We start from the raw sequence: 113,331 nt of genomic DNA, 5'->3' as shown, positions 1-113,331 counted from the left end.
TGGCGGCCGCCACCCGGTCAGGGGTGAAGCCCCGGCGCCGGTAGAAACGCTCCGCGGACGCCCGACGGCGCGCCTGCTCTTCGTCATCGGCGCCAACAAAACGGGTGCGGCCGGTGATCGGCGTATCGATGATGCCGGGGCAGATGGCGGAGACGCCGATACCCTGGTCCGCCAGTTCCGCGCGCAGGCACTCGGTCAGCATCAGTACCGCGGATTTGCTGGTGGCATAAGCGGGCAGGACCTTTGAGGGCAGGTAGGCGGAAGCCGAGGAAACATTGACGATATGGCCGGCCTTGGCCTGGTCGATCATTTGCCGGGCGAACAGCCGGCAGCCGTGGATCACGCCCCACAGATTGACGTCCAGTACCTGTTTCCAGTCCTTCACGCTGGTATCCAGCAGCGGTCCGGCCAGCCCGACGCCGGCATTGTTCACCACCACGTCCGGAGCGCCCAGTTCCCGCTCCACGTAACGTGCCAGCGCTTCCATGGATCGCGCGTTGGCAACGTCCGCGCGGCGGCCCAGAGCCTGGCCGCCGGCATCGACAATGTGTTGAGCGGTGCGTTCGGCGGCGCCGCCATCAATGTCGGTACATAGCACGGTGGCGCCGCGAGCGCCGAAAGCCAGGGCGGTGGCCTCACCAATACCGGAACCGGCTCCGGTGATGACCACCAGCTTGCCGCTGTCCGGCTGCGGGGCAGCGGGCACTCGCGCCCGTTGCAGGGACGGGCTCTCCGGCGCCCCTTCGATGTGCGCGATGAACTCACGCATGTAACCAGCGGTGATGTCCGGGTGGGCCTGCAGTGGCCCCCAATGACCGGTATGCATTTCCCGGCGCCACACCCGTTCCGCCCACCGCGGCACCTCGTCCAGCAGTTCCGGGCCGACGTAGCGGTCGCGCAACGCCACCAGCAATTGCACCGGCACCCGGGTGTGACGCTCCCGGGGATGCAGCAGGCACGGCAGCATATTGGCGCGGTAGAGGGCGATACCGTTGATACCGTCCCGGCGCTGGGTGGGGCTTGGCGCGACCCGTAGTTGTTCGGTGCGCCGCAACAGGTCCGGCCAGGCGCGATCCAGGCCCAGGCGCCACGCCATGGGCGCCAGGCCGGGCAGATGAAAAGCGCCGATATACCAGCTCTTGGCCAATTGTCCGAGACCGGAAGCCAGGGAAGAACGGCGCCGCAGACGCTGGCCCATGTGATCCAGGCAGGGCCCCGACAGGCTGGTGAACGAGGCCAGGCGGCGTCCGGCATCCGGTTCGGTGACCGCTTCCCAGGACTGGATCGAACCCCAGTCGTGGGCCAGCAAATGCACGGGCTTGGCGGGGCTGACCGCATCGATTACCGCTAACAGGTCGTCGCGCAACTCGCCGAGGCGATAGGCGGACACCGCCGTTGGCGCGGAGGAGGCGCCGGCGCCACGGACATCGTAAGTGACCACATGCAGGTCCTCCCACAGGGCCTCGGCCAGCTTGTCCCAGGTCTCACTGTTGTCCGGGTAGCCGTGCACCATGACCAGGGTCGGGCCGTCCGGGTTGCCCCCCTGGCGTACCGCCAGGTTGACGCCGTCGCGTACCACGGTCCGATGTTGCCATTGCATCATCATTGCCTGTCTCCCTGCGGGTCGGATTCCTGAAGCAAACCGGCTCCATTGTCGCTCCTGGGCCGGCGCGGGTAATTTGCCCCGGCGCCGGTGCCCGGGGGCAATACGCCCGGCCAGCCCGCTATTTTGGCCCCAGCGGATCGGTTGACGGGTGGACGGCCCTGGTGCGGTGGTGCTCCGAAATGGTGCATTGCCACCAGAAAATCCGGCTTGCACCCCAGAGTGGGGCGGTAAACCGTCCTTGCATGCAAGGCAGTGGAGCGGGGCGCCTTGGGCCTCTCCGCAACCCCTCCCCACGGCCTTCGCGGCATCGCCAAATACCTTTAAAAAAAGGGCTCCTGGCGCTCGCCGGCATCTGGCCCGGAATCTGCATACTGGAAGTCGCATACAAGTTGGTATTCATGTTAACCCGCAGGGGGCAGTGTTCATGTACCGTCGCGATTTTTTAAAAGGGGTCTCCGCTTTGTCCGTGGGTGTGGGCGCCCTGACCTTCCTCAAGAGCATGCCGGCGCTGGCGGCCCGGAATGACACCCTGGTGGTGGTCACCGGAACCACCATCAACAGTCTGGACATCCACCGCAGCGGCACCAACCGGCCCAGTTACCAGGTGGCGGTGAACTGCTACGACCGTTTGCTGACCTTTGGCCACAAGCAATTGGAGGACGGGTCTCTCAGCTACGATTACGACAACCTGCAGCCGGAGCTGGCCGAATCCTGGGAAGTCTCCGAGGACGGCCGCACGCTGACCTTTAAAATTCGTGACAACGCCCGCTTCTGGGATGGCAAGCCGGTCACCGCCCACGATGTGAAATGGTCCTTCGATCGTGCCGTGACGCTGGGCGGCTTCCCCACCGCGCAGATGGCCGCCGGCTCCCTGGAAGAACCGGAGCAGTTCGAAGCGGTGGATGACAAGACCTTCCGTATTCGTTTGCCGCACTCGTCCAAATTGACGCTGCCAGATCTGACCACGCCGGTGGCCATCGTCATCAACTCGGAAGTGGCCAAGGTGCACGCCACCGATCAGGACCCCTGGGCCACGGAATACCTGCATCGTAATCCGGCCGGTTCCGGCGCCTTCAAGGTGGAACGCTGGGACTCCGGTCAGCAACTGGTCTATAGCCGCAACGACGACTGGGCCTGCGGGCCGGTGCCGAAGATCCAACGCGTGATTATTCGCGAGATTCCGTCCCAGTCCACGCGCCGGGCCTTGATCGAACGGGGGGACGTGCACTTCTCCCAGAGTATCCCGGCCAAGGACGCCCGCGAACTGGAGGCGGCCGGTAAGGTAAAGGTGGTCAGCACGCCGATCGAAAACTGTCTGCATGTGCTCTGCACCAATCTCAACTTCGAACCGTTCCAGGATAAAAAAGTACGCCAGGCCATCGCCTATGCGGTGCCCTACGAAGCGATCTTCAACAATGCCGCCTACGGGCGTGGCGTGCCGATGTGGGGCGGTGACAGCACCAAACCGGAAAGCACCGCCTGGCCGCAGCCCTTTCCCTACAGCCAGGATATGGAGAAGGCCAAGGCTTTGATGGCGGAGTCCGGCCATGCCGACGGTTTTTCCGTGCCGCTGTCGTTCGATCTGGGCCAGGCGGACTGGGCTGAACCCACCGCGCTGCTGATCCAGGAAGCGTTGGGCAAGATCGGCATCAAGGTGTCCTTGAACAAGGTGCCGGGTGCCAACTGGCGAACCGTGGCACTGGTGGAGAAATCCCTACCGCTGCACCTGGAAAACTTTGGCGGCTGGTTGAACACGCCGGACTACTATTTCTATTGGGCCTACGTAAAAGGGAACCTGTTCAACTCCTCCAACTACGACAACAAGGAGATTGCCGGGCTGGTGGATGAAACCCTGTACATGGCCCAGGACGATCCCAAGTACGCCCCGAATATTCGCCGCATGATCGAAATCGCCATCGACGATGTGCCGCGTATTCCGCTGTATCAACCGTCGCTGAACGTGGCGATGCAACAGAATACAGGCGGTTACGAGTACTGGTACCACCGTCAGTTGGATGTCCGGCCCCTGACTCTGAAACAGGACTGAATCATGGTGCGTGTGCCCAAACGTTTGCGGCTGGTGGGTTACCGCCTGCTGCAGGCGATTCCGGTGTTGATCGGCATTGTCGTGGTGTCGTTCCTGTTGACCCGGGCGTTGCCCGGGGATCCGGCGGTCTATTTCGCCGGACCGGCGGCGTCGGAGGAGTCCATCGAACAGATTCGCGTCAGCATGGGGCTGGACCGGTCACTGCCGGTTCAGTTCTTCGCTTACGTGGGGGATCTGTTGCGCGGGGAGCTGGGGCAATCCATTTCCACCGGTCAGCCAGTGCTGACCGAGCTGACCACGCGTTTGCCGGCGTCGCTGGAGCTGACCGGGTTCGCGCTGCTGTTCTCCATCGCGGTGGCGATGCCGCTGGGGATTCTGGCCGCCACTCGGCCCAATTCCTGGATCGATCACCTGTGCCGGTTCGTGGTGACCGCCGGGGTATCGCTGCCCACTTTCTTTACCGGGCTGGCGCTGGTTTACCTGTTCTACTTTTTGCTCGGCTGGTCACCGGCGCCGATGGGGCGGCTCGACATTCTTTATCTGTCACCCCCCCACGTTACCGGTTTCTATGTGATCGACGCGCTGATTGACGGTGATTTCGAGACGGCGCGGGCGGCGCTGGCGCAATTGATCCTGCCAGCGGTGACACTGGGCCTGTTTACGCTGGCGCCGATTGCCCGCATGACCCGGGCGGCCATGTTGCAGGTGCTGGAAGGCGACTTCATCCGCACCGCCCGGGCGGCGGGCCTATCCGGCAATAAAGTGCTGTACACCTATGCCTTGCGCAACGCCATCCTGCCGGTGATCACCACTTTGGGCATGGTGTTTTCCTTCGCTCTCGGCGCCAATGTGCTGGTGGAAAAAGTGTTCGCCTGGCCGGGCATTGGCTCCTATGCGGTGGAAGCACTGGTGGTGTCCGACTACGCCGCGGTGCAGGGCTTCGTGTTGTCCATGGCGCTGCTGTTCGTGATTCTCAATTTGCTGATCGACGTGACGTATACCCTGGTCGATCCCCGTCTGGGTATGGAGGACTGACCCGATGTCACTTTCCTCGGTGAAGAATTTCGCTCGCCATGCCCGTTATGTGATGACGGAAAACCCGGTGACCGCACTGGCGGCGCTATTGTTTCTGTTGATTGTCATCGCCGCCGTGGCCGGACCCGCGCTGGTACCTTACGACCCGATGGCCACCGATGGCAGCCGCGCTCTGCAGTCGCCGTCCTGGGATCACTGGTTCGGTACCGACCATCTCGGCCGCGACGTGTTTTCCCGGGTGGTGGTGGCGACCCGTCTGGATCTGATGATTTCTCTGGCCGCGGTGGCCATGGCCTTTGTCATCGGTTCCGCCATGGGGGCGGTGGCCGGCTACTTTGGTGGTTGGGCGGATCGCATCACCGGCCGGCTGCTCGATACCATCATGGCGTTTCCGCTGTTCGTGCTCGCCATGGGCGTGGTGGCGGCGGCCGGCAACACCATCGAAAACATCGTCTACGCCACCGCCATCATCAACCTGCCGTTCTATGCGCGCATGGCTCGGGCGGAAGTGAATATCCGCCGCAATGCCGGGTTCGTGCAGGCGGCGCGTCTGTCCGGCAACGGCGACTGGCGCATCCTGGCCCAGCATATCTTTCCCAACACCTTGCCGCCGATGATGGTGCAAATCTCGCTCAATATGGGCTGGGCCATTCTCAACGCCGCCGGTCTTTCGTTCATCGGTCTGGGCGTGCGCCCACCGACCCCGGAGTGGGGGATCATGGTGGCGGAAGGCGCCAACTTCATTGTCTCCGGTGAGTGGTGGCTGGCGTTTTTCCCTGGTGTGGCACTGATGCTGGCGGTGTTCACGTTCAATTTGCTCGGCGATGGTCTGCGCGATCTGGTCGACCCGCAGCGGCGCACTTGAGGTGAGGACATGAGCATACCGTTATTGGATATAAAAGCGCTCACGGTGGAATTCGGTACCCGTCGCGGCGTGGTGGACGCGGTGCGGCAGGTTTCGGTCACCGTGGCCAAGGGAGAAACCGTCGGCATTGTCGGGGAATCCGGTTCGGGCAAGTCGGTGACGTCCTACGCGGTGATGCGCATCCTTGATCGCGCCGGCCGTATCGCCGGTGGCAGCATCGTGTTCGGCGGCATCAATGTGGGCAAGGCCGATGAGCGCACCATGCGGGATCTGCGTGGCCGTGAGATGTCGATGATTTTCCAGAATCCCCGGGCGGCACTCAATCCGATCCGCTCGGTGGGCCGTCAAATCGATGACGTGCTGATCGAACACAGTCTGGCTACCCGCGCCGATGCCAGGGAAAAAGCCATCGACGTGCTCAAGGCGGTGCGCATCAATGACCCGGAAAGCCGCTACCACGCTTATCCGTTCGAACTGTCCGGGGGTATGTGTCAGCGGGTGGTGATCGCCATCGCCTTGGCGTGCCGCCCGCAGCTGCTGATCGCTGATGAACCCACTACCGGTCTGGATGTGACCACGCAGAAGGCGGTGATGGATCTGATCCGCGAGCTCACCGCCGAGCGTAATATGTCGACACTGTTGATTACCCATGACCTCGGTCTCTCCGCCGCCTACTGTGACCGCATTGTGGTGATGGAAAAAGGGCGTGTTGTCGAGGAAGCGGATACCGCCACACTGTTTGCCGACCCCCAGCACCCCTATACCCGGCGATTGTTGCAGGCGACACCAAGACTCGATTCAAAGGTGGCGGATCTGTTGCCGGAAGAGGATTCGCGCCGCCGTACACCGAGTGCACGCCCGCCTGGTGAGGCACTGCTGCGAATACAGGATCTGGTCAAGGTTTTCCCCGGCAAGGACAAGGGCGATGAGTATCGGGCCGTGGACGGCCTGTCCTTCGAGGTGCGTTGCGGTGAAAGCCTGGGGCTGGTGGGCGAGAGCGGCTGTGGCAAGTCCACCACGTCGTCGATGATCATGCGGTTGCTGGACCCCACATCCGGCAGCATTCAGTTCAACGGTGAGGACATCGGCGCGGTGCCGGGAAAACGCTTTGCCGGCCATCCTGCCCGCGCCGGTTTGCAGATGGTGTTCCAGGACCCGACGGACAGTCTCAACCCGCGCTGGAGTGCGCGCCGCTCGATCAGTGATCCGCTGATGCGGCTCGGTAATGTACGCGGCTCCGCGTTGCGCGCCAAGGTGGAAGCACTGGCGGAAATGGTCGGGTTGCCGGAACATCTGCTCGACCGCTTTCCCCATCAGCTGTCCGGTGGCCAGAAAGCACGGGTGGGGATCGCCCGCGCGATTGCCCTGGAACCGAAGCTGCTGATTCTCGACGAGCCGACGGCGGCGCTGGACGTATCGGTGCAGGCAGTGGTGCTCAATCTGCTGGTGGAACTGCGCGAGCGTCTGGGTATGAGCTATCTGTTCATCAGCCACGATCTCAATGTGGTGCGGCTGTTGTGTGAGCGGGTGCTGGTAATGAAAGCGGGGCGGATTGTCGAGCAAGGGTCGGCTGAACACTTACTGGACCGTCCGGAACATCCCTATACCCGTCAGCTGCTTGCCGCTATTCCTCATCCGCCATCCTCCCCGCCCCGGGTTTCTTCGGAGAGCGAGGATTCGGTGATCGCGGCAAGGTGGCCATAGAAGCCCGCTCTGCTGTTAGAGCCTTACTCAACCCCCTTTCCGTGACCTGCGATATCCGTCCCACATACCCCATATGGGGTATGTGCGGCCGCTCTAAACTGTCTAGTCTTGCCCGGTAGCCGGAGGGAGCCCGCGGGGGTCCTTGGGGAGCCGGCTTTTCCAAAGCGTTCTGAAGTACGTCGCGCCGCGTTGCTTTATCCCCGCAGGCGATTGTCGGCCCGACCGTGTATACGGAGGCGGACAATAATGATCCGGAAGAGTTTGGTTGCCGCGGCGGTACTGGCCGGAATTCAAGGCTGTGCTCCAGTACAAGTGGATAATGTGGCCGGACAGGCCACCGTATATGAAGACCCAACCACATCCGGACGGGTACAGGGTGTGGGTATCGAATCACAGGACGTGGTGGCCATGACCGACCAGATGATGCGTGACATGCTCGCCAACCGCATTCTTGCGGCCCGCGACGTGCCGCCACGGATCATCATCGACAACGAGTATATGCGCAACGAAAGCTCGTCGATCATCAATACCAATCTTCTCACTGACCGCCTGCGCGTGGAACTGAACCGGGCCGCCAATGGCCGGTTGATCTTTGTCGGACGTCACTATGCCGACATGGTGGAGAAGGAACGGGCGCTGAAGCGGGATGGTGCCGTGGATGGAGGAACCATCCGCAAGACCCAGGCCACCGCGGGTGCGGATTACCGCCTTGGCGGGCGGGTCGCTTCCCTGGACGCAATGGATCGCAATACCCAGACCCGCTCCCGTTACCATCAGGTTACCTTCGAAATGGTGGACCTGGAGCTGGGCACCATCGTTTGGAGTGGCTCTTACGAAATGCGCAAAGCGGCTCAGGACAATGTGCTCTATCGCTAAACTGATGGCCGCCGGTGTGGCCGTTATGGCTCTCGCGGGCTGCGCCACTGGCCCCACTCAGTATCAGCCGCGAACACTTTCAGTGGCTCAGCAGGAAGTGGTGGACCAAAAGCCTCCATCATTGCGACCGCTGTACCGCGCACTATTTGAAGAAGGCCGCCGCAATGAGGTTCTCAATTTGATGGAAATCGGCGCGGCGGCATTTCATTTGCAGGAATATGATCTAGCCCGCGCCGCGTTCGACCAGGCCATTGTCAACATCGAAAGCGTATACGCGGACAACGATGCCGCACACCGGGCGCGCAGCCTTTGGTACGAGGAAGGAGAAAAGGAATTCAAGGGCGAGCCCTACGAGCGGAGCATGGTGTTCTACTACCGGGGTTTGCTGTTCCTGCGTGAGGGTGATTACGGCAATGCGAGGGCGGCTTTTATGAGTGGCCTATTGCAGGATGCCTTCGCCGAGGAAGAGCAGCACGCCACGGACTTTGCGTCCTTGATCTTCCTGGCGGGCTGGGCGGCGCGCCTGGATGGTAACGGCAGTTTGGCCAAACAGCACTTTGCCGAGTATCGGCGGCTCCGCCCGAATGGCCCCTTGCCGGATGACGACGACAACACCCTTGTCATTGCCGAAACCGGCAGTGCCCCGCGCAAGTTAGCTGACGGTGTTGGACACTATCAATTGGTCTACCGCCGTGGCCGTGAGATACAGACACAGGGTGCTCGCCTTGAAACGGCCGCTGTATCACAGTCGCTTTTCCCGATCGAGGATGTTTTTTTTCAGGCATCAACTCGGGGAGGGCGGACCGTGGACCGCATTATCGAAGGTAAGGTTCAGTTCAAGAAAAGTGCTGAGGCCACGGGTGATGCTCTGACCTCGGTCAGCGACAGCAGCGTGCTGGCCGGGCTCAGCACCAGTGCCGGCGGTGCGGTGGCGGCTGGCTTTCACACCATCACCGCCATCGGCGTGGCGGCGCAAGGATTGTCCGCTCGTTCGCGTACTCGGGCGGACACACGCTATTGGCGTCGGCTTCCCGATCAAATTCATCTGACCACCGTGCGAAGTGATCCTGTCAGCAACGGGTCGCGGATGGTGTTCCTGGATGCCGATGGTGCGCTGATGGTGGATAGAGTCGCCACCATAGCCGTCCATTACGACGGCAAAGGCAATGGCTTTGCCTTCGTCCGATCTACACCAGAAGGGGTCTCACCATGATGCGAACCAGATTGATGAATGCGGTTTGGGCGATGGGCTTGCTGTCTTTAATGGGCGGCTGTCAAAGCCCGGGGATGAGTAAAAAGGAGCTGAGCCAGCGCCTTGAAGAGCCCGGTTTCAATACCGTCGTCTTCGCCGACTACGACCTGAACCGGAACTTCAGCGAAGGGCTGTTCGGCCCGGATAAAGTGTTGCGCCTTTCCAGCGCGGGGCATGGCATTGGACACACGGATACAGGAACCTCTGAAGTCTGGCTGGAGCTGCGCAATCACACCGATCACAACTATGTAGTGGAGGCGAGAACCCGGTTTTTTTCCCAACAAGGCATACCGGTGGATGCCAAACCCGTATGGCAACGTTTGCCGGTACCAGCTAATTCCAGCGCGGTGTACCGGGAAAAATCCGTGGGCACGGAACGGCTGCAATATCGTATTGAAGTGAGGCAGGCACGATGAGCTGCGTTCAGGCTACGGTCTTGATGTTGGCGTTGGCGGGTATTGGCGCCGCGCTAGCACAGGATCATTCCGCCGCGCCGATGATGGCCCCGGCCAGATCCCCGCTGACGGAGCAGGGGTGGAGTGACTTAAGTACGCGGTCGGGTCGCATCAGTGATGCTGACTCTATTGTTGATCAATTCCGCGAGCGGTTTCCCGATCGCCCTCGTATCGCTGTGCTTTGGCACCAGGCGCTGTCCGACCGCGTCAGCGACTGGTATGGCTACCATCGGACCACGTTGGCCATGAGCGGAAAGTCTTCACAAAGCGACGGAAAAAAAAGGACGCAACAACAGGGAAATGTTGCCGCGGGTGTGCAATCGGAAACCCGTGGCGTGCCGGGTGAACGGCAAAAGGAAACCTCTTTCGCCTTACGGGATGGCCTGATCGGAACGTTCCAGTCGGCGGGGGCAAGCATGGTGGATGAGGGACTGGCGCGGCGTCTATCCGATAATGCCTTGGAGGATGGCACCTTCTCGCGCTTGTCTCCGGACCAGTTGCGCCTGCAGATGCGCGCACTGGCGGAATACGCCGACTATGTCCTGGAGTTAACCGCCGGCGATGGCAGTGATCCGGGGTATCGGGTGAGGGTCCTGTCCACGGAAAACGCCACGGTAGTGACAACGTTTTCAACCACGGCGGAACCTCCAGAGAGCGAGAAGGAATCGCATTGGGTGGCGACGTCCAGTGGCTACCAGAAACGTGATATGCCGGTATCACTGAGCCAGATAGGCCGAGAGTTGGCGTTGCTGACCATGGAAAGAATGCGGCCTTGAAAAACGATTACGACAACATTTCCTGAAAGGGCGTTACCATGAGAATGAAAGCCATCCTGCACGTATTGGGGTTCGTGCTTCTGGTTCAATTGACGGGCTGTGCATCATCACTGTCGCCAGCCGGCTCTGGTGCCATTGGCGCGGGGCTGGTGAAGCACAGAGGCTACCCGATGGTGGTTCGGATCAACCCTGGTTCGGTGGCGGAACAAAGTGGACAAATCTTGCTGGGGGATCTGATTCTGGCGGCGGCACCCACACCGGAATCTCAATGGGTCATATTGAAAGGCTACGGTCTTAACCAGGCAATCCATGTGATTCGTGGCGAACCCTATACTCGGGTAAAACTGAAACTGATGAACAATCAGGACTCACAAGAGCGCGAAGTGGTCCTGATACGAGGGCCGGAAGGCCGTGCTTCCGAGTTGACCTATCTTGAAGGGCAAAAGGGGTTGGATACACAAGGTGAGACGGCGGCCCCGGTTAATATCGCCGACCTGGTGATTTCGGATAACTCCGGGCCGTACCTCAGCCCTTATACCTCCGACGGTGTCACTGCAGAATGGGTGAATAAGGCGATCAACACCAAAATGGGGGAGGCCACGGGGTCCGCTGTTGGCGCCGCTGCCGGGGCTTACGCAGGGCGAAAGCTGATGGAGAATGTACCTGGGGGCGGTTTTTTTGGCAGCTTTCTGGGCGGCATGGCAGGGTCGAAAAGCGGTAAGGCGGTTGGCCGTGACGCGGCGATCAAGGCATCCGGGGGGTGGGAGTACATCCGTGCCACATCGGATCAGTCGTTCCACTCGGTCGGTGACATGGCGCGGTGGCTGGTGAATACACATGGCGGTAGTGCCAACTTCAAGGACGTGATTGACGCCGCTTCGCATGTCTATCCGGATCTGCAACCCGCGTTGGCGAGACAGCGATAATTGTTCTTAACTTGCATTCCGGTTGGGAGTGTGCCGGCTCGAATGCACCAGCTCTCTCTTTAAAAAAACCGCCGACGCACGTCGCATCACGTCGGCGGAAAGGCACCAGACCATCAATCCGTTGGAGCCGGCGGTTATCTAAACCGCCATGAAAACAGATTTGGTTTCCAGGTACGCATCCAGGGACTGCCGGCCCATGTCGCGGCCGAAGCCGGACAGCTTATAGCCGCCGAACGGTACCGCCACGTCCAGCATGTTGTGGCAGTTGACCCATACCGTTCCCGCTTTGATTTTCGGTACCAGACGGTGCACCCGTGACAGATCGTTGGACCAGACGCTGGCACCGAGCCCGTAGGGGGTGTCGTTGGCGCGGCGGGCCACGTCGTCCAGATCTTCGTAGGGCAGTGCCACCACCACCGGACCGAAAATTTCTTCCTGCACGATACGCAGTGTGTCGTCGGTACTGGCGAATACCGTGGGTTCGACAAAGTAGCCGTTACGATTGGCGCGCGCGCCGCCGGTCACCAGCTCGGCGCCCTGTTCGCGGCCCAGGTCGATATAGCCGCACACCCGGTCCAGTTGTTCGCGGGAGACCAGGGGCCCCAGATGGGTTTGCGGATCCAGCCCCGGCCCCATGGGCAGGGCCTTGGCCAGTTCCGCCAGTTCCGCCACCACGTTGTCGTACAACTTCTTGTGCACGTAAAGGCGCGACCCGGCGCAGCAGACCTGACCGTGGTTGAAGAAAATCGCCTGGGCGGCACCCTGGGCGGCCAGGGCCGGGTCGCAGTCGTCCAGTACAATCATGGGGGACTTGCCGCCCAGCTCCAGGGTGACGCGGGTCATGTTGTCCATGGCGGCGCGGCCGATCAGTTTGCCCACTTCGGTGGAGCCGGTGAAACTCACTTTGTTGACGCCCGGGTGGGCGACCAAGGGAGCGCCGGCATCCGGACCGTCTCCGGTGATGATGTTCACCACGCCTTCGGGAAAACCGGCCTCCTGCAACAGTGAGCCAAGATAGAGTGCGGTGAGAGGCGTTTGTTCGGCCGGTTTGAGTACCACGGTACAGCCGGCCGCCAATGCCGGGGCCAACTTCCAGGTGGCGACCAGCAGCGGGAAATTCCACGGTACCACCGCCGCCACCACGCCCACCGGCTCGCGGCGGGTATAGGCGAAGAACTCGCTTTCCGGTGGGGCAAACGGTACCGAGACGTCCAGCGACGCGCCTTCGATCTTGGTGGCCCAGCCGGCCATATAGCGGAAAAATTCAATACACAGAGTAATGTCTACCGCCTGTGCGATCTGCGCGGACTTGCCGTTGTCGATGGATTCGATCTCGGCCAGCACCTTGGCGTCGCGTTCGATCAGGTCCGCCAGTTTCAGCATCAGGTTTTGTCGTTCGGAGGGGCGCAGTCTTCCCCACGGACCGTTTTCCAGGGCCTGGCCGGCGGCGCGCACCGCGCGGTCCACGTCCGCCTTCTGGGCGGCTGGTACCGTGCCGAGTACCGTTTCATCCGCCGGGTTGATCACCTCCAGACGCTGCCCGTCGACGGCCTCCACCCACTGATCGCCGATCAGCATGCGGTGATGGGTGGTCTCCAGAAAGGTCCGGGTACGACTTTCAATGGTGTGGCCGAATTCCGTCATCATATTCATGGCAAAAGCTCCCCGCGACCCGGATAAACCGGGCCGTGTTTTTACTGTGTGAGTGATTGGAAAGGTGGTGCTGATTTACTTCTTGGGTCTTATCGCGTCCGCGGTCCCCTGAATGAAAGCTTTGATCTTCTCCACGTCTTCCGCGCTGAGCTTGCCGGTGAAGTCCGGCATTCCCCGGGAAACGAAGGGACCGTTGAAGACAAACTTGTCCAGGTTTTCTATGAAGCTTTTGTCCACGTAGCCCAGGTTGGGAATATTGCCGCCCTTGTCGACACCTGGAACGCCGTGGCAGAACACGCAGTTGCTGACGTAAAGGTAGGTGCCTTCTTCCACCAGGGCCGGGTCGTACTTCACGCCGGAGAGAAGATTGCCGAGCTGGTACTGCGTGAATTCCGGCATCTGCGCCTTGCCATTCAACTTGAAGGTGTAGACGGTGCCCGGTGTCGCCGTGTCCGAGGCTCGCTGAGTCTGGCCGAATACTCCGCCCCAGCCGGCGGCGATGGTGATGTACTGGTCGCCGTCCATCTGGTAACTGATGGGCGCGGCGATCACACCGGTGCCCATGGGGGATTGCCACAACACGTCGCCACTGCCGGCATCGAACGCCATCAATCTGGCGTCGGCGGTGCCCTGGAACACCAGGTTCCCGGCGGTGGACAAGGTGCCGCCGTTCCAGGGCGCCACATGCTCATAACGCCAGCGTTCCTGCTGCTTCACCGGATCCCAGGCCAACAGCCGGCCGAACGGTTTGCTGGATGGCGTCTCGGCGTTGATCAACATGCCGGTGTTCCAGCCGATACCGCTCATGGGTTGTCCCGGTTTGTTACTGCCGTGCTTCTTCCAGTTTTTGTCTTCCATCAGATTCAGTGGAATGTTTTGCGCCGGGAAGTAAGCCAATCCGGTTTTCGGACTGTAGGACATGGAATGCCAGTTGTGTCCGCCGAAGGGGCCGGGGATGGCGTCGAAGGGCTTGTCCTCGGAGCGGGCTTCGGCGATCTCGATGGGCCGGCCATCCTTGTCATAACCGGTGGCCCAGTTAACGTCGACAAAGTTTTGCGCCGATATGAATTTGCCGTTGGTGCGGTCCACGACAAAGAAGAAACCGTTCTTCGGCGCATGCATGATCACCTTGCGCAGTTTGCCGTCGATTTTGATGTCGGCCAGGATCAGATCCTGGGTCGAGGTGTAGTCCCAGTTGTCGCCGGGGGTTTCCTGATAGTGCCAGACATAGTCGCCGGTTTCCGGATTGATCGCCACGATGGAGGCGAGGTAAAGGTTGTCGCCACCGGCTGGGCTGCGCTTGCGATGTACCCAGGGTGTGCCGTTGCCGGTACCGATGTACATCAGGTTCAATTCCGGATCGAACACCATGGAATTCCATACCGTACCGCCGCCGCCGGACTCCCAATATTTACCCTTGGGATCCCAGGTCTTCGCCGCCTTGGCCATGGCTTCGTTTTCGTACGGCTTGGCGGGGTCGCCAGGCACCGTGAACCAGCGCCATTTCTGCTTGCCGGTCTCGGCGTCGTAGGCGGTGATGTAACCGCGCACACCGAATTCCGCGCCGCCGTTGCCGATGATCACATTACCGCGAAAAACGCGCGGTGCCCCGGTAACGGTATAGGGCCGGGAGCGGTCGATGATGGTGTCCGTTTCCCAGAGTTTTTTGCCGCTGTTGGCGTCAAGCGCCACCAGTCGCCCATCCAGGGAACCGACGAAAACCTTGCCCTTGTAAACGGCGACACCACGGTTCACCACATCACAGCAGGCCTGGTAGGCTTTCTCCCGGGGAACCTTCGGGTCATAACTCCACAGGCGTTTGCCGGTCTTGGCGTCAAGGGCGTGCACCACGCTCCAGGACGCGGTCACGTACATGGTGCCGTCCACCACGATCGGCGTGGCTTCGATACCGCGAGTGGATTCCAGATTATAGGACCAGGCAAGGCCGAGCTTGTCGACATTCTTGCTGGTGATTTGCGTAAGCGGACTGAAACGGGTGCCGGCGTAGTCGAAACCATGGCTGGGCCAGTCCTTGCCGCTGTCACGATTGGCCAGTATCGAAGCCTCGTCCGGTCCGGCCTGGTCCGCCAGAACCGGCCCCGTGGTGAACAAAGAGGACAGTAGCAACAGGGAGGGCATTGTCACCCTGCGGAATGCAAGCATCAAAGTCATTGTCAGGTGCTCCTTTTCATTTTTATCACGCTGCCTGTGAACGCGCCGGTGCCGTGACACCGGTGGCGCTACTGATCAGAATGCCTTGAGAATTCTCAGGTTGAAACGATTGTTTTCCTTGAAGCCATTTTCCACGGAAAGATCGCGGCCATAGTTCGCCAGTAATTGCACTGAAGGTGTGACGAACCAGCCGCTGCCGATGGTCATCTTGGTGGTTCTGGCACGGTCATCCTGGTCGATGCCGTTGATTTCTGTTTCCCCGCCGAAGGTGTGGGAGAGCCCGGCGCGCAGATCCAGATTTTCGCGCAGGTGATAACGAAGGAAGGTCTGTACCTGGAACAAGGGATCCTGCTTTTGGGTGTCCTTATTGGCTCCGAAATCGTCGTTTTTCCCATGCACGGTGACGTCGGCGGCGACATCGAGAGACACCTTCTTGGTGAGGCCGGTGATGTAGCCCGCCTGCAAAGCGAACTTCCACCGATTCTCGCCAAGATTAAGCGCATCGTCGTGGTCATAGGTGCCGGTAGGCACATAAAGGAAGGGCGTAATACCGAAGTAGGTATTGGTTTCGGGTTTGTTCACCAACCAGACCGTGGCGGCGAGAATCAGATCACCAAGACCATCGGCGTCACCCAGTGATTTGGTGTCGTCCTTGCCTTCCAAATGACCGAAGGGAAGCAGAAACTGGGGATCAACGATGTAATCGCCAATTTGGGTAAAGTGAACGCCACGCAAAATGCCAACGTGGGATTCGAGCCCGGCATTGATCGGTACCCGGTCCCCGTCGCTGTAGAGCCGGTCGCGATCGGCGTACTGATAATAAACCATGGCCAGGTTGGTGCCCGCGGGCAGGGCGGTGTAGTCGCCGGCGTCCACGTCCACCGCATGGCTTTGGCTGGCCGTGGAGAAGAGCGCGCCGGCCAGTAGTGAAAAGGCGGCTTTGCTCTCCGTTATTTTTAGTTTTCGCAAAGTTGCTTTTACGTTTTTGTTGTCGCTCATGAAATCGGTTCCTTGTTGCTGTTATTCGATAGAAAACGTATTGGAAAATAGAAGTCCTCGAATGCGGGCTGTTACCCTCGCGAACAGTCGCCACGTTGTCGTATTGCAGAGGGCGTGCCATACTTGTTTTTTTGGAAAAATTAAAAAAATATTGTGTCTTATCAGGTATTTGAGGTGTCATGAAGGGTGCCCGGCGATAGTCACCTGGAAGACGGGTGTATCGTTTTGAGACAGTGGTGAGTACCGGCTGTATAACAACAAAACAGGATTCCGGAGAGGGCTATGCAAATTAACCCGTTCGACTTCGATCACCGTGTTCAAAAAGCCAGACAATTGTTCGAGGAAGGCCGGGATGTGCCTCCCCAGTTATTGGAAGATTCGGTGGTGCGTTCCTGGCAGCGTTCACGTCATCACGGTTTGTGCCCCGAAGACCGGGTTATTTTTAATGTTGTTTCCCGTAATGACGTGCGCCGCATTGGTGAGCATCACCATCTGCTGCTGGATGACGTAGCGCCGGAAATGGAACTCTTGTTCCATTCACTGGGGCGCGCCAACTGGATCCTGGCTTGTATCGAGGCGGGGGGCGTGGTGATTCATGCCCTGGGCAACACTAACCCAGCCTGTCGTGATCTCGCCCCGGCGTTGCGCATCGGGGTCAATTTGAATGAATCCGTGGCCGGTACCAATGGTCCGGGGTGCGCGCTGGCGGAAGGGCGCCCCTCGGTGGTATGCGGCAGTGAGCATTTTCTTGATGAGGCCCGTGTGTTCGCCTGCGCTGCCGTGCCGCTTCGCGACCCTTACGGTGAGCTGGTGGCGGTGCTGGATGCATCCCGGCGTCATGGTGGTCACCGTATTGGCATCCTGGAGCCGGTAGCGTTGGCCGTGCGGGCAATTGAGAACCGCATGATGCGGCGTATTGGCGGCGAGCTGCGACTGGCGGTCCATTATCGTCCGGAACTGACCGATTCGCCGATGCGCGGGCTGCTGCACTTTGACGGTGACGGCCGTCTGCTGGGCGCCAACCCGGTGGCTCGTCAGATGCTCGATCTCCCCGTCGGTGACGGTGATGGGCGGCTGTGTTTTGAGGCACTGTTCGAGGGGAGCATGGCGCGGGTCTGGGCCGCCAGGGACATGCCGGTGGCACTTGCCTGTCACGGCGGCTTGCAATTGTTCTGTCGGTTGGAGGGACGGCGACCGTTCCGATTCAATGGCTTCTCCCCGCCGGACTCGCCGCCGGCGCGTCAACAAGACCCACAAGCGCCGTTCCACGGTGATCCCGGTGTTACCGGCTTGTTGCGCCAGGCCCAGAGGGCTTTTCACCATGATCTGCCGGTATTGTTGCGGGGCGAGACCGGTACCGGCAAGGAGGTGATGGCGCGCTGGCTGCATCGTTCCGGGCCGCGCGCCGAAGGGCCTTTCGTGGCGGTTAACTGCTCGTCGATCCCCGCCGGCCTGATTGAATCCGAGCTGTTCGGCTACGAAGGCGGCGCTTTTACCGGTGCGCGCAAAGGCGGGATGCCCGGTAAATTTGAGCAAGCCGACGGCGGCACGCTGTTTCTGGATGAAATTGGCGATATGCCGCTGGAATTACAGGCGCGTCTTTTGCGGGTATTACAGGAACGGGAGGTCACCCGATTGGGCGCTACCCGTGGCATCGCGGTGCAATGTTCGTTGATTTGCGCCACCCACCGGGACCTGGAACAACGGGTGGCGGAAGGGCTGTTCCGTGAAGACCTGTTGTATCGCATCAATGGTTTACAGATGCCGCTGCCGCCGCTGCGCCAGCGCCAGGATTTCGATGATCTGGTGCGGCATCTGCTGGTCGGAGAAGCGGGACATGAGGCGCCACCGGTGCTGTCCGAGGCAGCCTGGGCGGCCCTGCGTGGCCACTCCTGGCCGGGCAATATTCGCGAGTTGCAACAGGCCCTGAAGCTGGCGGTGGCGTTATCCGAGAATGGAACGGTGACGGTGGAGCATCTGCCGGCTTCGCTGCAGACGCCATCGGTACCATTATCAACGCGCCCATCGGGCACCTTGCAGCGGGCCGAATGTGAAACGGTGCGAGCGGCGCTGGCGCGGCACAAAGGCAATGTTTCCGCCGCCGCGAAGGATCTCGGCATCGCCCGGGCGACGCTATACCGGAAAATGCGGCAGTTCGGCCTGGATTGAGCAAGGGCGGATGTAAATCCAGCCTGAATCGGCCCGAAGGGTGGCCGCCATGGACGGCGGCGATAAAAAAGCCGGCGGGGGAGCCGGCACAAGGCAGAGCCGCCCTAGGGCGGCCAAAAGGGGATGGGATCAGGCGGCGTCGGTGAGGACGTCACCGAGCAGTTCCTCGAACTGCTCCAGATACCGGCGGTTGTCGTGGTCCCACGGATGGAACCCCGGTTTGAACCAGTCCAGCCAGGCCTTGGCGGTATAGCGGAAGATGCCTTTCTTGCCCAGACTGTGACGCAGCACCGAGCGCCAGCCCTTGGCGTCGAACAGACCACCGGTAACGCGTACGTTATGCACGTAGAACGGCAGGAACAGGGCAAAGAACACGGTGGTGGAGATCACCAGGGAGGAGGTCCGCAGCGCGTAGGCGGACAAACGGTCGTCGGTACCCACCGCCAGCTGGTAGACGTCAAAGGCCACCGCTTTGTGTTCGGTCTCTTCCAGGGCGTGCCAATTCCAAATGGCCTTGTAGCCGTCGTCCGCACCCTCCATGATTTCCGGCAAGGTGAGCAGCCCGTCGGCGAGAATCGCGGTAAGGTGTTCCAGGGCCACGGTGCTGGCCAACTGGAAGGACTGAGGCGCGCGCTTCTGGATTTGCTTGAGCAGCGCTTCGACCAGCCGCTCCTGGGCTTTCAGAGGAACACCGGCGTTGGCGACATGGTCGTTGTACTCATCGTGTTCACGGCCGTGCATGGCTTCCTGGCCGATAAAGGCGGTCACCGCCTTTTTCAGCTCGGGATCCTGAACCAGATCCCGATAATGACGGACGCTGTCTATGAAAAAGCGTTCACCGACCGGAAAAAACAGGCTCATGGTATTAAGAAACTGACTGACATTGAGGCCGTCACGATGCCAGGTGAGGGCCTTCGCCGGGTCCAGCTTGAAACGCAGGTTACGGCGCGTCGGCAGAATTGAGATGGCCATAATCACGTACCTCTAATGAATGTTACATCACTCGATGATACAGTTGGCCGGGCTATCAGCAAGGCACTTCTAACAATAGGGTTATGTCGTGACGGACAATAGACAGATTAAGGCAAATTGTTTACTTGATGCCCTGGTGGCACATTTTCAGCGTACTTTGGCACCGGAGCAGTTGAACGTCTGGCTGGAGCAGGAGCTCGATTACCTGCTGGCCGAAGCCGGCCGTCTGCGCCTGGGAGAGGTGGTGACCCCGGAGCAGGTGGTCGACACCGCGCACAAGTACGCGGCGACCATGGAGCTGGGTGGCGGGATGCCGGAGTTGGTCGGCGAAATGATGGAGCGCCTGTATCAGAGCGGTACTGACAGTGACCGGCTGATCGGGGAACTGGTGGACGAGGACACCATCACCGCCACCGTGGACAAGCTGCTGGAAGTGCCGTTGTCCCGCCAGGGGATCACCTGGCTCAGCCACAACCCGGTATTGCTGGCGCTATTGGCCGGCGGCACCCAACTGGGTGTCAAAACATGGCTGCATCAGGGGATACCCGAGGTGGTGCGGGGTGTGCTGGGGCGCCGTGTGCCGGAGCGCTGGCGCGCCACCGCGGAGCTGCGCCTGCAGGACTGGTTGATGCGACGGATGGAAGCGTTGCTCAGCGACCCGTGGCTCTACAGCGACGAAAACCTGGCCTCGCTACGGGAATTGATTCTGGATGGCTGGCGGGAACTGTCCGAACGCCCGGTGGCGGAACTGCGGGACCTGCTGAGCAGCGAGGACATTCAGGAGCTGTTCGTGATCGGCTATGACTTCTGGCGGCAGTTCCGGCACAGCGACTATTTCACCACCCTGCTGAGCGAGGGCGTGCACACCTTCTTTGACAAATACCGTGACAGTTCCCTGCTGGAATTGCTCGAGGAAGTGGGAATCGACCGTGAAACCATGCTGGACGATGCCCGTCGCTTCGCCCCCGGCGTGGTGCGGGTGTTGCGCGATAACGGCATGTTGGAGGCCTGGCTGCGCCGTCATCTGACGCCGTTCTTCGAAGCGCCGGAAACCCTGGCGATATTGGGTGACGAGCCGCCGGCCATAGATTGAGCCGCGATGTCAGCCTGGCCCAGGGCCGCGCTAAAGCATCCGCCGCGGGGAGAGGTTGTGCTGGTCGCGCAGCATCTCCCGGATCTTGTTCTCTTCCACCGGCCGGCTGATCAGGAAGCCCTGAATGCCATCACACCCCATGGCACGCAGAATCTCCAGGTGCTGTGCGGTCTCCACCCCTTCCGCCACCACGCTCATATTGAGGCTGTGCGCCATCTCGATAATGGCGCGGGTGATGGCGGCATCGTCCGCGTTCTGGGTTAGATCGGTAATGAAGGAGCGGTCGATCTTCAGGGTGTCCACCGGAAAGCGCTTGAGGTAACTGAGCGAGGAATAACCGGTGCCGAAATCGTCCAGCGACAGGCCGATCCCCCGTGAGCGCAGCCGCTCCAGCAGAGCGATATTCTGCTCCAGGTCCTCCATGATCAGGCTTTCGGTGAGTTCCAGCTCCAGCAGATGAGCGGGCAGGCCGGTGAGGTCGAGAACACGGTCGATGACGTCGGCCAGATTGCCCTTGCGGAATTGATGCGCGGACAGGTTCACCGATACCCGGATGTTCCCCAGCCCCTGTTTATGCCACTGGTGCGCCTGGCGGCAGGAGCGCTCCAGCACCAGTTCGCCGATGGCGGAGATCAGGCCGGACTCCTCCGCCAGTGGGATGAACTCCGACGGCGGCAACAATCCCATGCTCGGGTGCTGCCAGCGCACCAGGGCTTCCACCGAGGAGACGGCGTTGCTGGCCAGATCCATTTTCGGCTGGTAGTGGACCACGAACTCATTTTTGAAGATGGCCTTGCGCAGGCTGGTTTCCAGCGCAAGTTGCTCCACCGAGGCCACCTGCATGCCGCTGCGGTAGAACTGGTAATTGTTGCCGCCGCTGCGCTTGGCCTGATGCACCGCCATGTCAGCCTGGTTGATCATGGGCTGGGCATCCATGGCGGTGGACGGGAACAGACTGATGCCGATGCTGGCGCCCAGCAGAAGCTCGTGACTGTCGATCAGGAACGGCTTCTTCATCGCGTTGATGATCTTCTGGCACAGAGCGCCGATTTGCGGCTCCCCGCCGCAGTTGTCCAGCACCAGGGCGAATTCGTCGCCGCCGACCCGGGCCAGGCTCTCATCGCCGGGGCCGCACTGGGAGATGCGGTCGGCGGCCAGTTTCAGCAGACGATCACCGATTTCGTGGCCGAGCGATTCGTTGATCGGCTTGAAGCGGTCCAGATCGATCATCAGCAACGCCACCCGGGAACGATTGAGGCGCCCCAGGGTGAGTGCCTTGTGCAGCCGCTCGCGGAACAGAGTGCGATTGGGCAGGCCGGTAAGGCGGTCGTAATTGGAGAGGAAGCGGACCCGCTCCTCCGCTTCCTTGCGCGAGGTCAGATCGGAAATCATGCCGACATAGCGGATTACCCGCTGGCGTTCGTCGAGCACACTGCTGATCTGCACCCACTCGGGAAAGATTTCGCCATTGCGCCGGCGGCCGGTGATTTCCCCCTCCCAGAAGCCGTTGCGGCGCAGCCCCACGCGGATGGTGTGGTAGAGATTGCGGTGACGGCGGGCATGTTCGCTGTCGGCGATGCTCTTACCGTTCATTTCTTCCTCGCGATAGCCGGTGATCTGCTCGAAGCGGGCGTTGGCGGCGAGGAAGCGGAATTGCCGGTCGAGGATGAAGATGCCCTCCGGCGCGTTCTCGAAGACGGTGGCGGCCAGGCGTTGCTGTTCCTGGGCCTCGCGTTGAGAGGTGATGTCCCGGCGAGTGCCGATCATGCGGATGGCACGGCCGTTGTCGTCCCACTCCACCACGCGGCCGTCGTCCTCCAGCCAGCACCAGTGCCCTTGCTTGTGGCGCAACCGGTAAATGGCGTGATAGCGGTCGGTCTCGCCCTTGAAGTGGGCGACCATGCCGCGGCGGATGGTGGGAAAGTCGTCCGGGTGCACCAGCTGCTTGAGATCACCGAAGAAATTGCCGAAGTATTCGTTCTCGTAGCCGAGCAGCCGGTCGAAATTGGTGTGGTAGTTGGAGCCGGTGTTCAGGTTCCAGTCCCACAGACCGATATTGCTGGCCTCCAGCGCCAGCTCCAGGCGCTCGCCGGTGGCGGTGAGTTCCCGGTTGGCCACTTCCAGCGCCCGGGTACGTTCGCTGACCATGGATTCGAGCCGGTCGTTGGCCTCCTGCAGACGCCGCCGTGCCTCTTTCCGTTCACAAATCTCCTCGGCCAGCTTTTCGTTCAGCGCCTCGGCGTTGGCGCGCGCCCGGTCCAGGTAATCGATCAGGGCGGTGTTGCTGATCTGCAGATCCAGGGCACGGTGAGAGGTGCTGTTGATGTAACGGGCGGTGAGAAACAGAAAGCCGGCGATGGCGAGCAGAGTGGTGGCCAGAGCGGGGTTGTCCGGTTGTGTCAGCAGCAATTGAGTAAAGGCGGGCGTCAGCAGCAGCGCCTGATAGCTCACCACGGTGAACAGGTGGCTGCTGTAGGCGGCCAGTGCCACGATGCCCAGGCCGATGCCCAGGCAGCCCAGGGTCAGCTGCGCATAGAACAGGGATTCGTCCGGCGTGGCGGATTGCAGGTTCAGCAGCAGACCGCCGAGCCCCAGTAACAGACCGGAAATCAGCACGAACAGCGAGATGTAACGGCGCTGTTGACGGTGATCGGTATCGTCTTCCAGGTCCCAGGATTGCAGCCACAGGATGCGCGCCGCTATGAAGGTCAGCGTCAGCGCCGCCCATCCCAGCAGCAATAGCAGGGACACCGGCGTGGCCCAATAGGCCGCCAGGGTGACCAGCACGGTGGCCGCTTCCAGCATGCTCATGCCACGTAAGCCGGCGCTCAGGTGGCGGCATTGGGCACGCATCACCGCATGGCGGGAATGATCCATATGTTGCTGAGATGACGTAGACACGGACTCGGGTTCCAGGCTCGTGGACGGCCTTTTTGTTTTGCAGTTTACCCACGCCGGTGCGGGAAAGGAAACCACGGAAGGAGCACCGCGCGTGCGATTGGTCACGGATGCGTCGATTGCTGCAAAGCCAGCGCCGGCTTTCGCTGGTTCTGATAAACTCCGGGCCCATGGATGACGTAACCACACTTCTTGACGGCCTCAACCCGGCCCAACGCGACGCGGTCGCCGCGGAAGACCGCCATTTGCTGGTGTTGGCCGGCGCCGGCTCCGGTAAGACCCGCGTGCTGGTGCACCGCATCGCCTGGCAGATCGCCACCGAACAGGCTTCGCCTTTCGGCATTCTCGCGGTCACCTTCACCAATAAAGCGGCGGCGGAAATGCGCGGCCGCATCGAACAACTGCTGGCCATGCCCGCCGGTGGCATGTGGGTGGGCACCTTCCACGGCATCGCTCACCGCCTGCTGCGCTCGCACTGGCAGGAAGCGCGCCTGCCCCAGAGCTTCGAGATCATCGACGCCGATGACCAGCAGCGGCTGGTCAAACGGGTGATCCGTGAGTTGGGGCTGGATGAGCAGCGCTGGCCGGCGCGTCAGGCCACCTGGTTCATTAACGGCCAGAAGGACGAAGGGCTGCGCGCGGCGCACATGGATGTCAGCGGTGGCGATCTGTTCGCGGCGACCATGCAGAAGATCTACCTGGCCTATGAGGAAGCCTGCGAGCGCGCCGGCCTGGTGGACTTCAATGAAATGCTGCTGCGGGTGCTGGAACTGTTTCGCGACAATGATGACCTGCGCGGCCACTACCAGCGCCGCTTCCGCCATATCCTGGTGGATGAATTCCAGGACACCAACTCCATCCAATACGCCTGGCTGCGATTGCTGGCCGATGAGCATAACGCGGTCACCATCGTTGGCGACGACGACCAGTCCATCTACGGCTGGCGCGGCGCCAAGATCGAGAATATTCATCGCTTCAGCCGTGATTTCCCGGACACCCGGGTGATCCGTCTGGAACAGAACTACCGCTCCACCAGCACCATTCTGGAAGCGGCCAACGCGGTGATCGACAACAACCCGGACCGGCTTGGCAAGCAGCTGTGGACCGAGGGCGGCAAGGGAGACCCGATTCGCCTCTATGCCGGTTTCAACGAGGTGGACGAAGCCCGTTTCATCGCCGGCAAAGTGGAAAGCCTGATGCAGCAGGGTACCAATCGCGATGATATGGCGGTGCTGTACCGTTCCAATGCGCAGTCCCGGGTATTGGAGGAGGCGTTCCTGCAGGCCGGCATTCCTTACCGTATTTACGGCGGCCAGCGCTTCTTCGAGCGGGCTGAAATCCGTAACGCCCTGGCTTATCTGCGGTTACTCAACAACCGCCAGGCGGACGCCGCCTTCGAGCGGGTGGTGAACACCCCGACCCGGGGCATTGGCAATAAGACTCTGGAGGCGGTACGCGAGCAGGCCCGCCTGCGCGGTATCCCGCTCTGGGACGCGGCGGTGGCCATCGTCAACGAACGCCTGCTCAGCCCCCGGGCCAGCAACGCGCTGCTGGCGTTCCTGCAACTGGTGGATCAACTGGCGGCACAGACCGAGGCGCTGGATCTGGCCGAGACCACGGAACACGTGATCGCCGCCAGCGGCCTGCTGGACTTCCACGGTCAGGAAAAAGGGGACAAAGGCCAGCAGCGGGTGGAAAACCTGCAGGAGCTGGTCTCCGCCACGCGCCAGTTCGGAGAGGGCGACGAGGAGTCCGATCTGGACCCGCTCACCGCCTTCCTCGACCACGCCGCCCTGGAGGCCGGAGACGGCCAGGCGGAGGCGTTCGAGGACGCGGTGCAGATGATGACCCTGCACTCCGCCAAGGGGTTGGAGTTCCCGGTGGTGTTCATCACCGGCCTGGAAGAAGGGCTGTTTCCCCATCAGATGTCCTCGGAGGAGCCTGGCCGGTTGGCCGAGGAACGGCGGCTCTGTTATGTGGGGCTGACCCGGGCCATGCGTGAGCTGTATCTGACCTACGCCGAGAGCCGGCGCCTGTTCGGCAACGAGACGCTCAATCCGCCCAGCCGCTTCCTGCGTGAGATTCCCGGTGAGCTGGTGGAGGAAGTGCGGGTGCGGGCGGCGGTGAGCCGCCCGGTGGGCCGCCGCGGCACGGTGCGTCAGGAGGAGGCCAACGGCATCGGTCTGGGCGCGCGGGTGGTACATCCCAAATTCGGAGAAGGTACGGTATTGCACTTCGAAGGGCAGGGGCCCAATGCCCGCCTGCAAATCAACTTCGATGGCGTGGGGACCAAATGGCTGGTCAGCCAGTATGCCCGCCTGGACGTGCTGTAGAAGGACGTTTTGTAGAGGGACGTGCTGTAGAGGGAGACGTGCTGCGCCAGGGTAGATAAAAGTCCCATGGACAGCCGTTCCGTAAAAAGAGATAAGACCCGTGCCCGGTCGTTCCGGGCACATACTTACAACAACCCGAAGGGGAGAGACTTACCAATGGATCGTCGCAAATTCGTTTCCGCCCTGGGCCTGGGCCTGGGGCTGGGCGCCGCCGCCTTGGCGGGCTGTGGCCAGGATGAAAAACCCGCGGCCAGTGACAACAGTGCCGTCGGCGAGAAGAAAGCCGAAGCGCTGAAATGGGATCTGGTCACCACCTGGCCGAAGAATTACCCCGGCCTGGGTACCGGTGCCAACCGCTTTGCCGAGCGCGTCAATGCCATGTCCGGTGGCCGCTTGACCATCAAGGTGCACGGTGCCGGCGAGCTGGTGCCCGCCACCGAAGTGTTTGACGCGGTCCGTTCCGGCAGTGCCCAGATGGGGCACTCCACGCCTTATTACTGGAAGGGCAAGCATTCGGCCATGCCCTTTTTTACCACCATTCCTTTTGGTCTGACCGCCTGGGAGATGAACGGCTGGCTCAACTTCGGCGGTGGCCAGGAGCTGTGGGAGGAACTGTACGAGCCGTTCAACCTGCAGCCGCTGGCCTGCGGTAACAGCGGCACGCAGATGGCCGGCTGGTTCAACAAGGAAATCAATTCTGTCGACGATCTCAAGGGGCTCAAGATCCGCATGCCCGGCCTGGCCGGCGAGGTGATCAAGCGCCTGGGGGCGATTCCGGTGCAAATGCCCGGCGGCGAGGTGTTCACCTCCCTGCAGACCGGTGCGCTGGATGCCGCGGATTGGGTCGGCCCCTATAATGACCTGGCCTTCGGTTTGTACAAGGTGGTCAAGTACTACTACTACCCGGGCTGGCAGGAACCGGGTTCCGCGTTGGAAGTGATCATCAACAAGGATGCCTGGAACAGCCTGCCGCAGGATTTGCAGCACATTGTCCGTTCCGCCGCCGAAGCGGAGAACCAGCACATCCTGGATGAGTTCACCGCCCGCAACGCCGATGCGCTCAAACAGCTGGTCAACGAGCATGGCGTGCAGTTGCGCCGCCTGCCGGACGATGTCCTGATGGCGCTGAAGGACACCAGTGATCAGGTGATTGAAGAGGTGATCGCCGGGGATGAGCTGTCACGGCGCATTTATGAGTCGATCGTCGCTTTCCGCGACGCTTCCATGCCCTACCAGGAAGTCGCCGAACAGGCTCTGCTCAACAGCCGCACACTGGTGTTGAAGGACGCCTGACCGGCTGAATCCGAGGTCGCTACAAGGCTACTGTAGGAGCCAGCCCTGCTGGCGAATGCTTTCGGGGTGGCATTCGCTTGCAGGCGGAGCGGCAAGCGCCTACAGCGGCTTCGTGGCCCTTCTCTAGCGAGGCACGGCCCGGGTACGGCCACTGTCGTCGATGGCGACAAAGGTGAAGTGCCCTTCGGTGACCTTGGCCAACTCCCCGGTATCTTCCCGAATCCACACTTCCACCTGAATCTGCATCGAACTGCGGCCAATATCGAGCAGTTGCGTGTAGCAGCTCACCACGGCGCCCACCGGTACCGGGCGCAGGAACGCCATGGAATCAACCGCCACCGTGGCGATGCGCCCCTTGGCGGTGGCGCGGGCGGTTACCGAACCGGCCAGGTCCATCTGGGACACCAGCCAGCCACCGAAGATATCGCCGTTCCAGTTGGCGTTCTGCGGCATGGCAATGGTTTGCAGGGCCAGAGTGCCCTTGGGTTGAGGGATATCGTCGCTGGGATCGGTCATCTTGTTATCCATATAGCAGGTGAGGCAGCCAGGTCGCCAGTTGAGGGAATAGCGCCAGGATACCGAGCATAATGATTTGGATGAAGACAAAGGGTACCACGCCCCGGTAAATATGCGTGGTAAGGACTTCCGGTGGCGCCACCCCTCTCAAATAGAACAAGGCTATGCCGAAGGGTGGCGTCAGGAAGGAGGTTTGCAGATTAAGGGCGATCATCACCCCCAACCAGATCGGGTCCAGTCCCATGCCCAGCAGGATCGGTCCGACGATCGGCACCACCACGAAGGTGATCTCGATGAAGTCGAGGATGAAGCCGAGCAGGAAGATGATCAGCATCACCATAACCGTGGCGCCGAGGACGCCGCCGGGCAGGGCATCGAACAGATGCTGCACCGCCTCTTCACCGCCGAAGGCGCGGAACACCATGGTGAACAGACTGGCGCCGATCATGATCATGAACACCATGGCGGTGAGCCGGGCGGTGCCATGCACGGTCTCGCGTAAAATGGTGAAATTCAAATGCCGATTGGCGGCGGCCAGGATCAGGGTGCCGAAGGCGCCGACACCGGCCGCCTCGGTGGGCGTGGCCAGTCCGGCCAGGATCGAGCCCAGTACGGCGAGGATCAGCAGCAGGGGCGGAATCAGGCCGCTCAGTGCCGCCATCAGACCGGTGCGGTCGTTGCCGTCCCCATCGTCGCGTTCCAGCGCCGGCACCTGTTCCGGTCGTAACAGGCTCACCGCCGCCATATAGATCAGGTAGAGCACCACCAGCACCAGCCCCGGAATCAGGGCACCGACGAACAGGTCGCCCACCGACACCGTTTCCAGAGCCCAGGCGCCCTGACGCAGCTGTGCCTCCTGGTAAGCGGTGGAGAGCACGTCGCCGAGCAGCACCAGGGCAATGGACGGCGGAATGATCTGCCCCAGGGTGCCGGTGGCGCAGATCAGGCCGGTGGCCAGGGACGGCTGGTAGCCCCGGCGCAGCATGGTGGGCAGTGTCAGCAGGCCCATGGTGACCACGGTGGCGCCGACGATGCCGGTGCTGGCGGCGAGCAACGCCCCCACCAGAATGATGGAGAAGCCCAGGCCGCCGGGCAGCCGCCCGAACAGCAGGCCCATGCTGGCCAGCAGTTTTTCCGCCACCCTCGACTTTTCCAGCATCACACCCATGAACACGAACAGCGGGACCGCGATCAGGGTGGTGTTGTTGATGATGCCGAACAGCCGGCCGGGCAGGAAGGTCAGGTCGTTTACCGAGACCAGGCCGGTGGCCAGGCCGCCGATGGCGAACAGCAGGGCGACGCCGCCGAGACAGAAGGCCACCGGGTAGCCGCTGAGCAGCACCAGACCCACCGCCAGGAACATGGAAAGCGGCAAAATCATGTCCATGGATGGGTCTCCTGGTCTTCTATGTCCACGGGCTGAGAAGCTCCGGCCAGGGTCATGGCGTGGCGCAGCAGATCCGCCACCGCCTGGATTCCCAGCAGTACGGGCATCACCAGCAGCAGACTCTTGAGTATGAAGACCAGGGGAAGGCCGCCATTGTCGGATTTCTCCAGGCCCGCCCAGCTGCGCACCACATAGTCCAGGCTCAACGCGAAAATCGCCACGCAGATGGGCAGCAGCAGGAAGAGCGTACCCAGCAGGTTCACCAGCGCCCGCCGGCGCGGGCCCCAGTGCTGATAGAGCACGTCCACCCGCACGTGTTCGTCCTGGGCCAGGGTGTAGCCGGCGCAGAGCATGAACACCGCGCCATGCAAATAAGTGATGCTTTCCTGCAGCGCGATGTTGCCGATGCCGAATCCGTAGCGCATTACCACCACCAGCACCATCAGGAATACCATAAGCAGGGCGCACCAGGACACGGCTCTGCCGACGACGCAGGTCAGATGGTGCAGGGCCCGCTGGAAATGGGCCAGTCTCGGGGAATGAAGGACGGTCACGTTGTTATGTCACTGATCAAGAATTCGGCGGCGATTATACGGATCAGGCCGCTCCGGGTCAGCCAACAATGGACGTTTGGCGGTCCATTCCGGTTCGCGGGCCTGCCGGGTAAGGCAATACGGGGTCGTGCAACCGTCACCAGGATGTAATCTTGTTGTCACATACGCAATCTAGCATGCCCCCTGCCTGAAAGAACAAACCGGGGTGGATCAACGCCGGTGCCATGAAACCAGGAGGCTTACTGTGAACGTTAAAATGAAAGCGTCGATTGTTGGGGCCGCCGCTGCTCTGGCTTTCGCCACCGCGCCGGCGACCGCTATCGCCCGTGACACCATTTCCATCGTGGGTTCCTCTACCGTATACCCGTTTGCCACCACCGTTGCCGAGCGTTTCGGTCGCGGCGGCAATCCCACGCCCAAGATCGAGTCCACCGGCTCCGGCGGCGGTCTGAAGCTGTTCTGCCAAGGCGTTGGCACCGACACTCCGGACATTACCAACGCGTCCCGCCGCATGAAGAAGTCCGAGTTCGAACAGTGCCAGAGCAACGGCATCAAGGACATCACCGAAGTGGTTGTCGGTTATGACGGTATCGTCGTGGCCAACTCCGCCAAGGCTCAGCACATCGACCTGACCCTGCGTGATATCTTCCTGGCCCTGGCCAAGGAAGTACCGGATCCCAAGGGTGGCGAAAAGCTGGTACCGAACCCCTACAAGACCTGGAAGGAAGTGAACTCCTCCCTGCCGGACACCAAGATCGAAGTGCTGGGTCCGCCGCCGACTTCCGGTACCCGTGACGCCTTCAACGAACTGGCTATCGAAGGCGGCTGTAAAACCTTCGACTGGCTGGCGGCCATCAAGAAGCAGGACAAGAGCAAGTACAAGGCGATTTGCCGCAGCATCCGTGAAGACGGTGCCTACGTGGAAGCCGGTGAAAACGACAACCTGATCGTGCAGAAGCTGGTGTCCAACCCGAGCGCTCTGGGCGTATTCGGTTACTCCTTCCTGGATCAGAACCGCGGTAAGGTGCAAGGCGCCAAGATCAACGGCGTGGCTCCGGCCATGGAAGTGATCGCCAGCGGTGAGTATCCGGTATCCCGTTCCCTGTACTTCTACGTGAAGAAAGCGCACGTGGGCGTGGTACCGGGCATCGAGGGCTACATCAAGGAATTCACCAGCGAACGTGCCTGGGGTCCGGAAGGTTACCTGGTGGACAAAGGCATGATTCCGCTGCCGGCCGACAAGCGCGCCGAGATGGCCAAGCAGGCCCAAGGCCTGGTTACCATGACGGGTAACGAGCTGTAATTCAGGGAGCTCGGATCGCAGGGATGCGTCATCTCGAGCCCGATGGTCTTGGCCATCGGGCTTTTTCGCCCTCTGGGCAGAAGGCGGTTTGTTGGCCAAAACCCGCGGGTTTTGGCGAGCAAACAATGATCTCGGAGTAGCTGAGCATGCAAACAGGCAATCTGTTGCTGTTGCTGATCGTCATGGTGGCGCTGGCCTACTACCTGGGCCATCAGCGGTCACTGGCTTTGGCACGGCCGTTGGGGGGCATCCGTCACCTCCATTCCCTGCCGTTCTATTACGCCATGCGCGCGGCCCTGTGGTGCGCCCTGCCGGCCCTGCTGATACTGGGGGCCTGGCTGGCATTCGACGATACCATTATCCGTCAGACGGTCATGCAGGGCCTGCCCGAGGCTCTCCGGCCGGACAGTGACGGCGCCCGTGGTCTGTTGCTCAGCCAGATCCAGAACGTCGCCAGCGGTTCGTTGTCACCGGAGTCGGTGGACCCGGCCATCGCCGCCGCCGCCGAGCGTCTCAACGGCCTGCGAACCACCAGTGCCATGGCCCTGACCGTGGTGGTGATCGCGGTGGGGCTGATCGGCGCCGCCTGGGGCTGGGTCAAGATCGCGCCGCAACTGCGGGCCCGGCAGCAGGTTGAGTCGATCCTGCGCGTGATCTTCATGCTGTGCGCCACGGTGGCGATTCTGACCACGGTGGGCATCCTGATGTCTGTGTTGTTCGAGTCGATCCGCTTCTTCCAGAAAGTGTCTCCGGCGGAGTTTCTGTTCGGGCTGCAGTGGAGCCCGCAAACCGCTCTGCGAGTCGATCAGGTGGCGTCCTCCGGTGCCTTCGGCGCGATTCCGCTGTTCGTCGGTACCCTGCTGATTTCCTCCATCGCGTTATTGGTGGCGGTGCCGATCGGATTGATGTCGGCGATTTATCTCGCCGAGTACGCACCGTCCCGGGTGCGTTCGGTGGCCAAACCCATGCTGGAGATTCTCGCCGGGGTGCCTACCGTGGTGTATGGCTTTTTCGCCGCCTTGACGGTGGCGCCTTTCATCCGTTCCGTCGGTGAGGCGGTGGGGCTGAGCGTGGCCTCGGAATCGGCCCTGGCGGCGGGGCTGGTGATGGGGGTGATGATCATCCCGTTCGTATCTTCCCTGTCCGACGATGTCATCACCGCGGTACCCCAGGTAATGCGCGACGGCTCTCTGGGGCTGGGCGCCACCCGCTCCGAAACCATCCGTAAAGTGGTGTTTCCAGCGGCGCTGCCGGGGATCATGGGCGGCATCCTGCTGGCGGCGTCCCGGGCCATCGGCGAGACCATGATCGTGGTGATGGCCGCCGGTCTGGCCGCCAACTTGACCGCCAACCCGCTGGATGCGGTGACCACTGTCACGGTGCAGATCGTCACGCTGCTCACCGGGGACCAGGAGTTCGACAGTGCCAAGACCCTGGCGGCGTTCGCGTTGGGCCTGATGCTGTTCCTGACCACGTTGTGTCTGAACATTCTGGCGCTGCACATCGTCAAGAAATACCGCGAGCAATACGAATGACCGGGCCCAGGGCACCGCAGTGGAGAATCATCGTATGAGTAAAACCACCGAGCAGGTACGCAAATCCCTGGCCCGCCGATACCGTGCCGAGCGCCGATTCCGGGCCTACGGGATTATTTCCATCGCCATCGGTCTGGCGGCGCTGGCGATTCTGTTCACCGATATTATTGGCAAGGGCCACAGTGCGTTCTTCGAGCACTACATCAAGCTGGACATCGCATTTGACCAGCAAACGCTGGATATCGAAGACGCCCGGGACCCGGACCAACTGAACTACGGCAACTATGACGGTGCCGTCCGTGAGGCCCTCAAGGCGCGTTTCCCGGAGGTCACCGAACGTCTCCAGGTACGGGAGCTGAGCGCCCTGATGAGCATTGGCGCCGGCTATGAGCTGCGCGATTTGCTACGGGAGAATCCCGAGTGGCTGGGCACCACCCAGACTCTGTGGCTGCTGGCGGACGATGACGTGGATCTGTTCCTCAAGGCCGGCGAGAAGGGTCGCGAGAACAGCCGCATGACCGCCGAACAGAAAAGCTGGACCATGGAGCTGGAGCGGGCCGGTGACACGGAGCGCCGTTTCAACGCCTCATTCTTCTCCAGAGGGGACTCCCGTGAACCGGAGCTGGCGGGGATCTGGAGCGCGGCGGTGGGCTCCTTCTTCACCATGCTGGTGACCCTGTGTCTGTCGTTCCCCATCGGCGTGGCCGCGGCGATCTATCTGGAAGAATTCGCGCCGAGAAACCGCTTCACCGACTTTATCGAGGTGAACATCAACAACCTGGCGGCGGTGCCCTCGATCATCTTCGGTCTGCTCGGCCTGGCGATTTTCATCAATCTGTTCGGCGTGCCGCGTTCGGTGCCGGTCCTGGGCGGTCTGGTGCTGACGCTGATGACACTGCCGACCATCATCATCACCAGCCGGGCCTCGATCAAAACGGTGCCGCCGTCGATTCGCGAAGCGGCCATGGGGCTGGGCGCCTCGCGCATGCAGGTGGTATTGCATCACGTGCTGCCGCTGGCTCTGCCCGGCATGCTCACCGGTGCCATCATCGGCATGGCCCAGGCGCTGGGTGAAACCGCGCCGCTGCTGCTGATCGGCATGGTCGCCTTTATCGTCGACGTTCCCACCGGGCCGCTGGATGCGTCCACGGTATTGCCGGTGCAGATTTACCTTTGGGCAGACAGCCCCGAGCAGTCCTTCGTGGCCATGACCTCCGCGGCCATCATGGTGTTGCTCGCCTTCCTGATCGCCATGAACACCTTGGCGGTTGTACTGCGTAAACGTCTCGAGCGTCGCTGGTAAGCGTCTCGTTAGCAGAGGAGATGACCGATGGACACCGCTGAGAAACTGGACAAGAACGCTTCTGGTCGGAATCATGCCGAGGAGCCGTTGATCGACCTGGAAGAGCAACCCATGCAGGAAACCCGATACCCCGAGCACACCGTAGGCGCGCCGTTCGTGGACGACCCGAAAATGCGTCTGCGTGACGTCGACGTGTTCTATGGTGACAACCAGGCGATCCACAAGGTCAGCCTGGACATTGGCAAGAATGAGGTGGTGGCGCTGATCGGTCCGTCCGGTTGCGGCAAATCCACCTTTCTGCGCAGCCTCAACCGCATGAACGACACCATCGACATCTGTCGTGTGACCGGCGAGCTGTTTCTGGAAGACCAGGATCTCTATGATCCGAAGATGGATGTGGTGGAACTGCGTGCCCGGGTGGGCATGGTGTTCCAAAAGCCCAACCCGTTCCCCAAATCCATCTACGACAATGTGGCCTATGGACCACGCCTGCATGGTCTGGCCAACAAGAAGTACGAGCTCGATGAGATCGTGGAAACCAGTCTGCGCCGGGCCGGTCTGTGGGAAGAGGTGAAAGACCGTCTGCATGCGCCGGGCACCGGCTTGTCCGGCGGTCAGCAGCAGCGTCTGTGTATCGCCCGCACCATCGCGGTCAGTCCGGAAGTGGTGCTGATGGATGAGCCGTGTTCCGCGCTGGATCCGATCGCCACGGCCAAGATCGAGGAACTGATCGACGAACTGACCGAGTCCTACACCATCGCCATTGTGACCCACTCCATGCAACAGGCGGCGCGGGTGTCCAACCGGACCGCGTATTTCCATCTGGGTCGTCTGATCGAGGTGAATGACACCGAGACCGTGTTCACCAAGCCGGAACACGAGCTTACCGAAGCCTATATCACCGGTCGGTTCGGCTGACGCCCGGACGTTGAGGAGAGTGCCCATGGATCGCACCTATTTTGGTCAACACAGCTCATCGCAGTTCAACGAGGCGTTGGAATCCATCCGTAACCATCTGATGGAGATGGGTGGTCTGGTGGAGAAGCAGGTCGTGGACGCGCTGGACGCGCTGCTGCGCGCCGACTCCGACCTGGCGGAAAAAGTCATGCAGGCGGAGGACAAGGTCGACAAACTGGAAATCCAGATCGACGAGGAATGCGCCCGGGTGCTCGCCCTGCGCCAGCCCGCCGCGTCCGACTTGCGGCTGATCATCGCGGTGACCAAGGCGGTGTCCGATCTGGAACGGATCGGTGACGAGTCCGCCAAGATCGCCGCCATGGCGCTGCAATTGTCCGAGGAAGGCGAATCGCCGCGCGGTTACGTGGAAGTGCGTCATATCGGCAACCACGTACGCAACATGCTGCGCGATACCCTGGATGCCTTCGCCCGCTTCGACGCCGACAAGGCCCTGGACGTGGCCGCCGAGGACAACGAAGTGGATCTGGAGTACCGCTCGGCCATGCGTTCCCTGGTGACCTTCATGATGGAAGATCCGCGCGCCATTTCCCGGGTACTGAACATCATCTGGTCCCTGCGGGCGCTGGAGCGCATCGGTGATCATTCCCGCAATATCGCCGAGCAGGTGATCTTCCTGGTGAAGGGCAAGGATGTCCGCCATATCTCCATGGACGAGATGGAAGAGAAGGTCAAAGGCTGAGAAACGGGTCGCGGTCCTTCCATGTATGGGAAGGGCCGCTCTCTCGGACAATGCTACGAAGCCGCTGTAGGAGCTTGCCCTGCAAGCGAATTCCTGAAACGAGGCCCAATTCGCTTGCAGGGCAAGCTCCTACAGCGGCCTTGTAACCATCTCTGGAGGACGACGGAAGAGTTGCGCGTGGATCGGCTTGTGATTATTATATCTGTTATTCCGGATATACGGATTAAGCTATGAATCTGACCGTCACGCAACTGTGTAAGTGCCTTGCCGATGAAAGCCGTCTCCGGCTCATGGGCCTGATGGAAAAGGAACGGGAGATCTGCGTCTGTGATCTGGTGGAGGCCATGGACGCCCCGCAGTCCACGGTGTCCCGTCATCTGGCGCAGTTGCGCCAGTGCGAACTGGTGGTGGCCCGTCGCGAGGGCACCTGGATGCACTACCGGCTCAATCCGGCGTTGCCGGAATGGGCGATCGCCACCATCGATACCCTGTTGCCGCCCGCCCGCGAGCAACTGGGGATTACGCCCATCGACACGGCGTGCTGCTAACCCTCAATTCTGGAGCGCTATCATGGCCACCCCTCTCAAATTACTGTTCCTGTGCACCGGCAATTCCTGCCGCTCGATCATCGCCGAAGCCCTCGCCAACCATCTCGGCGGGGGCCGGATTCGTGCCGCCAGTGCCGGCAGCCGGCCCAGCGGTCAGGTGCACCCCCGTGCCTTGGCGGTGCTGGAACGTCACGGCATTCCCGTGGGTGGGCCCACCTCCAAATCCATGGACGACCTGGAAGGCCAATATTTCGACGCCATCGTGACCGTCTGCGATGCCGCCGCCGGCGAGTCGTGCCCGGTCTGGCTGGCGGATACCGCCAAATCCCACTGGGGGATTCCCGATCCGGCCACGGCGGAAGGTGATGACGCCGCCATCGACGCCGTTTTCGAGGCCACCTATGAACGCCTGCGCGGCCGTATCGAAGATCTGGTGGCATTGGATCTTGACGACCTGAACGCCCTCGGCCTGACCGCGTCACTGCAGAAGATTCATCGCTCCCGCGGTGAACACTGATCATGCTGTTGGCGGTACTGATCTTCATCGCCACCCTGACGCTGGTGATCTGGCAACCCCGGGGGCTGGGTATCGGCTGGAGCGCCGGCGCGGGCGCCCTGGTGGCCCTGCTCACCGGTGTCATTCATCTCGATGACATTCCCGTGGTCTGGGACATCGTCTGGAATGCCACCTTCGCGTTCATCGCCATCATCATCATCAGTCTGATCCTGGACGAAGCCGGGTTCTTTGAATGGGCGGCGCTGCATGTGGCCCGTTGGGGCGGTGGCCATGGTGGACGGCTGCTGGCGGCGGTGGTGTTGCTCGGTGCCCTGGTGGCGGCGGTGTTCGCCAACGACGGGGCGGCGCTGATCCTGACTCCCATTGTTTTTGAAATGCTGCTGGCGCTGGGGTTCGGGCCCGCCGCCACCCTGGCGTTCATCATGGCGGCGGGTTTCATCGCCGACACCGCCAGCCTGCCTCTGGTGGTCTCAAATCTGGTCAACATCGTTTCCGTGGACTTCTTCGATATCGGCTTCGGCGAATACGCCACGGTGATGGCGGTGGTGAATCTGGTGTCGGTCTCCGCGTCCCTGTTGGTGCTGTGGTTGTTCTTCCGCCGCGACGTCCCCAAGGGGTATGAGATCGCCAGGCTGCGCCAGCCCCGCGAAGCGATCAAGGATCCCGGAACCTTCCGGGCCGGCTGGTGGGTGCTGGCGCTATTGCTTGCCGGCTTCTTCGTCGCCGAACCCATGGGGGTTCCGGTGAGCCTGATCGCCGGTATCGGCGCCCTGGTGCTGTTCCTGATCGCCCGTCACGGCCATCACATTTCCACCATGAAAGTATTGCGTGGCGCGCCCTGGAATATCGTGGTGTTCTCCCTGGGTATGTATCTGGTGGTCTACGGTTTACGCAACGCGGGCCTTACCGATGCCGTCGCCGGTGTGTTGAACCAGCTGGCACGGCAGGAGTTGTGGGTCGCCACCTTGGGCACCGGCTATATCGCCGCCGGACTGTCCTCGATCATGAATAACATGCCCACGGTGCTGGTGGTGGCGCTGTCCATCGATGACAGCCAGGCCGGTGGCCTGGTGCGCGAAGCGATGATTTACGCCAACGTTATCGGCAGCGATCTGGGGCCGAAAATAACCCCCATCGGCAGCCTGGCAACGTTGCTGTGGCTACACGTTCTGGCCCGCAAGGGCATGAAGATCGGTTGGGGTTACTACTGCCGCGTGGGCATTGTCCTGACCCTGCCGGTGTTGACCGTCACTCTGCTGGCCCTGGCCGGCTGGTTGACGGTGCTGTCATAAGAGGGCGCTGTCATAAGGCATGAGGAAAGTAACGATGAATGATTTGCCCAATGTACAAGCGGATCTGTTCCACCTGCCGGATCGGGAAAAACTGGGCGCCGCCGATTCTCATCCGCCGCGGATTTTGCTGCTGTACGGCTCCTTGCGGGAACGTTCCTTCAGTCGTCTGGCGGTAGAAGAAGCCGCGCGTCTGCTCGAATCCATGGGAGCGGAAACCCGTATTTTCGACCCCCGTGACTTACCGTTACCGGATGCGGAACCGGCGGATCACCCCAAGGTGGCGCAGCTGCGGGATCTGGCCCTGTGGTCCGAAGGCATGGTGTGGTGCTCGCCGGAGCGCCACGGCGCCATGACCGGCATCATGAAGGCGCAGATCGACTGGATTCCGCTGGCCCTGGGCGGTGTGCGCCCGACTCAGGGAAAAACTCTGGCGGTGATGCAGGTCTGCGGCGGTTCCCAGTCCTTCAATGCGGTGAACCAGTTGCGGGTGCTGGGCCGCTGGATGCGCATGGTGACGATCCCGAATCAATCCTCGGTGCCGAAGGCGTTCCTGGAGTTCGACGACAATGACCGCATGAAGCCGTCACCGTTCTATGACCGCATTGTCGATGTGATGGAAGAACTGATGAAATTCACCCTGCTGGTGCGTGATCGCAGCGACTACCTCACCGACCGCTATTCCGAGCGCAAGGAAAGCGCCGCCGAGGTGTCGGCGCGAGTGAACCAGAGGGCCATGTAGCGCCGACGCCGCCCGGGCAGCTTCCCACCCGCGGCCAAGGGGTCAGGAGCTGGCGCGCCGCCGAACCGTCAGCGCCACCATGATCAGCATCCAACCGTTCAGCAGCAATTCGATGGCGATGAACAGTCCGATCACCCAGGCACTGGATTCCGGCCATTCGGAGAAGATCATCGCGGCCAGCACCAGGCCCAGAACACCGGTCAGAGCCGGCAGCCAGGGTGAGACCACCGGACTCATCTGCCAGGCCAGCAGCAGACGCAGCAGGCCGGTCAGCATCAGGGCGAGAGCGATCAGCAAGGTCAGGGCGCTGGCGGCCGCTTGCGGCTGCGACACCACATACAGGCCCAGCAGGGTATAGAGCAGGCCGATGGCCAGAAACAACAAGCTGCGTGGCAGGCCGGAAGCGCGGAACGCCTGCACGATCTGCAACACGCCACCGAAAATCAGAATGGCCCCGAACCACAGCACGCCGACCAGCGTGAACAACCCGACGGCGCCCAGGCCGAGAGTGCCCAGGACCACGAAAACAATGCCGAGGATCAGCAGCCCCTTCCAGTGACGGGCCAGTTGCGAGAGCAATACGGATGCGGGATCGGATGTCATGAGGCGCGTCTCCTTGCTTGACCAGCGTTGGATGGCAAATCCGACAGGCCCGCTCCGTGCGGGCCTGTCATCGATGGTAGCCGCTCTTCGGCATGGCGCCTAGGGATACCATTGCGGCCGGTCGACCTCCACGTTGCGGCTGTCATCGCCGATCCACAACTGCCCGTCCTGGATCATGGCCTGCAGGCGCATGCTCCGTTGCGCCAGCGCGGCCAGGGCGGTTTCGCTGTCGGCGGCGACGTGACGAACGATGAGGTTGTCGAAGCGGCGCACTTTGTTGGCCATGCTCTCCCACCACACCTGCGGCGCGCGCGGACCATAGCAATAGACCAGCACCTGCTCCGCCAGGCCGCAGGCCTTGCGCAGCCGTTTCTCGTCCGGCATGCCCAATTCGATCCACAACGCCAGGGTGCCGTCCGGATTGTGCCGCCACAGATCCGGCTCCTCGGTGCTGGAGATGCCACGGGTGAAGGCCAGATCCTCGTGGGCGTGCAGGGAGAACGCCATCAGCCGCAGCATCATGCGCGACTCGGTTTCCGAAGGGTGCAGCGCCAGCGTCAGGTCATGGGTGGCGTAATAGTCGCGATCCATGTCGGAGACGGTGAGTTCGGCTTTGTAGATGGTGGCTTTCAGTGCCATGACGACTCCAGCAAAGGGTTTACACCAGCGCCCAGATTCCGAAAACGATGAACAGCGCCGCGCTGATGCGGTGGGCCCAGCGTTCCAATCGTTCGCCGGCAAGGCGGTGGGCGACCCAGATCACCGGCAGGTTGGCGGCGATCATACCGGCAGTGCTGCCCAACAGCACGGGCCAGAATTCCTGAAAACGCACCGCCAGGGCCACCGTGGCCAGTTGTGTCTTGTCGCCGATCTCGGCGATGAAGAACAGCACCAGAGCGGTGAGGAAGGGACCGAAACGGGGATCCGTCTTGACCTCCTCGTCCCTGTCCGGAATCAGCATCCACAGGCCCAGGCCAATGAAGCTCAGACCAAGGATCCAGCGCAGCCACTGCCCCGGTATTTGCGCGCTGAGCCAGTCGCCGAACCAGACCGACAGGCCATGATTGATCAGTGTGGCGATGATGACGCCGGCGAGAATGGGCCAGGGTCTGCGAAAGCGGCAGACCAGCGCCAGGGACAGCAACTGCGTCTTGTCGCCGATTTCCCCCAGGGTAACCAGCAGGGTGGAGGACAGAAAGGCTTCCATCAGCGCGCCTCCCCGGTGGGCAGGGCAAGGCGGACGGTGTGGACCTGCCTGTTCTCAAGGCGCGGACGGCCTCGGGAAACTGGGTGGGCCATGGGTAGGGCTCCGGGGGGCGGGACGACAAACACGAGAGACACTGTCCGCTCATCCCGCCCCCGCGGTCTGTCTGCAGACAATGTCTCAGGTCTCGTCAATCCGAGGACACGGCCACCATGCGCATTGAGGCGCAACTGTGTTGATGACCGTCAAGGGCGGGGCGCCCAAGCGACTACTCCCCCAAGACGGCGCTAACCATAGCTGTCTTGGGGGAAGCTGGCAATATCCCGATGGGTCAGAACAACCAGCCGCTGATCAGGCGGCCGGGGGCCAGGGCGCCGAGACCGGCGCCCACCAGGCCCAGGTAGGCGCCGATGGTGAAGCCGCGGTGCATGCGCAGCCGTCGGCGGCGCGCGGCCACCACCGCCATTATCAGACAGAACAGGACCCAGACCGACAGCAAGTGGATGGGGCTGAAAGGGCCGACAATCGGTAGGAAGCCATGGATCCAGAACGAGGATACGGCGGTGGTGGCCATGGCCAGGACCCAGGCCCAGCCAACCTTGCGATGACGGCGGTCACCCTTGGGGGTCAGTAACTGCACGGCGCCAAGTATTAGAGCCAGAACCGCCGCCAGCCAATGCAGAGTGATCATGATGTGGTCTCCAGGAGAAAAGTATATGCTGTGAACATGAGTTTCAAAGGTAAAGTGCACAGTGTCAACATTGAGAGGGAAAAATAGTAGAAGTGAATACTTACCATCACGGAAACTTGCGTGAATCATTGATCCAGGAAGGCATAACGCTGCTATCTGAAAACCAGGATGCACAGATCAGTCTGCGCGAGCTGGCCCGGCGGGTTGGTGTCACGGCCAACGCTACCTATCGTCATTTCGCCAACAAGGAGGCCCTGCTGGCGGCCTTGGCCGCCGAAGGCTTCCGGCGCCTGGGAAAAGGCCAAAGTGAGGCGGCTGGCACCTCTGGTCCTGGTCCGGCCCTGCTGCGGGCGGGCCGGGCTTACTTGCGCTTCGCCTGGCATAACCCGGCCCTGTTTCGGTTGATGTTTGGCTCCACCCTGGCGAACCGGGACGACCCGGAACTGGCCGAAGTGGCCCGCGTTTCCTTCCGGAGCTTGCGATTGGCCGTGGCCACCGCCAAGGGTGTGGAGGAGCAGGCGCCGGGTGTGGAGACAGCCACATTGCGCGCCTGGGGCCTGGTGCATGGTCTAAGCCATTTGATGCTGGATGGCCAGTTGAGCGCGATATCGGCGTCGCCTCTGGACGCGGCGGAACAAGCGCTGATGGAAACGGTGGAAGGCCGGCTATAATGCTCCGTTATAATTGGAGAACCCCATGAGCGACGATCGTTTTCTCGATATCGAAACCAAGCTGGCCTACCAGGAAGATCTGGTGAATGAGCTGAACCGCATCGTCAGCGTTCAGCAACGTTCCCTGGATGAGCTGGAAAAGGTGTGCCAGCGTCTGGTGGAGCGGGTGGTGGAACTGAACGAGGAGATCACCGCGCTGCGCATCCAGGACGCGCCGCCGCCGCATTATTGAGGCGGGAAGCCATTCGCTACTGCGCCAGCGCGGTGGGTTTGCTCACCAGTCGCTCCCGCGGGAAATGGCAGATAAAGACGCTGCCCTTGCCCAGTTCGCTGCGAATCTCCAGCCTCGCCCCGTGACGGATCAGCACGTGCTTGACGATGGCCAGCCCCAAACCGGTACCCCCGGTCTGGGTTACCCGGCTGGTGTCGGGCCGGTAGAAACGCTCGGTCAGGCGCGGAATATGTTTCGGATCGATACCAGTGCCGTCGTCGGAGACGGAAAAGTGGGCGCCTTTGTCGTCCTGCCACCAGCGGATCAGGATATGGCCGCCTTCCGGCGTGTACTTCACCGCATTGGTGATCAGGTTGCCGAAGGCGCTTTCCAGTTCCGCCGGGTCGGCCACCAGCCGGGCGGTTTCCGGCACCTCCAGAACGATCTGGTGATGCTTGTCCGGCGCCAGTGCCAGGGCGCTCTCGCGCATGCGCTTGAGCATGCCATGCACGGTCACCGCCTGGTGGGTATTGTCGGTGTTGGTGCTTTCCAGCCGCGACAGCAGCAGCAAGTCATGCACCAGGGCTTCCATGCGTTGGGACTGGCTGGCCATTTGCGACAGCGCTCGGCGTAACCGGGCCTGCTCCTCCGGCACGGTATCCTGCAGGGTCTCCAGATAGCCTTTGAGCACGGTCAGTGGCGTTTTCAGCTCATGACTGACGTTGGCGACGAAATCCTTGCGCATCTCCTCCAGGTGATGCAGCCGGGTGACATCGCGGGCCAGGATCAGCTGGTCACCGACGCCGAACTCGGTGATGCGGAATTGCAGGATGCGGTTGTCGTCCACCGGCCCGGGGATTTCCAGCGGTTCACGAAAATCGCCGCAGGACAGGTATTCGGTGAAGCGGGGGTGGCGGATCAGGTTGGTGAGCGGCTGGCCGAGATCCTTTTCCTCGTTCAGCCCCATCAACCGGTGCGCGGCGTGGTTCCAGTATTCCAGGTAGCCGTGGCTGTCGATCAGCACCACCGCGTCTTCCAGCGCATTCACCGATTGCTGGGCGCGCAGGATGATGCCCTGCAGGTTCTCCTGAGCGCGTCGTTCCTGCTGAAACAGGTGCTCCAACCGGGTATAGAACTCGCCCCACAGCCCCACACTGTCCGGCGGCTCGGTGTGTTCCTCGCGGATCAGCCAGGTGTAGAGGGCGAACAGCTGGCGGGTGCTCCAAACGATGTAACCGAGCAGACCCACCACCAGAGGCCAGACGTTCTGTACCGCCAGGGCCGCGACCAGCGACAGGGCGATAAGAACAATGATGCGGTTTACTTCCTTGGCCAGACTGCTTTTCATTGGCCGTTGCTTCCTCTCAGGGCCGTTGCGGAGGGGGAGGCCCGTTTCGGCCGATCCGTATCAGGGTCGTCTCAGGACACCTGGGCGGATCTTACCGAAAAGCGATAACCGGTGCCCCGCACGGTCTGAATGAAACCATCAAAGCCATGAGGCGCCAAGGCCTTGCGCAGACGGCGGATATGCACATCGATGGTACGGTCCTCCACGTACACATTGGCGCCCCAGACCTGATCCAGCAACTGGGTGCGGGAATAGGCCCGTTCCTGGTGACTCATGAAGAACTCGAGCAAACGGTATTCGGTGGGGCCCATGTCCACGGGTACCCCGTTGGCGCTGATGCGATGGCTGACCGGATCCAGGCACAGGCCCTGGACGTCGATCTCCTTTTCACCGGCGGCGGCGGAGGAGCGGCGCAACACCGCGCGAATGCGCGCGATCAACTCGCGGGTGGAGAAGGGTTTGGTGACATAATCGTCGGCGCCCACGTCCAATCCCTGGATCTTGTTATCTTCCTCGCTTTTGGCGGTGAGCATGATGATCGGCACTTCACTGGTGTTGTCGTCCCGTTTCAGGCGACGGGCCAGTTCGATGCCGGTTACCGAGGGCAGCATCCAGTCCAGCAATACCAGGTCCGGCCGTTCGTCGACGATGCGTTCGTGGGCTTGCTGGGCGCTTTCAGCCTCGAGTACGTCGAAATCGGCTAATTCAAGGGCCACGGACACCATTTCCCGGATGGCCGGTTCGTCGTCGACAATGAGGATGCGATTTTTTGACATAGTTCGGTCTTCCGCTTTCCCGCCCGGATGTAGGGAGCCTCATTAGATGGCTTTTTTATGACATCTTGATGACAGATTTGCCAACCTTTTCGCCGCCGCTCGCGCCATTACGCCGGGCGGCGGCGTTTCCGGGTGGGTCACAAATATTGCAGAAACAGACCGACGAAAACGCAGGCGCCCACCCAGTGGTTGTTAAGAAAGGCGTGAAAGCAGGGCCAGCGTTCCCGGTAGCGGATGCGCCATTGTTGATGACTGAACAGGGCGAGGGCGCCCAGCAGGCCCAGGTACCAGGGCAGGCCGAAGCCCAGGCGCAGCCCCACCAGCACCAGCCCGGCCAGCACCAGACCCTGGAGAATGCCGATGATCACCTTGTCCAGATCCCCGAACAGGATGGCGGTGCTTTTGATCCCGATCTTGAGGTCATCCTCGCGGTCGCACATGGCGTACTCGGTATCGTAGGCCACCGTCCACAGCAGATTGATGATGAACAGCAGCCAGGCGATGGGCGGCACGCTGGCGGTTTCGGCACCGAACGCCATGGGAATGGCCCAACTGAAGGCGGCGCCCAGCACCACCTGGGGCAGGTTGGTGAAGCGCTTGGTGAACGGATAAAGAATGGCCAGGCCCAGCCCGCCGAACGCCAGCCAGAAGGTGAAGCGGTTCAGGAACAACACCAGGATCAGGGCGATGAACAGCAGGCCCACGAACAACCCCAGGGCCTGTTTGGCGCTCAGGGCGCCGGTGGCCAGCGGGCGTTGCCGGGTGCGCTCCACCGAACCGTCGAAGTCGCGGTCGGCGAAGTCATTGATCACGCAGCCGGCGGCGCGCATCACGAACACCCCGAGCACGAAGATGACAATGTTCTTCAGGCTCGGCGTGCCATCGGCGGCGATCCACAGCGCCCACAGCGTGGGCCACATCAGCAGCATGCTGCCGATCGGCCGGTCCAGGCGCATCAGCTGAATCCAGGGCCACAGCGAGGGATAACGGTGTTCCACGAAAGCCAGCATGGTTGTTCCTTCTATTGTTCCCCGACCTGTTCTTCCCCCACCAGGGACCAGAGCGCGGGCAGAAAATACTCCGCCACCAGCAACGGCCGTCCCCTTTTCACGAAACGGGTCTGGCGCCCCCAACACGGCCCGCGGCCCGCCGGCGACAGGCCATAACGGACCCACACCTGATCCCGGTGTGCCTCGGGGTAACGGTATAACTCACTGCCCAGCGAACGGCCACCCATATGCGCCAGATTGCGATTGGCCCAGCGCAGACTGAGCAGCGGCAGGACGCTGCGGGCTTCCACCACCGGAGTGTCGCACAGCATCAGCGTGACTTCCCGGATCAGCGCGATGCGGCGCCCGCTCTGGTGTAACTGCTCGCGTTCGAAAGGCGCGGGGACCGTCACCAGGGAGCGGTTGTGGCGGACATGAAAAGCGCCGTGGCGGCGCAGGCGGGCGGTGAGGGATCCGGGGTCACCGAGCCAGTCGCGGATGAGCGGTGGTACGGTAAGACGATCCAGTGGACGCCATTTCGGGTCGGCGTCCAGAGGTGAATTTGGCATAGTGTGACACTCCGCTCTCGACCGGCGGCGTGGACTATGGCGCAAGGTGGCGCGAGGGGCAAGAGAGCGGCACGAATCTGGCAGGGTCGTCGGCCAGGGCGGGGCCGGTCATGGTGAGGTCATCGGCCCGACTGCCATGGTGACATCCGCGGGTGTCATTGATTTTTCAGGGCGGCGTGGCTACGTTAGCGGGCCCCTGGTTTCCGGCCCCTGGCGCTGTCCGGGATATTGATCAACGAGGTATGACATGAAGAAATGGGAATGTGTGGTGTGCGGCTTCATCTATGACGAAGCGGAAGGGCTCCCCGAGGAGGGCATCGAGCCCGGCACCAAGTGGGAAGATATCCCCGACGACTGGGTATGTCCGGACTGCGGCGTCGGTAAGGATGATTTCGAGATGGTGGAAATCTGAGCGACCGCCATTCCCGTCCCTGGCACCACCCTGGCACCACATAAGGAGCGCCAATGAAGCCCATCGTAGTGATCGGATCCGGTCTGGCCGGATTCAACGTGGTCAAGGAATTCCGCAAGCTGGACAAGGAAACGCCGCTGGTGGTGCTGACCGCCGACGACGGCCGCAGTTATTCCAAGCCGATGCTGTCCACCGGTTTCACCAAGGAAAAAACCGCCGACGACCTGGCCATGGCCTCGCCGGAACAGGTGGCCGAACAGTTCAACGTCACGGTGCGGACCCACGTTCATGTGGCCGGTATCGATGTCGACGGGCATCGGGTGCTGCTGCCGGACGACCATCTGGATTACAGCAAACTGGTGCTGGCGCTGGGGGCGGATACCTGGACGCCGCCGCTGGAAGGCGACGCGGTGGGCGAGGTGTTCTCGGTCAACGACCTGATGGACTATGGCCGCTTCCGCGAAGCCCTGCAGGGCAAGCGCCGCGTGACAATTCTAGGCGGCGGCCTGATCGGCTGTGAATTCGCCAACGATCTGAGCAACGGTGGCTTCGAAGTGGCCCTGGTGGAACCGATGGGGCGTTGCCTGCCGCTGTTATTGCCGCGGGCGGCTTCCGAGGCGGTGGGCCGGGGACTTGAGACATTGGGCGTGCGTTTCCACTTTGGCCCCCTGGCCCAGGCGGTACACCACGGCGATGACGGCACCCTGATCACCGAACTGTCCGACGGTACCCGGGTGGAATCCGAGGTGGTACTGTCCGCCATTGGTTTGCGTCCGCGCATCGACATGGCCAAGGAAGCCGGTCTGCGCACCAACCGGGGCATCCTCACCGACCGCACCCTGCGCACTAGCGCCGAGGACATCTATGCCCTGGGCGATTGCGCGGAAGTGGAAGGCCATGTGCTGCCCTACGTGCTGCCGCTGATGGCCAGCGCCCGCGCCCTGGCCAAAACCCTGGCCGGCGAGGAGACCGCGGTGAGCTACGGCGTCATGCCGGTGACCATCAAGACCCCGGCCTGCCCGGTGGTGGTCTGTCCGCCGCCAGCGGATAGCGAAGGCGAGTGGGAAGTGACGCAGCAGGAAAATGATGTCACCGCCCTGTTTCGTGGCGCCGACGGCACACTGCTGGGCTACGCACTCACCGGTGAAGCGGTGAAGGAAAAGCTCAAACTCAACAAGGAACTGCCGGCCCTGATGCCCTGACCGGGCCGGCCGCCGGCCGGGAGCGCGTAATGAAGTTTCGTTTCATCTTGATGCTGCTCGGCTGGCGATTGCGCTGGCTGGGCCGCCACAATGAGGGTTTCCGCCAGCAATTGGAGCACCGGGATGTGCTGATGCAATGGCGCACCTTCGATGGCCGGGTGGCCCGCTGGTATCACTTCACGCCGCAAGGCGTAAAACACGGCGCCGGTTTGCACGGCGCTCCCACCATCACCCTGAATTTCCGCGACGCGGATTACGCGTTCCGCACCCTGCGTGCCTCCGGCAAGAACCAGATGGCGTTCATGGAAGGCATGCAGGCCGGCGACATCAAGGTGGAAGGCGACCCCGGCCAGCTGATGTGGTTCATGACCCTGATGAAATTCATCATGCCCGGGAAAAAGAAACGCTGATTCCCTGAACAACAGCGGATCCCCGACGGGGCGGATTTTGTCTGATTTATTCAAGACATCCGGGCGACGTTGAGCCAGGCTCACGGGTTCCTGTTCCGCTGTCTTGGAGAAGACGGATGAAAGCGAAAATCAAAGTCATCACCCTGGGTGTGGATGACCTGGATCGTTCCCTGACGTTTTATCGCGACGGCCTCGGTTTGCCCACGGAGGGCATCGTTGGCACCGAATTCGAGGACGGCGCGGTGGTGTTTTTCCATCTCGACGGCGGCCTGGTGCTGGCGCTGTATCCCCGCCTGGCCCTGGCCAGGGGAGCGGGTGTCCCGTTGATGCCCGCCTCGGCCGGAGGGTTTACTCTGGCCCATAACGTGGGCTCGCCAGAGCAAGTGGACGAGGTGATGCGGCAGGCCGAGGCGGCCGGTGCCCACGTGACCAAGGCCGCGGAGAAAGCCTTCTGGGGCGGTTATTGCGGTTACTTTCAGGATCCGGATGGCCACCTTTGGGAAGTCGCCTGGAACCCGGATTGGGAAGAATAATGAAGTTCCGGAAAACGGGCCTCTCTTGTCGGCGCTGTGCGGTGAGGTCACCATAGGCGGCTCATTCCAAAGCAGCACAGGCGGCACCTCATGGCGAACCGAAGCTATCTTTACGCGACCGACCGGGTTCCCGCGCGGACGCCGGATCAGCCCAAACCGCTGGTCCGGGGGTTGTCCGAATGGGGGTACGCGATTCCGCTCTGCTACCGGTTGCTGGTGTCCGCCGATACCGTGATCTGCCCCTCCATGATCTGGGAACTGGACGACGACGTGGCGCTGGCGGGGGATTACGACAAGGGCGTAAAGCGCCTGTGTGAGTTCCTGGCGCGCATCGACTGGCCCGAGGCAGCGGAACTGGTGCAAGAGGCGGAAGCCTTCCTGAATGCGCCGGAGAATCGCGCCGCCCACATTGTGCTGGAGTGCGCCGAGATCTTCGACCTGGAAGAGGCGCCACTGGCCCAGCAGAACCGGGACCTGTTCGGGAGTCTGGCGGATCTGGACCAGGAAATGGAACGCACCTTGCGCCACCTCAATCAGGTCAAACCCTCGGCTCCCGGGCCCCTGGCGCGGATGCTGAACCTGCAGCCGGCGAACCCGCTGGCGCCGCTCCATGAGTTGGGGTTGGGCAACTGGTCCAACGTGCTCTACTTCGATTTCGGCGAGGACTGATCGGTCCAGCCGGCCTCCCGTACCACCTCCTCCAGCCAATCCAGGCAGGCTCGGATCGCCGGGCGCTCGCGCAGATCCTCATGCAGCACCACCCACAGCGGCCGGCTGACCCTTATGGTCGGCTGCGCCGCCGTCAGGCCCGGGTCCGCGGCGATCATCGGATCCGGCAGCATCGCCATGCCAAGCCCCGAACGCACCGCCGCCTGAATGCCCGTGAGGCCGGCGATGCGCGCCACCGGCGGGTCCCGGAACACGCCGGCCATGGCCTGGATCTCCGGCAGGTCGTCCCAGCCGCGATGGTAGGCGATCCAGCCTTGGGCGGAGCCCCGCACCGAAGTGGCCAGCGTCAACCCGAGCGCGCCCAGACGCCGGGCCACCAGATGCTCTTCCCGAGGGCGGGCCAGACGCAGCGCCAGATCCGCGTCCCGGCGGGACAGGCTGACGGTGGTATTGGACGCCGCCAACTCCATGGTCAGCGCCGGGTGGCGCCGATGCAGATCAATCAGCCGGGGTGCCAGCAGCGCCTCCACGATCCAGGCCACCGAGGTCAGCCGTACCAGCCCTGATACCGTCCCCTGGCCGTGATCCGGATTGGTCTGCAGCAATGCCTGCTCCATGCGCTCCGCCGCCCGCACCAGCCGCTCGCCCGTGGGCGTTGGCTGCAGGCCGTCCCGCCCCCGCAAAAACAAAGTGGTGCCCTGACGGCCTTCCACGGCGGCGAGGCGGCGGGCCATGGTGGTCTCGTTCACCGCAAGACGGCGCGCCGCTTCGCGCAGAGTGCCGGAGCGGCTCAGGGCCAGCAGAAAACGGAAATCATCCCAATCTTTCATGCCTGCATTTTTGCAGGTAATGCTCGCAAAATACCAGCTTGGATCAGGCGAATGCGCAGGCCACCATGAGCCCTCATTGAATTCATGCGCTGACACGGGAGCACGCGATATGAGTAACGACAAGCCGGTAACCCTGAGAACCCTGGCCGGCGCATCGGCCTGGCAAACCCCGCAACGTGGTAAAGCGGCGGTGGTGATCATCGACGCCCAGGAAGTCTATGGCAGCGGCGCCTTGCCGCTCACCGGCCTCGATGACGCCTTGACCCAGATCGAACGGTTGCGCGAAAGAGCTACGGAAATGGACTGGCCGGTGATCCACGTGGCCCACCAAGGCCCGGCCGGCAGCCCCTTCGACCCCGCCGGCGGCGGCGCCTTCCTGCAACGCGCCCAGCCCGCGGAAGGTGAGGCAGTGGTCACCAAACCGCGTCCCAACGCCTTCTCCGGCACGGATCTGGAACAGCATCTGCGCGATGTGGAGGGCCCGGTCCTGGTGGTCGGTTTCATGACTCACATGTGCGTTTCCTCCACCGTGCGGGCCGGCTACGACCTGGGCTTCGACATGGCGGTGGTCGCCGCCGCCTGCGCCACCCGCGACCTGCCCGCCACCGATGACACCGGCGTGGTCTCGGCCGAGCAGCTACACAAGGCCGCCCTGGCGGCGATGTCGGACGTGTTCGTGCTGGTGCTGGCGACGGTGGAAGAGGTTTAATAACGCCGTAGTTTTGCTACAAAGCTACTGTAGGAGCCAGTCGGGGCGGCCCTCCGCCTGCTGGCGAATTCTTCCATGATTCATTTGCTAGCAAGCCAGCGACTTCGTTGCCCTTGTGGGAAGCTGCCTCGAGAGCGAATCGGCTACCCAAGCTCCTGGGCGATCCCGATCAGGATTCCTTCCGGGCCGCGGATGTAGCAGAGGCGGTACGTGTCTTCGAATTGTGCCACCGTGCCGACAAGTTTCGCACCTTGTTTGTCGAGTCGGGCGAGCGTGTCGTCAATATCCTCCACGGTGAACATCACGCGCAGATAGCCGAGAGCGTTCACCGGCGCGGTGCGGTGATCGGCGACCACGGGCGGTGCCAGGAACCGGGAGAGTTCGAGCCGGCTGTGGCCATCCGGCGTGCGCATCATGGCAATCTCGACGCACATGCCGCGCAACCCGGTCACATCATCAGCCCAGCTTCCCTCGACAGGTGCGCGCCCCTCGAGTTCGAGGCCAAGTTCGCTAAAGAACTCAATGGCGGCATCGATGTCTTCGACCACGATGCCGATGTTGTCCATACGCTTGACCGTCATAGTGTCTCCTTGGCATCCGCCGTGCTCATATGCAGGATTTATAGGCGACGAATTCTCCCTTGCCCGCTGGCACACAAAATGTAGAGATCGATCTTGCCTTTTGTCTGTTCCGACGGAGGGCGGGCTGGGTTAACGGGTTTTAGCAGCGTTGGCACGGCGCTTCCGCTCCTGCTCGATCATCTGTTCCTGCCGTTCCTCTAGAGTGTTCATCCCCAGGCGTGCCCGGCGTGCGTTAACGGTAGCGGGCTCCTCAATGGGAAAGGGTGTGGGCCAGCCCTGTTCATCGGTATCGAACTGAGTGCCGTAGTACTGAGGGTTTCCAGATAAAGTGCGCACCCGGTCTTGAAGGAATGCCAACTGCCAGCCCTCTGTGTCGTCTTTGGAAACGGCTTCCTCCAACAAGCCCGCGCACTCGGCCATGAACTCTGGCTCTGAAACAGAATGCTGGGCGATGAGCCATGCGGCTTTGGCGCCGTCCTTTCCCACCAGTGACAGACCGGGCCAACCGTGGTGGCGCATAATTTCTTTCAGGCGGGAGGTGTTCTGCTGATGCAACGCTTTCATACGGGGATGATAAGACCCGGCCGGCAGCTCCCCGGAATCGAAAAGCTGCTGTAATAAGCGTTGGTCTTCCCGCATCATCATTACCAGCTCGTCGGCAAGATTCTGGTTCATTGGCTCCTTCCTGGTTGGTTCCTGTGGTGCTCACGTTCGGGATTTATGCGCGACGAACTCTCCCTTGCCCACAGGCACCAGGCAAGTAGTGAACTGGGGCCGTCCCTGAAGACAGGTGATGAAGTCGGCCATCTCCGCCGCATGAGACAAGGCGTTGTCGCAAACCAGAACACCGCCGGGCTTCACTGCGTCGATGATAGGGTCGGCCATATCCAGATACTGGCTCCGGTCGGCATCGAGAAAGACCAGATCAAAGGTCGCGGTATTGCCTTGGAGATAAGTGACGGCGTCGCCCTTGATCTGCTCAATGCGATCGGCAAGGCCAGCGCGCTCAAAATTTGCCTTGGCTTCACCAACCTTGTCGTCATCGCACTCCACCGTTGTCACCCGACCGCCATCGCTCAATGACGAAGCCAGCCAGAGCGTGGAGTAACCGTTGGAGGTGCCAATCTCCAGCACCCGCTCAGCCCGGATCGCCTTGACCAGCACCGCGAGGAACTCACCGGTATCCCGGGTTATATTCAAGTACTTCCGGCGGCGTTCGCTGACCCGGGCATCATTGTCTTCGCCTCTTTGTTCAAGTTCCGTGAGCAAGGTATTGAGCGTTGGTGTCATGTTCAGACTCGAAAAAGGAAAAGAAAGACGACCATATCAGTCATGACAAGCGGGAGAAACGCTAAGAGTACTGCTGTCTTCTTTGATGGGGGAAAAGCTGGAGCGAACGGAGTCCAATGCTTGCCTTGGTTAAGCATCTGGGATGAGCCGCTTGCCCATGCTTACTACATCATCGACCGCGTAACCGAGGTGCCGATAAAATGCCAGAACCTGTTTGTTCGAGCTGCGCACCACAATATTCAGCTTGGGGCAGCCCATCGCGGTAAGAGCGTCTTCTACTTTCAACATCAGAATCTGTCCGAACCCGCGATGTTGGTGTTCAGGTGATACGGCCAAATAAAAGACGGAACCCCGATGGCCGTCATATCCCGCCATGGCGGAGGCGACCACTTTCCCATCGACCTCCCCGACGAAGAACAGTTCGGGCTGCACATGGAGTTTTCGGGAAATATCGCTGTTTGGATCGTTCCAGGGGCGAGTCAATCCGCACGCTTCCCAAAGCGCAATCACGGTGCTTCTGTCGTTCTCTCTGAATGATCGTATTTCCATGCTTCTTCTACTTAACGGCTACTCCGGGTTTCCGGCAATAAGCAATACTGCATGTTGTTCGCGCTTATTTTTCAGGAAAATATCGGGTTACCTCAGTCCAGGGTATGAGACGATTTAACTGGATCGTTTCGAATACCTGTTGAGCCTTCCTCTCGCTACTCATCTGGGCCAGCAGGACCAGCGCGCCCTGATAAGACGGAACGCCACCATTGCTGGAGATTCTGTTGCGATCAACGACAACATTGCGATCCTCGATCACGTTGATTTTGGGAAATTCACGCTGTAACTGCTTTTCACCACCAGCCCAGGTGGTCGCGGTGTAACCATCCAGCAGGCCCGCATGGGCGTACAAAAAAGCGCCAGAGCAGTTGCTTGCCAGCCAGGAAACAGTCTGGGCCTGACTTTTGAGGAATTTGGTTAAGTCCTTGTTCTCAAAAAGCGTATCCATGACATAAGAACTGGTTACGATTAGCGCATCCAATTCGAGGTCGTCATAGATCGTTTTGTCGACTGTCAGGCGTATGCCTTCCTCAGTAGTCACGACGGGCGCATCTCGATCCACACCGATTAATAACACCTTGTAATCCGAGAACCAGGATTTCCGCGTGGCAACGCCAAAGACCTCGGCCGGAGCGGTCACATCACTGCTCAATACTTTGTCGTAAACCAAAATTCCGATGTGCTTTTCCGCGGCTATCAAAGGCGATGAGAAAATAACCAAGGAAATCAATAGGATTTTGGCGGCCAGTTTCCTGCTCATAGTATGCTTTCCTTTGTCTGGGCTTGTGAGTTCAGTGGCGTCAACACCTTGGGGGCAGGTCTCGCGTTTCACCATTACCAAGGACTACCGAATCATGGAAGTGTACGGTCCCGGGTACCACGACTCGAGCATAAACCCCGAATTTGAGGTCCGCCTGCCGCGCGATATGCCGTAGAATGCTTGGTTCCTCCGGCAAGTCGCTTTGCGTCGATGCCACCATGCCACAACGTTCGGTGGCAGCACACACCTCCAACTCGACTTCCTTCCCCACGCACAACCGCTTACCCAACCAAGCCTGCTCGACCAAATCAGCGCCAGGAACGTCGATGACCAGATTGGGGCGGAAGCGCCTTGCGTCGATGCTTACGCTCGGTAACGCCGAGCTCAGCCACGCTAATGAGGCGGAAGTGATCAGATGCACTGGCCCGGCATCCAAATGCGAAATGGCCTCCTCCCGAGCCAGTACCACGGGCAGTCCAAGCTCCTCGGACAGCATCTGGTGGACCGCGGGGCTATCGCCAGCGACGACGTGGCCAGAAGGAAGTCGAATGTGCGGGACTTGGTGATGGTAGCTCGCCTGGAGCCGAAAAAGCCCTTCTATTTTTCGAAAGCGCCGGGTGCTCTTGCCACTTCCAAATTTCTCCTTGCTATCCCTGACAGCAAACAGACGATCACCTTCAACACCACGCGCCTCCATTCGAAGCGCCTCGCACCGCTCGCCCAGCATCGACTTGACGGGATAGCGCCACAGTTCGCTGACTGTTCCTATCGGTGTCACCGGCACCTTCATGGCATTCCTTGCTGCGTAAATGAAGATTGGGTCTCGCCTTTTTCCTGGCGCGACCTTCTAATGACCGACGAGTAGCTATACTAATGGCAAAAGATAAAGTCTGACTTCGCATTTCCATCGTTGCTATGTGCGAAAATTGGTTTGTATTCCCTTGTTTTTTGCGAAAACCAGAAACTCATAAAGTGATTCATTGTTGAAAGTCTTGGCCGCAAAATCCAATTTGAAAGGTTTTCCTGATACTGGAAAAACTTAATCTGGAGGCCATCTGGTCTTTGATTGTGCCATATCCCGATAAAAGATCCTCTGCGACGTTATTACTTTGACCAATATTGATTTTTACTTCCATGAGGCTCACTTGATTTATAATGCTGTACTCTGGCGAGCTTGCGGGTGTCCAGAAAAAACGGGATCTGGCCTTGTGGTTTGCCTTCCCTATGAAGCTAAGCTTAGATAAGAAAAAGACAAGACTTACCCTGTTAATGACAATGCACAGCTCCCTTGCTGTTATCCATATGGCAGCACTTCCCAGGCGGGGAGCTCTTCCGGCACCCACCGCCATGCGCCATAACTGAAGAACTTAAGAAGACCAATGTAAGAGCTAAAATTATTGTTTTCATATTGTTGTTTCCATCCGTATTTGGAATAAATCGATTCCGCCCGTATCAATACAGGAGATGTGGCAAAGACATGGCAATTTTCTTTTCGTGTTTAGCTACTCCAATCAGGCCAAGTCTGCCACCCGTCCTGGATTCTCGGGCTGTCTTAGGGTTTCTATCCGAATTGGACAACGCTGTCAGCCAGGTGTAGACATTTTTCTTTCATTTGGCGAATGCCGAGGTATGAGGCTGTGAATAGCAGGGAGGTATATACCCAGGTGGCGAAAAGGCCGTGGGAGGAAAATGAATAACGCTTTTCCGTGTTCCACGGTTGCCCCGTGAATGAAACAGGGCTGCATTCTCCTGGTTTGAAGAGGCGGTTCAGTTCTGTTGAGGTTGTATTCGCCAGCGAGCTGGCTTCCCACAGAGCAAAGAGTTATACGAAGCCGCGTTGCCGCCAAACCCAGGCCATCAACAGCCCCCGGCTGGCCATCCACAGGTTCAGGGCCAGCCACAGGCCATGGTTGTCCAGCGGGCGGGTGAGCCACCACATCGGGAAGAACAGTAAGGTGGCCACCAGCATGGTGTTGCGCATTTCCCGGGCCAGGGTGGCGCCGACGAAGACGCCGTCCAGCCAGAAGCCGGCGCTGGCGGTGAGGGGGAGCAGCAGCATCCAGGGCAGGTAGTGGGTGGCGGTGTCGCGGATGGCGGGCAGGTCGCTGAGCAGGTGGATCAGTGGTACGCCGCCGAGGGCAAAGCCGATCAGGGCGATCACCGCGACGATCAGTGTCCACAGGCCGGTGCGGCGTACCGCTTGATGAAGCTCCGTGGTCCGGCCCCGTCCCAGGGCGTCTCCCACCAGGGCTTCGGCGGCGTTGGCGAAGCCGTCCAGGGTATTGCTCAGTAGCAACAGAAAGGTGATCAGAACGGCGTTGGCGGCGAGGATGGTGTCGTCGAGGCGGGCGCCCTGGGCGGCGAAAAAGAAGAACACGGTGAGCAGGGCCACGGTGCGCAGGAAGATATCCCGGTTCACCGCCATCAGCCGCATCATCGGCGCGGCCTGCAGCAGCAGGTGTCTCGGCAGGGCCCGCCAGGCGTCGCCAAAGAGATGCCGGCGCAGCCAGAACAGGCCGCCGGCGAGGCCGATGTATTCCGCCGCGGCGCTGGCCGCGGCCACGCCGCGCACGTCGAAGTGCCAGACTTGCACCAGCAGCACATCCAGCAGGGCATTGCTGCTGTGCATCAGCAGCGTCATTTTCAGCGGCACGCGGGTGTTATGCATGCCGATGGCGAAGCCGATCAGGGCGAAGTTGGCCAGCGCCGCCGGGGCGCCAAGAATGCGCAGATTGATGTAGTCCCTGGCCAGGGACTGCACCTCGTCGCTGCCGCCGAGCAGCCACAGCGACAGCTCGCGCAGTGCCGGCTGCAGCAGGATCAGGGCAATACCAATAGCGAAGGAAAGGAGCAAAGCCCGCAACAGTACCACCAGGGTGTTGTCGCCAGCACCGCGCGCCTGGGAGGTGAAACCGGTGGTGCCCATGCGCAGGAAGTTGAAAGAAAAGTAGAGGAACATGAACACGTTGCCGCCCAGCGCCACCGCCGCCAGAAACACCGGCGACGACAGATGGCCAACCACGGCGGTGTCCACCAAGCCCAGCAAGGGCGCGGTGGCGTTGGATAACAGCAGGGGACAGGCCAGCGCCCAGATGCGCCGGTCCAGGTCGGCGTTGCGGTTCATGTCAGGACGGCGGCCGGCGCAGTAGCGTGAGCACAAACAGGGTGGCGGCGGCCACCACGATGGACGGTCCCACCGGGGTGTCCGCGTACCAGCTCATCGCCATGCCCAGGGTCACCGACAGCAGTCCGAGCACGCTGGCGCGCATGGCCATCTGCTCCGGCGTGCTGGACAGACGCCGGGCACCGGCGGCGGGGATCACCAGCAGGGAGGTGATCAACAGCACTCCCACGGTACGGATGGCGCCGGCGATCAGCAGCGCCAGCAGCAGCATCAGTAGCAGGCGGGTGAGGGCGACGGGCACCCCTTCCACCTGGGCCAGCTCTTCGTTCACGGTGATGCTCAGCAGCGCGCGCCACTGCCAGACCACCAGGGCGATGATCAGTGCCGCTCCGGCCCACAGCGCGAGCACGTCGTTCCAGGTCACCGCCAGCAGGTCGCCGAACAGATAGGCCATCAGGTCCACCTGTACGCTTTGCTGCACGCTCAGGCTGATCACCCCGAGGGCCAGCGTCGTGTGAGCGACGATGCCGAGCAGGGTGTCGCCAGCGATCTGTCTTTGCTGTTGCAGGCCGGTCAGGGCCAGGGCGATGGAGAGGCAGGCCACCACCACCGCCAGATACAGGTTCACATCCAGGGCCAGGGCCAGGGCGGCGCCGAGCAGGGCGCCGTGGGCCAGGGTGTCGCCGAAGAACGCCATCCGCCGCCACACTACGAACGCGCCCATGGGGCCGGAGACCAACGCCACCGCCAGGCCGGCCAGCAGCGAGGGCAGCAACAACTCAATCATGGTGGTGGTGCTCCCCGTGGTCATGGTGTTCAGGGTCATCGTGCACATGGCCGTGCAGATCGTGGGCGTGATCGTGGTCGTGGGTGTACAGCGCCAGATTGGGGGTGCCGGCGCGGGGTCCGAACAGTTCGTGGTAGGCCGGGTCCCGGCTCACCGATTCCGGGGTGCCGGAGCAGCACACATGATGTTGCAGGCACACCACCTGATCGGTGCGCGCCATCACCAGATGCAGATCATGGGAGATCAGCAGGATGCCGCAGCCGGTGCTTTCACGCACTTCGCTGAGCAGACCATAGAGGGCGTCCTGGCCGGCCACGTCCACGCCCTGGGCCGGTTCGTCCAGCACCAGCAGGTCTGGTTTGCGCAGCAGCGCGCGGGCCAGCAGCACCCGTTGCAGTTCGCCGCCGGACAGCCGCCGCACGGCCCGGCGGCGCAAGTGGGAGACGCCGGTGAGGGCCAGGGCTTCACGGCGATGACGGGTCCGGCCTGGCGCGGCCAGCCAGAGAAAACGGTCGACGGTGAGCGGCAGGCTCTCGTCCACCTGCAGATGCTGGGGCATGTAGCCGATACGCAGGCCCGGACGGCGCCAGACGCGGCCCTGGTCCGGCGCCTGCAGGCCCAGCACGACACGGGCCAGGGTGCTCTTGCCAGCGCCGTTGGGGCCGATCAAGGTAGTGATGCCGCCTGGATTCAGGGTCAGGGATACCCGCTCCAACACCGGCTCCGCGCCGAAGGAGAGGGAAACGTCATCCAGTTGCACCAATGCCGTGTCCATAACAGGCCCATTCTCAAAAGCCGTGATGATATACTATTTCACTTGTTCCGAGGCGCCCTTGTCGGCGTCCGGGTTTGCTGTTTTCGGGAATGCCCCATGCGCTGTTTCTTGTTGGTCCTGCTGTTCCTGGTGGGGTTGCCGGTTTCGCTACCGGCCTCGCCATCGTCGTCCGCCACCACCATCGTCGCCAGTGTCGAGCCGCTGGCCATGGCGTTGCGTCAACTGTATGGCGACCAGGCCGAGGTGGTCACGCTGCTGGCGCCGAATCAGAATCCGCACCATCTGTCGTTGTCGCCACGCCAGGCTCTGGCGGTGCGGGACGCGGATCTGGTGGTGTGGCTTGGCGAGGATGCCGAGCCGCCAGTGGCGGCGCTGATCCGGCGCCGTTCCGGTCCCAACCTGGCCCTGGCGGACTTGCCGGGCGCCGAAGTGCGTGATGGCAGTGCCGGTCACGATCATGCCGGGGACCACGCCGGCCATTCGCACAGTCAGATCGATCCGCATTTGTGGCTGGCGCCCGCCAACATGGTGGTACTGGCGCGCGCATTGGCGGAGCAGGACCGGGTGCCCTTGCCGGCGATGGAACCGGGTCGCTTCATCGCCGCGGTGGCAGCCGCCGAACAGTCCATTGCCGCGCGCCTGGCGCCACTGCAACAGCAGGCCTGGCTGACCTACCATCATCCCTACGCCTATTTTCAGCACCACTTTGGCCTGGCCGACCCGTTGGTGATCAGCGAGCAATTGGGCGCGGGGCCGAGCAGCCGCCGCTTCGTCACGTTGGCGGCGCGGATCAGTAAAAGCAATATGCGGTGTGCTCTGCTGGAGCCGGAAGCCCAGGGGCAACTGGTGAAACGGCTGTGTCCGGACTGCGATCTGGTCAGGCTGGATCCGTTGGGCCGGGACCACGCCGACAGCGGTTACAGCGACTGGCTGGAACAGGTGGTCACCCCCGCTTTCGTCGCCTGTTTGCAGCAGGGACCGTGATATTGGCCCGTCCGGGCCCATTGAGCGCGGCGCCGAAACCGGTATGCTGATGCGCTTGTTTGAATAAGAGCAGAGCGGATGGGTGAGCAGGAACCGTCAGCAGGTAAGGAGAGTGAGCGCCTCGCCCTGGCGTGCTGGGATTATGCCTGGCCGCTGGCGAGTGAGTACCGGTCTCTGGACCGTGTGCTGGACGAGACGGTGGCTCGCGGCTTTAACGCTCTGCGCCTGGATCCTTTTCCCCACCTGCTGGCGGCGCCGGCGCGCGGTGTTCATATGGACCGCTGCGAGCTGGATGTGCCCGCCGACCCGCGCCGCGATCTGTCCGCCAGCAAGGCCACCATCCGCATCCGCCGCGGCGTGAGGCGGCTGCTGCAGGGCGCCGCCGACCGAGGCCTGTCGCTGTGGCTGCACAGCCATTTCCTGCCGGATTCCCGGGCTCGCCGCTCTTTCGTGCGACGGCCGGAGGATTTCGTCGATGTCTGGGCCCAGACTCTGGGCCTGATGCGTGAATGGGACCTGCTGGACCGGGTGGTGGCGGTGGATTTCTGCCACCAGTTCCCCCAGCCGCCGGCGGCCCATGGGCTGATCCGCCGGGTGTTCGGCCGGTCACCGGAGCGGCCGCTGCCACGGCATTGGAGCGAGCGCGAGGAGCGGTCCCTGGAAGCCTATCTGGTGGAAGTGCCGAGGACGCTGCGGGCGCTGTTTCCCGGTGTGCGTTTCGGGGTCAGCTGTGGCGCCGGACAAAGCGAGTATCTGCGGCAGATGGACACCGGAGAACTGGATTTCCTGGAGCTGGCGCTGTGGCTTGATGATGATCCCCGTTTTCGCCTGGCCAGCGGCGAGCGTCTGCCGGTGCCCGGCCGGCTTGGCCGGATGCTGGCGCCGCCGGTGCGGCAGCTGTTGATGGAGGCCACCGGCGAGCAGTGGTTGCGGCGCCTGCACGATCAGTTGAACCGGCGGCTGGCGTTCGCCCGGCTGCGGCGCATGGAACCGGTCCTCGGCGACGGCTATTTGCAGGTGTCCCGGCCGCCTTCATCGCTGCCCCGGGGCTGGGCGGCGTTCATCGAATCCACCGTGGATCAGGCGCTCACCGCCGGCGTATCGGTGATGACGCCGACCAGTCTGGCGCGGCCGCAGACGGCCTGGTTATGGCAGGAGCAGGATTGGCTGGAGCAACTGAACCGGCGCATCCGCGCCGGTGGGTAGCGGCACCCGCATCAACGAAGGATCACAGACTGAGCGCGTTGAAGCGGTAGCCAAAAATGCGGGCGAATTCCGCCGGATCCTTGCTGCCTTGCCCCTCGGCGTCGGCGGACACCGGCCCGGCCAGTCGGGACAGCCAGAAACGCAGCGCCGCCACCGCCAGAGCCAGTGCCAGCACTTCCTCGTCGTAATGCCCCCCGCCTTCACGGTAACCGACCAATAACGCCGCCTCACGGCGTGGAACCGGCCGGCCGTCGGCGGCCACGCACCAGTCGTTCAGCGCCACCGCCAAGTCGTATTCCGGGCGTTCCGCGCAGGCGTTGTAAAAGTCCAGCACGCCGCTCAGGTGATCGCCGTCGAACAGCACGTTGTCGCGAAACAGGTCGGCGTGGACCAGTACTCCGGTGGGGGGCGTCTTTTTCCAGCGTTTCAGGATCTGGGCGGCCTGATGGGTGGCGGCGTCCGGCAGCCGCGTGGACTGTTCCATGAAGCGGGCCAGCCGTTCCCGTTCATTGGGCAGGCGGCCGAGGTCGTCGATCGGCGCCTGATGCAATTGCGACAGCACATGGCCGATCTGGCGGCAGTGTTCCACCTGTGGGGTCAGACAATGCTCGCCGCGCAGGCGCGGCATTAACACCGCCGGTTTGCCCTCCACCTCGTGAACGGTGCGCCCTTTGCCGTCCGCCAGCGCCGGTGCCACCGGCAAGCGTGCCAGCGCCAGGTCGGACACCACCTTGATGTAGGGCGCCAGCTCGTCCTCGTCGAACTGTTCGAACACGGTCAGCACCACCTCCCGGGTGGCGCCATCGTACTGGCGGGCTTCGATCAGGAAAGTACTGTTTTCAATGCCGTGGCTGGCGGCGGTGGCCGATACCAGCTCCAGGTTGTAATGCGTCAGCACCTCGGCGATGCGGCGTTGGGACACGGGCGTGTAGACGGACATGAACGTCTTCCTTGAAGCACAGGGCATCCACCGGGGGGAGTGGGCACCCGAAAAACGGCCGGGGATGACCGAGCCGTTTACATTGACCGATGGTATAACTCTCGCATTTCCCGGGCACGATTTGTAAAAAATATTTTACAAATCTCCTCAGCAAGGATGAAGACATGGCGTTACAACACACCCTGGAGCGGCACACCGTCCGCACCCTGATGAAACTCCCCGGTGGCGCTCTCGGGCGTCTGGCCGGTCTGGTGGAAAAGGTCGACCGTGGCCGTCTGGATCCGCGCCTGCGCTTGTTACTGGCGCTCGGCGACGGCCGCAAGGGGTTTCATCAACTGCCGCTACCCAAGGGGCGTGCTCTTTATGCGCAGATGATCGACATGCTCGATGTTGGCCACGAAACAGTAGCCCAGGTCAGTGATTTGCGCGTGCCGGTGGCCGGCGGCGATATCCTGGTGCGTTTGTACCGCCCGGTGGCGGCGCCGATTCCGGCCCCGGCCATCGTTTATTTCCACGGCGGCGGTTTTACCATTGGTTCCGCCGCGGAATACGACCGCCTGTGCCGTTATCTGGCCAACCGCACCGGCGCGGTGATCCTCAATGTGGACTACCGGCTGGCGCCGGAGCATGTGGCCCCCACCGCCGCGGATGACGTGGTGGCCGCCTGGCGGTGGATTCTGGGCCAGGCCGATACGCTGGGGCTGGATGTCCAGCGTCTGGCGGTGATGGGGGACAGCGCCGGCGGCAATCTTAGCATCGTCACCGCGCAGCAGGCGGCACTGGAAGGGCTGGCCAAGCCGAAACTGGTGGTGGCGGTTTATCCGAAAACCGACGGCGAGACGAACTTCGAGTCGGCGGTGACCCTGGGGGCCGGGCAAGGCGGGCTGGACCGGGACATGATCACCTGGTTCCACCAGCAGTACCTGCCTGATGACAGCCTGCTGGACGATATTCGCGTCTCGCCGCTGCGCAACCCGGATCTACAGGGGCAGCCGGAAACCATCCTGGTGACCGCCACCGATCCGCTGCGCGACGAAGGCCTGGCCTATGGCGAAAAACTCAAGGCCGCCGGTGTCACCGTGGTGAACCTGGATTACCCGGAACTGGTGCACGGCTTCATCACCATGGGTGGCGTCATCCCTGCCGCCCGCAACGCGGTGAACGCCATCTGCCGGCAAATCCGCGAGCGTCTCTGAACCGCTTTCCCGCAAAAGGGACTACGGCGCCGCTGTAGGAGCCTGCCCTGCAGGCGAATTGGACCCTCTCTCACGTTGGCTAATTCGCCTGCAGGGCAGGCTCCTACAAGAGGACCACCACGAGCGCCGCGTTCTCCAAAATGCACGTTCTCCGGTCGATTGAGCCCGAGCCTTCGCGTTACACTGTGGCCTTTCTTCACAGTGACCCAGGGACCCCCATGGCCGAGTCCAAACCGATCATTCTTGTCGACGGTTCTTCCTATCTTTACCGCGCTTTCCATGCCTTGCCGCCGCTGACCACCTCCAATGGTCAGCCCACCGGCGCGGTGCGGGGCGTGGCGTCGATGCTGCGCAAGCTGATCAAGGACTACGATCCGGAATACATGGCGGTGGTGTTCGACGCCAAGGGCAAGACGTTTCGGGATGAACTGTTCGAGGAGTACAAAGCCAACCGGCCACCGATGCCCGATGAACTGCGCGAGCAGGTGCAGCCGCTGCACGATCTGATCCGCGCCATGGGGCTACCACTGATCGTCGAAGAGGGCGTCGAGGCGGACGACGTGATCGGCACCTTCGCCCGCCAGTTCGGCGGCGAGGGCAAGGACGTGCTGATCTCCACCGGCGACAAGGACATGGCGCAGCTGGTCAACGGCAAGGTCACCCTGATCAATACCATGACCGACACCCTGTTCGACGTGGATGGGGTGAAGAACAAATTCGGCGTCGGCCCGGAGCTGATCATCGACTTCCTGGCACTGATGGGCGACAAGGTGGACAACATCCCTGGCGTTCCCGGGGTCGGTGAGAAAACCGCTCTGGCCCTGTTGCAGGGGCTCGGATCGATGGAGCAGATCTACGCCAACCTGGACAAGGTGGCGGAACTCTCCGTGCGTGGCGCCAAGACCCTGGGCAAGAAACTGGAAGAGCACCGTGAGCAGGCGTTCCTTTCCTACAAGCTGGCCACCATCAAGGTGGATTGCGAGCTCAAGGAAGCGCTCAAAGACCTGAAAATGGGCGATCCGGACACCGAAGCCCTGATGCACCATTACCGCACTCTGGAATTCAAAGGATGGCTGGCGGAACTGCTGGAAGGCGAGGATCCGGCGGCTGGCGCTGCGGCGGTTGAGGGTGAAGGGGGAGAGCAGGGTGCGATTCAGCGTGATGGCTACGTCACTATCGTCGACGAGGCCGGGCTGGAGGCCTGGGTGAAGAAGCTGGGCAAAGCCAAGGTGTTTGCTTTCGACACCGAGACCACCAGCCTGGATTATATGCAGGCGCGTCTGGTTGGCGTGAGTATGGCGCTGGCGCCGGGTGAAGCCGCTTATATTCCATTCGGACACGATTACCCCGGAGCGCCGGATCAACTTCCCCGGGAACGGGTATTGGCCGCTCTCAAGCCGATCCTGGAAGACGACACCATCAAGAAGGTGGGCCAGAACCTCAAATACGACATGAGCGTGCTGGCGGTGGACGCGGAGATCACCCTGCGCGGGGTGGCCTTCGACACCATGCTGGAGTCCTATGTGCTGGATTCCGTCGCCACCCGCCATGATATGGACTCCCTGGCGCTCAAGTATTTGGGCCACAAGACCATCAGCTTCGAGGAAATCGCCGGCAAGGGCGCCAAGCAGCTGACCTTCAATCAGATTGGCCTGGAGGAAGCCGGTACCTACGCCGCCGAGGACGCGGACATCACCTGGCGGCTGCACGAAGCGCTGTGGCCGAAGCTGGAGAAGGAAAAGTCCCTGGAGCGGGTGTTCAAGGAAATCGAAATACCGCTGGTGCCGGTACTCAGCCGTATCGAGCGCAACGGCGCCTATGTGGACGCCGCCAAACTGCGGCACCAAAGCCAGTATCTGGCCAAGCGCATGGCGGAACTGGAAGAGAAAGCCTACGAGCTGGCGGGACAAAAATTCAACCTGGGCTCGCCCAAGCAGCTCGGTGAAATCCTCTACACCAAGCTGGAAATTCCGGTAATCAAGAAGACCCCGAAAGGCGCGCCTTCCACCGCCGAGGCGGTACTGCAGGAACTGGCGCTGGAGTACCCGTTACCGGAAGTGATCATGGGCTACCGGGAAGTGGCCAAACTGAAGAACACCTACACCGACAAGCTGCCGGAACTGATCGACTCCCGCACCGGCCGGGTGCACACCTCCTACCATCAGGCGGTGGCGGCCACCGGACGGTTGTCTTCCAGCGATCCCAACCTGCAGAACATTCCGGTGCGCAGCGAGGAAGGGCGCAAGATTCGCCAGGCGTTTTCCGTGCCTCCGTCGGACGGTAAAGAGGCCCGCAAGATCGTTGCCTGCGACTATTCCCAGATCGAGCTGCGGATCATGGCCCACCTCAGTGGTGACAAGGGTCTGCTGGACGCCTTCGAAAAGGGGCTGGACATTCACCGCGCCACCGCCGCCGAGGTCTGGGGCAAAACCGTGGATGAGGTCAGCGACAACGAACGCCGCAATGCCAAGGCCATCAACTTCGGCCTGATCTACGGCATGAGCGCCTTTGGCCTGGCCAAGCAACTGCGCATACCGCGCGGCGAGGCGCAGGAATACATCGACCGCTACTTCGAGAAATACCCGGGCGTGCGCCGCTACATGGATGACACCCGCGCCACCGCCGCCGATAAAGGCTACGTGGAAACCCTGTTCGGGCGCCGTCTGTATCTGCCGGAAATCAACAGCCGCAACGGTCAGCGGCGTCAGGCCGCCGAACGCACCGCCATCAACGCGCCGATGCAAGGCTCCGCCGCCGATATCATCAAACGGGCCATGGTGCAGGTCCACGACTGGCTCGACACCACCGACTTTGATGCCCTGATGATCATGCAGGTGCACGATGAGCTGGTCTTTGAAGTGGCGGAGACGCAGGTGGAATCACTGGTCAAGGAAGTGCGCCAGCGCATGGAGGCCGCCGCCGAACTGAAAGTGCCGCTGATCGTGGATGCCGGCATCGGTGACAACTGGGAAGAGGCGCATTGAGCCTCTCAATCCCGAGGTTCAATATCGAGAGCGGTCCACGACAACGGAATTCATGATCAGGAGCCCCCATGGAATCTCATTTCTGGGAAGAAAAGTGGCACAAACAAGAGTTGGGGTTTCACCTGCCGTTCGTGAACCCGGTACTTAAACGCAATCTGCCGGTCTTTGACTTGCCGGCCGGCTCCCGTGTGTTCCTGCCGCTGTGTGGCAAGACCCTGGACATGAGCTGGCTACTGGAACAAGGCCACCGGGTGGTGGGCGCCGAACTGAGCGAGCTGGCGGTGCGCCAACTGTTCGAGGAGCGGGGTGTGGAACCCGAGGTGGACGACTGGGCCGGAGGACGCCGTTGGCACCACGGGGGCCTGACGGTATTCCAGGGCGATCTGTTCGAACTCACCGCCGAGCAATTGGGCCCGGTGGATCTGGTCTATGACCGGGCCGCTCTGGTGGCCCTGCCCGAGGCCATGCGTGCCCGCTATGCGCCCCATATTGGCGCGCTGACCGGCAATGCGCCGCAATTATTGATCAGCTTTGAATACGACCCGACGGAGATGGACGGTCCGCCGTTCCCGGTGTTCGCCGAGGAAGTGCGGCAGCTCTATCAGGATCAGGTGCGCTACGCTCTGCAAGAACTGGTTCGCCAGGACGTTATCGAGAAGCAGGACCGTTTCAAGGCCGCCGGCGTGACGTCGTTTGTGCAGGTGGCGTGGAAACTGAGTCCGCTGTCCGTTTGAGGGAACAGCGGACCCGCTTTACACGCCCTGAATATCCAGGGCGTTGTGAATCAGCACCACGCATTGGGACGCGAACAGCATTTTCGGGCCCAGGCTGATTTTCTCCGCCCCCAGCCGCTTGAGGCTGTTGAAGCTCTTCTTCGGCATGGGAATGTGGTCGGTGAGCAGAAAGCAAGGATTGTCGGGGAAGTCCACGTCCTGGATCGGCTCGCCTTTCTTGTCCATGACATAAAGCTGGTAGTCGTTGGCCAGGTCCTGAACCAGCTTCTCGAAACTCAACGTACTCACGGTAATACCCGGTGCCACCGTCCGGGTTTGTTCCTTGCCCATACCCTGGGACACGTCCAGGGCGGTGGCGATCCTGTCCAGCAACGCCTGCTCGTGGAAGCCGCCGAGATCACGGATATCGTCGGCGACGAAAGCCACGGTGCGTGAATAGTCCTGGGTGCTTTCCAGTACCAGGTAGACGGTGACATCGTCGCGGTGGGATTGCGCAACGAACAGGGCGTTCATCAGGCTGTGCGCCAGAATCTCGGTATGGGCGGCCTGTCCCACACCTTCGCGCAGGCGGCGACTGTCGGTGGGGGCGGCTCGGGCGCGCAGCACGAAGGCTCTCATGATCGTTGCTTCATGGTGATTGGGGCGGCTAGTGTCGGCGATTGTGCCGGGCGCGGCAATGCAACGCGCTTGCGGCGGAGAAGGGTTCCGGTGGTTCAGGCAACCTTGAAATCGATGGCCTGGACCTTGTCCAGATTGATCCGTTGCCGTGCCTGCCAGAGGTCGTAAAGGTCCTGCAAGGCCAGCCAGCTTTCCGGAGTTCGCCCCAGGGCTTTTGATAGGCGCAAAGCCATTTCCGGGCTCACGCCGCTGGCCCCGTTAAGGACGCGACTGAGCGAGGAGGGAGAGATATCCAGCTTTGCCGCCAGCGCACGCACACTTAAACCGTGAGGTTCCAGGTAGACCTCTCGGATGAACTCACCGGGGTGTGGGGGATGGTGCATGTTCATCAGTGATAATCCTCGTAGTTCAACACATAGGCGTTGCCGTCCTTGAATTCAAAGGTCAGACGCCAGTTTCCGCTTACCCGGATGGACCAGCGCCCCTTTGCTTTTCCTTTCAAGGGGTGCAAGGAGAAGCCCGGGATATCCATATCCTCAATGACCGTTGCGGTATCCAGGGCGGCCAGTTGCATCCTCAGACGCTTGGCATGAGTGGTTTGAACACCGGCGGTGGAGCCGGTGGTGAAAAACCGCTGCAGTCCTTTGTGGCGGAATGATTTGATCATGGTGATGGATTATAAGATGTTGCGTGTTGCGCAACAAGGGTGCTTCGCTCCTCAGGCAAACCCCGTATAATCCCCCCGCGGGGCCGTCCTGGCCGGAATCAACTGAAGCAAGGAAAGAACCATGCCGTCCTTCGACATCGTTTCCGAAACCGATGAAGTGGCGCTGCGCCACGCCGTGGATAACGCTAACCGGGAGCTGGCCAGCCGCTTTGATTTCCGCGGCGTGGAAGCCAGTATCGAACAGAACGGGCTGTCGGTGACGCTGAAGACCGAATCGGAATTCCAGGTTCGCCAGCTCGAGGAGCTGTTTGCCAAGGCCTGTGTAAAACAGAATCTGAGCGCCGCCGGCGCCGACCGGGAAGACAAGCCGGTGCACAGCGGCAAGACTTTCTCCCTGACCCTGGCTTTCAAGCAGGGCATCGACCAGCCCACCGCCAAGAAGATCGTCAAGATGATCAAGGACAGCAAGATCAAGGTGCAGGCATCGATCCAGGGGGACCAGGTGCGGGTCAATGGCAAGAAGCGGGATGACCTGCAGCAAGTGATCGCCATGCTCAAGGAATCCAAGCTGGAACTGCCGCTGCAGTTCAACAATTTCCGCGACTGACCGGCGCCCTTGATAGCGGAGCAAAGTGCCATGTCGAATCAAACCGTATCGGAGCAAACAAGGGCGCTGGCCCGGCGGTTGACGCTGGTGTGGTTCGCGGTGCTGTCGGCGCCGCTGCTGGTGGGCGTCGCCATCGCGTTGCTGGTGGCTTACGGACACTTCCAGCCGCTGGCGGAACTGGTGCCGGCGGACACCGCCCGCATGGTGGCGGTGGGCGCCATGGGATTGGTGCTGGTGGTGGCGCGGCCGTTGCGCAAGGTGCTGCTGGCCCCGCAAACGGTGGCCGCGCGGCCGCTGAAGGACCCCCGGGCGACGAGCGCCGAGGGCCAGGAGCTGGCGGCGCTGAAGGCGCAGGCGGGAGCCTTCTCGTTCCTGGGCGTGATGGACCTGGTGTCGGTGCTGGTGATCGTGCTCAGTCTGGCCCACGCCGACGCGGTGCTGGCCCTGATCAACGGTGTTTTCAGCCTGATCCTGGCGCTGGTGGCCAAACCGGATTTCGCCGCTCTGATCAATGACGTGGCCACCGAGTTGCGTCGCCCTTCCTGAAGCCCCCCATTCGCCAGAAAGCGACGGAGCGCTCTAATTGAACACTGTCCGAAACATCTTGTTAATGAACATCGTTTAATAAACGGGTTGTCCTGTGTCTAAATTAAACAACGTTCAAATAAGGGGAATGACAATGACACTCACAGGACGAACCTTCGGACATTGGTTGTTGGGGCTGGCGTTGGTGATGAGCGCGAAGATCGTGGCGGCGGCGGGCCTGATGACTCCGGCGGACGGCAGTGAGCCGCCGCTGAGCATTCGCGAGCAGCATGTCACCGTGGATGTGGAGGACGGTTACGCGGTCACCGAGGTGGAGCAGGTGTTCCACAACCCCCACGACCGCGATTTCGAGGCCTGGTACAGCTTCCCGGTACCGCGCCAGGCGGCGGTGGCGGAGTTCACGGTGTGGATCGACGGCAAACCGGTCACCGGCGAGGTGCTGGAGAAGCAAAAAGCCCGCGAGGTCTACGAGCAGGAAAAAGCCGCGGGCCGCGACGCCGGTCTGATGGAAAAGGACGATTACCGCACCTTCGACGTGCTCGTCAACCCGGTACGGGCGGGCCAGGACACCCGGGTGCGGCTGGTGTATCTGCAACCGGCTTTTGTCGATACCGGCATCGGCCGTTATGTCTATCCGCTGGAAGAGGGCGGCGTGGATGAAGAGCGCCTGTCATTCTGGACCGCCAACGACAAAGTGGAGCAGCATTTCACCTTCACCATGAACCTGCGCACCGGCTATCCGGTGGAGGCGGTGCGTCTGCCCAAGCATCCACAGGCTCAGGTAAAACAGCTGGGGCCGCAACAATGGCAAGTGACGCTGGACAGCCGTGCCGGAGCCGCCGAAGGGACGGAAGAGAGCGTGGCGCCGGCTGGCGAAGGCGAGGACCCGGCGGCGCCAAAGGCGGCCTTCCGACTTGACCAGGATGTGGTGGTGTACTGGCGGCACGCGGCGGATCTGCCGGGCAGCGTGGACCTAGTGGCTTATCGTGCCGCCGGCGCGTCCCGCGGGACCTTCATGCTGAGCCTGACGCCCGGGGACGATCTGCAACCGATCACCACCGGCAGCGACTGGGTATTCGTGCTGGATATTTCCGGATCCATGCACGGCAAGCTGGCGACGCTGGCCGAAGGGGTCAGTCAGGCGTTGGGTAAACTGCGCCCCGGCGACCGCTTCCGCATCGTTCTGTTTGACGATCACGCCAGTGAGCTCACCAACGGCTATGTGGTGGTGAACCCGGAAAACGTGCGCCATTACGTGAAGCGGGTTCAGGCCTTGGGCCCCCAGGGCGGCACCAATCTGTTCGATGGCCTGAAACTGGCGCTACGGCCTTTGGATGCGGACCGTCCCACCGGCATCGTGCTGGTGACCGACGGCGTCGCCAACGTCGGCGTCACCGATCAGAAGAAGTTTCTCGACTTGCTTGAGACCCATGACGTCCGCTTGTTCACTTTCGTCATGGGCAACAGCGCCAACCGGCCGATGTTGACCGCGCTCACCGACGCCAGCAAGGGCTTCGCGGTGAACGTCTCCAACAGCGATGACATTGTCGGGCAGATTCTGCTGGCCACCAGCAAGGTCACCCACCAGGCCATGAATAATGTGAAAGTAGAGATCGACGGAGTGAAAACCGCCGACATGATCCCCGAGCGCTTCGGCACCGTATACCGGGGCCGCCAGATGGTGCTGATGGGGCACTATTGGGGCCAGGGCCCGGCGGACGTGACGCTGACCGCCGAGGTGGGCGGCGAAAAACGGCGCTACAAAACCCGCTTCGAGTTTCCGGCCAGCGGCGGCGACAACCCGGAACTGGAGCGGCTGTGGGCCTACGCCACCATCGAGGGGATGCAACGGGAGATCAATAACTTCGGTGACAACGCCGACCTGCGTAACGGTATCGTCGATCTGGGCCTGGAGTACGGCCTGGTCACCAACTACACCTCCATGGTGGTGCTGCGGGAAGAGATGTTCCAGCAGTATGGTATTGATCGCGATAACGCCAAACGCCGCGATATCGAACGTCTGGCCAAGGCCCAGCGCGAACAGGCAGCACCGGTTTCCAATCGGGTTGATGGTTCGCAACCGATGTTCAAGGGGCATCGCCCGTCCACGGGCGGCGGCGGTGGTGGTGGCGCGTTCGGACCGTTGGCCTGGCTGCCGTTCCTGATTCTGTTGCTGGGCGGATGGTGGCGGCAGCGTCGCTAAGAAGAGATTAGGTCCCATTGAGCAAGTGTGTCGCGGCCCTTTTCACTATGAAAAGGGCCGCGATGTCTTTCTGCCGTCGGCACCGGGCCCGGCCATGCCGGTGATGCTGGGAGCGATCACGGATAGCATGCTACATTGACCCGGATTTCCTGGCGCGGAGCGCGCCCTGGCTTCAACGACAACCAAGCGGGACCTGATCATGACTATATCCGTTGGCGATAAGCTGCCTGACGTCACCATCAAAACCAATGGCGCCAAAGGGCCGGAAGACCTGCCCACCGGCGATTTCTTCAAAGGCCGCAAGGTGGTTTTGTTCGCCGTTCCCGGCGCTTTTACCCCCGGCTGTTCCGTGACCCACATGCCCGGTTTCGTGGTGAACGCCGATGCGTTGCTGGAGAAAGTGGACGCCATCGCCTGCATGGCGGTGAACGACGCTTTTGTCATGGGCGCCTGGCAGCAGGATCAGAACGCCGAACACATCACCATGCTGGCGGACGGCAACGCCGAGTTCACCCGTGCCCTGGGCCTGGAGCTGGATGCCAGCGGCGCCGGGCTCGGTATCCGCAGTCAGCGCTTTGCCCTGATCGCCGAGGACGGCGTGGTGAAGTATCTGGGCGTGGACGCCAAAGGCGTGGACAAAAGCAGCGCGGAAACCGTGCTGGCCGAGCTGGGCTGAGAGGTATCCGCCGGTGCGCGCCGGTATCGGCGGACCATGAATTTTATGTAAAAACACCGGCCCGAAGGCTACCCATGAATGGGGATGTCGCCGAGGATACAGCCCTTTCATTCACGTAGAATCTCGGGCTTTCAGGAAAAGAGGTGGGTACATGGAACAGATCGAAACATTCATCAATGAAAACCTGATGCCATACGCCTGGAGTTTCGCCATGGCGGTGGTGATCTTCGTCATCGGTATCTGGGTGGCCAAGCGCATTGTCAACTGGAGTAAAGGCCTGCTTGGCAAGCGCCTGGATCCCACGGTGGCCAACTTCCTGGGTAACATCATCCACATTCTGCTGTTCATGTTCGTGGTGATCGCCGCGTTGGATCAGCTCGGAGTGGAAACCACCTCTCTGGTTGCCATCGTCGGTGCCGCCGGCCTGGCCGTGGGTCTGGCACTGAAGGACTCTCTGGGCAACTTCGCCGCGGGCGTCATGCTGATCATGTTCCGGCCTTTCCGTACCGGCCATTATGTGGAAGTCGCGGGCACCTCCGGCACCGTGAAGGAAGTACGCATCTTCGCCACTATCCTGCACACGCCGGACAATAAAGTGGTGACCGTGCCCAACGGCGCTATCCTGGCCACCGATATCACCAACTACAGCGAGATGCCCACCCGCCGTGTGGATATGGTGTTTGGCGTCAGTTACTCCGCCGATCTGAGCAAGGTGAAGCAGATTCTGCAGGAAGTGCTTGCCGAGGACGAACGGTGTCTGAAGGATCCGGCCCCGACCATCGTTGTGGGCGAGTTGGCGGACAGCTCCGTGAACTTCCTCTGCCGTCCGTGGGTGAAGAACGCGGATTACTGGGCGGTACTCTGGGATACCACCGAGAAGGTGAAACGCCGCTTTGATGAGGCCGGTATCGGCATTCCGTTCCCGCAAATGGACGTGCATCTGAACAAGCTGGACGGCTGATCATTGCTGAGCCGGTGCCCGGGCGGCACCGGCCCGTAACGGGAGAACCGTAATGAAAGTATGGGGCCGCGCGGATTCCACCAACGTGAAGAAAGTGCTCTGGTGCGCCGACGAACTGGGGCTCGATGTGGAGCATCAGCCGCTTGGTGGCCGCTACGGCGGGTTGGATGAGCCGGTGTATCGGGAAATGAATCCGAACGGCTTGATTCCCTGCCTGCAGGACGGTGACCTGGTGTTGTGGGAATCCAATGCCATCGTTCGTTATCTCGGCGCTCAGTACGGCGCGGGCCGGGTGTACGCCTCGGATCCGAAACGCCGGGCCGGCGCGGACAAATGGATGGATTGGGCCTCCACCACCCTGGTGGGTGCCTACAAGGACTGGTTCATCAACCGGGTGCGCAAGACTCCGGAGACCCGTGATTCGGCGGCCATGGAACGGGGACTGCGGGTTTTGCGCGAACAACTGGCGGTGGCGGACCTGGCTCTGGCCAGACAGCCCTACCTGTCCGGCGATGACTTTGGCATGGGCGATATCCCGCTGGGCTGCCTGAGCTATCCGTGGTTTGAACTGGATGATCAGCGCCCGGACCTGCCTCATCTGGAAGCCTGGTATCACCGTCTGGCTGAGCGCCCCGCTTATCGCCACCGGGTGATGATCGAGATCAGCTGACCCCTCTTCGGGTCCTGCTGGCCGTCCAGTCTTGTTACGCGGCTCTCTCGATTGATGAGACAAAAATCACAATTTGGTTACAACCGCTGACAACGGAAACCGCGGGGTTACCTGAGCACGTGCCGTTAACATGACGTAAATCACGTTCTACATTTTTTCATAGCCACCCTTTGTACATTCGTTCATTCGAGGTTCATCGGTTTTCAGGGGGACGGGGAGCTCAACCCTGGTCACTGAATGACCTGAATTTTTCGAACAATGGTTACTCAATGAGGGTGGAAGCGATGATTACGTCCATGGCAAGAGGCCTGCTACTGTGTTTGATGGTGGTCGCCCTGGCCGCCTGTGGTGGCAGTGGCGGTGGTGGTGGCGGCGGTACGCCGAACGATCCGAACAACCCGGGAAACCCGAATAACCCGGACAACCCCGATAACCCTGACGATCCGGATGACCCCGATAACCCGGACAATCCCGATGACCCGGATGATCCCGATAACCCCGACGAGCCGGACGAGCCGACTCCTGAAGAAGAAGCTGAGTTGTTGACGCTGATCGATAGCAACAACCACTTCACCGCTTCCGTATGTCCTGGCTCGCTGATCGACTCCAATCTGGGCGATGCGATTGATGTTCTGACTTGTCAGAATGAAGCGCTCGAAAACATTTCCCTGAGCAACGACAACCTGCTGGGTCTGTTGTGTGCCAACGCGGTAGCGGACACCGAATCCGGCCTGCTGGGAAGCGCCACCAATCCAGACTTCCTGCAAGCCTGTGTATTGGAAAGCGGTACTTACCTGAAGAACACCATCACCGGTTTGCTGGACGGTACCAGCCCGGTGACCCAGGCGCTGTGTCCGCAAAACTCACTGGACGCGGACGGCAACCCAGTGAGCTGTCTGGTTGAGGTGCTCAAGGATACGCCGAATACTCTCCAGGGCGTGGTCGGCCTGCTCGGTTGTGAAGACATGCTAAACCCGCAGACTTGTCTGACCGGCGTGGCCAACAACCTGGCTAGTGGCGAGCTGCTGCTGGGCACCGTGAACACCGTTTCCATGGCGTTGTGTCCGGTGGCGACCAACCCTTCTAACGCTGCTGACTTTGATCCGGCGGCCTGCCTGACGGAAGTGCTGGGTGCGGTAACCAACGTAGTTGGCCTGGGCGGCAACTGTGAGGACGGTGAGAACCAACTGACCTGCCTGCTGGATATCGGTGAAGGCCTGGGCCCGGTCGCCGACGCCGTGGGCGGTATTCCGGTTCTTGGCGATCTGCTGGGCGGTCTGCTGGAAGGTGGCTTGCCGCTTCCGGGCGACGGTTCCGATCCGCTCACCAGCCTGCTGGAAAACCTGGGCATGCTGGGTGAACTGACCGGCGAGATTCCGGTACTGGGCGATATCATTGGCGGCATCCTCGGTGGTGACATCGGTGGTGACGGCGGCCTGCCGCTGGATTTGGAAGGGCTGCTGGGTGGCCTGACCGGTGGCGATCTGGAAGCCGTGACCGGCCTGCTGGATCAAGTACCGGTGCTGGGCGACGTACTCGAGCAAGTACTGGGCGCGCTGACCTGCGAATCCGGTAATCCCCTGTCTTGCCTGGCCGGTGCCGGTGACCAGCTGTCCGGTCTGACCGGTCTGCTGGGTGAGATTCCGGTGCTGGGTGACGTACTCGACCCCCTCTTGGGCACCTTGCTCGGCTTGGCCGACGGTGGCCTGGGTGGCGGTGAAGGCAATCCGCTGGATATGCTCACCGGTGCTCTGGATCAAATCCCGGTACTGGGTGATCTGCTGAACCAACTGCTGGGTACTCTCGGCGGCGGCCTGCCCGGCGGTGATAGCGGCTTCGAGCCTGATCTGTCCTTGCTGGAGAACATTCCGGTGCTGGGCGATCTGCTGACCGGTCTGCTGGGCGGCGCGCTGGGCGGTGACCTTGATCTGGACGGCCTGCTTGGCGGTGTCCTCGACGGCCCGGTCGGTGATGGCGGTGCTCTGGTCCCGACCGTGGGCGACTTGCTGGAGCAAGTCCCGGCGCTGGGCGATCCGCTGGCCGGTTTGCTGGAAACCCTGGCCGGGGATAATGACAGCCTGCTGAAGCAGCTGTTGAGCCCGATTGCAGATGCCCTGCAGGACGTTCCTGTTCTCGGTGATCTGCTGGGCAGCCTGCTGGATTTGCTGTTCGGCTGGACCTGATCCCATCGGTTTGCAATGAAGGGTTTGCAACGAAGCGAAAAACGCCCCGGGAAGTGATTCCCGGGGCGTTTTTTTTGGGGTCAATGCAGGCGTTGGTCCTCGGGACTGAAGCGATGCGGCGGCAGGGTGATATTGAGCACCCTTGGTCCCAGCATCCGGGTCTCGCCCTGGTAACGTTCGCCGCCGGTGACGGTGAACTCGAAGCTGTAGCAGCGCAGCAGGCAAAGCCCTCGGCCCGGATCGCGACGTACCCGCACACGGCGCAGCGCCACGGTTTCGTCCAGCAACATCACGTCTTCTCTCTGGCAATGCCGGCGGGTGGCCAACAGGGCGCTTTCGCGAATCTTCTGGGCGCGCCAGAACAGGGCCGCGGCGATACACAGGGCGCTGAGCAAAAGCAGGTCCGTGAGTTGCAGATTCATGCTATGTCCGTCAGTTTGGTGATTACCCCGGTATTCACTCCGGGTAAAAGCGCGGCCAATGGCTTCCGGGAAGCCAAGCGAGGTACTCATGCTGGCCTGGTTGAAACGCTGGTTCCATCGCCCCCCGTCAGCGGCGCCGGAGGAAGGCTCCGGCGCCGCCCATGCCGGTGACGAGCCGGAGGATCTGCATCGCGGCCGTCACCGTCTGAAGGAACGGTACACCAGCCATTGGGATCTGGACTACCTCAGCCAGGAAGAGCTGGACGAGCTGCTGGGTGACGACAGCGACGAGGATCGCTCAACCCGCCGCTGACATCGTCAGTTCTTCAGGCGATAACCGGTTTTGAAAATCCAGTGGATCCCCCCCACGCACAGCACCATGAACAACACGGTCATGCCCAGACTGATGCCGACATTGACGTCGGCAACGCCATAAAAGCTCCAGCGGAAGCCGCTGATCAGATACACCACCGGATTAAACAGCGTTATCGTTTGCCACACCGGCGGCAGCATGTTCACCGAATAGAAAGTGCCGCCAAGAAAAGTCAGTGGCGTGACGATCATCATCGGAATGATCTGCAGCTTCTCGAAGCCATCCGCCCAGACTCCGATGATGAAGCCGAACAGACTGAACGTCACCGCGGTGAGTACCAGAAACGTCACCATCCACACCGGATGGGCGATATGGAAGTCCACGAACAGCCGCGCGGTTGCGAGGATCAGCAGGCCGAGAATGATCGACTTGCTGGCGGCGGCGCCGACGTAACCGGTGACGATTTCCACATAGGACACCGGCGCCGACAGGACTTCGTAGATAGTGCCCGAGAAACGTGGCATGTAAATGCCGAACGAGGCGTTGGAAATGCTCTCGTTGAGCAGCATCAGCATGATCAGCCCGGGAATGATGAACGCGCCGTAGCTGATACCGTCGATCTCCACCATGCGGGAACCAATGGCGGAACCGAATACGACGAAGTACAGCGACGTGGAAATCACCGGCGAGGCGATGCTTTGCAGCAGCGTGCGCCAGGTGCGGGCCAGCTCGAACAGGTAGATGGCGCGAATGGCATGGAGATTCATGCGGACTCCCTCCCGGCCGTGGTTTCAGCATTGCGGGACTCATGGACCAAGTGCACGAAGATATCCTCCAGAGAGCTTTCCCGGGTGCGCAGATCGCGGAATTCGATGCCGTTGTCCTCCAACTGACGCAACAACGGCGCGATACCGCTTTGCTCGTCGCGGGCATCGAAGGTGAAGGTGATCTCCAGACCGTCCTCGGACAGCGTCAGTGGCAGGGCCGATAAAGCGTCAGGGATTCGCGTCAACGGCGTCGCCAGTTGCACATGCAGTTCGCGCTTGCCCAGTTTCTGCATCAGCGCGTTTTTCTCGTCCACCAGCACCAGCTTGCCATGGTTGATCACGCCGATACGGTCGGCCAGTTCCTCGGCTTCCTGAATATAGTGGGTGGTCAGAATGATGGTGACGCCGCGCTCGCGCAGTTGTTCCACCAGTTGCCACATATCCCGGCGCAGCTCCACGTCGACGCCGGCGGTGGGTTCGTCCAGGAACAGGATCTCCGGTTCGTGGGACAGCGCCTTGGCGATCATCACCCGCCGCTTCATGCCGCCGGACAACGCCATGATTTTGTCATTGCGTTTGTCCCACAAGGACAGGTCTTTGAGTATCCGTTCAATGTGGGCCGGATTGCGTGGCTTGCCAAACAGCCCGCGGCTGAAGGTCACCGTTGCCCACACCGTCTCGAAGGCGTCGGTGGTGAGCTCCTGTGGCACCAGGCCGATCTTGCTTCGCGCCGCCCGGTATTGCTGCTGGATGTCGAAGCCGCCGGCCAGCACGGTGCCGGCGGTGGGGCGAACGATGCCGCAGATGATGCTGATCAGGGTGGTCTTGCCGGCACCGTTGGGGCCAAGCAGGGCGAAGATTTCGCCTTTACGGATGTCCAGGTCGAGTTGTTTCAGCGCCTGGAAACCCGAGTCGTAGGTCTTGTTGAGATTTCTGACCGAGATAACCGTATCCACGGGGGCTCCTTGTGATGCTGCTTTGCTTCTGGTCGAACAGGCTTTAATTAAATCGACGGTCCGGTGATGCCGGGAACGAGAAACGACGATACCACCAAGGTATTGCGAATTCAGGAAGAAAACGCTAAAACCTAAAGCATTGTTAAGGTCAAGGGTGAATCATGGAAAGGCTGAATGCGGAGAATCTGGGCAAGGCGCTCACCGTGGGCCAGGTGGCCGAACGCACTGGCCTGGCGGTATCCGCCATTCATTTTTACGAAGCCAAGGGGTTGATCCAGAGCCGCCGCAGCAGCGGCAATCAGCGGCGCTATACTCGCGACGTGCTGCGGCGGCTGGCGGTGATCAAGATTGCCCAGCGTACCGGCATTCCGCTGGCGGAAATCGCCGAGGCGTTGGCCACCTTACCGGAGGAGCGTACCCCCAATGCCAAGGACTGGGGGCGCCTGTCGGCCCAGTGGCGTGAGGATCTGGACAAGCGCATCGAACGGCTGACCCTGTTGCGGGATCAACTCAGTGGCTGCATCGGCTGCGGCTGCCTGTCCCTGTCCGCCTGTCCGTTGCGTAACCCCATGGACGAACTGGCGGAAGAAGGCAGCGGTGCCCGTCTGGTGGATCCCGACTGAACCGGGCTCACCGTTCCCGGCATCGGCTCTCCAGAATGCGCTGCTGGTTCTCCTTGTCGAGAATCGGGAACAGACTCCGGCTGACCCGGATCGCGCCGACTTTCCAGGTGCGATCCGTCAGACAGACAAAGTGGCGGTTGTCTCTATGGCCCTCCCCATACAGCGTGCTCTCCTCATGGTTCTCGCCGTAGCGGAACAGCGGCGTGCGGTGGCCGGTGAACAGAACCATGGTGCGGTCTCCGGGGCCATGGTAGTAGCGCACCTGGAAGTCCACGGCCGGCGGTGCCAGCAGTAACAGCAGCGCGGAAAAGACCAGGGTCGCCGTGATGGTGAAGATCAGCCCGGGCCTCCGTCCGCGCAGTTGGCGAATAAACAAAAGCGCGGTGACGATGGTGGAGGCCGCCGTCAGCAGCCCCAGTAGCCAGGGCAGGCCCCAGATCTGGGCGCCGGCGGCGCTGATGTCATCACCTATGGTCCGGTAGCCCGGGGCCAGATAGTCCCAATCCAGCAACAGTGACAGCAAAGTCAGGGCGGTCCAGCCCAACGTCGCCACAATGGCGAGAATCAGCCCCGCTGCCGGACGATACAGAGGCGATTCGACGGTACGCTCATTGCTCATGGCGGCACTCCAGTCGTTCGCTGTGAGTGTAGGTGCCCTCGGGCAGCACCACCTTGCAGGGCAGCTCCGCCTGCTCCAGGAACTGGTTTCGCTCCCGGGTTTGACGCTCGAAGCCGCCAGGCGGCAGCATCAGGCCCAATGAGCAGACGTCCTCCGGCGGGCCGGCCATGTCCAGGCGGATCGGTTCGCCGCGCCACTGCCGGGCCAGGTCGTAGAGCGTCTCCAGGGCACTGTCGTGGCCCACCATCCAGGGCATCACATACAACGCCTGGCACAGGGCGTTGGTGTCCCGCCGCGTCTCCAGCACCGCGGTGAACATGGGCACGATCGGCGGCAGGGGCAGGGTCTTCTTGCTGAACTCGAATTGCTGATAGACCCGTCGTGCCGCCTTGCCGTCAGGAGCGTAGCGCTCCTCCCGGGACAGCTTGTCCAACTCGGCGCCCAGCATTTTCTGCTGCTGATTGAACACCCTGGCACCGGTGGCCCGGCGCAGTAGCGTGATCACGTGCTCGGAAGGTTCCGGATCGGTATAGAAGCGGGCCAGCGCCACGCAATCCCGCGGGTTCTTCGCCTGGCTGGGCAGATTGGGCAGGTTGACGCTGACGATGCGCCGGGAGACATCGGAGGCGCCTTTTGGCGTCGTGGCCCAGAGCCGGGACAGAAACAACTGCAGCACGCCGCTGTCCGCGGGCACCGCGAGCCCTTGCTCCTTGAGAAAACGGGCGTAGTCCGCGTCGCAGTAGAGATTGGCCGCGGTGTAGTCGAATCTCCGGTAGCCGCCGGTCTCGCGCAAGTGGGAGACGGACATCGGATCATCCCGGCGCCAGCCAAAACCAGTGTCCTCACGCTGCGCCTCCACCGGTACCAGATCGGTCAGATCCAGTTTGAACAGGGCATAGCGTTGATACCAGCGGGCGTCGTCCGGCTTCAGCCAGCCCTGGATGTGTGGCCGGCTGCCGAGCGCCAGAGCGATGTCCAGCAGGGTGAGCGGCGCCGGAGACGCCGGATCGGTGTGCAGTAGTTTCGCCAACTCCCCGCGCAGTGGCTCGCCCACATCGGTCAGTTGCAGCGCGAGCCGGCCTTTCTCGGCGTGATGTTGATCAAGCAAGGCTCTGGCCCGGTCGGCATCGCCCTGCACCAGAGCGCCTTCCAGCCCATCCAGTTGCGCCACCAGCTGGCGGCGGAAGCGCAGGCATTCCTCCATCCCTCCGGTGCGCGACTCAGTCAGGGCCTCCGGCGTCTGCCAGCGATAACGTTGCTGGAATCGAAACAGGCCCCGGGCTTCCACCCGTTCATCAATGCAGGCCGTGGGTCCGGAAGCAGGCTCGTTGAAGTTCACCAGTTCGGTGGTCATGGACTGACGCTGCCAGCCGTCACTCACCAGTTCCGGCAGAGAGCGGAGCGACACGGTGATCCCTTCGCCGCCCCAGTCCAGTTGCACCAGCCTCATTGGCGAGGCGGCCAACATCAGTACGGCGATCCCGGCCAGTATCAGCAGCGGGCCGCGCGGACGCCGGCGCAATAGCAGCGTCAACGCCAGAATCAGGAGCAGGACGGCAAAAAAGAGGTGAACGCCGGCCTGGGCGTAGCGGTCCAGAAAAAACGGGGAGGCGGTCCTGGCGATGGTCCAGGCCAGCCCGGTCAGGACAACGGCCACGATCAGACACAGCAAGGCGGCGATGCGGGGCCAGACGGGGTTGATGCGCATGCGGGCTCCTTTCCCTTCGCCCCGGTGGCGTAGAGACTTTGAACAGGCTCCAGGGGGGCGATGCGAATGGTATTGAATGATGGCGGTACTGGCCACCCGCCGCTGTCCCGGAATGGTAAAAAGGGCATGCTATGCTGCATGGCGATGTCGAGTACCTTACATTGCGTGAGAACGGGTGTTGGAGGGATCATGAGTATTCTGCAGCTTCCCCAGGCGGTGCCCACGGCGATACTGATGGATTGGCACGCCACCCTGGTGGATACCCATGACGCCATGTATCACGCCATCGACGATGTGTTGCCCCGTCTGCAAGCGCTGGGCTTGCGTGACCGGCTGCTGACCACCGAGCAGTCGAAGACGCTGGAAGACGCCCGTCTGGTCAAATACGTCCGTGACCACCACCGCCTGCACCCGAAAATCACCGCCCAGCGCAAAATCTCGCGCACCGATATCTTCGAAGTCCTGTTCGGCTCGGATCAGGACGCCAAAGCCCGTATCCATGCGGCTTTCGACGACTGCTACAAGAAGTACGTGGACGATGTCCATGCGCTGGAGCCGGATACCACCTCACAGCTGCGCCGGCTGCGGGAGCTGGGCATTCCCATGGGCATCATCAGCAATCGCAAAAGGGACTATCTGGAGCACGAGTTGAGCCGGCTGGAGGACGGGGCCTGGATCGAGCTGTTCGACGTGATCGTCTGTGGCGATGACGTGGCGCACCGAAAGCCCGCCCCGGATATGATCCTCGAAGCACAGCGGCGGCTTGGGCAGCAGCCGGGCCCCTCCTGCTGGTATCTGGGCGACAGCACCACCGACGTGATCGCGGGCAAGGAAGCCGGCGTCACCGCCGTGTTCTACAACGGCGCCCAATGGTCGCAGTCCTGGCTGGACAAGATCTTCCCCGGATCGCCGCGCCACCCGCATCGCCCGGATGCGGTGGTGGCCCGGTTCGGGGAGCTGGTGCGGCTGGTGCGTGACATGGTGGCCAACGGCAAACGGGTCCAGCGGGCGACGGACGCGGCCTTCACCCCTCCTGAAGGCAGACTTAGGGAAAACTGAATTGTCTCCATTGGCCTGGGCGGGCAGTGTGATAAATGGGCCGAGCCGACGGTGCGGCCCGGTGATGACAACAACAATCAACCGATTGGGGCCGTGGATGCGTACTTGGGCCCCTGGAGAAGTACACCATGACTTTGACGCCCCGTACGGCCGGTGTGGCCGCCTTTTGTCTGATGCTGTTCAGCGGTGCCGCCACCGCCACCAACCTGTCCTACTCTTCCCCGTTCCCGAGCAACCACACTACCGTGGCCAAGGGCATCGAACCGCTTGCCAAAGGCCTGGAAGAGGCGTCCGGCGGTGATCTCAAGCTGACCATCTATTCCGGTGGCGTGATGGCCAAAGGGCCGGCGACCCTGTCCACGATCCAGCGCGGCATCGTCGACTCCGGCCTGGTGGTTCCGGCCTGGGTGACCAGCCAGATTCCCGCCACCGACACCATCGCCTCGCTGATGCTGGCGGTCAGCGATGCCCGTGTGGCCGCCGCCGCCGCCAACGAGTACTACCTGCTCAAATGCCCCGAGTGCATGCAGGAGCACCTGAAACACAACGCCCGGCCGCTGGCGTTTTACGGCTCCGCGCCCTATCACTTCGAATGCCGCCAGGAGCTCGACAGCCTGGACGATCTGGCCGGCAAGCGGGTGCGGGCCACCAGTACGCCGCTGGTGAACTGGGTGGAGCAGTTCGGCGCCACCATCGTCGCGGTCCCCACCGAGGACATCTATCAGGCGCTGCAACGCGGTCAGGCGGACTGTAACGTCGGCCCGCTGGCGTACATGCACACCCTGAATCTGAAGGAAGTGGTGAAGTGGGTCAGTGACATGCCGTTCGGTTCCTACTATGGCGCGTCCGTGCTGGAGGTGAACGACAAGACCTGGAAGAAACTGTCGGACGAGGAGCGCGCTCTGGTGTCCTCCCAGCTGGCGAAACTGGTCCGTGATGTCACGGAAGGGTACGAGGCGGATTCCGCCAAGGCTCGCTCCGATGGCGAGGCCAGCGGTGTGGTGTTCGCTGAGCCCAGTGCCGCCGAACGCAAAAAACTCGCCGACCATGTGGACGCTGAATTCAAACGGGTGCTGGCGCTGGCCAAAGAGCGCGGCGTCGGCGGCGACGATCCGGCCGCATTCCTGCAAGGTTTCCTCGACACGCTGAGCAAGTGGGAGAAGCGGGTAGCGGATATGGACGGTGACTACGACGCCTATCAGCAGGCACTGCAGGACGAAATTTTCTCCAAGTTGTAACCGACCCGAGCGGCGGGCGGCGCCATCCACTGGTGGCCGCCATGCCCTCCCTTTCAAGCCTCCCTGTTTAAGGAAATACCATGAAGGCTCTCGACCATCTGCTGATGCGGCTGGTGCAGGGGTTCGCCCTGGTCGCCGCCTGCGCCATGCTGGTGATGATGGGCCAGGTGACGTTGGATGTGCTGCTGCGCTGGCTCGCCAACCACCCCATCGACGGCACCCTGGAACTGGTCGCCAACTACTACATGGTGGCGCTGATTTTCCTGCCCCTGGGGCTGCTGACCTATACCCGTGATCACATCACCGTGGAACTGTTCACCCGGCACATGGGCGAACGCCCGCTGGCGGCGCTCGATCTGTTTGGCAACGTGGTGGCGTTGATTTACGTGGGCGTTTTGATCTGGATGGGAATCCTGGAAGCCTGGGACATGACCCTGATCGGCGAAACCTGGACCGCCGGTGTCGGCGAGATCGTGGTGTGGCCGGCCCGTTGGCTGGTGCCCGCTGGCGGCCTGTTGATGGCGGCACTGTTCCTGCTGCATGCGGTGGACGACCTGATCATGCTCGTCACCGGTCAGCGCTCACTGGAGCCCGTCAATCCGTTCTCCGCGTGGGACCAAGACGACACCGTGGCCTGAGGAATATGTCATGACCGATATGATGATCGGCCTGAGCGGCGTCGGCATCCTGCTCCTGCTCATGGCCTTGCGAGTGCCCATTGCGGTGTCCCTGGGCGTGGTATCCCTGGGGGGTATCGTGGTTTTGCGTGGTGTTGACCCGGCGCTGGGCATGCTGCGCGCCATGCCCTATGAATTCGGCGCCAGCTGGACGTTGTCGGCGGTGCCCATGTTCCTGTTGATGGGGGCTTTCGCTTACCACTCCGGCCTGACCCGGCTGCTCTACGACGCCGCCCGGCTCTGGCTGATGCGAGTGCCTGGCGGGCTCGCCCTGGCCACCAACTTCGGCTCCGCCGGTTTCGCCGCGGTATCCGGCTCTTCCATGGCCACCACCGCGTCCATGGGGCGGCTGGCCATTCCGGAGATGCTCCGCTACGGCTATGATCGGGGGCTCGCCACCGGCACCGTGGCCGCTTCGGGCACCCTGGGAGCGCTGATCCCGCCTTCGATCCTGTTCATTATCTACGGCTGGTACACCGAGCAGTCGATCAGCAAGTTGTTTCTGGCCGGTGTTATTCCCGGCCTGCTCACCGCCGTTTTCTTCGCCTCGATGATCGTGATCCGTTGCTGGCTTAATCCGAAACTGGCGCCGCAACGGCATGAGCAGGTCAGTTGGGCGGAACGCATGGCCAGTCTGCGCGCGGTGTGGCCCTTGCCGCTGCTGGTGCTGGGCGTGCTCGGCAGTATCTATGGCGGTGTCGCCAGTCCCACCGAAGCCGGCGCCCTGGGCGCCGCCATGACGCTGGCCATCGCGCTGCTGCAGCGGCGTCTGCCCTGGCGTGCGTTTTGCGCATCGCTGGCGGAAGCCCTGCGGACCACCGCCTCGATTTTCTTCATTGCCATCGGTGCGGTGATGCTGACCCGCTTCCTGGCCATGGCCGGCCTTTCCACCGGACTGGTGGAACTGGTGACGTCCATGGATATGACCGTGGCCTGGGCGTTGCTGGCACTGGTACTGGTTTACCTGGTACTGGGTATGTTCCTGGATCCGCTGGGGGTCATGCTGCTGACCCTGCCGGTGTTCCTGCCGGTCTTCAATGCCCTGAACATGGATCTGATCTGGATTGGCGTGCTGGTGGTAAAGCTGATTGAAGTCGGACTGCTGACGCCGCCGGTGGGCATGAACGTCTACGTGGTGAAGAGCGTGGTGGGCGACCAGGTGGCTCTGGGCACCGTGTTCAAAGGCCTGCTCTGGTTCCTGCTGTGTGAAGCGCTGTTGCTGCTGTTGCTGAGCAGTTTCCCGCAACTGGCGTTGTGGCTGCCGGGCCTGGTGAGCTGAGAGAAGAGGCCGTGGCAAACACAAACAGGAACGCTGGGCGTCAACTGGCCGGCCCCGGCGTCGCCAACAGATAATCCACCAATTCCCGGGCGAAGGTCGGCAGCGCTTCCAGTTCCCGCACGCAGATTTTCATCTCCCGTTCGGCCCAGGCGTCGGACAGCTCGATGACATGGATGTCCATGGACCGGGCCAGCCGGCGCGCCGCGGAGCGGGGCAGCAGACCGATGCCGGCATTCGCTTCCACCATGCGGCACAGCGCGTCGAAACTGGAAACCTGGACACGGATCTGGGTATCCAGGCCCAGCTCACTGGCCACCTGGGCCATGAAGGTGTGGATGGCACTGCCGGAGTGCAGGGACACGAAGTCGTGGCCCAGCGCTTCCTTGAACGCCAGTCGCGCCCGGCTGGCCAGAGGATGGTTCAGGGCGGTGGCCAGCACCAGCCGGTCGCCGTGGTAGGGGAGGGCCTGCAGGCCTTCGGTGGACACCGAACCGGCGACGATGCCGATGTCGGTGGCGCCGTCCAGTACCGCCTTGACGATGTCGTGGCTGAGCCGCTCCCGCAGATCCATATCCACCTGTGGATGGTCGGACAGGAACCGGCCCAGCGCGGCGGGCAGGAACTCAGTCATGGCGGTGGTGTTGGCGAACAGGCGGACCCGGCCCTTGACCCCCTGGCCGTACTCCGCCAGATCGCCGAGCAGACGCTCGCTTTGCTGCAGGATGCGCAGGGCGTTGCGCAGCATGGCCTGGCCGGCGGGGGTGAGTGTCACCCCCTGGCTGGCCCGGTTAAGCAGACGGGTACCGATGGCATCTTCCAGATTCTTGATGCGCATGCTCGCTGCCGCCAGTGACAGGCAGGAGCGCTCGGCGCCACGGGTCAGGCTGTTGGCTTCGGCGATATTGATGAACAGGCGCAGGTCCACCAGATCGAAGAACAGCCGCTGCGTGGAGTTGGCCATCTCAGCTCAGCAACTGGCCGCCGTCCACCGCCAGCGTCTGGCCGGTGATCCAGCGCGCCTGGGGGGAAGCCAGGAACAGCACCGGCTCGGCGATGTCGTCCGGTGCGCCAAAGCGGCCGAACGGGATGCCGGCCAGGATATTCTGATACAGCGTCGGGTTATCGCGGCGGGCGTCGTCCCAGACACCGCCGGGAAATTCCACCGATCCCGGTGCCACCGCGTTGACGCGGATACCGTCGCCGGCCAGCCGCAACGCCAGACTGCTGGTGTAGTGGCTCACCGCCGCCTTTACCGCGGCGTAGGGGGCGGTGCGAACGGAAGGATGGAATTGGGCGATGGAGGTCAGGTTGATGATCGCCGCCCGAGAGGATTCCCGCAGATACGGCAGGCTGGCGTGACAGGCGCGGACCGTGCCCATCAGGTCCACGTTCATGCTCATCCCCCAGCCGCTCTCGTCGTCGCCGCGCCCGAAGGCCGAAGCGCAGTTGACCAGCACGTCGAGCCCGCCAAGGGCTTGTGCCGCGTCACGGATATAGCCGTCGATAGCGGTTTTGTCGCCGAGGTCGCAGGAGGCCACGTGCAGCTCCCAACCCTTGGCGGCGGCGTCCTGGCGCAAGGCGTCCAGCGTCTGCGCGCCACGGGCGCAGACCGAGACCCGGGCGCCGGCCGCCGCGAACGCCAGGGCTATGGCGCGGCCGATGCCACGGCTGCCACCGGCCACCACCACGCGCGTGTCGTTGAAATCGAATCCCATGTTCCTCTCCCATTGATGCCGGCCAAACCGGGCCGAACAAGGGGTTACTGTACGCCGGGAGTCTTGAAATTTCTCCTATGGCCACCATCATGCCTCACCACGGAGTGTTCCGTTTCTGAATCTTTCTATCACTGACACAGGTAATTCAATTCCCAGGCAACAGGCGGATCGTGCCGCCGCGCTGGAACTGATCGCAAATCTCGGAGGTGATTTGATGTCAGCACCGACGCTATCACGTCAATCTTTACCGAGGTCTTTCCGGCCTGGAAACGACCCTTATCCCACCCGCCTCGCGCGGACTCCGGATCTTCCCTGGCTGCAGCGCCGTGAGGCGGTGGTCAAGGGCGATGCCGGACAGGGCCCGCTGTCCGCGGACCAACTGGCGCGGTTTGAACGTCAGGGGTTTCTGTTCGAACCCGGCTTTCTCGATGCCGACGAGGTGGCGGCGTTGCGGCGGGAAATGTCATCGCTGATGAAGACGCCGTCATTTCGCGGGCGCCCATTCACCATCACGGAGCCGGACAGCCGCGAAATTCGTTCTCTGTTCGCGGTGCATTTTCTGTCCCGGCGTTTCCGCCAACTGGCGCAGGATCCGCGTCTGATCGGGCGGGCCCGCCAGATTCTGGGCGGCGAACCCTATGTGCATCAGTCCCGGATCAACTACAAGCCTGGCTTCAAGGGCAAGGGGTTCAACTGGCATTCGGACTTCGAGACCTGGCACGCGGAGGATGGCATGCCGGCCATGCACGCGGTCAGCGCCTCCATCGTGCTCACCGACAATCACACGTTCAACGGCCCTCTGATGCTGATCCCGGGGTCGCACAAAGTATTCGTGTCCTGTCTTGGTGAAACCCCGGAAAATCATCATGAACAGTCATTGAAACGTCAGCAGATTGGCGTTCCCGGTGAGGCGGTGCTGGCGGAGTTGATCCGGCGGCATGGTATCGAGGCGCCCACCGGTGCCGCCGGTGGTCTGCTGCTGTTTGATTGCAACACGCTGCACGGCTCCAACGCCAATATGTCGCCGGACCCGCGCAGTAATGTGTTTTTCGTCTATAACCGCCGCGATAACCGCTGCCAGGCGCCGTTCGCCGCGCGCCGCCGGCGTCCGGAGTTCCTGGCCCACGACCCGGACCGGGAGTGGGCGCCGGACCTGTGACGGGGAAGAACGACCGCGCTTATTCGTCCCGGTGCTTGAAGAACCGCTGGATGCTGGAGAAATCCAGGCCGCCATTACCGGCGTTGGCGTGCAGCCCGTAAAGGCTTTTCGCCAGCGCGCCCATGGGCGTGGCGGACTTGCTCGCCAGCGCGGCTTCCAACGCCAGCCCCAGGTCCTTGTTCATCAGGTTGACGCCGAAGCCGCCCTGATAGTCGTTGCTGGAAGGCACGCCCTCCATGACCCCGGGCCAGGGGTTGTAGACTTCCAGGGACCAGTTGCGGCCGGAGCTGGCGAACATGATGTCCGACAGGACCTTGGGATCGAGGCCGTGATCGACGCCCAGTTGCAGGGCTTCGGCGGTGCCGATCATGTGGACCGCCAGAAGCATGTTGTTGCAGATTTTCGCCACTTGCCCGGCACCGTTGTCGCCGGCGCGGAAAATCTTGCTGCCCATGCACTCGAGCACCGCGCGGGCGCGCTCCACCGCATCCTCTGGACCGCCGCAGATGAACGTCAGGGTGCCGGCCTTGGCACCGCCGACGCCGCCGGATACCGGAGCGTCGATCATCACCCGGCCGCTGTCGGCGGCGGCGCCGGCCAGGTCGCGGGCGGTGGCGGCATCGATGGTGGAGCAGTCGATGATCAGACTGTCCTGGCCAATGGCACCGAGAATACCGTCGTCCCCCAGGTAGAGGCCCTTGGCGGCGGCGCCGGAGGGCAGCATGCTGATCACCACCTCGGCGTTCTCCACCGCCTGCTTCGGCGAGTCGGCGGCGCTGGCGCCGGCGTTCACCGCTTCCTGCAGCAGGGCGGGCACCAGATCAAAGGCGAGCACCTCGTGACCGGCCTTGACCAGATTGGCGGCCATCGGGCCGCCCATGTGTCCGACACCAAAAAACGCGATTCTCATAATTATTCCTCCAGCTGCTGAAGCCGGCGCGGTGCCCGTTTTACCGGTCCTTTCTATAAGTCCGCTAACGGGTCGGGTACGCCGGGAAGTTGATAAAATTCCGCCAGGTATGCCGGTGTGATGTCGGCAACCGAGCGGTGTTTGAAACGGGGTTGGCCGTCCTTGTCGATCAAAAGGGCGCGCACGCCCTCCTGGAAATCGCCGTGCAGCGCGCACTGCACCGCCACGCGCCATTCCATGCGGAACACATCGGCCAGCGTCATGTCGGCGCCACGGTGCCAGTTTTCCCATACCAGGGCGGCGGTTTGCGGGCAGCCTCTGGCGAGTGTGGCCGCGGCCTTGCTCAACCAGCGGTCGTCGCTGTCGAGGGTGGTGATGGCCTGTACCACCGTGGCCAGATCATCGCCTTGGCAGAGCCGGTCGATCTCGCCACGATGTTCGGTTACCGGGCTTTGCGGCAGGGCGTCGGCGGCCAGGCCGAAGCCGGCCAGCACATCGCTGACCTGGCTGTCGTGGCGCTGTGCGTCATTGTCCCAATTCAATTCGTTGAGTGCGCTCATCACCGCCGCCTTGCTCTCGTGGGCGATGGCCACGTCACCCAGCCCGATGGCGAGGCCGTCGCTGACGTTGATGTTGGCGCCGGTCAGTCCCAGGAACAGGCCGACCTTGCCGGGCATGCGGCTGAGGAAGTAGCTGCCGCCCACGTCCGGAAACAGACCGATGGTGATTTCCGGCATGGCGATGCGCGCGGTTTCGGTGAGCACTTTGTGCGAGGCGCCGGCCAGCAAGCCGAGCCCGCCGCCCATGATGATGCCATTGCCCCAGCAGATCAGCGGCTTGCCGAACGTATGCAGCCGATGATCCAACTGGTATTCGCGACCGAAGAACGCTTCCGCGTGCCGGTTCCGCTCGCCCTGCGGCGTGGCCACCATGCTTTCGTACAGGCGCACGATGTCGCCGCCGGCGCAGAATGCCTTGTCGCTGTTGGCGTCCAGCCAGACCGCCTGGATCGTGGCGTCGCCCTGCCAGGCGGACAGTTGCTCCTGCAGCAGATCGATCATTTCCAGGGACAGGGCGTTGAGGCTTTTCGGTGCGTTCAGGGTGGCGCGGCCGATACGGCCGTGACGGCCTTCCAGGACTTCGAATGTCACGGGGGCGGTGCTGTCGCTCACGGTGCTATCCATCAACAGGACTCTCCATCAATTGATTGCGTTGCGCGGCATTATCCCGGTCGCTCACAGGAACGCCAGGTCGCCCAGCACGCGACGGGCAATGATTACCCGCATGATTTCGTTGGTACCCTCCAGAATCTGATGCACGCGGGCATCGCGCAGGTACCGTTCCAGCGGGTATTCCTTGATATAGCCGTAGCCGCCATGCAACTGCAGAGCCTGGTTGCAAACGTCGAAACACAGGTCGGTGGCGAGCCGTTTGGCCATGGCGCAATACATGGACTTGTCGCTGTCGCCCTGGTCCAGCTTCCAGGCCGCCAGCCGCACCATTTGTTGTGCCGCGACCAGATGCGTGGCCATGTCGGCGAGGGTGAACTGGGTATTCTGGAACTGGCTCAGCGCCTGGCCGAACTGCTTGCGTTCCTGCACATAGGATTGGGCTTGATTGAGCGCGGCGGTGGCGGCACCCAGCGAGCAACTGGCGATGTTGATGCGGCCGCCGTCGAGACCGGCCATGGCGATCTTGAAGCCCTGGCCTTCCTCGCCGATGCGATAGCGCTCGGGAATGCGCGCGTCTTCCAGGATCACGGCCCGGGTGGGCTGGCTTTTCCAGCCCATCTTGTCTTCGTTGCGGCCGTAGCTGACGCCGGCGGTGTCCGCCGGAATGGCGAAGCAGGTAACACCACCAGCACCGCTGCCGCCGGTGCGTGCCATCAATACCAGCACGTCGGTGTCGCCGGCGCCGGAAATAAACGCCTTGGCGCCGTTGAGCACATAGTCGCCGCCGTCCCGTTTGGCACTGGTACTCAGGGCGGCGGCATCGGAACCGGCGTTGGGTTCGGTGAGGCAGTAGGAGGCCAGTTGTTCACCGCTCATCAGCCCCGCGGCCCACTGGTCGCGAAGCGTGTCGGAACCGAAGTTCGACAGCATCCAGGTGGCCATGTTGTGGATGGTGATGAAAGCCGTGGTGGAGGTACAGCCGGCCGCCATTTGCTCGAAGATCAAGGCGGCATCAAGCCGGCTCAGTCCCATGCCGCCGTGGTCGGGATCGCAATACAGCGCGCAGAAGCCGAGCTCTCCGGCCCGCTTGATGGTGTCCTTGGGAAAGGTGCTGTGTTCATCCCATTCGGCGGCGAAGGGCGCCAGTTCTTTTTCAGCGAACTGACGGGCGGTATCGCGGAACGCCTGTTGTTCTTCGTTGAGGGAGAAATCCACGGTATCGATCTCCGCTGTTCGCGGGCGGGCCCGCTCTCTTATGGCGATGCCAATGAGGGAGCGGGCTCGCCGGCAAGGTTATTTCAGATGGATGGTCATGTTCGGGCCGCTGTGGGTGGCGTCGGCGATATCATCGTCAAACCAGCGGCTGGTGACGGTCTTGGTCTCGGTGTAGAACCGCACCGCCTGCTTGCCGTAGGCGTGCTGGTCGCCGTAGAAGGACCCTTTCCAACCGGTGAAGCTGAAGAACGGCAGTGGCACCGGAATCGGAATGTTGATGCCGACCTGACCGACTTCCACTTCATGCTGATATTTACGGGCAGCGGCGCCGCTGGCGGTGAAGATGGAGGTGCCGTTGCCGTAGGGGCTGTTGTTAACCAGCTCGATGGCTTCTTCCAGCGTATCCACGCACACGCAGCACAGCACCGGGCCAAAAATTTCTTCGTTATAGATGCTCATTTCCGGCTTCACGTCGGTGAACAGCGTGGGGCCGACCCAGTTGCCGTCCGGCAGGCCGTCCACAGTGCAGCCGGAGCCGTCCAGCAGGCAGGTGGCGCCTTCTTCCTTGCCCTGTTTGATCAGGGTGAGGATGCGTTCCCTGGCCTTCGGACTGATCTGCGGGCCGTAGGCGGCACCGGCGTCGTCCCAGGCACCCGGACGCACCTTGGCGAACTCTTCCTTGATGTCGTCGATCCACTGTTTGGAATCACCGACGAACACCGCCACGCTGATCGCCATGCAGCGCTGACCGGCGGCGCCGCAGGAGGAGCCCACCAGATTGCCGACCACCTGGCTCTTTTGCGCGTCCGGCATGATCACCATGTGGTTCTTGGCGCCGGCGAAACACTGGGCGCGCTTGAGATGCTCGGTGGCGGTACGATAAACATGCTGGCCCACCGGCACGGAACCGACGAAGGACACCGCCTTGATCTCCGGATGGGTGAGCAGGGTATCCACTTGCTGCTTGCCGCCGTGCACCACCTGCAGCACGTTCTTCGGCGCGCCGGCTTCCAGGAACAGTTCCGCCAGCAGGTTGGGGGTCATCGGGTCCTGCTCGGAAGGCTTGAGCACGAAGGTGTTGCCGCTGGCAATCGCCATCGGGAACATCCACAGCGGGATCATCGCCGGGAAGTTGAACGGGGTGATGCCGGCGCACACGCCCAGCGGCTGGATCCAGGAATGGGTGTCGATGCTGCGGGCCACGTTCTCCACCGTTTCGCCCATCATCAGGGACGGGATATTGGCGGCCTGTTCGACCACTTCGATACCGCGCCAGACGTCGCCCTTGGCGTCCTCGAAGGTTTTACCGGTCTCCTTCGCCAGCACCTTGGCGATATCGTCGTGGCGTTCTTTCAGCAGGGCCTGATAGCGCATCATCAAACGGGCCCGTTCGGTGACCGGTACTTCACGCCATTCCTCGAAGGCGGCCTTGGCGGCGGCGATGGCCTGTTCCATTTCCTCGCCGGTGGCCGCCGGGGCCTCGCACAGCACTTCCTGGGTGGCCGGGTTGGTGACGGGAATCCAGGTATCGGTGGCGCTTTGTGCGAACTCACCGTTGATCAGTTGAGGCAGTCGGGTGGACATAACGCTCTCCAAATAATTATTAGGGGTATTAACGGGCCACGCGCGCCGAGCCCGGGCGCTCCTTCGGAGCGAGGTGGCACCATCATGCTGCTGCACGGGGTGGCGTTTCCAACAGTATGGCTACTGTGTATCACAGGGTGAGGGGCGGTAAGATAGCGGCAATTGACTATACCTGGATAAAATTGCGGTCATGAGTGACATTCTTACCCCACCAGTGGAAACCTCCCGCTGGCCATTGCCGAAGACCGGGCGGCGGGTGGTGATCCCCCATGCGCTGGTGACGGAGCTGGCGGAACACCCGCTGTGCCGGGACTGCATGCCTCATGGTGTCGGCTTCTATCCCGCCGCCGCCGGCCACCATATGGGGCGTGCCGAGCCGCGGGATCATCTGGTGATTTATTGCCTGGCGGGATCCGGCGTGGCGGAACTGGAGGGACGGCGCAAGCCGGTGCGGGCCGGGGATGTACTGTTGTTACGGGAAGGCCAGCGTCACCGTTACCGGGCCAACCCTCAGGACCCCTGGACTATCTACTGGGTGCACCTGGGCGGCGCCGAGGTGGATACCTATTTCAACGAAATCCTCAGTTCCCCGGACGGCTTCACCGCCACCGTCGGGCAGCACTCGCGGCTCACCGAGGATCTGGAGCTGTTGTTGACCACCGTGACGCGCTTCCGTCCCCATCACTTGATTTACGCCGCCAATCTGCTCAAGAGCCTGCTCTCTTTCATGGCGTTGATGCGCCGCCAGCGCCAGGCCCGCAATGTGGCGCTGGATGTGCCGCGGATCCAAGCTTGGTTGCAGGCGCATCTGCATCAACGCATCGAGCTGGAACAGCTGGTCAGCGCCACCAGTGAACTGTCGCTTTACCACTTCATTCGCGAATACAAACGACAGACCGGGCAGACGCCGATGCAGGCGTTCCAGCATTTGAAGATCACCCGCGCCTGCTATCTGCTCGACATCACCGATCTCAGCATCGCCCAGGTGGCCGACGATCTGGGCTATGACGACCCTTACTATTTTTCCCGTCAGTTCAAAAAAGTGATGGGGGTGGCGCCAAGGGACTACCGGCGCGAGAGGTCGGAGCGCTGACGGGACGGTTCTCCGCGTGCTGACGAATGGGGCCCGCGCCCAAAAATTCGCCTGCAGGGCAGGCTCCTACAGCCACTTTGTAGCAATAGTTGGGCTCAACCTGCCACGTCACTTCCGCCGCCACTGCAGAAACGCTTCCCCCGCCTGAGCCACCGCCTCGCGTAAAGCCTGCCGGCGCTTTTCGTCCTGATGACGAGTGCTTTGCTGCAAGGCTTTCTGCAGTGCGTGGCGCTGGCTGCGGGACAGGTTATCTAGCCAGTGACTGTCGGCATTGTCCAGGGTCAGCGGGTCGCGGCCGGCGTGATTGCGATCGGTGATCTGATACCAGTGTTGCAGGGCGCGGCCGAGCACCACATAGCCGAATTGCGGGTCGCGCAGCGGGCCGAAGCGCGCCTCGCGGCCGCCGGAGGACAGCGGGCCCAGATTCAGGCGATCCAGTTTGCTGGAATAGTAGAGGCTGCCGGCGGCGCCGAGCACGCCGCCGATCAGGGCGCCGGCGCCCAGCGTGTGGCCGGCGGTGAGGGCGTCCACGCCAGCGCCACCCAGAGCGCCAGCGCCGAAGCCGGCGGTGGCCAGATAGGCCCGGCTGACGCCCCAGGCACGGCGTTCCCGTTCGCTGAACAGGTCGTGCCCGGGTTCCCATTCCAGGTGCTGTTCCTGCCGTTGCAGATGGTGGTGCTGATAAAGCTGCTCCACTTCCCGCCGCAGTCGCTGCTCCCGTTTGCGTTGCCAGTCCTGCCAGCTTTGCCGCAGCCGGACCTCCAGGGCGGAGCGGCTGGCGTCTTCGCCGAGGCGGGCGCTTTCGGCATGGCCGAGCATGTCACTGAGAGCATCGGCGATCAGTGCCCAGGCTCGCTTCTGGCGATGCCGGCGTTGCTCCCGGAGATGTTCGACGGCTTGCTCCAGAGCGGTTTCCCATTGAGGAGCCAGCTGTCCGAAACTGCGCAACAGACTCAGATGGGCTTCGAACGGCGCGGTGACCGCGTTGAAGTCGCGGACGATGCGGAAGTACTGCCCCAGGGCGGTTTGCCACTGCTCGCCGTGGTCGTCCCCGCCGATGCGGTTGATCAACGCCAGGCTGGGCTGGCCGGTCCAGCGCAGAATTTCCATCTCCGCTTCGTGTTCCTGGTGATAGGGCACCGAACCGTCCACCACATAGATGATGCCGGCACCGTCGAGAATCGGCGTCAGCAGTTCGCACTCGTCGTGAAAACGCGGATCGTCGCGGTGCTGATTGACGAAGGCGCGTACCGTGTCGGGCCGATCCGAGGCGGAGTGGCTGTGCGCCTGCAACCAGGCCAGCACCCGGCGGGGGCGCTGGAACCCGGGGGTATCAATCAGTTCGTAGAGCAGATGGCCGTCCACGCTCAGCGGGTAGCGCTCGCTGTCACGGGTGGTGCCCGGCTCCAGGGCGATGGCCACGGCGTCGTTTTGTGAAAGCGTGGCGACGATGCTCGATTTGCCCTTGTTGGGATGCCCGACCACGGCGAAGCGGGGAGCGGGGGTCATGAGGGCACCTCCGGGGCGCGGCACAGGCGCAAATGGGCATGTTGCCGCCGGTCCACGAACCGGCGCCACTGGGCCAGAGTGTCGTCGGATAAAGCACCGCCCGGATCGGCGGCCAGGGGAACCAGGGCGATCACGGTGTCCTCGCCCCATTGTTGGCGGGCGTCGTCGAGAAAGTCCGCCAGCTCGCCGGTGGGCGGTTCCCAGCCCTGGGCCAGGATCAGTACCGGTTCGCGCCTCTGGCCGGCCTGTTCCAGCACCGCCCGATCATGCTCCAGGCTGGCGCTGCCGCCTGCTGCCAGCCGCAATGGGGCACGCTCCCCACCAGCGAGCGCACTGAACAGTCCGTCATCGGCGAGGCCTGCGCCAGCCCAGTGGATTACCGTGCCACTTTCCGGCAGCACGCCATCGGCCGCCTTGCCCTGATCCAGTTCCGGCGCCGGGGTGGCATTGCCGGCGCCGGTATCCACCCACGGCTGTTCAAAGCGTTGACGCAGGGCCGCCATACCGGGATGCCGGGCCAACAGCCGCTTTGCACGCCAACGTAACTGGGCACGGCTCAAGGCCAGGAACACCAGGCGGGGCAGCACCACATAGACCAGCCAGACCATGGCCAGGAATGCCCACCAGGCGCCGAGCCGGGCCGGATCGGCGGGCGTTTGATCGCTGATACGGAAGAACCGGGATTGCTCCACCAGTTCCAGCGACGGCACCGCCGGCGGCAGCCATTGCCGCCATGGCAAGGCCAGGGCGTGGGTGAGTTCGTGGTAGGCCGGGGCGGAGGTTTGCAAGGTGGTGCTCCAGCCGAACGCCAGATCACGCACCACCACCTGCACCAGCAGGGTCAGCAGCGCGGCGATCGCGAACGCGAGCCCGCCGCTGTGCGCGACCCGGGCCGCCAACGGTGGCTGCAGATCACGCAGGGCGGCAGGCGTGGCGCCGGCGCGATCCAGCAGCCGCCCCCAGGGGCGCCAGCCGATTCCCGCCTGCATCGTGGTCAGGATCGCCAGAGCCAGTTGCAGGGCGGCGAAGCCGAGCAGCAGGGTGACGTTGATGCGCTGGCTGCCATCGTAATAAAGCAGCCCGAGCATGGTGAGCACACCGAGTACCGCGCCGCCGAGAACGAACAGCACGCGGGCCCGCCGCCAGGTGCGCAGACGGGGATCGTGGCCGCCGCCGACACGGTCGGCGCCCAGGGTGCGTAACCAATCCTCGGGGAGTGGCGTGGAGCCGTCCCGCTGTTGCGCCTGCAGCGCCAGTTGTCGGTCCCGGCGATGGAGAAAGTCCGGGCTCTGGCGCTGATCCCGCTGGTATTGATCGTCAAAATCCAGCAGCAGGCGCAAGGGGGAGTAGGGCAAAGTGAGCGTCCGTTCCGGGGTTACAGTGATGTATCGAGCAGCGGGATCACCGTCTTACCGGAATGGTGTAGCTGATGTCGTCCTGACCACAGGCGCCGCAGGCGTTGCCGAATTCACCCTGATCTTCCCCGGCGGCGTTGAAACCGTTCACCGGATTGTAATCCATGGTGCAGACGGTGGGCCGCTTATCCGGACAGGCGGTGGCGCCCTCCGGCAGATTCGCGGAGGGGGTGCTGGCGCAACCGGTGGCGAACAGGGTGGCCGCGGCCGTAACGAACAGAATGCGGTGCATGTGATTCTCCTTGCTTCAAACAGCTACAAACGGGGCCCGGCGTCAGCCCATGAATCGGTCGCCGGTGATTCGGTGGTCAGCAACAGTGCCACCGAACCGATAGTGTAGTACGAGATACGGCGATGGCGACAATGGTCGCCGTCGACCCCGTATTTTCAAGTGATGAATTCATGGCATACTGCGGATTCACTGAGTCATGATCGAAGCGATGAACTGCCGTCTGCCTGATTCCGCTCATACCCACAGCCCGGTGGATTGCCCCCGCCGCGGCCGTCGGCCCTATTTCCCCGATCCGCCGGTCGTTTTCGCTTAACCGTTTCCTGTTATAGACGGTTCTCCCGTACTCTTGGGTGCTCCTCGCCCGAAACGACAAATCGACGGATAGTCTATGAACCTTGGGTTTCTGGTTTTGCTGCCCTTTCTCGGGGCGGTGCTGCCACCGTTGGCCGAACGATGGCGCTTTTCGCGTCCGGCGCTGTCCTGGGCGGCGGCGGCATTGCCTCTGGTGGCACTGGGGTTGCTGTGGTTCCACGGCCGCCGGGTGTTCTCCGGTGAGACGGTACGTCAGTTCGTACCCTGGATGCCGGATCTCGGCCTGAATCTGGCGTTTCGCCTGGACGGCCTGGCGTTGCTGTTTTCGCTGCTGGTGCTGGGCATCGGCCTGCTGATCATTCTTTACGCCCGTTACTACCTCTCCGCCAACGAAAAGGCGGGGCGTTTCTACGCCTTCCTGCTGTTGTTCATGGGGGCCATGATGGGGGTGGTGACCAGCAACAACCTGCTGCTGCTGGTGGTGTTCTGGGAACTGACCAGCCTCAGCTCTTTCCTGTTGATCGGATTCTGGTATCACCAGACCGATGCCCGTAAAGGCGCGCGCATGGCGCTGTCGGTCACCGGCATGGGTGGGCTGGCCCTGCTCGCCGGCGTCATTCTGATTGGCCAGGTGGTGGGGTCCTACTCCCTGGACGATGTGCTGGCCAGCGGCGATCTGATCCGCGGCCACGCGCTTTACCCGCTGATTCTTTGTCTGGTGCTATTGGGGGTGTTCACCAAGAGCGCCCAATTCCCGTTCCATTTCTGGTTGCCTCACGCCATGTCGGCGCCGACACCGGTCAGTGCCTACCTGCACTCCGCCACCATGGTGAAAGCCGGGGTGTTCCTGTTGGCGCGTTTGTACCCGGCGCTGTCCGGCACCGACCTTTGGTTCTTCCTGGTCACCGGCGCCGGTCTGGCCACGCTGCTGTGGGGGGCCATCTGGGCGCTGTTCCAGCATGATCTCAAGGGACTGCTGGCCTATTCCACCATCAGCCATCTGGGCCTGATCACCATGCTGTTTGGCCTCAATGCCCAACTGGCGGCGGTGGCGGGCGTGTTCCACATTATCAACCACGCCACCTTCAAGGCATCGCTGTTCATGGCGGCGGGGATCATCGATCACGAGACCGGTACGCGCGACATGCGGCGTATCAACGGTCTGTGGAAGTACATGCCGTACACGGCGGTACTGGCGATGGTGGCGTCGGCGGCCATGGCCGGGGTGCCGTTGTTGAACGGCTTCCTGTCCAAGGAGATGTTCTTTGCCGAGACCCTGGATTCCGGCCAGTTGGGGAGCCTGAGCTGGATTCTGCCGCTGGGCGCGGTGCTCGGCGGGGTGTTCTCGGTGGCCTATTCCGCCCGCTTCATTCATGACGTGTTTTTTAACGGCGAGCCCATCGATCTGCCCAAATACCCGCCCCATGAGCCGCCGCGCTATATGAAAGTGCCGGTGGAAGTGCTGGTGGCCTTGTGTCTGGCGGTGGGAGTCTTCCCGTCGCTGACGGTGGCGGCTCTGCTCGAGGTGGCCGCCCGTGCCACCCTGGGCGGCACCTTGCCGGACTATCATCTGACCATCTGGCACGGGTTCAATGTGCCGCTGATGATGAGCATCGTAGCCCTGGTGGGCGGCGTGCTGGTGTACAGCCAGCGTCTCCGGTTGTTCGCGCTGAATGACCGGCTGCCGCGCCTCGACGCCAAACTGGTGTTCGAAGCCCGCATGCAGTCCCTGGCCAGATGGTCGGCCACCGTCAGTAATACCCTGCGTAACGGTTCCTTGCAGAGCTACACCGCCTGGCTGTTGATGGTGGTGGCGCTGGTGTTGGTGACGTCGGTGACACGGGATTTGCTGGCCGGTGGCGACCGCGACATGCTGCCACTGGACGGCGTGGCGTTGCTGTGTGGCGGCATGCTGATCGTCGCGGCGATCCTCACCACCGTCCTGCACCGCCACCGGATGACCGCGATCATGTGTCTGAGCGTGGTGGGGCTGGTGGTGTCGCTGATGTTCGTGCGCTTCTCGGCGCCAGATCTGGCGCTGACGCAGTTGTCGGTGGAAGTGGTCACCATTTTGCTGCTGATGCTGGCGATGTACTTCCTGCCGGTGCGCACCCGCCGTGAATCCTCCATGCCGCGTATCGGCCGGGATGTGGTGCTGTCGCTCCTGGTGGGCGGTGGTGTCGGCATTCTCGCCTTCATGATGATGACCTCCGGGGTCGATTCGATCAGCCCGTTCTTCCTGGAAAACGCCAAACCCGGCGGTGGCGGCACCAATGTGGTCAATGTCATTCTGGTGGATTTTCGTGGTTTCGATACCTTCGGCGAGATCATCGTGCTGGGCATCGCCGGCATGGGCATTTATGCCCTGCTCAAGGATCTGGAGCTGTACTCGCCGCAGACCGATTCACTCGGGCGGCCCTGGGCCAAGGATGCTCACCCGCTCATTCTGGTCACCATTTCGCGGCCGCTGCTGCCCCTGGCATTGATGATCTCGGTGTACATCTTCCTGCGCGGGCACAATCTGCCCGGCGGTGGTTTCATCGCCGGTCTGATTACCTCGGTGGCGCTGGTGCTGCAGTACGTGGCGTCCGGGGTGGCGTGGATGCATCGCCGCATTCCCGGCGATTATCACCCGGTGGTCGCCTTGGGCGTGCTGCTGGCCGGGTTTACCGGTGTCGGTGCCTGGTACTTTGGCCACCCGTTCCTGACCAGCGCCTTCTGGCATGTGCATTGGCCGGTGGTGGGCGAGTTCGAGGTGGCCACCGCCATGCTGTTTGATACCGGGGTGTTCCTGACCGTGGTTGGCGCCACTTTGTTGATTCTCGCCAACCTGGGCAAATTGTCCTTGCTGGACGACAAGGGAGGGGCTCGCTGATGGAAGCGTTGGTCGCAATCATCATCGCTGTCCTGGTGGGCAGTGGTGTTTATCTGGTGCTGCGGGCGAGGACCTTCCCGGTGATTCTGGGGCTGACCCTGCTCAGCTACGGCGCCAATCTGTTTGTGTTTATTTCCGGCCGGCTCAAGCTGGACCAGGTGGCGGTGGTGGGGCAGAGCGCCGATCCCACCGATCCCTTGCCCCAGGCCCTGGTACTGACCGCCATCGTCATCGGCTTCGCCATGACCGCCTTTCTGGTGGTGCTGGCGCTGCGTGCGCAGGGGGAGTTGGGCTCGGATCACGTCGACGGACAGCGCGATGCGCTGGACGGCGAGCAACAGGATGAGCAACAGAATAAGGGGAGCCGCTGATGTCGAACTGGATCATGGCTCCGATTCTGATTCCCGCGCTGGCGGGGATGATGTTGCTGCTCGAGGTTCGTGAACGCCACTGGTTGCGCCGGGTGACCGGGCTGACCGCGACGCTGGCGCTGGTGCCGGTGAGTATCATGCTGTTCCGGCAGGCCGCCACCGGTGACATTCAGGTGTATTCGCTGGGGGACTGGCCGGCGCCGTTTGGCATCGTGTTGGTGCTGGACCAGCTCAGTGCGCTGATGGTGCTGCTGACCTCGGTGCTGGCGGTGCCGGCGTTGCTCTACGCCAGCCACGGTGACGATCGCCTGGGCCCCAACTTCCATTCGTTGTTCCAGATGCAGTTGATGGGTATCAACGGGGCCTTTCTTACCGGCGATCTGTTTAACCTGTTCGTGTTTTTCGAGGTCTTGCTGATTGCCTCTTACGGTCTGGCGCTGCATGGGCGCGGGCCGGCACGGGTGCGCGCCGGGTTGCATTATGTGGTGCTCAATCTGATCGGTTCCGCGGTCTTTTTGCTGGCGCTGTCGCTGATCTACGGTGCCACCGGCACCCTGAACATGGCGGACTTCGCCGCGCGGGCCGCTGAACTGGAGGGGCCGGCGCTGACCTTGGTGAAAGTGGCCGGTCTGTTGCTGTGTGTGGTGTTCGGCCTGAAGGCGGCCCTGTTCCCGCTGTACTTCTGGTTGCCGGCCACCTATGCCAGTGCCACCGCCGGTGTCGCAGCGTTGTTCGCGGTCATGACCAAGGTCGGCATCTATGCGCTGCTCAGGATCCATGGCTTGGCGTTCAGTGACGGCGCCCTGGCCGGTCTGGGTGATATGGCCCTGTGGACCGTGTCCCTGCTGACCCTGGGGCTGGCCACGGCGGGCGTGTTTGGCGCCCGGCGATTGGGGGAACTGGTGGCGTACCTGGTGGTGATGTCGGTGGGGACGCTGGTGGCGGCGCTGGCCTGGGGCACGGAAGAGGCGATCAGCGGCGCGCTGTTCTATCTGCTCCACTCCACCTTGATTTGCGCCGGCCTGTTCCTGCTTGCCGATCTGGTGTCACGGGGACGGGGGGACGCTGGCGATACCCTGATGGCGGGGCCGCGTCCGCCCGCGGCGGGCCTGCTGGGCGCGTTGTTCTTTATCGGTGCCGTGGCGGTGACGGGGCTGCCGCCGTTGTCCGGCTTCCTCGGCAAGGTGATGTTGCTGCAGGCGGTACCCGCGCCACTGTACTGGGTGCTGATACTGGCGGGCGGGCTGCTGACGGTGGTTGGCCTCAGCCGTGCTGGCTCCACTTTGTTCTGGCGAGCAGGGGAACCGGTGGCGGATGTGGTGCTCAGCAAGGGACGGCTGGCGGCGGTGATCGTGCTGCTGGCCATGGCGCCGGCCATGGTGTTGTTGGGCGGGCCGTTGTCGGCGCTCACGGAGTCGGCCGCCGCCCAGTGGGCGCAGCCTGATCTGTATATCCACGCGGTCCTGGGCTATCCGGGAGGTGCACAATGATCCGCAAGCTTTACCCGTTCCCGACCCTGAGCGTGTTTCTACTGCTGATGTGGCTGTTGCTCAGCGGCTTCAGCGCCGGCCACCTGGTGCTCGGCGTGGTGCTGGCGACGGTGCTGCCGCTGGGTACCCTGCCGTTCTGGCCCAATGTGCCGAGGCTGCGCAATTTCCACAAACTGGTGCTGTTCGTGCTGATGGTGCACTGGGACATCATCGTCGCCAATCTGTCGGTGGCCCGGCGCATTCTGGGTTCGCCGAAGAATCTGCGCCCGGCGTTCGTCGAGGTGCCGCTGGACATCAAGGACGACTTCGCCATCACCCTGCTCACCAGCACGGTGTCGTTGACGCCGGGCACGGTAAGCGCGGATATCAGCGCGGACGCCAGCCGCATGCTGGTGCATGCCTTGCACGTGGAAGACGAAGCGGTGCTGGTTGAGCAAATAAAACAGCGCTACGAGCGGCGTCTCAAGGAGATCTTCGAATGTTAGAAACGGCCATCGCCATCGCGTTCGGACTGTTCGTGGTGGCCCAGATGTTGAATCTCTACCGTCTGCTGCGGGGGCCGAGCCTGCCGGATCGGGTGCTGGCGCTGGATACCATGTATGTGAACAGCATCGCACTGATCGTGCTCTACGGTTTGTCCAGTGGCAGCAAGCTGTATTTCGAGGCGGCCATGCTGATTGCCCTGATCGGGTTTGTCAGTACCGTGGCCGTGGCCAAGTACATGACCCGTGGCGACATCATCGAATAAGCCGTGAAGGAGCTTGAATGGATATCGTGATCGAATACATCACCGCGATTTTTCTGCTGATCGGCGGGGTGTTCGCGTTGATCGGCTCCCTGGGGCTGGTGCGTCTGCCGGATTTCTTCCTGCGCCTGCACGGTCCGACCAAGGCCACCACGCTGGGCGTGGGTGGCACCATCATGGCGTCGCTGGTGTACTTCTCCTGGAGCGAGCATACCCTGCACCTCCATGAGATTCTGATTACGCTGTTTCTGTTTATTTCGGCGCCGGTGTCGGCGCACATGCTGGCCAAGGCGGCCATGCATCGGGAGCTCAAATACCGCGAGGACACCCGCGGCAAGCCCTGGAAACAGTAGAAGCAGTTGTTCAGCGCGGTCCCTACGGCTTCGTAGTCCGGTCTGTGGGACACTGCCGGCCGGCGTGTTGCGTGTAAGCGTGTCGGCGAATTAGGGGGCACGGGCCAGGATGGACCAAAAAAAGGGGACACAGCGGCCGTCGTGCGGGAGCCCTCGGGCCAGCCTGTGATCCCCATCATGAAATTTGTAAAAGATGGAACCGGCAGGAACTTTCGTCGAGATAGAGCCGTCTTAATTTACAGCTACGGACTGGTTACCCCCGATCCCCCAGTACCCTCGCCGGTTCGTAGCTTCTGGACACCCCGGCCTCTTCCCCAGGAGGCCGGGGCGGCAAGCCTCCCTGGCAGCGAAGTCGTTCCCTTCCCCCCCAATTGCTGCCAGGGATTTTTTTTACCCGAAAATCAGGTTCCGGGCTTCCCCCCCTTCTTTTATGACCCCCGTCTCCGGCGGTCACACCCTTCCTCTGGACCGTGGCCTGGGCCCCGCCATGAATCGCCCCCCAGCGATGTTTTGGCGGTGCCTGTGTCGATGGCCGGTCCGGGCCGGTATTGCACCCTGATACGGAGCAAGGGCTGTGCCAGTTTCGTGAAAGCGGGAAAAACAGCCTGAAATCAAGGAGTTGGTGCTCACTGCCGAGATGTGCCTGGTATTGCCCGGGCCGGGATGCCGACAAAATTGGGCGCCGAGTGACACAAATGGGCAGTTTCGGTCAAATCACGGGAGGGGTGTCATCCTCGATCCGCAACCACTCCGCCAACTGGTCCCAGGCCTGCTCGCAGCCCTGCCCGGAGGTGGCGGAAAACAGCTGCACCCGTAGCGGCGCGGGATGATCTTTGAGGGTCTTGGTGACCTGCATCAAGGCGCTTTTGGCGGCGCCGAACTTTAATTTGTCCGCCTTGGTCAGCAGGATCAGCAGCGGCATCCCGGAACGGGCCGACCATTCGAGCATCAACTGGTCGAATTCCCGGAGCGGGTGGCGGATGTCCATCAGCAGCACCAGGCCGGTCAGGCATTCGCGGCGTGCCAGGTAGTCGTCCAGATGCTCCTGCCATTGCATGCGTACTGCTTTGTCCACCTTGGCGTAGCCATAGCCGGGCAGATCCACCAGCCGGCGTTGCTCGTCCAGGGTGAAAAAGTTCAGCAACTGGGTCCGGCCCGGTGTCTTGGAGGTGCGAGCGAGGCTGCGTTGGCCGGTCAGGCGGTTGATGGCACTGGACTTGCCGGCGTTGGAGCGCCCGGCGAACGCCACTTCCAGGCCCTCGTCGGGGGGGCACTGTTCGACGATTTGCGCGCTTTTCAGGAAAGCGGCCTGGTGCAAAAGGCGTTGAGCGGGATGCAATGGCATGGCGGTCCGGTCACGAGCATCGATGGGGGGCATCGCCCTGTCTCCGCAAATACCCATGCATAAACAGGGGATATGACGGAGGCGAGCCCGTAGTATATAATGCGCGCCGTCACGCGTGTGGCGCGTGGCGGGATTTCTACAGGTGTTTGTCTTTAAAGGCAAATTTAAAGACGCGCCTGTCGCCAGCATGACGCCAGCCCAATGGGAGGTATTGCATGAAGGGTTTGCTCGCGGGGTTCGCCCTGATGTTCATGGCCGTGGGCGCCAGCGCCGCCACGGTGCAGGAGCGTTACGACCAGAGCTGTACCTACTGCCATAGCACCGGAGCCGCCGGCGCGCCCAAGACCGGGGATCAGGCCGCCTGGAAACCGCATCTGGAGAAGGGCATGGACACGCTGGTGAAGCACGTCAAAGAGGGGTTCAGGGCGATGCCGCCAGGCGGTATGTGCAGTGACTGCTCCGACGAAGAATACCGCGCTCTGATCGAGCATATGACAAAATAACACGCTGCTTTAAAGGAAGGGCCATGAAGTGTCTTAAGCTGTTCGTGCTGCTAGCCGCTACGGCGGTTTCCCATGCCATGGCAGCCGGTGATGTTGATGCCGGCAAGGAAAAATCCCAGCCCTGCGCGGCCTGTCATGGCGCTGACGGCAACTCTCCTTCCGGTGAATGGCCCAGCCTTGCCGGACAGGGCGAAAAATACCTTGTCGAGCAGATTCAGGCGTTCAAGGACGGCGATCGGCAGAACGCGCTGATGGCTCCGATGGTGGCCAATCTCAGCGAGCAGGACATGGCCGACCTGGCGGCGTACTTCTCCGCCCAGACCATCAAGGTGGGGCAAGCTGATCCGGAACTGGTGGAACAGGGTGAGCGGATCTACCGCGGCGGCGTGATCGCCGACGGTGTTCCTGCCTGTTCCGGCTGTCACGGCCCCGCCGGTGAAGGCGTTGACGGGGCCGGTTTCCCGGCTTTGGCCGGCCAGCACGCCCAGTATCTGGAAATCCAGCTGAAGGCGTTCCGCGCCGCCGGTCGTGGCGATCTGGGGGATAATGTGGTCAAACGCACCAATGATCCGCAGGAAATGATGCGCACCGTGGCCGCCAAGATGAGCGACACGGAGATCAAGGCGGTGGCCAGCTTCCTCAACGGCTTGTCCACCGAGGAATAAACCCTCCCCGCGCGAGAAAAAGGCAGCTTCGGCTGCCTTTTTTTTTGGCTGCCGTTCTGGGTAGCTATCCTGCGTGCGCGCCAAGCCTTCACTACTGTGATACAAAAGACACCTATCATCGAAAAGGGAACCAAGGGGGGTGTTCGTGACTCTTATTGGTTTCGGTTCTCGCTAAAGCTGTGACAACAAGGAGAATTTCATGCTGCGTATGGTTAGCGCCCTGCTGATGTCCCTGGGGCTGATGATGTCCGCCACCGTGGTGGCTCAGGAAGGGCAGCCTCAATACAAAGAAGGCGTTCACTACCGGGTGCTGGATAATCCCGGCACCACCAGTGTCCCTTCCGGTAAAGTGGAAGTGCGGGAGTTTTTCTCCTACATGTGTCCGCATTGCTATTCCCTGGAACCCACCGTGGACGGCTGGTTGAAGAACAAGCCGGAAGCGGCGGCCTATGTGCGTACCCCGGTACTGTTCATGCAGCACGCCGAGCCGCTGGCCCGGGCCTACTTCATCGAGGAGTCCCAGGGGCTGATCGGCGAAATTCACCGGCCGCTGTTCGACGCCATTCATATGCACCGTGAGCGCCTGTTCGACGCCGACGCCCTGGCCGGCTTCTTCGAGAAGTACGGTGTGGAGCGCGACAAGTTCAACAGCCTGTACGGCTCCTTCGCGGTGTCCACCAAGGTTCGCGAGGCCGATGCCTTGACCCGTGAGTATCAGATCCGTGGCGTGCCGTCCCTGGTGGTGGCCGGCAAATATGCGGTGATGCGGGATAACCTCAAGAACAACGCCGAGATGTTCGACGTGGTGGACTTCCTGGTTAAAAAGGAAAGTGAGAAGTAAGTAACGCCATGCTGATGGAACGCGCTCGTAATGCCTATCAGAACTGGAAAACCCGCCCATCGGGTTTCTTACTGGCGCGGGAGGGGCACCGCCGCACCCGGCGGGTGCGTGAGGTGTCGTTGCCCAGCGACACCCTCAAGATTCTCAGCTTCAACATTCAGGCGGGTATTGGCACCAGCCGGTTCCGGGATTACGTGACCGGCAGCTGGAAGCATCTGGTGGCGCACCCGCGCAGTGTGGAGATCATCGAACAGATCGCCGATGTGGTGCGTCATTTCGATGTGGTTGGCCTGCAGGAAGTGGATGGCGGCAGCCTGCGCTCACGCAACCTCAACCAATTGGTGCACCTGGCGAGCCTGGCGGATTTCCCGTTCTGGCATCAGCAGTTGAACCGTAATCTGGGGCGGCTGGGGCAATTCAGCAACGGTTTACTCAGCCGCATGTCACCCTACGCGGTGGAAGACCACATCCTTCCCGGCCTGCCTGGCCGGGGCGCCATCGTGATCAAATTCGGCCATCCGGTGGAGCCGCTGGTGGTGGCGGTGTGCCATCTGGCACTGGGCGAAAAGATGCGCAATACCCAGCTGACCTACCTGGCGGACCTGCTGCGGCCTTACCGTTACAGTCTGATCATGGGTGACTTCAACTGCCGGCCGGAGCATCTCACCGCCTCGCCGCTGACGGATCTTGGCCTGGTACTGGTGGAAGGCGATTTGCAGACCTACCCCAGCTGGGCACCGGATCGTCATATCGACCATATCCTGGCCACACCGGAACTGCAGGTACGCCACAGCCGAGTGCTGGAGGACTGTCTGTTATCGGATCATCTTCCCCTGGCCACGGAAATCCGCATTCCCGATGCGGTGCGCGCGGCCAGTCTGGAGCATCGGCTGCCGCTGATCGAGTGATGTCCCGGAAGAGCCTCTTCCCACAGACCGTACTACCAAGCCGTTGTAGGAGCTTGCCTTGCAAGCGAATGGGCTCCCTGCAAAAGATTCGCTTGCAGGCACGCTCCTAAAGCGGCCTGGTAGCAACCTCTGAATCATGCTGGGGCCGATAGCGGCATCCTGATTTTCCTTCGTCACGTTGATGTATGTCAGCCATGCTGGCGGCACGGCTCGTAACATGCGCTGAAAATGCATGTTATGGGGCGTGCGATGTCGTTGTTTTCGCGCTGGAAAGGGGGATGGCTGACCATACTGTGTCTGGTCGGCGCTTGGCTGTGTTCGCCGGTCCTGGCGGATCTGGATCGGCAGCGCGTGGAGGCGGTGTTTCCCGGCGCGGACCGGTCCGAGCCGGAAGGGGACTTCCAGGTCCGGACCCTGTCCCGCAACGGCGATCTTCTTGGCTATCTGTTTTACAGCCAGGATGTGGTCAATGTTCCCGCTTATTCCGGCAAGCCCATCAACGTGCAAATCGTGATGGACCCTCAGGGTGTCATTCTCGATGCCTACGTGGTGGAGCATCACGAACCTATCCTGCTGGTCGGGATTCCTGAACAGAAACTCCACGACTTCAGTGCTCACTATGCCGGTGTCGGCGCCGATCAGCGGGTCGTGGTGGGGCGCTCCCGTGACCCCGAGACGGTAACCATTGATGCGGTAAGCGGCGCGACAGTCACGGTCATGGTGGTCAACGAAACCATCATGGGAGCGGCGCGCAAAGTGGCGGTGTCGCTGGGATTGATCGAAGCGCCATCGGCCCGGCGCCGCGCGGCGCGTATCCGTGGTGGCCGGGGAGCGGCGGTGGGCTGGGAGGAACTGGCCGGCAAGGGGGCTCTGCGCCGGCTGCATCTGACCCGCGGGCAAGTGGATGAGGCCTTTCGCGGCACCGAGGCGGAAGGAATGGAGCAGACTGCCCCTGACCAGCGCGGCGACGTCTTCATCGATCTGTATACCGGCTTGCTGAACCCGCCGGAAGTAGGCGCCAGCCTGCTGGGCAAGGCGGGCTACAAGACATTGATGGCGGAACTGGGGAAAGGCGAGTACGCCATCGCGGTGCTGGCCAACGGGCGCTATTCGTTCAAGGGCTCAGGCTATGTGCGCGGCGGTATCTTCGACCGGGTCCAACTGCGCCAAAATGGCGCCATCATCAGCTTCCGGGATCTGGACTATCAGCGGTTATCCGATGTCTATGCCGCCGGCATGCCGGGGTTTTCGGAAATGGCGATCTTCATCGTCCGCCCGGAGCACCGTTTCGACCCCGGTAGCCCCTGGACCCTGGAATTGCTGGTGCGCCGGCAGACCGGCCCGGTCAGCGGCATCTTCACCAGCTTCGAATTGCCCTACGCCACGCCGGAAGCCTATCTGGAACGGCCGGAACCGCTGGTGGCCCCGGAGGAAAAACCGGTATGGGTGCGGATCTGGTACCAGAAGCAGTTCCAGGTGGCCGTCATCGGCGCTGCTTTGGGACTGTTGCTGGTGATTCTGTTTCTGCAGGACCGCCTGGCACGGCACCCGCGCCAGTTGCATTGGCTGCGGTGGGCCTACTTGCTGTTCACCGTGGTCTTTATCGGTTGGTACGCCCTCGGCCAGTTGTCCGTGGTCAACGTGCTGACCTTCGTCCACGCGGTGATGGACGATTTCCATTGGGGGTTGTTCCTCAGCGATCCGGTGATCTTCGTCCTGTGGACTTTTACCGCGGCCAGCGTGCTGTTGTGGGGCCGGGGTGTGTTCTGCGGATGGCTGTGCCCCTTCGGCGCGCTCCAGGAACTGCTCAACGAAGCGGCGCGCAAACTTCGCGTTCCTCAGTATGAATTGCCGTTCGCTCTGCACGAACGTCTGTGGGCGGTGAAGTACCTGATCCTGCTGGCACTGTTCGGTATTTCGCTGGATTCCATGGCCACGGCGGAGCGGTTCGCTGAAATCGAACCGTTCAAAACCGCCTTCACTCTGCACTTCGACCGCCAATGGTGGTTTGTGCTCTACGCGGTGGCTCTGCTGGTCATGAATCTGTTTACCCGCAAAGTTTATTGCCGCTACCTGTGTCCGCTGGGCGCGGCTTTGGCGGTGCCCAGCAAACTCAGATTGTTCGACTGGCTCAAGCGTCGCAAGGAATGCGGCAACCCCTGCCAATTGTGCGCCAGGGAATGCGAAATCCAGGCCATTCACCCGGACGGGCGTATCAACGTCAACGAGTGCCACTACTGCCTGGATTGCCAGATGACCTATTACAACGAAGACAAATGCCCGCCGCTGATCCTGAAGAAAAAACGGGCCGGCAAAGGAAAGCGGAGCGTCCCCGAGGCGGAGCGTATTCCCGCCTTGCAACTGGAAGAAGGTTGAAGGCCGGTACGCCGGCTACAGACAACGGAGAAACGACAATGACACACGATCAGTTCAACGACGACAACGGGAATGCTCAGGGCGAGGGACTGACCCGGCGCGGATTCCTCGGCGCCGGCACTCTCGGGGGCGCGGCCCTGGCGGGCGCCGCCACTCTGGGTGGCGTGGTGATGACGCGGGAAACCTGGGCCTCCTCGGTAAAGGAAGCCATGGCCAAGGCCCATGTGGGGCCCGGTGAGCTGGATGAATATTACGGCTTCTGGAGTGGTGGACACTCCGGCGAGGTGCGGGTGCTGGGTGTGCCCTCCATGCGTGAACTGCTGCGGATTCCGGTGTTCAACGTGGATTCCGCCACGGGTTGGGGGCTGACCGACGAAAGCAAACAGGTGCTTGGTGACAGCGCCCGTTACCTCAACGGTGACAGCCACCACCCGCACATCTCCATGACGGATGGCCGGTATGACGGCAAATACCTGTTCATCAATGACAAGGCCAACAGCCGGGTGGCCCGGGTGCGTCTGGATATCATGAAATGCGACCGCATCCTCACGGTACCCAACGTCCAGGCCATCCACGGTCTGCGCCTGCAGAAAGTGCCGCACACCAAGTATGTGTTCGCCAACGCGGAATTCATCATTCCGCATCCCAATGACGGCTCGTCCTTCGATATCCAGGATGATGGCAGCTACACGATGTTCAACGCCATCGACGCCGAGCGGATGGAGATGGCGTTCCAGGTCATCGTCGACGGTAACCTGGACAACACCGACGCCGACTATACCGGCAAGTACGCGGCGTCCACCTGTTACAACTCGGAGAAAGCCACGGACCTGGGCGGCATGATGCGCAATGAGCGCGACTGGGTGGTGGTGTTCAATATCCCGCGCATCGAAGCGGCCATCAAAGCCGGCAAGTTCACCACGCTGGGTGACAGCAAGGTGCCGGTGGTGGATGGCCGGCACGGGTCGGATCTGACCCGCTACATTCCGGTGCCGAAGAACCCGCACGGCCTGAATACATCGCCGGACGGCAAGTACTTCATCGCCAACGGCAAGCTCTCGCCCACCTGCACCATCATTGAGATCGCGCGGCTGGACGACTTGTTCGGCGGCAAGCTCAAGAAACCCAGGGATGTGGTGGTGGGCGAACCGGAGCTGGGGCTGGGGCCGCTGCACACCACCTTCGATGGTCGTGGCAACGCCTATACCACTCTGTTCATCGACAGCCAGGTGGCGAAGTGGAACATCGAAGAGGCGATCCGCGCTTACCAAGGGGAAAAAACCAACTACATCAAACAGAAGCTGGATGTGCACTATCAGCCAGGGCATAACCACGCCTCGCTGACCGAAAGTCGGGACGCGGATGGCAAGTGGCTGGTGGTGCTGAGCAAGTTCTCCAAGGACCGTTTCCTGCCTACCGGTCCACTGCACCCGGAGAATGATCAACTGATCGATATTTCCGGCGAGGAAATGAAACTGGTGCATGACGGCCCCACCTTTGCCGAACCCCACGACTGCATCCTGGTGCGCCGGGATCAGATCAAGACGAAAAAAATCTGGGAGCGGAACGATCCGTTTTTCGCCGCCACCGTGGCCCGGGCGAAAAAAGACGGCATCACCCTGGAGCAGGACAACAAGGTGATCCGTGAGGGTAACAAGGTGCGGGTCTATATGACCTCCATGGCACCGGCTTACGGATTGGCCGAGTTCAAGGTGAAGCAGGGCGACGAAGTCACGGTGACCATCACCAACATCGATCGTATCGAGGACGTGTCTCACGGTTTCGTGCTCACCAACCACGGTGTCAGCATGGAAATCAGTCCGCAGCAAACCTCTTCCATCACCTTCATCGCCGATAAACCCGGCGTGCACTGGTATTACTGCAGCTGGTTCTGTCATGCCCTGCACATGGAGATGGTCGGCCGCATGCTGGTGGAGAAAGCCTGATTGGAAGGGGGCGCGGCGGTGCGAGTGCAGTGATGGCGGTGCTGAGACGAATCGGGTTGTTTTGCCTGGCGCTGTGGGGCGCGTCCGGCATGACGGCCCAGGCCGGGATGCCATCCCGCGACCTCATTGCCGTGGCGACGGCGGCCCCGGAGGAGAACCGCTGGCGTGTGCCGGTGGGGATCCACCGGGGGCGTTTTCGCATTGACCGGGAGGGCGCCGAAGTGATTTGCGAGGCCGGCGCGGTGCTGGACGCGGAAGGCTACGGCAACGGTCTGACCATTGCCGCCACCAATGTGCGGGTCAGTGGCTGCTCCTTGCGTAACTGGGGCAAAGACCTGACCGCCATGGATGCCGGGGTGTTCATCGAGAAGGGCGCCACCGGCACCACGTTACGGGACAACCAGCTCAGCGGACCCGGCTTTGGGATCTGGGTGGACGGTGCCGCCGAGGTCACGGTCAGCGGTAATCGTATCCGCGGAGACACTTCGCTGCGCTCACAGGATCGTGGCAATGGCATTCATCTGTACGCCGTAACCGGGGCCCTGGTGACCGGCAACCGGGTGCGTGAAACCCGCGATGGCATCTACATCGACACCTCCAACGGCAACCGCCTGCAAGGCAATGTGCTGGAGGACCTGCGCTACGGCATTCACTACATGTTTTCCCATGACAACAAAGTGGTCGGCAACACCACCCGGCGCACCCGCACCGGCTACGCCCTGATGCAAAGCCGTGCTCTGTGGGTTGAGGGCAACTGCTCCGAAGATGATCAGAACTACGGCATCCTGATGAACTACATCACCTATTCCACCCTGCGTGGCAACCGGATTCACGGTGTGCGCCGTGGAGCCACCGGCGACGCCATGATCAGTGGCGCCGAAGGCAAAGCGCTGTTCGTTTACAACTCACTGTACAACGACATCACCGACAACCGTTTTGAACAAAGCACCCTGGGCATCCATCTGACCGCCGGTTCCGAGGACAACCAGCTCAGCGGCAACCATTTCATCGGCAATCAACAACAGGTGAAGTACGTGGCCACCCGCACCCAGGAATGGTCACGACAGGGCAGAGGCAACTACTGGAGTGACTACCTGGGTTGGGACCGAGACGGTGACGGCATCGGCGACGTGCCGTATCAGCCCAACGACGATTTGGACCGGCTGTTGTGGCTGTACCCCCAGGCCCGGCTGCTGATGAGTAGCCCGTCCGTGAGCCTGTTGCGCTGGGCACAGAACGCGTTCCCGGTAACGCGCTCACCGGGCGTGCGCGACAGCCACCCCTTGATGATGGTGGACGAGACCGCCGTGGAGATCTGTCATGACAGCGATTGAGATGCGTTCGGTACGGCACGGTTATGGCCGCACCACGGTGCTGCACGATCTGAGCCTGACGGTGGGGGAAGGTGAGGTGCTGGGCCTGTTCGGCCATAACGGCGCCGGCAAAACCACCACCATGAAACTGATTCTCGGCGTATTGCGGGCGGATGCCGGAGAGGTGCGGGTGCTGGGCGTGTCGGCGGGGGAAGCACGGGCCCGCCGCGAACTCGGTTACCTGCCCGAGAACGTCAGTTTCTATCCACAACTCAGTGGG

General features: G+C 62.1%; 110 protein-coding genes (2 of these 110 only partly in view). 64 read left to right on the top strand and 46 right to left on the bottom strand.

Annotated features, from left to right (window positions below; genetic code table 11):
* Window positions 1-1,606: the 5' portion of an SDR family oxidoreductase gene (locus B5T_RS21815; protein WP_014996701.1), read on the bottom strand. It extends 128 nt beyond the left edge of the window; 1,606 of the gene's 1,734 nt are visible here — the first part of the coding sequence; the start codon lies at window positions 1,604-1,606; its stop codon lies beyond the left edge, outside the window.
* 424 nt (window positions 1,607-2,030) lie between these two features.
* Here B5T_RS21815 and B5T_RS21810 point away from each other — a divergent pair, with 424 nt between their 5' ends.
* From B5T_RS21810 to B5T_RS21770, 9 genes are all read left to right on the top strand, one after another.
* Window positions 2,031-3,653 (top strand): ABC transporter substrate-binding protein, encoded by a 1,623-nt coding sequence (locus tag B5T_RS21810; RefSeq protein WP_014996700.1) that lies wholly within the window; start codon window positions 2,031-2,033, stop codon window positions 3,651-3,653.
* 3 nt (window positions 3,654-3,656) lie between these two features.
* Complete coding sequence (locus B5T_RS21805) at window positions 3,657-4,688, top strand: ABC transporter permease (protein ID WP_014996699.1); 1,032 nt, start codon at window positions 3,657-3,659, stop codon at window positions 4,686-4,688.
* A 4-nt stretch (window positions 4,689-4,692) separates the two neighbouring features.
* Entirely contained in the window at window positions 4,693-5,553 is an 861-nt protein-coding gene (locus tag B5T_RS21800) for an ABC transporter permease (protein WP_014996698.1), read from the top strand.
* A gap of 9 nt (window positions 5,554-5,562) precedes the next feature.
* Window positions 5,563-7,257 (top strand): dipeptide ABC transporter ATP-binding protein, encoded by a 1,695-nt coding sequence (locus B5T_RS21795; RefSeq protein WP_041717176.1) that lies wholly within the window; start codon window positions 5,563-5,565, stop codon window positions 7,255-7,257.
* A gap of 246 nt (window positions 7,258-7,503) precedes the next feature.
* On the top strand, window positions 7,504-8,133 hold the full coding sequence (locus B5T_RS21790) for a hypothetical protein (protein ID WP_014996696.1): 630 nt from the start codon (window positions 7,504-7,506) through the stop codon (window positions 8,131-8,133).
* Between the two features lie 82 nt (window positions 8,134-8,215).
* Window positions 8,216-9,346: a hypothetical protein gene (locus tag B5T_RS21785; protein ID WP_014996695.1), complete on the top strand. Its 1,131-nt coding sequence runs from the start codon at window positions 8,216-8,218 to the stop codon at window positions 9,344-9,346.
* A complete protein-coding gene (locus tag B5T_RS21780; RefSeq protein ID WP_051015562.1) occupies window positions 9,343-9,801 on the top strand; it encodes a putative periplasmic lipoprotein in 459 nt (152 codons plus the stop codon). The genes B5T_RS21785 and B5T_RS21780 overlap by 4 nt, the downstream gene beginning before the upstream one ends.
* Window positions 9,798-10,616 carry a hypothetical protein gene (locus B5T_RS23440; protein ID WP_051015561.1) on the top strand — a complete coding sequence of 273 codons (819 nt, stop codon included), beginning with the start codon at window positions 9,798-9,800 and terminating at the stop codon, window positions 10,614-10,616. The genes B5T_RS21780 and B5T_RS23440 overlap by 4 nt, the downstream gene beginning before the upstream one ends.
* Before the next feature lie 38 nt (window positions 10,617-10,654).
* A complete protein-coding gene (locus B5T_RS21770) occupies window positions 10,655-11,542 on the top strand; it encodes a PDZ domain-containing protein (RefSeq protein WP_014996692.1) in 888 nt (295 codons plus the stop codon).
* A 138-nt stretch (window positions 11,543-11,680) separates the two neighbouring features.
* Here B5T_RS21770 and B5T_RS21765 read toward each other — a convergent pair whose 3' ends face one another.
* The 3 genes from B5T_RS21765 to B5T_RS21755 form a co-directional block, all read right to left on the bottom strand.
* Window positions 11,681-13,195: an aldehyde dehydrogenase family protein gene (locus tag B5T_RS21765; protein WP_014996691.1), complete on the bottom strand. Its 1,515-nt coding sequence runs from the start codon at window positions 13,193-13,195 to the stop codon at window positions 11,681-11,683.
* Between the two features lie 75 nt (window positions 13,196-13,270).
* Window positions 13,271-15,367 (bottom strand): PQQ-dependent dehydrogenase, methanol/ethanol family, encoded by a 2,097-nt coding sequence (locus B5T_RS21760; protein WP_014996690.1) that lies wholly within the window; start codon window positions 15,365-15,367, stop codon window positions 13,271-13,273.
* Window positions 15,368-15,442: 75 nt separating this feature from the next.
* Window positions 15,443-16,366 (bottom strand): transporter, encoded by a 924-nt coding sequence (locus B5T_RS21755; RefSeq protein ID WP_014996689.1) that lies wholly within the window; start codon window positions 16,364-16,366, stop codon window positions 15,443-15,445.
* Window positions 16,367-16,648: 282 nt separating this feature from the next.
* On the opposite strand from B5T_RS21755, the gene B5T_RS21750 reads away from it, so the two are divergent.
* Window positions 16,649-18,535 (top strand): sigma-54-dependent Fis family transcriptional regulator, encoded by a 1,887-nt coding sequence (locus B5T_RS21750; RefSeq protein WP_014996688.1) that lies wholly within the window; start codon window positions 16,649-16,651, stop codon window positions 18,533-18,535.
* A 129-nt stretch (window positions 18,536-18,664) separates the two neighbouring features.
* On the opposite strand, the gene B5T_RS21745 is transcribed toward B5T_RS21750, so the two are convergent.
* On the bottom strand, window positions 18,665-19,507 hold the full coding sequence (locus B5T_RS21745; protein ID WP_014996687.1) for a metal-dependent hydrolase: 843 nt from the start codon (window positions 19,505-19,507) through the stop codon (window positions 18,665-18,667).
* 136 nt (window positions 19,508-19,643) lie between these two features.
* Here B5T_RS21745 and B5T_RS21740 point away from each other — a divergent pair, with 136 nt between their 5' ends.
* On the top strand, window positions 19,644-20,600 hold the full coding sequence (locus B5T_RS21740) for a hypothetical protein (protein ID WP_229682910.1): 957 nt from the start codon (window positions 19,644-19,646) through the stop codon (window positions 20,598-20,600).
* 30 nt (window positions 20,601-20,630) lie between these two features.
* Here the strand turns inward: B5T_RS21740 and B5T_RS21735 are convergent, their stop codons facing one another.
* Window positions 20,631-23,501 carry a sensor domain-containing protein gene (locus B5T_RS21735; protein ID WP_229682909.1) on the bottom strand — a complete coding sequence of 957 codons (2,871 nt, stop codon included), beginning with the start codon at window positions 23,499-23,501 and terminating at the stop codon, window positions 20,631-20,633.
* Between the two features lie 167 nt (window positions 23,502-23,668).
* On the opposite strand from B5T_RS21735, the gene uvrD reads away from it, so the two are divergent.
* Together uvrD and B5T_RS21725 are read left to right on the top strand one after the other, a co-directional pair.
* The gene (uvrD, locus tag B5T_RS21730; RefSeq protein WP_041717835.1) at window positions 23,669-25,831 is read left to right on the top strand and encodes a DNA helicase II; all 2,163 of its coding nucleotides are present in this window, start codon (window positions 23,669-23,671) and stop codon (window positions 25,829-25,831) included.
* Between the two features lie 156 nt (window positions 25,832-25,987).
* A complete protein-coding gene (locus tag B5T_RS21725) occupies window positions 25,988-27,124 on the top strand; it encodes a TRAP transporter substrate-binding protein (RefSeq protein WP_014996683.1) in 1,137 nt (378 codons plus the stop codon).
* Window positions 27,125-27,247: 123 nt separating this feature from the next.
* On the opposite strand, the gene B5T_RS21720 is transcribed toward B5T_RS21725, so the two are convergent.
* Genes B5T_RS21720 through B5T_RS21710 form a run of 3 tightly spaced genes read right to left on the bottom strand, consistent with a single transcriptional unit; the run spans window position 27,248 to window position 29,581 of the window.
* Entirely contained in the window at window positions 27,248-27,640 is a 393-nt protein-coding gene (locus tag B5T_RS21720; RefSeq protein WP_014996682.1) for an acyl-CoA thioesterase, read from the bottom strand.
* Between the two features lie 4 nt (window positions 27,641-27,644).
* The gene (locus B5T_RS21715; protein WP_014996681.1) at window positions 27,645-29,027 is read right to left on the bottom strand and encodes a TRAP transporter large permease; all 1,383 of its coding nucleotides are present in this window, start codon (window positions 29,025-29,027) and stop codon (window positions 27,645-27,647) included.
* Complete coding sequence (locus tag B5T_RS21710) at window positions 29,018-29,581, bottom strand: TRAP transporter small permease subunit (RefSeq protein WP_229682908.1); 564 nt, start codon at window positions 29,579-29,581, stop codon at window positions 29,018-29,020. Before B5T_RS21710 ends, B5T_RS21715 begins: the two co-directional genes overlap by 10 nt.
* A gap of 256 nt (window positions 29,582-29,837) precedes the next feature.
* Here B5T_RS21710 and B5T_RS21705 point away from each other — a divergent pair, with 256 nt between their 5' ends.
* From B5T_RS21705 to arsH, 9 genes are all read left to right on the top strand, one after another.
* Entirely contained in the window at window positions 29,838-30,884 is a 1,047-nt protein-coding gene (locus B5T_RS21705) for a PstS family phosphate ABC transporter substrate-binding protein (protein WP_041717174.1), read from the top strand.
* Window positions 30,885-31,030: 146 nt separating this feature from the next.
* Entirely contained in the window at window positions 31,031-32,419 is a 1,389-nt protein-coding gene (gene pstC, locus B5T_RS21700) for a phosphate ABC transporter permease subunit PstC (RefSeq protein ID WP_014996678.1), read from the top strand.
* 34 nt (window positions 32,420-32,453) lie between these two features.
* The gene (gene pstA, locus B5T_RS21695; protein WP_014996677.1) at window positions 32,454-33,722 is read left to right on the top strand and encodes a phosphate ABC transporter permease PstA; all 1,269 of its coding nucleotides are present in this window, start codon (window positions 32,454-32,456) and stop codon (window positions 33,720-33,722) included.
* Window positions 33,723-33,749: 27 nt separating this feature from the next.
* Window positions 33,750-34,640, top strand: a complete 891-nt coding sequence (gene pstB / locus B5T_RS21690) for a phosphate ABC transporter ATP-binding protein PstB (RefSeq protein ID WP_014996676.1) — start codon at window positions 33,750-33,752, stop codon at window positions 34,638-34,640.
* Window positions 34,641-34,665: 25 nt separating this feature from the next.
* A complete protein-coding gene (phoU, locus tag B5T_RS21685) occupies window positions 34,666-35,379 on the top strand; it encodes a phosphate signaling complex protein PhoU (protein ID WP_014996675.1) in 714 nt (237 codons plus the stop codon).
* A 230-nt stretch (window positions 35,380-35,609) separates the two neighbouring features.
* Complete coding sequence (locus tag B5T_RS21680; RefSeq protein ID WP_014996674.1) at window positions 35,610-35,927, top strand: ArsR/SmtB family transcription factor; 318 nt, start codon at window positions 35,610-35,612, stop codon at window positions 35,925-35,927.
* 22 nt (window positions 35,928-35,949) lie between these two features.
* Window positions 35,950-36,444, top strand: coding sequence for an arsenate reductase ArsC (locus tag B5T_RS21675; protein ID WP_014996673.1), 495 nt, complete (start codon window positions 35,950-35,952; stop codon window positions 36,442-36,444).
* A gap of 2 nt (window positions 36,445-36,446) precedes the next feature.
* Window positions 36,447-37,736, top strand: coding sequence for an arsenic transporter (locus B5T_RS21670; protein WP_014996672.1), 1,290 nt, complete (start codon window positions 36,447-36,449; stop codon window positions 37,734-37,736).
* A 34-nt stretch (window positions 37,737-37,770) separates the two neighbouring features.
* Window positions 37,771-38,475: an arsenical resistance protein ArsH gene (arsH, locus tag B5T_RS21665; RefSeq protein ID WP_014996671.1), complete on the top strand. Its 705-nt coding sequence runs from the start codon at window positions 37,771-37,773 to the stop codon at window positions 38,473-38,475.
* 42 nt (window positions 38,476-38,517) lie between these two features.
* Here arsH and B5T_RS21660 read toward each other — a convergent pair whose 3' ends face one another.
* The 4 genes from B5T_RS21660 to B5T_RS21645 all read right to left on the bottom strand — a co-directional run bounded on the left by B5T_RS21660 (window position 38,518) and on the right by B5T_RS21645 (window position 40,973).
* Window positions 38,518-39,078 carry an HdeD family acid-resistance protein gene (locus tag B5T_RS21660; protein WP_014996670.1) on the bottom strand — a complete coding sequence of 187 codons (561 nt, stop codon included), beginning with the start codon at window positions 39,076-39,078 and terminating at the stop codon, window positions 38,518-38,520.
* Between the two features lie 99 nt (window positions 39,079-39,177).
* Entirely contained in the window at window positions 39,178-39,717 is a 540-nt protein-coding gene (locus B5T_RS21655; protein ID WP_014996669.1) for a YaeQ family protein, read from the bottom strand.
* 19 nt (window positions 39,718-39,736) lie between these two features.
* A complete protein-coding gene (locus B5T_RS21650; protein WP_014996668.1) occupies window positions 39,737-40,285 on the bottom strand; it encodes a TMEM165/GDT1 family protein in 549 nt (182 codons plus the stop codon).
* Window positions 40,286-40,613: 328 nt separating this feature from the next.
* Window positions 40,614-40,973, bottom strand: a complete 360-nt coding sequence (locus B5T_RS21645; protein WP_014996667.1) for a DUF2306 domain-containing protein — start codon at window positions 40,971-40,973, stop codon at window positions 40,614-40,616.
* A gap of 116 nt (window positions 40,974-41,089) precedes the next feature.
* On the opposite strand from B5T_RS21645, the gene B5T_RS21640 reads away from it, so the two are divergent.
* Both B5T_RS21640 and B5T_RS21635 read left to right on the top strand, forming a co-directional pair.
* Window positions 41,090-41,644 (top strand): TetR/AcrR family transcriptional regulator, encoded by a 555-nt coding sequence (locus B5T_RS21640; RefSeq protein ID WP_014996666.1) that lies wholly within the window; start codon window positions 41,090-41,092, stop codon window positions 41,642-41,644.
* A 25-nt stretch (window positions 41,645-41,669) separates the two neighbouring features.
* On the top strand, window positions 41,670-41,876 hold the full coding sequence (locus B5T_RS21635; RefSeq protein WP_014996665.1) for a SlyX family protein: 207 nt from the start codon (window positions 41,670-41,672) through the stop codon (window positions 41,874-41,876).
* A gap of 16 nt (window positions 41,877-41,892) precedes the next feature.
* Here the strand turns inward: B5T_RS21635 and phoR are convergent, their stop codons facing one another.
* From phoR to B5T_RS21615, 4 genes are all read right to left on the bottom strand, one after another.
* Window positions 41,893-43,203: a phosphate regulon sensor histidine kinase PhoR gene (phoR, locus tag B5T_RS21630; protein ID WP_014996664.1), complete on the bottom strand. Its 1,311-nt coding sequence runs from the start codon at window positions 43,201-43,203 to the stop codon at window positions 41,893-41,895.
* 71 nt (window positions 43,204-43,274) lie between these two features.
* Window positions 43,275-43,979, bottom strand: coding sequence for a phosphate regulon transcriptional regulator PhoB (phoB, locus tag B5T_RS21625; RefSeq protein ID WP_014996663.1), 705 nt, complete (start codon window positions 43,977-43,979; stop codon window positions 43,275-43,277).
* 137 nt (window positions 43,980-44,116) lie between these two features.
* On the bottom strand, window positions 44,117-44,989 hold the full coding sequence (gene ubiA, locus B5T_RS21620) for a 4-hydroxybenzoate octaprenyltransferase (protein WP_014996662.1): 873 nt from the start codon (window positions 44,987-44,989) through the stop codon (window positions 44,117-44,119).
* A gap of 11 nt (window positions 44,990-45,000) precedes the next feature.
* A complete protein-coding gene (locus B5T_RS21615) occupies window positions 45,001-45,537 on the bottom strand; it encodes a chorismate--pyruvate lyase family protein (protein ID WP_014996661.1) in 537 nt (178 codons plus the stop codon).
* A 247-nt stretch (window positions 45,538-45,784) separates the two neighbouring features.
* Between B5T_RS21615 and rd the strand changes: the two genes are divergently transcribed.
* From rd to B5T_RS21590, 5 genes are all read left to right on the top strand, one after another.
* Complete coding sequence (gene rd, locus B5T_RS21610) at window positions 45,785-45,949, top strand: rubredoxin (protein WP_014996660.1); 165 nt, start codon at window positions 45,785-45,787, stop codon at window positions 45,947-45,949.
* Window positions 45,950-46,002: 53 nt separating this feature from the next.
* Window positions 46,003-47,151, top strand: coding sequence for an NAD(P)/FAD-dependent oxidoreductase (locus B5T_RS21605; RefSeq protein WP_014996659.1), 1,149 nt, complete (start codon window positions 46,003-46,005; stop codon window positions 47,149-47,151).
* A gap of 29 nt (window positions 47,152-47,180) precedes the next feature.
* Window positions 47,181-47,561: a hypothetical protein gene (locus tag B5T_RS21600; protein ID WP_014996658.1), complete on the top strand. Its 381-nt coding sequence runs from the start codon at window positions 47,181-47,183 to the stop codon at window positions 47,559-47,561.
* A 116-nt stretch (window positions 47,562-47,677) separates the two neighbouring features.
* Window positions 47,678-48,094, top strand: coding sequence for a VOC family protein (locus B5T_RS21595; protein ID WP_014996657.1), 417 nt, complete (start codon window positions 47,678-47,680; stop codon window positions 48,092-48,094).
* 90 nt (window positions 48,095-48,184) lie between these two features.
* Window positions 48,185-48,763, top strand: coding sequence for a DUF7822 domain-containing protein (locus tag B5T_RS21590; protein ID WP_014996656.1), 579 nt, complete (start codon window positions 48,185-48,187; stop codon window positions 48,761-48,763).
* Here the strand turns inward: B5T_RS21590 and B5T_RS21585 are convergent.
* A complete protein-coding gene (locus tag B5T_RS21585) occupies window positions 48,739-49,593 on the bottom strand; it encodes a LysR family transcriptional regulator (RefSeq protein WP_014996655.1) in 855 nt (284 codons plus the stop codon). The two genes, B5T_RS21590 and B5T_RS21585, sit on opposite strands and share 25 nt — an antisense overlap.
* A 109-nt stretch (window positions 49,594-49,702) precedes the next feature.
* Here B5T_RS21585 and B5T_RS21580 point away from each other — a divergent pair, with 109 nt between their 5' ends.
* Window positions 49,703-50,302, top strand: a complete 600-nt coding sequence (locus B5T_RS21580; protein ID WP_014996654.1) for a cysteine hydrolase family protein — start codon at window positions 49,703-49,705, stop codon at window positions 50,300-50,302.
* A 143-nt stretch (window positions 50,303-50,445) separates the two neighbouring features.
* Here B5T_RS21580 and B5T_RS21575 read toward each other — a convergent pair whose 3' ends face one another.
* The 9 genes from B5T_RS21575 to znuC all read right to left on the bottom strand — a co-directional run bounded on the left by B5T_RS21575 (window position 50,446) and on the right by znuC (window position 58,168).
* A complete protein-coding gene (locus tag B5T_RS21575; protein WP_014996653.1) occupies window positions 50,446-50,883 on the bottom strand; it encodes a VOC family protein in 438 nt (145 codons plus the stop codon).
* 129 nt (window positions 50,884-51,012) lie between these two features.
* Complete coding sequence (locus B5T_RS21570; RefSeq protein WP_014996652.1) at window positions 51,013-51,558, bottom strand: DUF6624 domain-containing protein; 546 nt, start codon at window positions 51,556-51,558, stop codon at window positions 51,013-51,015.
* 30 nt (window positions 51,559-51,588) lie between these two features.
* Window positions 51,589-52,173, bottom strand: coding sequence for an O-methyltransferase (locus B5T_RS21565; RefSeq protein WP_014996651.1), 585 nt, complete (start codon window positions 52,171-52,173; stop codon window positions 51,589-51,591).
* 129 nt (window positions 52,174-52,302) lie between these two features.
* The gene (locus tag B5T_RS21560; RefSeq protein ID WP_041717172.1) at window positions 52,303-52,722 is read right to left on the bottom strand and encodes a GNAT family acetyltransferase; all 420 of its coding nucleotides are present in this window, start codon (window positions 52,720-52,722) and stop codon (window positions 52,303-52,305) included.
* A gap of 64 nt (window positions 52,723-52,786) precedes the next feature.
* Entirely contained in the window at window positions 52,787-53,482 is a 696-nt protein-coding gene (locus B5T_RS21555; protein ID WP_014996649.1) for a DJ-1/PfpI family protein, read from the bottom strand.
* A gap of 40 nt (window positions 53,483-53,522) precedes the next feature.
* Window positions 53,523-54,272 (bottom strand): MOSC domain-containing protein, encoded by a 750-nt coding sequence (locus B5T_RS21550; protein WP_014996648.1) that lies wholly within the window; start codon window positions 54,270-54,272, stop codon window positions 53,523-53,525.
* Window positions 54,273-55,304: 1,032 nt separating this feature from the next.
* On the bottom strand, window positions 55,305-56,606 hold the full coding sequence (locus B5T_RS21540; protein ID WP_014996647.1) for an MATE family efflux transporter: 1,302 nt from the start codon (window positions 56,604-56,606) through the stop codon (window positions 55,305-55,307).
* Between the two features lies 1 nt (window position 56,607).
* On the bottom strand, window positions 56,608-57,393 hold the full coding sequence (gene znuB, locus B5T_RS21535; RefSeq protein ID WP_014996646.1) for a zinc ABC transporter permease subunit ZnuB: 786 nt from the start codon (window positions 57,391-57,393) through the stop codon (window positions 56,608-56,610).
* Window positions 57,386-58,168 (bottom strand): zinc ABC transporter ATP-binding protein ZnuC, encoded by a 783-nt coding sequence (gene znuC, locus B5T_RS21530; RefSeq protein WP_014996645.1) that lies wholly within the window; start codon window positions 58,166-58,168, stop codon window positions 57,386-57,388. The genes znuB and znuC overlap by 8 nt, the downstream gene beginning before the upstream one ends.
* Before the next feature lie 96 nt (window positions 58,169-58,264).
* On the opposite strand from znuC, the gene B5T_RS21525 reads away from it, so the two are divergent.
* Both B5T_RS21525 and B5T_RS21520 read left to right on the top strand, forming a co-directional pair.
* Entirely contained in the window at window positions 58,265-59,152 is an 888-nt protein-coding gene (locus tag B5T_RS21525; RefSeq protein WP_014996644.1) for a metal ABC transporter substrate-binding protein, read from the top strand.
* A gap of 78 nt (window positions 59,153-59,230) precedes the next feature.
* Window positions 59,231-60,358: a cellulase-like family protein gene (locus B5T_RS21520; protein ID WP_014996643.1), complete on the top strand. Its 1,128-nt coding sequence runs from the start codon at window positions 59,231-59,233 to the stop codon at window positions 60,356-60,358.
* 22 nt (window positions 60,359-60,380) lie between these two features.
* Here the strand turns inward: B5T_RS21520 and B5T_RS21515 are convergent, their stop codons facing one another.
* Complete coding sequence (locus tag B5T_RS21515; RefSeq protein ID WP_014996642.1) at window positions 60,381-61,298, bottom strand: homoserine kinase; 918 nt, start codon at window positions 61,296-61,298, stop codon at window positions 60,381-60,383.
* 164 nt (window positions 61,299-61,462) lie between these two features.
* Between B5T_RS21515 and B5T_RS21510 the strand changes: the two genes are divergently transcribed.
* From B5T_RS21510 to tmpT, 3 genes are all read left to right on the top strand, one after another.
* Window positions 61,463-62,494, top strand: a complete 1,032-nt coding sequence (locus B5T_RS21510; protein WP_014996641.1) for an alpha/beta hydrolase — start codon at window positions 61,463-61,465, stop codon at window positions 62,492-62,494.
* 218 nt (window positions 62,495-62,712) lie between these two features.
* Window positions 62,713-65,478: a DNA polymerase I gene (gene polA, locus B5T_RS21505; RefSeq protein WP_014996640.1), complete on the top strand. Its 2,766-nt coding sequence runs from the start codon at window positions 62,713-62,715 to the stop codon at window positions 65,476-65,478.
* A 68-nt stretch (window positions 65,479-65,546) separates the two neighbouring features.
* Window positions 65,547-66,212, top strand: coding sequence for a thiopurine S-methyltransferase (tmpT, locus tag B5T_RS21500; RefSeq protein ID WP_014996639.1), 666 nt, complete (start codon window positions 65,547-65,549; stop codon window positions 66,210-66,212).
* Between the two features lie 18 nt (window positions 66,213-66,230).
* Here tmpT and trmY read toward each other — a convergent pair whose 3' ends face one another.
* From trmY to B5T_RS21485, 3 genes are all read right to left on the bottom strand, one after another.
* Window positions 66,231-66,830: a tRNA (pseudouridine(54)-N(1))-methyltransferase TrmY gene (gene trmY, locus B5T_RS21495; RefSeq protein WP_014996638.1), complete on the bottom strand. Its 600-nt coding sequence runs from the start codon at window positions 66,828-66,830 to the stop codon at window positions 66,231-66,233.
* A gap of 95 nt (window positions 66,831-66,925) precedes the next feature.
* Window positions 66,926-67,219 (bottom strand): HigA family addiction module antitoxin, encoded by a 294-nt coding sequence (locus tag B5T_RS21490; protein ID WP_014996637.1) that lies wholly within the window; start codon window positions 67,217-67,219, stop codon window positions 66,926-66,928.
* A complete protein-coding gene (locus B5T_RS21485) occupies window positions 67,219-67,497 on the bottom strand; it encodes a type II toxin-antitoxin system RelE/ParE family toxin (protein ID WP_026948751.1) in 279 nt (92 codons plus the stop codon). Before B5T_RS21485 ends, B5T_RS21490 begins: the two co-directional genes overlap by 1 nt.
* Before the next feature lie 121 nt (window positions 67,498-67,618).
* On the opposite strand from B5T_RS21485, the gene B5T_RS21480 reads away from it, so the two are divergent.
* The 7 genes from B5T_RS21480 to B5T_RS21450 all read left to right on the top strand — a co-directional run bounded on the left by B5T_RS21480 (window position 67,619) and on the right by B5T_RS21450 (window position 75,343).
* Window positions 67,619-68,104: a YajQ family cyclic di-GMP-binding protein gene (locus tag B5T_RS21480; protein WP_014996635.1), complete on the top strand. Its 486-nt coding sequence runs from the start codon at window positions 67,619-67,621 to the stop codon at window positions 68,102-68,104.
* A gap of 30 nt (window positions 68,105-68,134) precedes the next feature.
* The gene (locus tag B5T_RS21475) at window positions 68,135-68,650 is read left to right on the top strand and encodes a hypothetical protein (RefSeq protein ID WP_014996634.1); all 516 of its coding nucleotides are present in this window, start codon (window positions 68,135-68,137) and stop codon (window positions 68,648-68,650) included.
* A gap of 133 nt (window positions 68,651-68,783) precedes the next feature.
* The gene (locus B5T_RS21470; RefSeq protein WP_014996633.1) at window positions 68,784-70,853 is read left to right on the top strand and encodes a VIT and vWA domain-containing protein; all 2,070 of its coding nucleotides are present in this window, start codon (window positions 68,784-68,786) and stop codon (window positions 70,851-70,853) included.
* A gap of 199 nt (window positions 70,854-71,052) precedes the next feature.
* The gene (locus tag B5T_RS21465) at window positions 71,053-71,529 is read left to right on the top strand and encodes a peroxiredoxin (RefSeq protein ID WP_014996632.1); all 477 of its coding nucleotides are present in this window, start codon (window positions 71,053-71,055) and stop codon (window positions 71,527-71,529) included.
* A 151-nt stretch (window positions 71,530-71,680) separates the two neighbouring features.
* A complete protein-coding gene (locus B5T_RS21460) occupies window positions 71,681-72,490 on the top strand; it encodes a mechanosensitive ion channel family protein (protein WP_014996631.1) in 810 nt (269 codons plus the stop codon).
* Window positions 72,491-72,542: 52 nt separating this feature from the next.
* Entirely contained in the window at window positions 72,543-73,160 is a 618-nt protein-coding gene (locus B5T_RS21455; protein ID WP_014996630.1) for a glutathione S-transferase family protein, read from the top strand.
* A 296-nt stretch (window positions 73,161-73,456) separates the two neighbouring features.
* On the top strand, window positions 73,457-75,343 hold the full coding sequence (locus B5T_RS21450; RefSeq protein WP_081586972.1) for a hypothetical protein: 1,887 nt from the start codon (window positions 73,457-73,459) through the stop codon (window positions 75,341-75,343).
* Between the two features lie 80 nt (window positions 75,344-75,423).
* Here B5T_RS21450 and B5T_RS21445 read toward each other — a convergent pair whose 3' ends face one another.
* Window positions 75,424-75,765 (bottom strand): DUF3301 domain-containing protein, encoded by a 342-nt coding sequence (locus B5T_RS21445; RefSeq protein WP_014996628.1) that lies wholly within the window; start codon window positions 75,763-75,765, stop codon window positions 75,424-75,426.
* 88 nt (window positions 75,766-75,853) lie between these two features.
* On the opposite strand from B5T_RS21445, the gene B5T_RS21440 reads away from it, so the two are divergent.
* Window positions 75,854-76,078, top strand: coding sequence for a hypothetical protein (locus tag B5T_RS21440; protein WP_014996627.1), 225 nt, complete (start codon window positions 75,854-75,856; stop codon window positions 76,076-76,078).
* Between the two features lie 5 nt (window positions 76,079-76,083).
* Here the strand turns inward: B5T_RS21440 and B5T_RS21435 are convergent, their stop codons facing one another.
* Both B5T_RS21435 and B5T_RS21430 read right to left on the bottom strand, forming a co-directional pair.
* A complete protein-coding gene (locus B5T_RS21435; protein ID WP_014996626.1) occupies window positions 76,084-76,845 on the bottom strand; it encodes an ABC transporter permease in 762 nt (253 codons plus the stop codon).
* Window positions 76,842-77,801, bottom strand: coding sequence for an ABC transporter ATP-binding protein (locus B5T_RS21430; RefSeq protein ID WP_014996625.1), 960 nt, complete (start codon window positions 77,799-77,801; stop codon window positions 76,842-76,844). The genes B5T_RS21435 and B5T_RS21430 overlap by 4 nt, the downstream gene beginning before the upstream one ends.
* Before the next feature lie 161 nt (window positions 77,802-77,962).
* Between B5T_RS21430 and soxR the strand changes: the two genes are divergently transcribed.
* A complete protein-coding gene (soxR, locus tag B5T_RS21425) occupies window positions 77,963-78,424 on the top strand; it encodes a redox-sensitive transcriptional activator SoxR (RefSeq protein WP_014996624.1) in 462 nt (153 codons plus the stop codon).
* Window positions 78,425-78,431: 7 nt separating this feature from the next.
* Here soxR and B5T_RS21420 read toward each other — a convergent pair whose 3' ends face one another.
* Window positions 78,432-79,043, bottom strand: coding sequence for a hypothetical protein (locus B5T_RS21420; protein WP_014996623.1), 612 nt, complete (start codon window positions 79,041-79,043; stop codon window positions 78,432-78,434).
* Window positions 79,033-80,751, bottom strand: coding sequence for a hypothetical protein (locus tag B5T_RS21415; protein WP_014996622.1), 1,719 nt, complete (start codon window positions 80,749-80,751; stop codon window positions 79,033-79,035). The genes B5T_RS21420 and B5T_RS21415 overlap by 11 nt, the downstream gene beginning before the upstream one ends.
* Before the next feature lie 189 nt (window positions 80,752-80,940).
* Here B5T_RS21415 and B5T_RS21410 point away from each other — a divergent pair, with 189 nt between their 5' ends.
* From B5T_RS21410 to B5T_RS21395, 4 genes are all read left to right on the top strand, one after another.
* Entirely contained in the window at window positions 80,941-81,810 is an 870-nt protein-coding gene (locus tag B5T_RS21410; protein ID WP_014996621.1) for an HAD family hydrolase, read from the top strand.
* 128 nt (window positions 81,811-81,938) lie between these two features.
* On the top strand, window positions 81,939-83,048 hold the full coding sequence (locus B5T_RS21405; RefSeq protein ID WP_014996620.1) for a C4-dicarboxylate TRAP transporter substrate-binding protein: 1,110 nt from the start codon (window positions 81,939-81,941) through the stop codon (window positions 83,046-83,048).
* Between the two features lie 80 nt (window positions 83,049-83,128).
* On the top strand, window positions 83,129-83,686 hold the full coding sequence (locus B5T_RS21400) for a TRAP transporter small permease subunit (protein ID WP_014996619.1): 558 nt from the start codon (window positions 83,129-83,131) through the stop codon (window positions 83,684-83,686).
* A gap of 10 nt (window positions 83,687-83,696) precedes the next feature.
* Window positions 83,697-85,004 (top strand): TRAP transporter large permease, encoded by a 1,308-nt coding sequence (locus B5T_RS21395; RefSeq protein ID WP_014996618.1) that lies wholly within the window; start codon window positions 83,697-83,699, stop codon window positions 85,002-85,004.
* 40 nt (window positions 85,005-85,044) lie between these two features.
* Here B5T_RS21395 and B5T_RS21390 read toward each other — a convergent pair whose 3' ends face one another.
* Together B5T_RS21390 and B5T_RS21385 are read right to left on the bottom strand one after the other, a co-directional pair.
* Window positions 85,045-85,965, bottom strand: a complete 921-nt coding sequence (locus B5T_RS21390) for a LysR substrate-binding domain-containing protein (protein WP_014996617.1) — start codon at window positions 85,963-85,965, stop codon at window positions 85,045-85,047.
* Between the two features lies 1 nt (window position 85,966).
* Window positions 85,967-86,719: an SDR family NAD(P)-dependent oxidoreductase gene (locus B5T_RS21385; RefSeq protein ID WP_014996616.1), complete on the bottom strand. Its 753-nt coding sequence runs from the start codon at window positions 86,717-86,719 to the stop codon at window positions 85,967-85,969.
* Between the two features lie 214 nt (window positions 86,720-86,933).
* On the opposite strand from B5T_RS21385, the gene thpD reads away from it, so the two are divergent.
* Window positions 86,934-87,878 (top strand): ectoine hydroxylase, encoded by a 945-nt coding sequence (gene thpD / locus B5T_RS21380; protein WP_014996615.1) that lies wholly within the window; start codon window positions 86,934-86,936, stop codon window positions 87,876-87,878.
* A gap of 19 nt (window positions 87,879-87,897) precedes the next feature.
* Here the strand turns inward: thpD and mmsB are convergent, their stop codons facing one another.
* The 4 genes from mmsB to B5T_RS21360 all read right to left on the bottom strand — a co-directional run bounded on the left by mmsB (window position 87,898) and on the right by B5T_RS21360 (window position 92,759).
* A complete protein-coding gene (gene mmsB / locus B5T_RS21375; RefSeq protein ID WP_014996614.1) occupies window positions 87,898-88,788 on the bottom strand; it encodes a 3-hydroxyisobutyrate dehydrogenase in 891 nt (296 codons plus the stop codon).
* Window positions 88,789-88,841: 53 nt separating this feature from the next.
* Window positions 88,842-89,972, bottom strand: a complete 1,131-nt coding sequence (locus tag B5T_RS21370) for an enoyl-CoA hydratase/isomerase family protein (protein WP_014996613.1) — start codon at window positions 89,970-89,972, stop codon at window positions 88,842-88,844.
* A 51-nt stretch (window positions 89,973-90,023) separates the two neighbouring features.
* On the bottom strand, window positions 90,024-91,175 hold the full coding sequence (locus B5T_RS21365) for an acyl-CoA dehydrogenase family protein (protein ID WP_014996612.1): 1,152 nt from the start codon (window positions 91,173-91,175) through the stop codon (window positions 90,024-90,026).
* 78 nt (window positions 91,176-91,253) lie between these two features.
* A complete protein-coding gene (locus B5T_RS21360) occupies window positions 91,254-92,759 on the bottom strand; it encodes a CoA-acylating methylmalonate-semialdehyde dehydrogenase (protein WP_014996611.1) in 1,506 nt (501 codons plus the stop codon).
* A 190-nt stretch (window positions 92,760-92,949) separates the two neighbouring features.
* Between B5T_RS21360 and B5T_RS21355 the strand changes: the two genes are divergently transcribed.
* On the top strand, window positions 92,950-93,852 hold the full coding sequence (locus B5T_RS21355; RefSeq protein ID WP_014996610.1) for an AraC family transcriptional regulator: 903 nt from the start codon (window positions 92,950-92,952) through the stop codon (window positions 93,850-93,852).
* Between the two features lie 108 nt (window positions 93,853-93,960).
* On the opposite strand, the gene B5T_RS21350 is transcribed toward B5T_RS21355, so the two are convergent.
* Genes B5T_RS21350 through B5T_RS21340 form a run of 3 tightly spaced genes read right to left on the bottom strand, consistent with a single transcriptional unit; the run spans window position 93,961 to window position 97,008 of the window.
* A complete protein-coding gene (locus B5T_RS21350) occupies window positions 93,961-95,361 on the bottom strand; it encodes a GTPase/DUF3482 domain-containing protein (protein ID WP_014996609.1) in 1,401 nt (466 codons plus the stop codon).
* The gene (locus tag B5T_RS21345) at window positions 95,358-96,716 is read right to left on the bottom strand and encodes a DUF2868 domain-containing protein (protein ID WP_014996608.1); all 1,359 of its coding nucleotides are present in this window, start codon (window positions 96,714-96,716) and stop codon (window positions 95,358-95,360) included. The genes B5T_RS21350 and B5T_RS21345 overlap by 4 nt, the downstream gene beginning before the upstream one ends.
* A gap of 46 nt (window positions 96,717-96,762) precedes the next feature.
* On the bottom strand, window positions 96,763-97,008 hold the full coding sequence (locus tag B5T_RS21340; RefSeq protein ID WP_014996607.1) for a hypothetical protein: 246 nt from the start codon (window positions 97,006-97,008) through the stop codon (window positions 96,763-96,765).
* A gap of 388 nt (window positions 97,009-97,396) precedes the next feature.
* On the opposite strand from B5T_RS21340, the gene B5T_RS21335 reads away from it, so the two are divergent.
* The 6 genes from B5T_RS21335 to B5T_RS21310 are packed head-to-tail and all read left to right on the top strand — an operon-like array spanning window position 97,397 to window position 103,154.
* Window positions 97,397-100,195: a monovalent cation/H+ antiporter subunit A gene (locus tag B5T_RS21335; RefSeq protein ID WP_014996606.1), complete on the top strand. Its 2,799-nt coding sequence runs from the start codon at window positions 97,397-97,399 to the stop codon at window positions 100,193-100,195.
* Entirely contained in the window at window positions 100,195-100,566 is a 372-nt protein-coding gene (locus tag B5T_RS21330; RefSeq protein WP_014996605.1) for a Na+/H+ antiporter subunit C, read from the top strand. Before B5T_RS21335 ends, B5T_RS21330 begins: the two co-directional genes overlap by 1 nt.
* Window positions 100,566-102,056 (top strand): monovalent cation/H+ antiporter subunit D, encoded by a 1,491-nt coding sequence (locus tag B5T_RS21325; protein WP_014996604.1) that lies wholly within the window; start codon window positions 100,566-100,568, stop codon window positions 102,054-102,056. Before B5T_RS21330 ends, B5T_RS21325 begins: the two co-directional genes overlap by 1 nt.
* Window positions 102,053-102,541, top strand: a complete 489-nt coding sequence (locus B5T_RS21320; protein WP_014996603.1) for a Na+/H+ antiporter subunit E — start codon at window positions 102,053-102,055, stop codon at window positions 102,539-102,541. The genes B5T_RS21325 and B5T_RS21320 overlap by 4 nt, the downstream gene beginning before the upstream one ends.
* The gene (locus B5T_RS21315) at window positions 102,535-102,804 is read left to right on the top strand and encodes a K+/H+ antiporter subunit F (protein WP_014996602.1); all 270 of its coding nucleotides are present in this window, start codon (window positions 102,535-102,537) and stop codon (window positions 102,802-102,804) included. Before B5T_RS21320 ends, B5T_RS21315 begins: the two co-directional genes overlap by 7 nt.
* Window positions 102,805-102,821: 17 nt before the next feature.
* On the top strand, window positions 102,822-103,154 hold the full coding sequence (locus B5T_RS21310) for a Na+/H+ antiporter subunit G (protein ID WP_014996601.1): 333 nt from the start codon (window positions 102,822-102,824) through the stop codon (window positions 103,152-103,154).
* Between the two features lie 709 nt (window positions 103,155-103,863).
* Here the strand turns inward: B5T_RS21310 and yihA are convergent.
* On the bottom strand, window positions 103,864-104,499 hold the full coding sequence (yihA, locus tag B5T_RS21305; protein WP_041717825.1) for a ribosome biogenesis GTP-binding protein YihA/YsxC: 636 nt from the start codon (window positions 104,497-104,499) through the stop codon (window positions 103,864-103,866).
* Window positions 104,500-104,714: 215 nt separating this feature from the next.
* On the opposite strand from yihA, the gene B5T_RS21300 reads away from it, so the two are divergent.
* The 8 genes from B5T_RS21300 to B5T_RS21265 form a co-directional block, all read left to right on the top strand.
* Window positions 104,715-105,002, top strand: coding sequence for a c-type cytochrome (locus B5T_RS21300; RefSeq protein WP_014996599.1), 288 nt, complete (start codon window positions 104,715-104,717; stop codon window positions 105,000-105,002).
* A 23-nt stretch (window positions 105,003-105,025) separates the two neighbouring features.
* Window positions 105,026-105,667, top strand: coding sequence for a c-type cytochrome (locus B5T_RS21295; protein ID WP_014996598.1), 642 nt, complete (start codon window positions 105,026-105,028; stop codon window positions 105,665-105,667).
* A 199-nt stretch (window positions 105,668-105,866) separates the two neighbouring features.
* Entirely contained in the window at window positions 105,867-106,508 is a 642-nt protein-coding gene (locus B5T_RS21290) for a thiol:disulfide interchange protein DsbA/DsbL (RefSeq protein WP_014996597.1), read from the top strand.
* Between the two features lie 8 nt (window positions 106,509-106,516).
* A complete protein-coding gene (locus B5T_RS21285) occupies window positions 106,517-107,416 on the top strand; it encodes an endonuclease/exonuclease/phosphatase family protein (protein WP_014996596.1) in 900 nt (299 codons plus the stop codon).
* Window positions 107,417-107,665: 249 nt separating this feature from the next.
* The gene (nosR, locus tag B5T_RS21280; protein WP_014996595.1) at window positions 107,666-109,792 is read left to right on the top strand and encodes a transcriptional regulator NosR; all 2,127 of its coding nucleotides are present in this window, start codon (window positions 107,666-107,668) and stop codon (window positions 109,790-109,792) included.
* Window positions 109,793-109,830: 38 nt separating this feature from the next.
* Window positions 109,831-111,738 (top strand): TAT-dependent nitrous-oxide reductase, encoded by a 1,908-nt coding sequence (gene nosZ / locus B5T_RS21275; RefSeq protein ID WP_014996594.1) that lies wholly within the window; start codon window positions 109,831-109,833, stop codon window positions 111,736-111,738.
* A 32-nt stretch (window positions 111,739-111,770) separates the two neighbouring features.
* Entirely contained in the window at window positions 111,771-113,072 is a 1,302-nt protein-coding gene (locus tag B5T_RS21270) for a nitrous oxide reductase family maturation protein NosD (protein WP_014996593.1), read from the top strand.
* Window positions 113,059-113,331, top strand: the 5' end (the start) of a protein-coding gene (locus tag B5T_RS21265) for an ABC transporter ATP-binding protein (RefSeq protein ID WP_014996592.1). Its footprint extends 594 nt past the window's final position; the window shows 273 of its 867 coding nt (coding positions 1-273); the start codon lies at window positions 113,059-113,061; its stop codon lies beyond the right edge, outside the window. The genes B5T_RS21270 and B5T_RS21265 overlap by 14 nt, the downstream gene beginning before the upstream one ends.

This window comes from Alloalcanivorax dieselolei B5, from assembly GCF_000300005.1.
Classification (GTDB): domain Bacteria; phylum Pseudomonadota; class Gammaproteobacteria; order Pseudomonadales; family Alcanivoracaceae; genus Alloalcanivorax; species Alloalcanivorax dieselolei.
Note: the sequence above shows the minus strand (reverse complement) of the source record. Positions and strands in the feature narration are given on the sequence as shown.

Coding starts and splice junctions, on each gene's coding strand:
- B5T_RS21560 (WP_041717172.1), bottom strand. CDS start 52,722: ATGGAAATACGATCATTCAGAGAGAACGACAGAAGCACCGTGATTGCG.
- B5T_RS21645 (WP_014996667.1), bottom strand. CDS start 40,973: ATGATCACTCTGCATTGGCTGGCGGCGGTTCTGGCTCTAATACTTGGC.
- B5T_RS21385 (WP_014996616.1), bottom strand. CDS start 86,719: ATGGGATTCGATTTCAACGACACGCGCGTGGTGGTGGCCGGTGGCAGC.
- B5T_RS21525 (WP_014996644.1), top strand. CDS start 58,265: ATGCGCTGTTTCTTGTTGGTCCTGCTGTTCCTGGTGGGGTTGCCGGTT.
- B5T_RS21515 (WP_014996642.1), bottom strand. CDS start 61,298: ATGTCCGTCTACACGCCCGTGTCCCAACGCCGCATCGCCGAGGTGCTG.
- B5T_RS21725 (WP_014996683.1), top strand. CDS start 25,988: ATGGATCGTCGCAAATTCGTTTCCGCCCTGGGCCTGGGCCTGGGGCTG.
- B5T_RS21475 (WP_014996634.1), top strand. CDS start 68,135: ATGTCGAATCAAACCGTATCGGAGCAAACAAGGGCGCTGGCCCGGCGG.
- uvrD (WP_041717835.1), top strand. CDS start 23,669: ATGGATGACGTAACCACACTTCTTGACGGCCTCAACCCGGCCCAACGC.
- B5T_RS21800 (WP_014996698.1), top strand. CDS start 4,693: ATGTCACTTTCCTCGGTGAAGAATTTCGCTCGCCATGCCCGTTATGTG.
- B5T_RS21470 (WP_014996633.1), top strand. CDS start 68,784: ATGACACTCACAGGACGAACCTTCGGACATTGGTTGTTGGGGCTGGCG.
- B5T_RS23440 (WP_051015561.1), top strand. CDS start 9,798: ATGAGCTGCGTTCAGGCTACGGTCTTGATGTTGGCGTTGGCGGGTATT.
- yihA (WP_041717825.1), bottom strand. CDS start 104,499: ATGCCATTGCATCCCGCTCAACGCCTTTTGCACCAGGCCGCTTTCCTG.
- nosZ (WP_014996594.1), top strand. CDS start 109,831: ATGACACACGATCAGTTCAACGACGACAACGGGAATGCTCAGGGCGAG.
- B5T_RS21420 (WP_014996623.1), bottom strand. CDS start 79,043: ATGAGCAATGAGCGTACCGTCGAATCGCCTCTGTATCGTCCGGCAGCG.
- B5T_RS21745 (WP_014996687.1), bottom strand. CDS start 19,507: ATGGCCATCTCAATTCTGCCGACGCGCCGTAACCTGCGTTTCAAGCTG.
- B5T_RS21715 (WP_014996681.1), bottom strand. CDS start 29,027: ATGGACATGATTTTGCCGCTTTCCATGTTCCTGGCGGTGGGTCTGGTG.
- pstB (WP_014996676.1), top strand. CDS start 33,750: ATGGACACCGCTGAGAAACTGGACAAGAACGCTTCTGGTCGGAATCAT.
- B5T_RS21705 (WP_041717174.1), top strand. CDS start 29,838: ATGAAAGCGTCGATTGTTGGGGCCGCCGCTGCTCTGGCTTTCGCCACC.
- B5T_RS21520 (WP_014996643.1), top strand. CDS start 59,231: ATGGGTGAGCAGGAACCGTCAGCAGGTAAGGAGAGTGAGCGCCTCGCC.
- phoR (WP_014996664.1), bottom strand. CDS start 43,203: ATGAAAAGCAGTCTGGCCAAGGAAGTAAACCGCATCATTGTTCTTATC.
- B5T_RS21510 (WP_014996641.1), top strand. CDS start 61,463: ATGGCGTTACAACACACCCTGGAGCGGCACACCGTCCGCACCCTGATG.
- B5T_RS21455 (WP_014996630.1), top strand. CDS start 72,543: ATGAAAGTATGGGGCCGCGCGGATTCCACCAACGTGAAGAAAGTGCTC.
- B5T_RS21300 (WP_014996599.1), top strand. CDS start 104,715: ATGAAGGGTTTGCTCGCGGGGTTCGCCCTGATGTTCATGGCCGTGGGC.
- B5T_RS21320 (WP_014996603.1), top strand. CDS start 102,053: ATGATCCGCAAGCTTTACCCGTTCCCGACCCTGAGCGTGTTTCTACTG.
- trmY (WP_014996638.1), bottom strand. CDS start 66,830: ATGAGAGCCTTCGTGCTGCGCGCCCGAGCCGCCCCCACCGACAGTCGC.
- B5T_RS21415 (WP_014996622.1), bottom strand. CDS start 80,751: ATGCGCATCAACCCCGTCTGGCCCCGCATCGCCGCCTTGCTGTGTCTG.
- pstA (WP_014996677.1), top strand. CDS start 32,454: ATGAGTAAAACCACCGAGCAGGTACGCAAATCCCTGGCCCGCCGATAC.
- B5T_RS21675 (WP_014996673.1), top strand. CDS start 35,950: ATGGCCACCCCTCTCAAATTACTGTTCCTGTGCACCGGCAATTCCTGC.
- B5T_RS21405 (WP_014996620.1), top strand. CDS start 81,939: ATGACTTTGACGCCCCGTACGGCCGGTGTGGCCGCCTTTTGTCTGATG.
- B5T_RS21325 (WP_014996604.1), top strand. CDS start 100,566: ATGTCGAACTGGATCATGGCTCCGATTCTGATTCCCGCGCTGGCGGGG.
- B5T_RS21290 (WP_014996597.1), top strand. CDS start 105,867: ATGCTGCGTATGGTTAGCGCCCTGCTGATGTCCCTGGGGCTGATGATG.
- polA (WP_014996640.1), top strand. CDS start 62,713: ATGGCCGAGTCCAAACCGATCATTCTTGTCGACGGTTCTTCCTATCTT.
- B5T_RS21395 (WP_014996618.1), top strand. CDS start 83,697: ATGACCGATATGATGATCGGCCTGAGCGGCGTCGGCATCCTGCTCCTG.
- B5T_RS21805 (WP_014996699.1), top strand. CDS start 3,657: ATGGTGCGTGTGCCCAAACGTTTGCGGCTGGTGGGTTACCGCCTGCTG.
- B5T_RS21565 (WP_014996651.1), bottom strand. CDS start 52,173: ATGACACCAACGCTCAATACCTTGCTCACGGAACTTGAACAAAGAGGC.
- B5T_RS21810 (WP_014996700.1), top strand. CDS start 2,031: ATGTACCGTCGCGATTTTTTAAAAGGGGTCTCCGCTTTGTCCGTGGGT.
- B5T_RS21575 (WP_014996653.1), bottom strand. CDS start 50,883: ATGACGGTCAAGCGTATGGACAACATCGGCATCGTGGTCGAAGACATC.
- B5T_RS21795 (WP_041717176.1), top strand. CDS start 5,563: ATGAGCATACCGTTATTGGATATAAAAGCGCTCACGGTGGAATTCGGT.
- rd (WP_014996660.1), top strand. CDS start 45,785: ATGAAGAAATGGGAATGTGTGGTGTGCGGCTTCATCTATGACGAAGCG.
- B5T_RS21310 (WP_014996601.1), top strand. CDS start 102,822: ATGGATATCGTGATCGAATACATCACCGCGATTTTTCTGCTGATCGGC.
- B5T_RS21595 (WP_014996657.1), top strand. CDS start 47,678: ATGAAAGCGAAAATCAAAGTCATCACCCTGGGTGTGGATGACCTGGAT.
- B5T_RS21655 (WP_014996669.1), bottom strand. CDS start 39,717: ATGGCACTGAAAGCCACCATCTACAAAGCCGAACTCACCGTCTCCGAC.
- B5T_RS21580 (WP_014996654.1), top strand. CDS start 49,703: ATGAGTAACGACAAGCCGGTAACCCTGAGAACCCTGGCCGGCGCATCG.
- tmpT (WP_014996639.1), top strand. CDS start 65,547: ATGGAATCTCATTTCTGGGAAGAAAAGTGGCACAAACAAGAGTTGGGG.
- phoB (WP_014996663.1), bottom strand. CDS start 43,979: ATGTCAAAAAATCGCATCCTCATTGTCGACGACGAACCGGCCATCCGG.
- B5T_RS21315 (WP_014996602.1), top strand. CDS start 102,535: ATGTTAGAAACGGCCATCGCCATCGCGTTCGGACTGTTCGTGGTGGCC.
- B5T_RS21450 (WP_081586972.1), top strand. CDS start 73,457: ATGGCAAGAGGCCTGCTACTGTGTTTGATGGTGGTCGCCCTGGCCGCC.
- B5T_RS21670 (WP_014996672.1), top strand. CDS start 36,447: ATGCTGTTGGCGGTACTGATCTTCATCGCCACCCTGACGCTGGTGATC.
- B5T_RS21765 (WP_014996691.1), bottom strand. CDS start 13,195: ATGAATATGATGACGGAATTCGGCCACACCATTGAAAGTCGTACCCGG.
- B5T_RS21440 (WP_014996627.1), top strand. CDS start 75,854: ATGCTGGCCTGGTTGAAACGCTGGTTCCATCGCCCCCCGTCAGCGGCG.
- thpD (WP_014996615.1), top strand. CDS start 86,934: ATGTCAGCACCGACGCTATCACGTCAATCTTTACCGAGGTCTTTCCGG.
- B5T_RS21540 (WP_014996647.1), bottom strand. CDS start 56,606: ATGAACCGCAACGCCGACCTGGACCGGCGCATCTGGGCGCTGGCCTGT.
- mmsB (WP_014996614.1), bottom strand. CDS start 88,788: ATGAGAATCGCGTTTTTTGGTGTCGGACACATGGGCGGCCCGATGGCC.
- ubiA (WP_014996662.1), bottom strand. CDS start 44,989: ATGCTGGCTTTCGTGGAACACCGTTATCCCTCGCTGTGGCCCTGGATT.
- B5T_RS21270 (WP_014996593.1), top strand. CDS start 111,771: ATGGCGGTGCTGAGACGAATCGGGTTGTTTTGCCTGGCGCTGTGGGGC.
- B5T_RS21680 (WP_014996674.1), top strand. CDS start 35,610: ATGAATCTGACCGTCACGCAACTGTGTAAGTGCCTTGCCGATGAAAGC.
- B5T_RS21590 (WP_014996656.1), top strand. CDS start 48,185: ATGGCGAACCGAAGCTATCTTTACGCGACCGACCGGGTTCCCGCGCGG.
- B5T_RS21465 (WP_014996632.1), top strand. CDS start 71,053: ATGACTATATCCGTTGGCGATAAGCTGCCTGACGTCACCATCAAAACC.
- B5T_RS21615 (WP_014996661.1), bottom strand. CDS start 45,537: ATGCCAAATTCACCTCTGGACGCCGACCCGAAATGGCGTCCACTGGAT.
- B5T_RS21285 (WP_014996596.1), top strand. CDS start 106,517: ATGCTGATGGAACGCGCTCGTAATGCCTATCAGAACTGGAAAACCCGC.
- pstC (WP_014996678.1), top strand. CDS start 31,031: ATGCAAACAGGCAATCTGTTGCTGTTGCTGATCGTCATGGTGGCGCTG.
- phoU (WP_014996675.1), top strand. CDS start 34,666: ATGGATCGCACCTATTTTGGTCAACACAGCTCATCGCAGTTCAACGAG.
- B5T_RS21550 (WP_014996648.1), bottom strand. CDS start 54,272: ATGAAGGTGCCGGTGACACCGATAGGAACAGTCAGCGAACTGTGGCGC.
- B5T_RS21485 (WP_026948751.1), bottom strand. CDS start 67,497: ATGATCAAATCATTCCGCCACAAAGGACTGCAGCGGTTTTTCACCACC.
- B5T_RS21370 (WP_014996613.1), bottom strand. CDS start 89,972: ATGGATAGCACCGTGAGCGACAGCACCGCCCCCGTGACATTCGAAGTC.
- B5T_RS21360 (WP_014996611.1), bottom strand. CDS start 92,759: ATGTCCACCCGACTGCCTCAACTGATCAACGGTGAGTTCGCACAAAGC.
- B5T_RS21490 (WP_014996637.1), bottom strand. CDS start 67,219: ATGAACATGCACCATCCCCCACACCCCGGTGAGTTCATCCGAGAGGTC.
- arsH (WP_014996671.1), top strand. CDS start 37,771: ATGAATGATTTGCCCAATGTACAAGCGGATCTGTTCCACCTGCCGGAT.
- B5T_RS21650 (WP_014996668.1), bottom strand. CDS start 40,285: ATGGAAGCCTTTCTGTCCTCCACCCTGCTGGTTACCCTGGGGGAAATC.
- B5T_RS21350 (WP_014996609.1), bottom strand. CDS start 95,361: ATGACCCCCGCTCCCCGCTTCGCCGTGGTCGGGCATCCCAACAAGGGC.
- B5T_RS21605 (WP_014996659.1), top strand. CDS start 46,003: ATGAAGCCCATCGTAGTGATCGGATCCGGTCTGGCCGGATTCAACGTG.
- nosR (WP_014996595.1), top strand. CDS start 107,666: ATGTCGTTGTTTTCGCGCTGGAAAGGGGGATGGCTGACCATACTGTGT.
- B5T_RS21435 (WP_014996626.1), bottom strand. CDS start 76,845: ATGAATCTCCATGCCATTCGCGCCATCTACCTGTTCGAGCTGGCCCGC.
- B5T_RS21755 (WP_014996689.1), bottom strand. CDS start 16,366: ATGAGCGACAACAAAAACGTAAAAGCAACTTTGCGAAAACTAAAAATA.
- B5T_RS21555 (WP_014996649.1), bottom strand. CDS start 53,482: ATGAGCAGGAAACTGGCCGCCAAAATCCTATTGATTTCCTTGGTTATT.
- B5T_RS21410 (WP_014996621.1), top strand. CDS start 80,941: ATGAGTATTCTGCAGCTTCCCCAGGCGGTGCCCACGGCGATACTGATG.
- B5T_RS21750 (WP_014996688.1), top strand. CDS start 16,649: ATGCAAATTAACCCGTTCGACTTCGATCACCGTGTTCAAAAAGCCAGA.
- soxR (WP_014996624.1), top strand. CDS start 77,963: ATGGAAAGGCTGAATGCGGAGAATCTGGGCAAGGCGCTCACCGTGGGC.
- B5T_RS21660 (WP_014996670.1), bottom strand. CDS start 39,078: ATGACATCCGATCCCGCATCCGTATTGCTCTCGCAACTGGCCCGTCAC.
- B5T_RS21720 (WP_014996682.1), bottom strand. CDS start 27,640: ATGACCGATCCCAGCGACGATATCCCTCAACCCAAGGGCACTCTGGCC.
- B5T_RS21400 (WP_014996619.1), top strand. CDS start 83,129: ATGAAGGCTCTCGACCATCTGCTGATGCGGCTGGTGCAGGGGTTCGCC.
- B5T_RS21585 (WP_014996655.1), bottom strand. CDS start 49,593: ATGAAAGATTGGGATGATTTCCGTTTTCTGCTGGCCCTGAGCCGCTCC.
- B5T_RS21390 (WP_014996617.1), bottom strand. CDS start 85,965: ATGGCCAACTCCACGCAGCGGCTGTTCTTCGATCTGGTGGACCTGCGC.
- B5T_RS21790 (WP_014996696.1), top strand. CDS start 7,504: ATGATCCGGAAGAGTTTGGTTGCCGCGGCGGTACTGGCCGGAATTCAA.
- B5T_RS21600 (WP_014996658.1), top strand. CDS start 47,181: ATGAAGTTTCGTTTCATCTTGATGCTGCTCGGCTGGCGATTGCGCTGG.
- znuC (WP_014996645.1), bottom strand. CDS start 58,168: ATGGACACGGCATTGGTGCAACTGGATGACGTTTCCCTCTCCTTCGGC.
- B5T_RS21330 (WP_014996605.1), top strand. CDS start 100,195: ATGGAAGCGTTGGTCGCAATCATCATCGCTGTCCTGGTGGGCAGTGGT.
- B5T_RS21335 (WP_014996606.1), top strand. CDS start 97,397: ATGAACCTTGGGTTTCTGGTTTTGCTGCCCTTTCTCGGGGCGGTGCTG.
- B5T_RS21445 (WP_014996628.1), bottom strand. CDS start 75,765: ATGAATCTGCAACTCACGGACCTGCTTTTGCTCAGCGCCCTGTGTATC.
- B5T_RS21480 (WP_014996635.1), top strand. CDS start 67,619: ATGCCGTCCTTCGACATCGTTTCCGAAACCGATGAAGTGGCGCTGCGC.
- B5T_RS21770 (WP_014996692.1), top strand. CDS start 10,655: ATGAGAATGAAAGCCATCCTGCACGTATTGGGGTTCGTGCTTCTGGTT.
- B5T_RS21760 (WP_014996690.1), bottom strand. CDS start 15,367: ATGACTTTGATGCTTGCATTCCGCAGGGTGACAATGCCCTCCCTGTTG.
- B5T_RS21780 (WP_051015562.1), top strand. CDS start 9,343: ATGATGCGAACCAGATTGATGAATGCGGTTTGGGCGATGGGCTTGCTG.
- znuB (WP_014996646.1), bottom strand. CDS start 57,393: ATGATTGAGTTGTTGCTGCCCTCGCTGCTGGCCGGCCTGGCGGTGGCG.
- B5T_RS21460 (WP_014996631.1), top strand. CDS start 71,681: ATGGAACAGATCGAAACATTCATCAATGAAAACCTGATGCCATACGCC.
- B5T_RS21355 (WP_014996610.1), top strand. CDS start 92,950: ATGAGTGACATTCTTACCCCACCAGTGGAAACCTCCCGCTGGCCATTG.
- B5T_RS21295 (WP_014996598.1), top strand. CDS start 105,026: ATGAAGTGTCTTAAGCTGTTCGTGCTGCTAGCCGCTACGGCGGTTTCC.
- B5T_RS21635 (WP_014996665.1), top strand. CDS start 41,670: ATGAGCGACGATCGTTTTCTCGATATCGAAACCAAGCTGGCCTACCAG.
- B5T_RS21340 (WP_014996607.1), bottom strand. CDS start 97,008: ATGCACCGCATTCTGTTCGTTACGGCCGCGGCCACCCTGTTCGCCACC.
- B5T_RS21570 (WP_014996652.1), bottom strand. CDS start 51,558: ATGAACCAGAATCTTGCCGACGAGCTGGTAATGATGATGCGGGAAGAC.